This window comes from Amycolatopsis sp. NBC_01488, assembly GCF_036227105.1.
Classification (GTDB): Bacteria; Actinomycetota; Actinomycetes; order Mycobacteriales; family Pseudonocardiaceae; genus Amycolatopsis.
In genome coordinates, this window is record NZ_CP109434.1 from 917,353 (window position 1) to 1,030,417 (window position 113,065).

Consider the following 113,065-nt stretch of genomic DNA (forward strand, 5'->3'; position numbering starts at 1 on the left):
GTCCGCCGGCTCCCGTTGCTCCACCCCTTGCCACCGACGAAGTTCCCGACGTTGCTCCAGTTCACCCGGTAGTTCCCCCCGGAGCCGAGCGTCATCTGGACCGAGCCACCACCATCGGTCCAGAAGGAGTAGTAGTAGCCACCGTTGTTCCCGGTCTGGCTGGTGGTGATGACGGTATCGGCCCGCGCGACCCCGGGCACGAGCGCGGCGATGAGCGCAAGGGCGGCCCCACCGGCGAACACCCTGAAGCGATTCTTGGTGAGCATGCTTCCTCCTCGTCGAGGCTGGCGATGGGGAAAGCATGTGATCGGGGTTGGCGGTGGGACAATGACTTTCGGAAAGTTTCGGGAGTACGGCAGGCTTTCCCGTCACCCGGCCCAGCGACGCCGCCGGAGATCGCGCCCCCGCGCGAGCAGCCGGATCCACGCCCGCCCACCCTCGGCGTCGACGCGCTGGTAAGCGTCGGCAAAGCTCCGCTCGCTGTGCCTGATGACTTCGTCGAAGACCCAGTCCGACGCGATCACGGCGAGCACCGCCTTGGTTTCCATCAGGGCGCGCTTCAGCTCACGTGCGTCGATCAGCTGCTGGGCGTGGAGAATCGACGAGCCGGTGACACCGTGATCGTCGTAGGACACCTCCCCGGCGTGCAAGGCGAGCCTGAGCCGAATCCGTTCCGGCGGCGGATGCAGCCCGTTGTGGGCCACGAGCTCATCGGCGAGCGCTCCGAGCAGCAGGTCGACGAAGAGCGTTTTCGAAACCTGCGCCGGAGCGAGCACGAGAACCCCATCCCCCAGATCCGCGTGCCGACAGGCGGCCCAGGGAATGTCAGCGGCGGCGAAGGCACGTTCTATCGCGCGATACATACCCCGTCGGACCCTGACCTTGTTGGGGTTCGTCCGGCTGTAGCGTCCGAACCCTTCGACATCGACGACCACGATGGTGCAGTGGGCGGTGTTGAGCCCGAGACTGCCGTGCCAGTCGACACCGTCCGTCGCCATGTGTCCGAACGACGCGACGCCGATCGCCCCCGGGGCGAGGCCGGGCTGCGGCAGCCCTTGGTGGCGCGTCCGCCCGCCGAGCCGCGCTGCGTGCGGCCTCGTCGGGTCAGGATGGGACACTCTCGTTCCTTCCGGCAAGCATCAGCCGATCGAGCGCGCGTCATCGGGTGTGTCGCAGCGAGCTGATGTCTATCCTCAGGTTAAGCAACCGGATACCCCACCACTACCATCTCGGTAGCACCGTTCGGTTACCGTAACCAGGAATGTCCACACGCAGTTGCGCCTGCACATGCAAAGGAGCTCGACGTGGCAGCGCCTCCGTCGCCGGTCGTAGCGTCCTGGGAGCTCGCGCTGCGCTTGAAGCGGCGCCGCGAGCAGCTGGGCGTAGAGGTGCGGACGATCACCGAGGCACTCGGCTTCACGCGAAACTACTGGTCCGCGGTGGAGAACGAGCGCAAGATCCTCTCACGGGAGAGCCTTACGCGAATCCTCGAGCTATTCGAGTTCGACGCAGAGGAGAAAGAAGAATTGCTGGCACTGCGCGCCGCCGCTAAAGAGCGCGGCTGGTGGACACGTTACCCGGCACTTTTCGACAATGAGATCCAGAGACTCTTCGGCCTGGAGCAGGGCGCGCGGAGTATCCGTGACTACGAAAATCTGCTCATTCCCGGATTGCTGCAAACCGCCGACTACACCCGGGGCATCATGATGCCCGACGTCACCATGCGACCGGTCGAGGTCGATCAGCGCATCGAGGCAAGACTGCGCCGACAGGAACGACTCATCGACAGCAACGATCCGTTCAAATTCACCGCCGTCATCAGCGAGGCCTCACTCCGACAGCAAATCGGCGGTCCGCGCGTTCTCCGGAACCAGCTGGTGCGCCTCGCCACCTTGATCGAGCAACATCCGGACACGCTCGATATCCGGGTGATTCCCTTCACTGCGACCGCATGCGGACTTTTCGGCGGAGCCACGGTGGTTCTCATCGATTTCGACAACCCGCAACTGCCGACGCTGGCCTGGCAGGAGACGGTCACCACCTGGGGGATAATCGATGACCCCACAGAGGTCAGGAACCTCACCACGACCTTCGAGGATGCTTACCGGCGAGCCCTCGGCAGGAAAGAAACACTGGAAATGGTCCGACACCACACCGAGGACATCGATTGAATTGACAGAGAAAATATCCTCCGCCCTCCAGCGCACCGGGTGGTTCAAGAGCAGTTACTCCAATGCCGGCGGGAGCTGCATAGAAGCCCAGTTCAAGTCCGGAGCCGCCCTCGTGCGCGATAGCAAGGACCGGCGAACGATATCGCCTGTCATCGAGTTTTCGGGAGCAGCCTGGTCCGTTTTCCTACATCTCCTCAATTCGAGCAATCTCTAACAGAGAACCCAAGAGGACGAGGGCGCAGTCGGAGCCCTCGCCCTCAATCGTCGCCTCTCGCGCCACAGGGCAGAGTCGGCGAAAACCAAGGAGGACGCACAGCAGCGCGCCCAAAAACATCACATCGCACAACCAAACACGCAAGGAACTCCGTTGGCTACTACAGATCGACTCACCCAAGTACTTCACCCAGATTGGTTCAAGAGCAGCTACTCCAATGCGAGCGGAAGCTGCGTAGAAGTCCTGTTCACGAACGGTCCCACCCTCGTTCGGGACAGCAAGGACCGTCAGATGACCACACCGGTCATCCAGGTCGAGCAGAACGCATGGACGTGCTTCGTACGAGACCTGACAACCAAGGCCGCCTGACAGGAGGAGCTGAGAGCGCCGACTCGGTGCTCTCAACTCGGTCCCGATGATCTACCCGACTGCCGCCTCCTCCCCGGGCCCCAGCAGCCGGACCCACGCCTGAGCGGCGGTCTCCTTCTCCTGCACGAACACCGGCCGGTACCGTTCCGGCCGGCTCACCGGACTGTGCCGGATGATCTCGTCGAAGATCCACGCCGAAGCGATCACCGCGAGATCTCCACCCGCGTACGCTGACGCATTTATCAGTACCTCAGAGTGCAACAGCCGGAACGCGTGTACGATCGCCGATCCCGTCCTGCCGTGCGCGTCGTAGCTGACTTCGCCCGCGTGCAACACCGCCCGCAGGCGGATTCTCTCCGGCAACCGATGCACACGATTGTGCTCGGCAAGGAAAGCGGTCAGCGCAGCGGGGAGCAGCTCGCTGAACACCGCCTTCGGGTACTCCGCGGGCACCAGCAGAAGCACGCCGTCGCCGAGGTCGGCGTGGTAGCAGTCGGGCCAGGAAACGCCGCACGCGAGCAGTGCCTCCTGGACCACCTCGTAAAGACCCGCCCGGAGGGTCAGCCGGTGCATGGTGGTGCGGTCCGCGGCGGCGAATCCGTCGATTTCGACGATGAAAATGGTGTGGTGCACCGGATCCGCCACCGGCTCCACGAACTCGAGCGGCGGGGTCCCGCAAAGCCACTGCCACACGTCCGTCCACGACATGACGTGATCGTGAACCGCGCCGGTGGACACTTCGGTTGCCGCTTGCTGGACAAAACCTTGACAGCCGCTCGACCTGCACTGAATGGCCGCCGTTGGCGGGTTACGGTGCCTGTCAGCAGTCCTGCCGGGGTGGACGGGGAAACCCGATGGAGTTCCGGATCCTGGGGCCCGTCGAGCTCCTGCTCGGCGACCGGAAGGTCGCGCTCGGGCGGGCGAAGGAACGTTCGCTGCTGGGCGTGCTGATGCTCAACCACGGCAAGGTCGTCAGCGTCCGGACCGTCACCGAAGCACTCTGGGACGACAACCCGCCCGAACACGCGAGGAACGACCTCCAGACCTACGTCAGCCGGCTGCGGGCCTGCCTGCGCGGCTTCGGGGTCTCGGCGCGGATCGTCACCCAGCGCGCCGGCTACCAGTTCCTGCCCGAGGACGACGATCTCGACTACGCGCGCTTCAAGTCGCTGATCCGCGACGGCGAGCAAGCGCGGGAAGCCGGGCGGCTCGACGAGGCCGCGAACGCGCTGCGGGCGGCGATGGACCTCTGGCGGGGACCCGCCGTCGAAGACCTCGGCAGCACCTGGATGGAACAGAAGCGGGAAGACCTCGACCTCTACGACCGCGTCGCCGCTTACCAGGCGCTGTGCGCCGTCGAGCTCGAACGCCGCGACTACCGCGGGGTGCTGCGGATCCTCGACGACGCCATGGTCGACCACGAGCTCGATCCCCAGTACATCGCGCAACGGCTCAGCGCGTTGAACGGTCTCGGGCGCTACGAGGTCTTCGACGCCTACTGGAAACAGGTCTACGACCGGTCGGTCCGGTCGTTCGGGACGGGCCCTTCCCGGGAGCTGCAGGAACTGCACCAGCGGCTGCTGCAGTCGCGGGACTCGCTCGCCCCCGCCGACCTCCACCGCACCCAGGCAGCGCTGCGCGCCCTACCACCCGCCCAGCTGCCGTCGACGGTCAGCCGGTTCGTCGACCGCGACGCCGACCTCGGCCGGCTGAACGACCTCTTCCTGCGCTCCCGGGTCGGGGGTCCGCCGGTGACCCTCATCGTCGCCGTCACCGGGCCGGCCGGGGTCGGCAAGACCGAGCTGGGCCTGCACTGGGCGCACGCCGTCCGCGAACGGTTCCCGCACGGGCAGCTGCACGCCGACCTCTCCGGGTACGGCACCGGCCCGCCGCGGGACCCCGGCGAGGTGCTGGCCGAATTCCTCGACGCGCTCGGCGTCGCCGCGCCGGCGATCCCCGCCGGCCTGAGCGCCCGCACCAGGATGCTGCGGACCCTGCTCGACGACCGCCGGATGCTCTTCTTCCTCGACAACGCCCGGGATTCCGGGCAGATCGTGCCCCTGCTGCCGGGCAGCGCGCACTCCGTGGTCGTCGTCACCAGCAGGCACCGGCTGAGCGACCTCGTCACCCACCACGGCGCCTACCGGCTGGAAGTGGCCCCCTTCACCGAACCCGACATCGCGCAACTGCTCGAGAGCCTGCTTCGCGACTCCCCGACCGAGCCGCCCGATCCGGCGGCCGCGCTCGCGCTGACCGGCGGCACCCCGCAAGCCGTCCGCACCCTCGCCGAGCTCCTGCCCGGCGCCCGCGAGCTGCCGGGCCCGGCCGAGCTCCTCCTGGCGGGCGAACTGGCGTCGGGGACGATCCTGACGTCGGTGCTGTGGTCCTACCGGGGCCTGGATCCGCCGGCCGCCCGGCTCTTCCGTTCCCTCGCACTGCACGTCGGCCCCGGCCTCTCCCCGGACGCGATCCGCGCGCTCGACGGGACCGACGACGAAACCACCCGCGGCGCGCTGACCGCGCTCGGGTCGCTGTACCTGGTCGGCCGGGAGGACGGCCGCTACCGGATGGACGTCCTCACCCGCGCGGCCGGCGAACGGCTCGCACTCGCCCACGACTCTCCGGCCGACCGCCGGCAGGCCGAGGCGCGGCTGCTCGACTGGTACATCGCCCGGGTCACCGACGCCGCCGAGGTCCTGGCGCCGGCCCTGCGGCGCACCGCCGAACTGCCCCAGGCCGGGCGCCTGCCGGACTTCGCGGCCGCGGAAGCGTTCCTGGCCGAAGAGGACGCGAGCCTGTGCGCCGTGATCCGCCGGGCGGCCGGGGACAACCTGGGCCGGGCCGTGACGTTGCTCCGGCTGGTGCGGCCCCACCTGACCACCGGCGGTACCGGACCCCAATGGCGCGAAACCGTCGAGGCGGTCCTGCTCGCCACACGGGCCGCCGAGGACCTCGACGCGGAGGGGCAGGCGTTGGCAGCCCTGGCGCACGTCCACGACGATCCGGGGAAGATCCAAGAGGCACTCGAACTCGCAAGCGCGATCTTCGGCAACACCGGCAACAGCCGGGACCTGTCCGAGGTCCTCCTCCTGCTCGCCCGCCACGCGGACGACGCCGGGGGCCGGGTCCGCGCCGGGTCCTGCTTGCGCCGGGCCCTCGACATCCAGCACAGCCTCAACGAGCCCGCCCAGAGCGCCGCGGCGCACGGCGCCCTCGGCACGCACCTGCGTCGTCAGGGCGAGCTCGAAGAGGCGGAAACCCACCTCTCCCAAGCGAAAACGCTGTACGCCGAGCTGGGCGACCACCGGCGCCAGGCCGCCATGGCGCTGGAGCTCGGCCTGCTGAACCGCCGGTCCGGGCGGACCACGGACGCCATCCGGCAGCTCACCGAAGCGGTCACGCTGCACGACCGGTACCCGGCCGACCACGAGCGGACGCTCGCCGCGCTGGTCGAGCTGAGCGAAGCCGCCTGTGACGCCGAAGAACACCACGAAGTCCTGCTGTTCGCCCGGAAGGCGCTGGGGATCTCCCGCTCCCCCTCCGACCACGTCCAGGTCGTCCGCGCGCTGGTCGCCCTGGTCCGGTCGCTGGCCGCGACGGGCCGGCAGGCCGAAGCCTGGCACGAGTCCCGCCAGACCATCGCGCTCGTCGCCGACGCCGACGACCCCGTGCGGTACCACGTCCGCGAGCAGTTCACGAAGCTCGGACTGTGGCCGGCCCGCACCCCGTCGTGAGTGAGAAACAGTGTTAGAACACTGTTTCTCACTCACGACCGGGGATGCCTACTCCCGCAGGCCGATCGCGTCGATCGGGCGGGCGCGCAGTGCCACCCACGTCGACAGACCCATCGCCACCAGACCCAGCAGTGCCGCGCCGCCGATGATTCCGAAGTAGACGGACAGCGGTCCCGATGGCAACGGGTTCCCGCGCAGTCCGAGGTTCAGCAAAGTCAGTGGTACCACCGCGACCACCGTCCCGACCACGACCGCGATCCCGACCGTGGCCAGGGCCTCGAGCCGCATCATGTGGGTCACCTGGCGGCGGGTCGTGCCCACCAGCCGCAGCAACGCGAACTCGCGGGACCGCTGCGCCGTTGTCAGGACCAGCGTGTTGGCCACCGAAATCGCCAGGTAGCCGACGATCACGCCGACCGCCACCAGGTTCAGGTAGAACTGCGCCTGCCGGTCGCCGCCCTCGGGAGCCGGTGCCGAAGAAGCCACCGTCAAGCCCGGGTACGGCAACCCGCGGAGAGCCGACGCGACCGCCGCGGGATCCGCGTCGGGGGATCGCCGGACGAGCACCGAGTCGTCCAGGCGGCCGCCGTTGTGCTCGCGGGCCAGCCCGACCGGCAGGACGAAGTCGCCGAACGCGAGGTCGTGCGTGTAGGTCGCGACCAGGCGCAGCTTCGCCGGGACGCCGTCGCCGAAGTAGAACGACACCTCGTCGCCGATCTTCTTGTCCAGCCAGTCGGCCTCCGAGCGGCTCAACGCCACCGTGGCACTGGTCAGATCCGCGAGCCGCCCGGCGTCGACGCCCAGCTCCAAGGCGCCGCGGACCTGCTCGCCCGCCAAGCCCTGCGCGGGCTTGCGCTGGACTTCGACGCTGTCGCCAACCGTGGCCGCCGTGATCACCGACGTCCGCACCACCGGTGTCGCCGCCGCCACGCCCGGCAGCCTGCCGACCGCCGCGGCGACCTCCGGCGAGACACCGGCCGGGCCGCTCAGGACGTAGTCCGCAGTCGTCGAGCGTGCCGTCTCCTCCGCTGCTGCCGCGGTCGAAGACGTCTGGCTGTAGAAGGTCGCGAGGGCGAACGCCACACCCAGCATCAGCGGGGTCGCCGCCGCGGCCAGCCGCCGGGTGTTGGCCTGGGCGTTCGCGCCGGCCAGGTACCCGCTGATCCGCCACACGCGCCCCAGCACCAGCGCGAGCACGCGCGTCACCAGCGCCGTCACCTGCGGACCGACCACGGCCAGCCCGATGACGACGACCAGCGTCGCCATCGTCGAGACCGCCGTCGCGATGTCGCCGCGCAGGAACAGCGGCACCAGCGCACCGCCGAACCCGGCCGCCACCAGCGCCCAGCCGGTGAGCAGCCGGCCACGGCCCAGCTCACGGCGTTCGACCGCCGCCTCGCCGAGCGCTTCGACCGGCCGGATCGACGACGGCCGCCGCGCCGCCGCCCACGCCGCCAGCCGGGCCGCGCCCAGGCCGAGCAGCAGCGCGGCGAGCGACGGCAGCGGGCTGATCGCCAGCTCGAAGTCCGCCGGGATCACGCCGATCGCGGCGAACGCGTCCCGCAGCCCGGACGCCACCGCGAGGCCCAGCGCGCCCCCGAGCACCCCGGCGACCAGCGCGACCAACGTCGTCTCGGTGCCGATGAGCTTGCGGATCTGCCGTGGGGTCGCGGCGACCGCGCGCAGCAGCGCGAACTCGCGGCGCCGCTGGTTGATCGTCAGGGCCAGGGTGCTCGCCACCACGAACACGGCCACCAGCAGGGCGAACCCGCCGAACGAGCCGGCGATGGCCAGCAGCAGCGTCCGCGTCTGGCTGACGTCGAGGAACTCGATCGTGCTGCGCTCGACGCCGGTGGTGACCTCGGCGCCGTTCGCGACCGCGGTGATCCGCTCGGCGAGCGTCTCCGGTGCGACGCCGGGGTCGGCCAGGACGCCGATCGCGTGGGCGCTGCCGGGCTGCGCGGTCAGCTCCTCGGCCCGCTGCGGCGTGAAGAACAGCGCGGACTGCCGCGAGAGGCTGTTGACGACGCCGCTGACCCGGAACGGCCTCGGCACCGACCGGGTCGCGATCCGCACCTGCCCGCCGACGCCCACCCCGGCGCGCTGGGCGAGCTCGGCGTCCAAGACCACGTCGCCGGGAGCGGTGGGCGCCGCGCCCGCGCGCAGGGTGAACGGCGCCAGCACGGCCGCGTCCCAGTTGTGGCCCAGTGACTGCGGACCGCCGAGCACCTCGCCGGAAGCCGTGACGACCTGGGCCGGGAAGCTCTGCTCGGCCACCGCTGCCCGGACGCCGGGCACCGAAGCGAGCCGGCCGGCCAGTGCCTCGGGGACCGACGGCTGCTCGCCGACCTGCTCGAACGTCAGCGCGTCGGCGCCCGGCGGCCGCACGGTCTGGGCGCCGCCGACGACGACCGCCGCGGCCGCGTAGCGCTCGGTGGGGACGCCGGCGCGCAGGCCGGACTCCATGAGGACCCCGCAGCCCGCCACCAGGGCGGTGCCGCACAGGATCGCGATGAACGCGCCGGCGAAGCCGCCGAGCCGGCTGCGGATCGTCTGCCAGGCGAGGGACAGCACGGTCACCACTCCCCGAGGTGCGTCATGCGCTCCGCCACGCGCTCGGGCGTGGGGTGCGGGAGGTGCCCGGCCAGCCGGCCGTCGGCCAGGAAGAGGACGCCGTGTGCGGCCGAGGCCGCGACCGGGTCGTGCGTCACCATCAGCACGGTCTGTCCCATGCCGTCGACGACGGCGCGGAGCAGGTCGAGGACCTGCCGCGCGGTGCGGGTGTCGAGGGCGCCGGTCGGCTCGTCGGCCAGCACGACGTCGGGCCGGGCGATGAGCGCCCGCGCGATCGCGACGCGCTGCTGCTGCCCGCCGGACAGCTCCGCCGGGCGGTGCTCCAGGCGTTTCGCCATCCCGACGCCTTCGACGATCTCCCGCAGCCACTGCGGGTCCGGCCTGGTCCCGGCCAGGCGCATCGGCAGCGTGATGTTCTGCAGCACGTTCAGCGACGGCAGCAGGTTGTAGGCCTGGAAGACGAATCCGACGCGGGTGCGCCGCAGCCGCGTCAGCTCGTTCTCCTTCAGCCGCCCGATCTCGGTGCCGCCGAGCAGCACCTTCCCCGACGTCGGCCGGTCCAGCCCGGCCGCGCAGTGCAGGAAGGTGCTCTTGCCCGAGCCCGACGGGCCCATCACCGCGGTGAACGTCCCCCGCCGCACGTCCGCCGTCACGCCGTCGAGCGCGGTGACGGCGCCGTCACCGGAGCCGTACACCTTCCGCACCCCGGCCAGTTCCAGCGCGTTCGCTGTCGTCATTTCGGATCCCCTTCGTTCTCTCCCAAGGAAAACTAGGGCGACGGCGACGGGACTTCGATCCCGTGCAGGGGTGGATCCGGGGTAGCGCCAGCACCACCCCGGCGGTGGGGTGGGACACTGTCGCCGTGACGACCCGCCTGCGCGAGTGCTGGTCGGCGGTTCGGTACCTCGTGGTCGGCGCCGGCACCTCGCTGCTGTCGATCTTCGCCCTCGCCGGGCTCTTCGCCGTTCTGCTGCTGTGCCCGTTCGGCGTCGGCATCCCGTCGCTGGCCCCGGCGATCAAGCTGGCGCGGTGGCCGGTCGGGGTCGACCGGCGCCGGGCCGCGCGCAGGCTCGGCGAGGCCATCCCCGAGCCGTACCGGGACGGTTCGCCGTTGAAGGACCCGGCGACCCGCCGCGACCTCGCCTGGCTCGCGATCCACGCCGCGACCGGGCTGCTCCTCGGCAGCCTGGCGGTCGGCCTCCCACTCGGCGCGATCCAGCAGGTCGTCACGGTCTTCGTCTGGCCGGCGGTGCCCGGCGGGATCGAGGGCTCGCTCGGCATCATGGTGAATTCGTGGCCACGCGCGGGACTGGACTTCCTGGTCGCCGTCGCGATGGCCGGGGCGACGTTGCTGCTGCCGCGCTCCGCGCGTTGGCAGGCCCGCACCGCGCGGAAGCTGCTCCGGCCCGCCCCCGGCGTCGTCCTCGCCGACCGGGTCGCCGAGCTGACCGCGACGCGGGCGGCCGCGCTGGAGGCGCACGGCGCCGAGCTGCGCCGCATCGAGCGTGACCTGCACGACGGCACCCAGGCCCGGATAGCCGCCGTCGTGCTGCAGCTCGGCATCGCCGGTCAGCTCTACGACCGCGACCCGGCCACGGTCCGCGACCTGCTGGTCAAGGCGCAGGACACCGCGACCGACGCGCTCGCCGAGCTGCGGACCGTCGTGCGCAGCATCTACCCGCCGCTGCTGAGCGAGCGCGGCCTCGCCGGCGCGGTGCAGGCGCTCGCCGAGCGCACGCCGGTGCCGACGGCGGTCACCGTCGAGTACGAAACCGGTCGCCCGGCCGCGGTCGAGGCCGCCGCGTACTTCGTCGTCGCCGAGGTGCTGGCCAACGTCACCAAGCACGCCGACGCGTCCACTGTGGACATCATGCTCGGCGGCACGGCTTCCCTGCTGTCCCTGGAGATCCGCGACGACGGCCGCGGCGGCGCGGACGAGAGGCGCGGCAGCGGGCTCGCCGGGATCCGGCGCCGCGCCGAAGCCTTCGACGGAACCCTCACCCTGACCAGCCCACCCGGTGGGCCGACCGTGCTGCGAGTGGAGCTCCCATGCGGGTCGTGATCGCCGAGGACGACGCGCTGCTGCGCGAAGGCCTCGCGCTACTGCTGAAGACGGCGGGCATCGAGGTCGCCGCCACGTTCGACAACGCCGAGGACTTCCTGGCGTTCGTCGAAGGTGACCGGCCGGACGCCGTCGTGATGGACGTCCGGATGCCGCCGACCCACCGCGACGAGGGCCTGCGCGCGGCCGTCCGCGCCCGCGAGCTCCACCCGGGACTGCCGGTGCTGGTGCTGTCGGCCCACGTCGAGACGAGCTACGCGGTGGAGCTGCTCGCCGACGGCGTCGGCGCGGTCGGCTACCTGCTCAAGGAGCGGGTCGGCAAGGTCGAGCGGTTCCTCGACGCGCTCGAGCGGGTCGCGAAGGGCGGCACGGCGATGGACCCGGAGGTCATCGGCCAGCTGATGTCCCGCCGGCGCACGGCGGACCCCTTGGCCGCGTTGACGGCGCGGGAGCGCGAAGTGCTGGCGCTGATGGCCGAGGGCTACAACAACGGCACGATCGCCGAGCTGCTCGTCGTCAGCGACGGCGCGGTCCTCAAGCACATCCGCAACATCTTCGCGAAGCTCGGCCTGCCCTCGGACGAGGGCGGCGGCCACCGCCGCGTGCTGGCAGTGCTCGCCTACCTCGGCCGTGACGCGGGGTAGCGCAGGCACCACCCCGGATCCGGGTGCGCTCTTCACCGCCCCTGGAAGGTCGCCCGGTAGGCCTGCGGGCTCGTCCCCACCACCCGCTTGAACCGCTCCCGGAACGCCCCCGGCGACCCGAAACCCACCTCCGTCGCGATCCGGTCCACGGACTCGCCCGTCGCCTCCAGCAGGTACTGCGCCCGCCGCACCCGGGCGCGCAGCAGCCACTGCAGCGGTGTCGTTCCCGTCTGCTCGCGGAACCGGCGGTTCAGCGTCCGGGTGCTCATCCCCACCTGGGCCGCGACGCCGGACAGCGTCAGCTCCGCCGCGCAGTTCTCCTCGAGCCACGCCAGCACCGGCTCCAGCTCGGACCCGCGCGGCGTCGGCGGCGGGTCGTGCGCGATGAACTGGGCTTGGCCGCCTTCGCGTTCCAACGGCATCACCGACAACCGGGCCGCCGACGCCGCCACCGCCGAGCCGTGGTCGCGGCGGATCAGGTGCAGGCACAGGTCCAGCCCCGCCGCCGCGCCCGCGGAACTCAGGATCTGCCCGTTGTCGACGTACAGCACGTCCGGGTCGACGTCGACCGCCGGGTGCCGCCGGGCCAGCTCCGGCGCGGCCGCCCAGTGGGTCGTCGCGCGGAGGCCGTCCAGCAGACCCGTCTCGGCCAGCACGAACGCGCCCGAGCAGATCGACGCGATCCGCGTGCCCCGCGCCGCCGCCGCCCGCAGCGCCGCGACCACGTCGCGCGGTACCGGCGGGTTCGACGCCCGGCCCGGCACGATGACCGTGTCCGCGTCCGCCAGGCCCCGCAGGTCCCACGGCGGCCGCAGCGTGAACATCCCCGCGTCCAGCTCGGGACCGGGACCGCAGATCCGGACCTCGTACGCCGCGTCGCCGCCGGGCAGGAGGGTCCGCGAGAAGACCTCGATGGGTGTCGCCAGGTCGAACGGGACGACCTGGTCCAGCGCGAGGACCGCCACGATGTGCATGACACCGACGATAGACCGTCCACTAAGGACGGAGGCTGCGCAGCACCAGGTTCGCGAAGTGCTCCCCCACCTGTTCTCCCGACAGCCCGCCGTCGGCGTGGTACCACATGCCGAGCCGGTGGATCGCGCCGTAGTGGTAGTGGATCACCAGGTCCGCCGGGACGTCGTCGCGGAAGACCCCCGAGCGCTGGCCCTCGGCGACCAGGTCCCGCACGCGCTCGTGGTAGGTGCGCCGCTCGGCGCGCACCTGGACCTGCTTGGACTTCTCCAGCAGCGGGAACGACAGGAAGAACACGGTCGCCGCGTCGAGGTCGGCGATGCTCGTGACGACGACGTCGGCGATGATCGCGTGCAGCCGCTCCGGCAGCGGCAGGTCCGATTCGGCGATCGTCACCATCCGGCGGGTCTGCATCCGCAGCATCGCCGTGTAGATCTCGAAGAGCAGGTCGTCCTTGGATTCGAAGTAGTGGTACAGCCCACCTTTGGTGACGCCGGCCTCTTCGACGATCTCCCGGACCGTCGTGGCCTCGAACCCCTTCTCGGCGAACAGGCGCACCGCCGCCCGCACCACCTTGTCCCGCACGTTCATGTCGCCACCCTAGGTGAGCGGGCGGGCCGGTCCGCACGGCGCTGCGGACCGGCCCATCCATCACTTGCCCAGCAGGTTCACCTGCTCCGGAGTGGCGCGTTCACCGGTGTACGGCGTGATCGCCCCGGTGCCCCGGTCGGTGACCGACGGTGGCTGGATCACCGTCGTCGTGGTGTCCGGGTTGATCTTGAACACGTACGCCCCGGTGTAGCCGGAGTGCGAGTCCTTCGAGAACCCGAACGGCGTGAGACCGGGGCCCTTCAGCGCCCCCGAGCTCATCGCGTCGACGATCTTCTGGCGCGTCGGGTCCGGCCCGGCGGCCTTCAGCGCCTGGCCGAACGTGTACGCCTGCACCATCCCGTAGAACAGCGTGTTGGTCAGCTGCTCGTTCGGGATGTACTTGTCGTGGATGCCCTTGAAGTAGGCGACCCACGGGTCGGACGTCTGCGCGACGTCGGGCAGGTACCCGGTGCCGATCAGCCCGTTCAGCAGCTGCGCGCTCGACACGCTCGCGCCGCCGCGCTTGGCGAAGTCCTGCAGCAGCCCGGACAGCGTCGCCGGGTCCGCGCCGATGCTGCTGACGACGAACTGCGGGTGGTAGCCGATCTTCGCCGCGGCCAGGATGGCGAGCGCGGTGAACGCCGGGATGCACTCGCAGACGACGACGTCGGCGCCGGCCGTCTTCAGCGCGGACAGCTGCGGCGTGACGTCGGTGTTGGCGGTGTCGTAGCCCTGCCGGACGACGGTCTGGTCCTTGACGAACTGGTCGAGCCCGGCCTGGGTGTCGCGGCCGACGTCGTCGTTCTGCGTGAAGTACCCGATCTTCTTGCCGGCGAAGGTGTCCTTGATGTACTTGCCCTGGATCTTGCCCTCGCGGGTGTAGTCGACCTGGTACCCGAAGGTCATCGGCGACTTCTGCGGGTTGTCCCACGCGAGCGCGCCCGAGGACACCAGCAGGTCCGGCACGCCTTCGGAGTTGAGGTAGTCGACGACCTTCGAGTGCGTCGGCGTCCCGAGGCCGCCGACGATCGCGAACACCTTGTCCTGCAGGACGAGCTTCTTCACGACCTCGACGGTCTTGGTCGGGTTGTAGCCGTCGTCCTCGACGTGGTAATCGATCTTGCGGCCGTTGATCCCGCCGCCGTCGTTGATCGCCTGGTACACCGCGCGGGCGCCGACGGAGATCTTGCTGTACCCGGGCGCGGCCGGCCCGGTGAGCGGCTGGTGCGTGCCGATGGTGACGGTGTCCTTCGTGACGCCGACGGCCGAGTCGGCGGCCTGCTGACCACCGCCGTCGCTCTCCCCCGCCCCGCCGCACGCGCTGAGCGCGAGCGCCAACACCGCGATTCCCGCGACGGTTCTAGTGGTTCTCATGGTTCTCCTTCTTTTCGACGGGTCGACGGAGAAGCTTGCGCAGGCGCTGGAAGCCGCCCTGGATGCCCCGCGGGAACGCGAGCACGACGACGATGAGGATCACGCCGTACACCGCGAGCGGGAGGTTGTTGGCCACGTCGGTGTTCAGGTGCAGCGCGTCGGCGAGGTCCTCGGACCAGGCCTGGAAGTAGACGAGCGCGACCGCGCCCCACAGCGCGCCCCACAGGGACCCGAGCCCGCCCAGCACCACCGCCGCCAGCAGGCTCAGCGACAGCGCGGGCGTGAACGAGCCGGGTGCGGCGGTGCCGAGCAGGAACGCCTGCAGGCCACCGGCGAGCCCGCCGCAGACCGCGCTGATCAGGAACGCGAGGATCTTCGTGCGGCCGACGGCGATCCCGCTCAGCGACGCGGCGACCTCGTCGTCGCGGACCGCGCGGAAGTGCCGGCCGAGCTTGCCGCGCACGACATTCACCACCAGCACCAGCGCGATGAGCACGCTGAGCCAGACGATCCAGGTCTGCCAGCGCAGCTCGGGGACGGCGATCCCGGACGGTCTGCTGTGGACGGTGAAGCTGAGCCCGTTGCTGCCGCCCAGGAAGTCCTGGAACCGGCGGGTCAGCGCGGGCAGGCCGACGGCCAGCGCGAGCGTCGCCCCGGCCAGGTACGGGCCGCGCAGCCGGGCCGCGGCGGCCCCGGCCAGCAGTCCGGCCAGCCCGCCCGCGGCCGAGGCGAGCAGGAGGTCGGCCCACAGCGGGAACGACGGGACGCGCCGCACCAGCAGCGCCACCGTGTACGCGCCGATGAACATGAACGCGCCGTGGCCCAGCGAGACCTGCCCGGTGAGGCCGGTGAGCAGGGTCAGCCCGGCGACCGCGATCAGGTAGTAGCCGATCGTCGCGATCCGCAGGTTGGTGAACTCGTCGGTGACCAGGGTCAGCACGACGACGACGGCGAACGCGGCCAGCGCGGCGAGGGCGTGGCGGAGCAGGGGCGGCAATGTCCGCTTCTTGGCCGCCGTCTCCACGGGGGTTTCCGGGAGGCTCGTGCGCACGGTCATACCCGCCTCACCTTCGCGCGGCCGAACAACCCGCTGGGCCGCACGATCAGCACCACGACGAGGATCGCCAGCGCGGCGATCGTCACCATCTCCGGACCCAGGTAGCCGGACACGTAGGACAGTCCGACGCCGAGGACGAACCCGCCCACGATGGTGCCCAGCGGGTTGTCGAGGCCACCGAGCACCGCCGCGGTGAGGGCGTAGACGAAGACGCCGTCCAGCACGTTCGGGAAGAGGAACGGCGGGGTGGCGAGCAGCCCGGCCAGCGAGCCGACGGCCGCCGCGAGGCCCCAGCCGACGGTGAGCATCAGCCCGACCCGCACGCCGAGCGTGCGCGCCACGTCCGGGGCGAACGCGGCCGCGCGCATCCGCAGGCCCAGCGGCGTGTACTTGAACACCACCAGCACGAGGGCGGCGATGACCAGCACCACCAGGACGACGAACAGGTCGTTGGCGGAGAACCGGCCGACGAAGTCGAAGGCGTACGGGAACGCCAGCGGTTCGTTGGACCAGATCATGCCCGCGACCGCCTGCAGCACCAGGAGAAGCCCGAGCGTGACGATGATCGAGCTCAGCTCCGAGCGGTGCCGCAGCGGCCGGATCAGCAGCCGTTCGGTGGCGACACCCAGCACGGCCCCGGCCCCGATCGCGACGGCGAAGCCGAGCCAGTAGCTGCCCGTCGCCTTCGTCACCGAGTACGCGAGGTACGTCGAGATCAGGGCCAGGGCGGGCTGCGCGAAGTTCACCACCCGGGTGGCCCGGTAGATGATGACCAGCGCGAGCCCGAGCGCCGCGTAGACCGCGCCGGCGGAGATCCCGCCGAGGGTCAGGTCGAGGAATTCCTGCATACCGGACCGTTCTCTCCCTGGTGGTGGCTCAGAAACCGAGGTAGGCGTGGCGGAGGCCGTCGTCGGCCAGTAGCTCCGCGGCGGTGTCGACGGCGACGACCCGGCCCAGCGCCAGGACGTAGCCGTTGTCGGCGATGGACAGCGCGCTGTGCGCGTTCTGCTCGACGAGCACGACGGTGAGCCCGGTCGAGGTCCGCAGGTCCCGCAGGATCGCCATGATCCGGGCGGTGATCAGCGGCGCGAGGCCGAGCGACGGCTCGTCGAGCAGCAGCAGCTCGGGCCGGCTCATCAGGGCACGGCCGATGGCGAGCATCTGCCGCTCGCCGCCGGAGAGGGTCGCGGCGGGTTTCGCCGCGCGTTCCTCCAGTGGCGGGAACAGCTCGTAGACCTCCTTGCGCGCGGCCGCCCGGTCGGCGCGGTCGCGACGCCACAGCGCGCCCAGCCGGAGGTTCTCGTCAACGGTCAGCTCGGTGATCACGCCGCCGCCTTCGGGCACGTGCGCGACCCCGCCGCGCGCGATGCGGTCGGGGGCCAGGCCGCTGAGATCCTTGCCGTCCCAGGTGATCCGGCCGCCGCGGGCGGGCTGCAGGCCGCTGATGGCCCGCAGCAGCGTCGTCTTGCCCGCGCCGTTCGCCCCGAGGACGGCGGTGATCCCGCCGCGCTCGACTTCGAGGCCGACGCCGTCGAGCGCGCGGACGGCGCCGTAGGCCACGGAAAGCTCGTCGATCTCAAGCACCGGACGCCTCCTCGGCGGGGTCGCCGAGGTAGGCCTCGGCCACGCGGGGGTCGGCCTGGATCTCGGCCGGGGTGCCCGCCGCGATGACCTCGCCGAAGTTGAGGACCACGACGCGGTCGCAGACCTGCATGACGAGGTCCATGTGGTGTTCGACGAGCACGACCGCCATGTGCCGCCGCAGCGAAAGGATCAGCGTCGAGAGCTCGACGAGCTCGCCTGCCGAGAGCCCGCTCGCGGGCTCGTCGAGCAGCAGCAGGTCCGGCTCGGCCACCAGCGCGCGGGCCAGTGCGACGCGTTTTCGCACGCCGTAAGGCAAAACGCCGGGCAGCCGGTCGGCGAGGTCGGCGATCCCCAGCTCACCGAGCATCTCCCGGGCGCGTCCGGCGAGGTCGGATTCGTCGCGCGCCGAGCGGCCCGCGCCGACGAGCGCCGGGAGCACCCCGGTGCGAGCGTGGCGGCCCGCGCCGGCCAGCACGTTCTCCAGCACGGTCAGCCCGGCGAAGAGGCCGAGGCCCTGCAGCGTGCGGACGATCCCGAGGCCCGCGAGGTGCTCGGGGCGGTGGCGCACGAGCGGTTCCCCTCGCCACAGCACCCGGCCCGACTGCGGCCGGACGAACCCGCAGATGACGTTGAACAGCGTGGTCTTCCCGGCGCCGTTGGGCCCGATGACCCCGACGACAGTGCCGGCGTCAACGCTCAGCCGGACGTCGTGCAACGCGGTGAGCCCGCCGAAGCGCACGGTGAGGCCGTCGACCACGAGCAGGTCCTCGCCCGGCAGGGTCTCACCAAGAAGTGTCATCGATGACTCTCCTGTCTCACCATGCGGACAACGTCGTACCGCGCGGTCGGTATGAAGAGGGTGGGGCGCGGCGCCGGTCGTGTCAAGGTGCGCACCGGCGTCGAACGGATCAAGGGAACCGGTCCGAAAATTTCGCGAAGCCCGCGTGCCGGGACAAGTCCTTACCGGACACGAAGAAGGGCGGGTGCGCTCTTCAGCGCACCCGCCCTTTCCTTCCGGCTCCGGTCAGCCGGTACTGGCCTGCGGGGTGATCATCGAGGAGGCGTCGATCTTCGTCTGGACGACGCCCAGCTGCTGCAGCAGGTCCGGCACGCGCTGGATGCGGCGGGCGTCCAAGGTGGACCCGAACGCGGGCATCACCATCAGGCTCGCGATGTCCTGGTCCACGTGGGCGTTGCGGACGACCAGCGGCTCGATCCGGGCCCGGTCGACCGACGCGCGCGTCGCGTTGAGCATCGCGCGCTGGAACGCGAGCATCGTCTTCGGGTGGTCCTGGACCCACTTGCCCGTCGCGCCGTAGCCGGTGAGCGGGAAGGACTCGGTGCTGCCGCTCGCGGCGTCGATGACCGGGTACGCGCCGGCCGTCTTGGCGGACTGGGTGAGGAAGGGTTCCGGCTGGTAGGCGGCGTCGACCTTGCCCTGCGCCAGCGCGGCCCCCATCTCCGGCAGCGGCATCGGGACCCACTGCACCTTGCCGGTGTCGATCCCGTGGTCGCGCATCACCGACTGGGTCAGGACGTCCGACGCCGCGTTCTTCGAGCTGATCGCGATCCGCTTGCCGTTCAGGTCGTTGACCGTCTTGACCGGCGAGTTCGGCACGGTGACGACCTCGTTGCTGCGCGGGCTCGCCGACGTGGCGTCGGCGACCAGGCGGACGTCGGAGCCGTTGTTCTTCGCCAGGAAGAACAGGGTGTAGGTCGACACCGCGAGGTCGTCCTGGCCGTTCGTCAGCCGGTTCAGCGACTCCTGCCCGCTGGCGGCGAGGTCGGCCTGCACGTCGAGGCCCTCGGCCTTGAAGTAGCCGCCTTCCTGCGCCAGCCAGAACGTGGCGAGGTCGACGGCGGCGAAGATCGCGACCCGGATCGCCGGCTTCTCGACGGTACCGCCGCTACCGGACCCGCTTCGCTGGCTGCACGCGCTCACCAGCGCGAGGACGAGCGCGAGCACGGCGAACCGGCGGGTCGAGGCGCGTTTGAGCATGCCACTCCTCGGAAAAGAATCTTTCGATCACGGGAATCCGGCTGGTACAGCCGTGATCGCCGGACTGTAGATGACGATTTCCGGGTCCGCAAATACCGCGCCGGAAAAGCCAGAACGGCGTTCAAACGGGTTATCCACTGACCGGCCGACGGTCACCATCGGAAACAAACCCACGAGAAACCGGCACACAGCGTGATCGATGTCCGCCATCCAGCCGAGCGCACTACAGCGGATGACCCATCGGGAAAGAGATGGCTCGCGACGCGTCGGTGAGCGAAAAACCGATTCCGCGGTCACCCGTGACAAACAGATCGTCTTCGGAAACTCTGGCGGTGGAAATGACGGGGTGGACGATGAACGTGTCGGGGAAGTGCGCGGCGCAGGTCACCACCCAGGGGTCGCCGATCGTGCCGCTTCCACTGTGGACGGTCGCGGCGACGGCGAACAGTGCGGCCGCCTACCTCGCCGCGGGCTCGGCCGGCGTCGTGAAGCGGCGCAAGCCCGGCGTTCCCGCGCCCACCAGCGCCACCGCCACGACGCACAACAGCCCGCCGCTCACCAGGGCGGCCGTCCCGGACGTCACCCCGGCGACCAGCCCGCCCCGCAGGTTGCCGAGGTCCGGTCCGGCCTGGCCGACGATCTGCTCCGCCGCCGCGACCCGGCCGAGCAGCGCGTCCGGCGTGTTGAGCTGCACCAGCGCCCCGCGCGACACCACCGAAACCGTGTCCGCCGCGCCCGCCAGCGCCAGGCACGCGAGACCGAGCCACGGGTCCGGCGCCAACCCGAAGACCACCAGCGCCCCGCCCCACGCGGCCGATCCGGCGAGCATCACCAGGCCCGGCCGCGGCAGCCGGGTGAACGTCCCCGAGAACACCGACGCCGCCACCCCGCCCACCGCGATCGCCGACAGGAACAGCCCCAGGGTCCGCGGGTCGCCGTCGAAGCGTTCCGCGTTCACCAGCGGGAACAGGCTGATCGGCATCGACAGCACCGTCGCGGCGAGGTCGGTCAGCAGCGCGCCCCGGACGACCGGGGTGCGCACCAGGAACGCCAGCCCGTCCAGCACCCCGCGCAGCCCGGGCCGCGACGGCTCGCCGTCGGGCCGCATCGGCGGGAGGCCGAGGACGCCGTAGAACGCCATGGCGAACGTCAGCGCGTCGACGAGGTAGCAGCCGCCCACTCCGAAGCGGCCCAGCAGCAGCCCGCCCAGCGCCGGGCCGAGCAGCATCGCGCCCTGGAACGCGATCCGGTTCAGCGCCAGCCCGGCCGGAAGCTGCTCCGGCGTCAGCAGCCGCGGGACGAACGTGCGCGCCACCGGGCCGCCGCCCGCGACGAAGCAGGACTGCACGGCCACCAGCCCCAGCACGGCCGGCACCGGCACGTCACCGAGGAACCCTTGCGCGGCAAGGAAAACCGAGCAGACGGCCTGTCCGGCGGTGGTGCGGAGCGCGAACCTCCGCCGGTCGACGCGGTCCACCAGCGACCCGGCGAACAGCCCGAAGACGACCACGGGCAAGGCTTGGGCGAGCCCGACGGCGCCGGTCCAGACCGTGCTGCGCGTCTGCTCCCAGACCTGGAACAGCACGGCGACGAGCGTCATCTGCGCCCCGAAGCCCGAGAACACCCGCCCGAACCAGAGCCGCCGGAAGGCGGGCGACACGCGCAGCGGGGTCAGGTCGACGAAGGCACGGCTCAGTGACACGGGACGAAATCGTAACAGCGCTTATGCAATGTGGAACTCGAGCAGGGACCGCCCGCCGCTGACGTCCGTGACCGCGTCGAGCACCAGGCCGTGGGCCGAGGCGAGCGCACGGAACTCGGAGACGCGGCGTTCCCGGCCGCCGAACATGACGAGCATGGCCAGGTCCATCTCGGTGCGGCCCCGCCGCCCGCCGACCGCCTCGACGACCAGCACCCGGCCGTCCGGGCGAGCCGCCTCGACGCAGCGGGCGAGCACGCGACCGGCGTGCTCGTCGTCCCAGTTGTGCAGGATGTCGCACAGCAGGTAGGCGTCCGCTCCCGCCGGGAGCGGGTCGAAGAAGCTGCGCGTGATCGCCTCGGCTCGGTCTTCGAGCCCGTGCGCGGCGAAGGTCCGGGTGGCCACCGAGACGTCGAGGTCGACCAGCCGGCCCCGCGTCCCGGGGTGGGCGGCCAGGATCGCGGCGAGCAGGGTGCCCGGGCCGCCGCCGACGTCGACGACGGTGGCGAACCGGCCCCAGTCGTAGCCGCCCGCGAGCTGTGGGACCTCGGCGTGCAGCCGGTGCGTCATCTGCCGGTCGAACGACTCGCGCAGCGGCGGGTGCTCGGTCAGGTCGGCCCAGAACCCCCGCCCGTACCGGCGGTCGTACCCCGCTTCGCCGGTGGTGACGCTGTGCAGCAGCTCGGTGAACGCCAGCTCGGCGCGCCCGCCCGCGGTGTCCAGGTTCAGCAGGACGGTGACGAGGCTGTCGCCGCAGAGGTTTTCGCCGTACTCCGTGGTCCGGTAGCCGGCCGGGGTGTTGTCGAAGAACCCCAGCTTCGCGAGGTGTCCCAGCAGCAGGTCGAGCGGGACCGGCGCGACGCCGAGCTCGGCCGCCAGCCGGTCCGGGGCGACCTCCTCGCCACGCAACCGGTCCGGCAACCCCAGGGTCACCGCCACGCGCAACGCCATGGGCGTCGCCAGGCCGGCCATGCGCAGAATCGTGTTCGCGTCGTCACTCCCCATGGCCGATCATGGTGGCACCCGGCGGATTCCCTCCACAAGGGACATTCGGTGACCGGATGACCACTGCGGGCGAAGGGAAGCGGTTTGGAAGCCGGCTCGGGCAAGATCGGCCGCAATCCGAAACCGAGGAGTCGAACCATGAACGCCCGTTTGTTCCAGGCCGTCATCGGCACGGCCTTTGTGGCCGCCCTGGTCTTCGCGCCCGCCGCCCAGGCGGCCGAGAAGCCGCCTCAGCCCACCCCGTCCATCGGCGTCGGTCCCTACATCGGCGACTCGCCCAAGCCCGGGACGGCCAACGCCGACACCAAGTAGCCCGCGCGCAGGACGGCGTCGCGCAGCAACGCGCCGCTGTCACGCTCCCGGGCCGGGGCGAGCACGAACCCGGCGTGGGTGTGCTCGCCCCAGCCCGTCATCACGTGCGGCTCGCCGATGCCGCGGATCGGGCACGGCAACGGCGGCGCGACGGGCACGTGCGCGTCGCTGGCCAGCAGGCTGACGTCCGCGCGGGCCGCCTGCTCCGGCACCGCCCGCGCGGCCCGGTCCGGTGGCGCCTGGTGCGCCACGACGAGTGCCCGCGGGACCCCCAGTCCCGCGGCCACCCGCCGCTGCGCCAGCCGGTAGGCGACCAGCGCGCCCAGCCCCGCACCGAAGAGCACGTGCGGGCGGGCGAGCACCCCGGCCAGTTCGGCCGCGAGGGACTCGACGAGCAGCCACATGTCCCGGTACGGGTGCTCGTCGCGGCGCTCGCCCCGCCCGGGCAGCTCGACGACCCGCACCGCGATCCGCGGATCGCGCCAGGCCCGGTACCGGCCGGCTGCCTCCCCCGCGTCCGGGAAGCAGACGAACAGCAGACGCTCGGCTTCGTCGGTGTCCACCCGCGGCCCCCTTTTCTCCTTGGCCGGGGATAGGGTCGACGACGGCACTTCCGTTCCGCTTCGGTCGGCCTTCTGGGGGCTCCACGTGCGCTACCGCCTGCTCGGGCCGGTCACGGTCCTCGGCGACGCGGGCGCCGTCCGGCCCGGCGGCCAGAAGCAGACGTCCGTGCTGGCCGCGCTCCTGCTGAACCCGAACCGGGTGGTCAGCGAAGACCGGCTCATCGACCTGACCTGGGGCGAAAACGCGCCGCCGAGCGTGCGCGGGCGGCTGCAGGTGCACATCTCCGAGCTGCGGAAGCTCCTCGGCCGCGACGCCATCGTCCGGCGCGCGCCCGGCTACGTGCTCGAGGTCGCGCCCGGCGACCGGGACCTCGACGTGTTCGACGACGAGGTCGCCCGGGCCAGGGCCACGTCCGGGCCGGACGCCGTCGCGCACCTGCGGGCCGCGCTGGCGCTGTGGGAAGGCAGCCCGCTCGGCGGGGTGAGCGAGCCGCTGGCCGACCACGAAGGCCCGGCGCTGGCCGAACGCCGGCTCGTCGCGCTGGAGGAGCTGTACGAACAGGAACTGGCTTCGGGACGGCACAGCGAGGTGGTCGGGGAACTGCGCCGGCTCGTCGACGAGCACCCGTTCCGGGAACGGCCGCGCGCCGCGCTGATGCTCGCGCTGCACCGCTGCGGCCGCACGCCGGAAGCCCTCGAGACGTACACGCGGGCGCACGACCTGTTCGTGGACGAGCTCGGCATCGAACCCGGCCAGGCCCTGCAGGACCTGCGGACGCGGATCCTGCGCGGCGAAGGCGACCCGGCGCCGGTCGTGCCGCGGCCCGCCGAGCTGCCGCTGGACGTCCGCGGGTTCACCGGCCGGGCACCGGAGCTGGCCGCGCTCGACGAGCCCGGCGACGTCTGGGTGATCACCGGCACCGCCGGCGTCGGCAAGACCGCGCTGGCCGTGCACTGGGCCCACACCGCGCGGGCGCGCTTCCCCGACGGCCAGCTGTACGTGAACCTGCGCGGCTTCGACGCCGACGACGAGCCGCTCACCCCCGCCGCCGCGCTCGCCCAGCTGCTGCGCACCCTCGGCGTCGACCTCCGCGACGTGCCGCCCGGCCTCGACGACCAGAGCAAGCTCTACCGCTCGCTGCTGGCCGACCGGCAGGCGCTGGTCGTGCTGGACAACGCCCGCGACGCCGCCCAGGTGCTGCCGCTGCTGCCGTCGTCGGGCCGCGTCCTGGTGACCAGCCGGCACCGGCTCGACGAGCTCGTCGCCCGCACCGGCGCGCACTCGCTGGGCCTGGCGCAGCTGCGGGAGGCCGACTCACGCGCGTTGCTCGTCGCCCTGCTCGGCGAGCGGGCCACCGCCGAACCCGAAGCGGCGGATGAGCTGGCGCGGCTCTGCGGGCACCACCCGCTCGCCCTGCGGATCGCGGCGGCGAACACCGGGGTCGCGAGCCTCGGCGAGCTCGTCGACGAGCTGCGCGGCGACCCCCTGGCCCAGCTCGGCTTCGACGGTTCCGAGGAGAGCGCCGTCGCGAAGGCGTTTTCGGTGTCCTACCAGGCGTTGCCGCCCGGGCTGCGGCAGGCGTTCCGGCTGCTCGCGCTGGTGCCGGGGGCCGACTTCACGGCGATCGCCGCGGCGGCGCTGCTGGACGTGCCGGTCGAGGAAGCGACCCGGCGGCTGCGCGGGCTGGCCGCGGCGAACCTCCTGGAGGCGCACGCGCCCCGCCGCTTCCGGTTCCACGACCTCGCTCGGCGCTACGCCGAGCGGTGCGTCCGCGCCGACGAGGAGGAAGCCGCGCGCGAGAAGGCGTGGGAGCGGCTGTTCACCGGCTACTGCGCGGCCGCGGACGCCGCCGTCGCGCTGCTCGGCGCGCGGATCGTGGCGCTACCGCGCGAAGACGCCCCGGCGGCGGTGAGCCCGGTCGCCTTCGCCGACGCCGCGGCCGCCGTGGCCTGGCTGGACGTCGAGGTGCCGAACCTGGCCGCGGCGTTGCGGCTGGCCGCGACGCGGGGGCCGTACCCCGCCGCGTGGTACCTCGCCGACGCGCTGCGGCGGTTCTTCCACGACCACGGCCGCCGCGCGGAGTGGCTGGAGCTCGCGCCGATCGTGCTGGACGCGGCGCGGGAGCACGGCGCCCGGCCGGCCGAGGCGCTGGTGCACCTCTCGATCGGTGGCGCGTACTTCCGCGAGGGCCAGCACGAGGCCGGCATCCGGCACTCGGAGAAGGCGGTGCTGGCCAGCCGGGCGTGCGGCTGGCGCGAGTGCGAGGCGACGGCCGTCGCGAACCTGGGGTCGATGCTGGAGTGGACCGGCCGGCTGTCGGAGGCGGTCGAGCACAGCCGGCGCGCGATCCAGCTGTTCCGCGAGCTGGAGAACGCCTCCGGCGAGGCGCTGGCGCTGAACTCGCTGAGCTGCCACTACCGGCAGCTGGGCCGGCTGGAGCAGGCCGAGGACTGCCTGTGCGAGGCGGTCGCGCTGTGCCGCCGGGAGAGCCTGCGGTTCTGGGAGGCGGCGAACCTCGCCGACCTCGGCTGGGTGCTGCTGGAGACGGGCCGGTTCGACGACGCGGCCGAAGCCGTCGAGCAGTCGTTGAGCACGTTCCGCGGCCTCGGCTCGAGCTTCGGCGAGGCGACGGCGCTCACGGCGTTGAGCGCGCTGCAGGGCGCCCGCGGAGAGCACGCCGCCGCGTCGCGAACGGCGGCGGAGGCGCTGGAGCGCGTCCGCCGCGACGGCGACCGCCAAGCGGAAGCGGCGGCGTTGATCGCCCTCGGGCGCGCGTCGGAAGCCGGCGGCGACCTGGCACTGGCGGAGCGCGTGCTGAGCGAGGCGCGGGCGCTGGCGGTGGAGTCGGGCCTGCGCGGTCAGCTGGCCGAGGCGTCGGCGACGCTGGCGTGGGTACTGGCGGCGGCCGGCCGCGTACCGGAAGCGGGTGAGCACGCGCGAACGGCGTTGGACGCGGCGCGCGCGGGCGGCTACCGCCTCCTGGAGGCCCAGGCACTGCTCGGCTTGGCGGCGGTGGAAGGCGCGGCCGGCCGGTCGATGCTGGCGGACGGGACGGCGCGGGAGGCCCGGGGCCTGTACCGGTCGGTCGGGCACGTGACGGGAGAGGCGCTGGCGGAGCGGTTTCTGGCGGACTTCGCCCGCCGCGCCACCGGATGACTTCGCCGGGCGTGCCCGGCGCGGCGATATCCACAGCCACGCGGATTCCGCGTGGCGGCCCGGAAAGCCCGCGCCGCGCGGCGCGACCGGATGAGCGGTGTTACCTCCGGCCCGCCCGCGCGACATACTGAACCCATGCCCCGTCCGAAACACGTCCCCGCGAGCGATCTCCGGCTCCCGGACGCGCTGCAGCCGGGGCGGCCCAAGGGCGACCAGCTGCGCGAGATCCTCGAGAGCGTCGCGACCGAGGCCGGTCCCGGCCGGCTGATGCCGTCCGAGCGGTTCCTGGCCGAGCACTTCGGCGTCGCCCGCGGCACGGTGCGGCAGGAGGTCAACCGCCTGGTCTCCGACGGCGTCCTCTACCGCCAGCACGGCACCGCGACGTTCACGGCCGAACGCCAGGCCGCGCACATCGACATGCTGACGTCGTTCACCGAGGACATGAAGGCCCGCGGCGTCGTCCCGAAGACGAAGGTGCTGCACGCCGAGGTGCTGAGCGCGGGCCCGCGCATCGCCGGCCGCCTCAACGTCCCGCCGGGCGCGCGCGTGTTCCGGCTGGAGCGCCTGCGCTACGTCGAGGACGAGCCGTTCGCCGTCGAGCGCACCAACCTGTCCGTCGACCGGTTCCCCGACATCGAGCTGTTCGACTGGGAGACGCAGTCCCTGCACCGCACCCTCGAGGAACGCTGGGGCGTGCACGCGGAGTGGAACGACACGGCGATCTCGGCGGTCCTGCCCAACGCCAACGACGCGGGCCTGCTGGGCATCGAGCCGAGCCAGCCGTGCCTGATCATCGAGGGCACCCTCCACGACCAGAGCGGCGGCGTCATCGAAGCGGGCCGCTCGCTGTACCGCGCGGACCGCTACACGGTCTTCACCCAGGCGCGGCGCAGCCCGGCCTGACGAAGCAACCGGCCGCGGGCGAGGACCGGCCGGTGCCGGGCTCCCGGGCGCCGCTCCGGTCCGGCTTCCCGCTCGGTCAGGAGCGGCGCCGAGTCGCGTGATGGGCCAAAAGCAGCTTCAAACAGTGCTCCACCAGCACGTCCCCCGCGTCCGGCTCGAACAGCGTCACGTACGACTCGTACACCCCGTTGCGATGCCCCTCCGCGTCCGGCAGGTACCCCAGGTACCCGTCCGTGTAGCCGATCACCCGCGTGTGCCGGAACGGGCTGCCGCGCCGGATCCGCAACCCCAGTGACGCGAACAGCTCGAACGGCGTGTGCAGCCACGCGATCTCCCCCAGCGACACCACGCTGACCGGGACCTCCGCGCAGCCCGTCGGCCGGTCGGTGGCCGCCATCGCCGCGAGCATCGCGCAGCCCTCGTAGCGCGTCTGCGCGATGCGGACCGCCGGGTGGTCCTCGCCGTGGCCGGCCAGCTCGCGCTGCCACTCACGCTCGGCCGAGTGCCGCAGCTCCAGGCTGTCCTCGAGCGACGGCACGTCCCGGTAGGGCAGGTGCAGCGCCGAGCGCGACACCCGGATCGGGCCCGTCGCGGCCGGGGACGACGCCGCGGCCAGCGTCCGGGCGATCGACGTCGCCAGGTGGCCGCCGAGCGTGCGGACCTCGGCGTGGTCGCGGCCGCGCCGGACGAAGCGGGAGCTCGCGTCGCCTGCCGCGCCCTGCAGGAACACCGCCACCGGCTGCCCGATCAGCGCCGCCAGCTCGCGCCGCGTCGCGCCCGGCCAGTCCGCCGACCACGTCAGGTTGTCGGGCCCGAGGACGGTCGGGTGGCTGGCGTAGTCGAACAGCAGCGCGGCCGGCGAGCCGTCGTCGCGGCGCAGCTCCAGCACGCCGAACGACGTGTCGTGCGGCCCGTCGGGCCGGTAGCGGTTGCCGCCGACGGCCTCCGTCGACCCCGCGTGCCAGCGGGCCCGGACGCGGCCGCGGCACGCGCGCAACCGCAGCGCCGCGCCGGTGACCGTCTCGGCCATGCGGCCGACCAGCCCGGCGTCGCGCTGCCCCGGCAGCCCCGGGTGCAGCGGGCCGGTCCAGCCCTCGGGCCCGGAATGCGTGTGCGACGCGCAGACGAGCACCCGCGCCGGGTCGATGCCCACCGCCGCGGCGACGGCGTCGGCCAGGGTGCGGGTGAGCCCGGCGTCGACCGCGAGCGCGTCGAGCGCCACCCACAGCACGCCGGGGTCGTCCTCAGTGGACAGCCAGATCAGCGACGCCTCGAGGTCGTCGTGCGTGCCGGTCGCGACGCCGTGCCGGGCCAGGTAGCCGCCGAGCGGGTGCCCGGGCCCCGGCGTGATCCGGACGTCTTGCGCGGCGAGCAGGAGCGCGGCGGTCACCAGGTCGATTCCAGGACGTCGACGACGCCGTCGCGGCCGGCGGCGCGAGCCACCCCGGCGAGCTCGGTGACGTCGTCGGTCGTGTGCAGCAGGACTTCCAGCAGCATCGGCAGGTTGAGCCCGGAGACCAGCTGGATGCGCGGGTGCGCGGCGGCGAGCGTGCGGACGGCGTTGAACGGCGAGCCGCCGTGCAGGTCGGCCAGCACGAGCACGCCGGCGGCGGCGCCGGCCAGCGCGAGCACCCGGGCGCCGAACTCCTCCGGACTGTCGCGCGGGCTCAGCTCGCAGACCTTCAGCCGCGACTGCGGCCCGAGGATCATTTCGGCGGCTTCCCCCACGCCGGAGGGCAGCCGCCCGTGCCCGGCGAGGATGATCGGGACGGACATGGCGGTCTCCTCAACTCTTCGCCGGGGCCGACGGCGCGAACCAGCCGAGCCACCCCAGGATTACCCCGGCGACGACGACGATGCCGATGATCCAGACGGGCCGCAGCCGCGCCTTGGCCGTCAGCAGGTACACCCCGGCCGTGACGAGCACCGGCAGCAGGAACGGGACCAGCTCGTCGAGCCGGTCCTGGATCGCGACGGCCTGCGTCACCGGCTGTCCCTGGACCGTCGTGGTCTGCCGGTACGTCAGCGTGGTGACGACCTTGACGATCGACGGGATGAACCCGCCGAGCACGACGAACCCGAGCACGGTGGCCCCCTGCGCGACGCGCGCGAGCGCACCGGCGGCGAGGTGGCCGGCCAGCCGCTTCCCTTCACGGTAGGCGAACCCGAACTGCCACCGCCGCACCAGCGCGTACGGCACGAGGACCATCACCGCGGCGAAGGCGGGCCCGAGCCAGTTGCCCCGCAGCGCCCACGACGCGCCCATGGTGAAGACGATGCTGTTGTACAGCGCGAAGACGACGGTGTCGCCGATGCCGGCCATCGGCCCCATCAGCGCGACCTTCGTGCTCGCGGCCGACTTCGGCGTGCCCGCTTCTTCCAGCGCGACGCTCGAGCCGAGGATCAGCGGGCCGCCGACCAGCACCGAGGTGTTGAAGAACTGGAGGTGCCGCTGCAGGCCGGCGACGTAGTCGGCCTTCTCCGGGTAGAGCCGGCGCAGCACCGGCTCCATCGAGTACGCGAATCCGAGCGCCTGCATCCGTTCGTAGTTCCAGGAGATCTGGCTCGACCAGAAGTACCGGCGGAAGACCCGGCGCAGGTCCTGCTTGCTCAGCCGAGCGTCCACAGTGGACTCTTCGGCGCTTTCCGGGACGGCGAGCGCCGGCTCGTCGCGCTTGAGCGTCACGAACAGCATCGCGACCGCGACGCCGACCAGCGCGATGCCCAGCAGCGGCAGGTGGAGGTAGGCGAACGCGACGAATCCGATCAGCAGCAGGTACCAGTACCGCGTCAGCTCCATCATGCCGAGCAGCAGGGCGAACCCGACGGCGGGCAGCAGCGACCCGGCGAGCGTCATGCCCTGCACGAACCCGGCGGGGATGCTCGTGGTGATGTCCTTGACCAGGCCGCCGGACGCGGCGAGCGCGGCGAGGAACGTCGGGATCGCGCGCACCGCCACCCACGGCACCAGGCTGACCCAGTGGATCATCGCGAGACCGCGCGCGTTGCCGTCGGCGGCGTAGCCGTCGGCCCGGTGGACCAGCGCGGTGGTGATGATCTTGCCGACCGGGTCGAGCGCGGCCAGCAGGATCGCGGCCGGCAGCCCGACGCCGATCCCGATCGCGGCCTGCGCGGACGCGTCGCCGGCGGCGCCCGCGGCGAGCGCGGTGCCGACGATCGCGCCGGTCTGGTAGTCCGGGATGGTCGCGCCGCCGTAGGTGTAGACGCCGAGCGACGCGAGCTCCAGCGTCGCGCCGACGAGCAGGCCGAGCAGCGGGTGGCCGACGATCAGCCCGGCCACCGAGCCGGCGATGAGCGGGCGCTGGGCGTAGATCAGGAACGGGCCGAGCCCGTCGTAGGTGCAGTAGATCGCCCACAGAGTCAGGGCCAACGCGACGAGCATGCGGGGCTAGAGCCCTTTCCGGTCGAGCAACGGGACGAATTCGGCCGCCTTGTCGTGCGGCATCAGCTGCGTGACCAGCGGGACGCCCGCCGCGGCGAGCTTGCGGTAGGCGTCGGCCTCGTCCGCGGTGACCGCGATCGAGCGGGTGACCATGGTGTAGGCGGTGCCGGGCCGCGGCGCGACGTTCCCGACGTTGACCCGTTCCGGGCGGAGCCCGCCCTCGACCAGGCGAAAAGCGTCCTCGGGGTGCTTGGCGACGATCATGACGTCCGCGTCGACGGTGGTTTCGAGCGTCTCGGCGACGGTGAGGACCTCGGTGGGCAGGCCCCGGGCGGCCTGCGGGAGCAGCATCCGCTGCAGCTCGTCGGCGGCGACCTCGTCGTTGCAGACGAGCAGCCGGCGGACGCCGAGCCGCCGGGTCCAGGCGACGGTGACCTGTCCGTGGATGAGCCGGTTGTCGATCCGGACGTGTGCCCCCGCCATGTTTCTCCTCCCGGCCGGCAGCACCCATCCTGGTTCGTACCAGTATCTGTGTCAACACTGCCCGTGACCGGTACCCGAACGACGGCTTCGCGCGGCCGACGGAAGGACCCCTCAGACCTTCCGTCGGCCCGCGAGCGCGAAGCCCCCCTCGGTTTCCCCGGACCCTCCCATAAAGGTATATACCAGTATGGACGTCCCAGATCGACTGTCAAGACCTGTGCCGATGATCGGCGCGAAGATCATTTTCAATCGGTCGCTCGAAATACTGGTGGGCGATTCACTCCAAGCCGGCCATTCTGGTCAGTGACAGTCCGCTCACTCCTTGCCTATCATATCCATTGGTCTAGACCGCATGCCTCGACGCGCCCTCGTGGCCGGAAAAGAAGGCGCAACCTGCTCGCGCCGGCGTCGTTAACCGATTCGTCAGTTCAGGGAGGAAAAGCATGCCGGCCGTCACATCGAACATCGTCCCGCTCCGGCACGCGCGTCCGGGCGTGGTCGCGTACGTGAAGAGCCCGGCGGAGTGGTTCGTCTCGAACTGCGGCTGGATCCAGGGCAGCGAAGGCGTCGTGCTGGTCGACACCTGCGGCACCGAGCAGGCGACGTGCGAGCTGATGCGCGACGTCCGCAAGTACGCGGGCGAGCAGGAGCTGACCGTCGTCGTCACGCACGCGCACGGCGAGCACCACAACGGCGTCGGCGTCGCGCTGCGCGACGGCGGGACGGCGCTGGCCGCGCCGCGCAGCGTCGACCTCGTCAAGGCCGGGCCGCAGACCTACGGCAACGTCTTCACCTACACCCAGTGGGGCGTGCTCGAGCCGCCGGAGCCGGCCGCGGTCCAGGCGGTGACCGGCTGGCGCCGCCTCGAACTCGGCGACGCGGTCGCCGACGTCGTGGCCGTGCCGGGCGTCGCGCACACCGCGGGCGACCTGGTGGTGCACGAGCCGCGCTCGGGCACGCTGTTCACCGGCGACCTGGTGTCCATCGGCGACACGCCGCTGGCCGTGCACGGCTCGATCCCGGGCTGGCTCGACGCGCTCGACTGGCTGCAGGACACGTTCCGCCCGCGGACCGTCGTCCCCGGCCACGGCCCGGTGGCGACCCCGGGCCACAGCGCCCTGCACGCGATGCGCGTCTACCTGGAGTGGCTGCTCGAGGTGACCGAACGCCAGACGGACTTCACGAAGCTGGCGACCCAGGCGTCGCTGCGCTGGCCGACGTGGCGCAACCCGGAGCGGCACATCGGCAACCTGATGCGCGCGTACGCCGACCAGCACGGCCGCAAGCTCGATGTCGACCTGGCGATCGACGCGGTCCTCGCGGCCGCGGGCGGCCGGATCGACCTCGACTGCCTGCTCGGCGGGGAACCGGTCCGCCGCATCTCCTGACCCGCTCAGAGGCGCACCACTTCCGGCGCCACCGGCGTGTCCCCCAGCCACGGGCACGCCGGGACGCCGGTGCTTTCCGGCACCGGCACCGCCGTGCCCACCCGCACGAGGACCACCGGCTGCCCGCAGGCGGCCAGGTCCAGCACCAGCAACGGTATGACGAGCAGTATCTTCCGGATCCGCATTCGGCTCACCCCGGTGTTGTCGCCACGCTCCCACTCCGGCACACGGCGGCCACGGTGCGGTGGTTCAGCGCGAACGGGTGTATTTCCCGGCCGGTCCGTGGCTCGGTTGAACGGGCGCGACCGGAAGGATTCCCCCGATGGAGTACCGGCTCTTGGCTAGGCTGAGCGGGCCGATCGGAGGTGCGGTGGACACCACGACCCTGCTCGAAACGGCCGCCCACGGCGACCAGGCGGCCTGGGACGCCCTGGTGGACCGGTACGCGAGCCTGCTGTGGGCGATCGCCCGCGGCCACCGGCTCGCCGACGCCGACGCGGCCGACGTCGTCCAGACGACGTGGCTGAAGCTCGTCGAAAACCTCGGCCGGATCAAGGACCCGGACCGCCTGCCCGGCTGGCTCGCGACGACCGCGCGGCACGAGTGCCTCCGCGTGATCCGCCGAGCCGGCCGCGAACGGCCGGCCGACGAACGCGACTGGCAGGACGAGCCGGCCGACGGCCGCGGCGTCGACGCTGCTCTGCTGCTCGACGAGCGCAACGCGACGCTGTGGCGTGCGCTGGCCACGCTGTCGGAGCAGTGCCGCCGGCTGCTGCGGGTGCTGATGGCCACGCCCCCGCCGTCGTACGCGGAGGTGGCGGACGCGCTCGACATGCCGGTCGGCAGCATCGGCCCGACGCGGCAGCGCTGCCTGGCCCGGCTGCGCGAGCGAGCCGGCGCCGCGGGGCTCGGAACGGAGGACCGGACGTGACCGACGACGAACTCCTGGAAGAGCTGCGCGCGGCCGCCGCGCAGGCGGACCCGGTGCCGGACCTCGTGCTGCGCCAGGCCCGCGCGGCGCTCGCCACCCGCGACCTCGACGCGGAGCTGGCCGAGCTGGGATCCGACTCCGACCTGGCGACGGCCGGCGCGGTCCGCGGCGGCGACGTCCGGCTGCTGTCGTTCGAGTCCCCGCGGGTGTCGGTGGAGCTGCAGGCCGAGTACGAAGAGGGCCGGGTGACGCTGCGTGGCCTGGTGACGGGCGCGACCGGCGACGCGGTGATCGAGGCGGCGGGCGAAACCCGCGTGCGCCTGATCGACCCGGACGGCTGGTTCACCGCGACGGACCTCCCCCGCGGCGCGACCCGCGTGAAGGTCACGGCCACCGACGGCACAACGGTCACCACCGGCTGGACCAGCCTCTAACCGCAACCCACGTGATCCAAGCCGTAACCGACGTGATCCAAGCCGGAACTCGCGTGATTCGGGGCGGAACTCGTGGTTCCGGGCTCAATCACGCCAGATCCGGGCCCAGTCACGCGAGTTACGGGTCCAATCACGTGAAATCCGGGTCCGGTCACGCGGGATCCGGCTTCCATCACGCGGACCCAGCACCGGCGCGGTCATCATGGATTCGTGCGGATCACGGCCTGGTGGCGGGGGATCAGCCCGCGGCGGCGCCTGCTGATGGGCGGGGTCGCCGTCGTCGTGGTGGCCGTGCTCGTCGCCGCCGTCCTCGCGACCTCGGGGACCAGCGCCGCGCCGCAGGCCGGGACGCCCGATCAGGACAAGCCCGGCCCGGTCCTGCTCGTGCCCGGCTACGGCGGTGGCCAGGGCGCGCTCAACGAGCTGGCCGCCCACATCCGGCAGGCCACCGGGCGCAGCACCGAAGTCCTCACCCTGGCCGGCGACGGCACCGGTGACCTGGTCGAACAGGCCGGCGTCCTCGCCGAAGCCGTCGAGAACGCGTACGCGCGCGGAGCGCCTTCGGTGGACGTCATCGGCTACTCCGCCGGCGGCGTCGTGGCCCGGCTGTGGGTCAGCCGCGACGGCGGTGACCACCAGGCCCGCCGCGTGATCACGCTCGGCGCGCCGATGCACGGCACCGGCCTCGCCGCGGCCGGCGGCGCGCTCGTCCCGGGCGCCTGCCCGGCCGCGTGCGTGCAGCTGGCGCCCGGCAGCACGCTGATGCAGGAGCTGGCGAAGGAACCGATCCCGGCGACCCTGCCATGGCTGTCGGTGTGGACCGAACGGGACGAGACGGTCACCCCACCGGAGTCGGCCCGGCTCGACGGCGCCGTCAACGTCGCCCTCCAGCAGGTCTGCCCCGGCAACCAGGCCGGCCACGGCGACCTGCCGACCGACCCCGCCGTCACCGAAATCGTCCTCCAGGCGCTCGGCACGAACCCGCTCGAAGCCCCGGCCGAGTGCCTCAGCTCGTGACGTCCTTGGTCGCGAAGTTCGCCCACGCGGCCCCGAAGAACACGACGATGTAGCCCGCCTGCAGCAGCAGGCCGTGGTCGATGTTGCGCCACAGCACGGGATCCCGGAAGAAGTCGATCCACGACAGCCAGTAGTGCGTCGGCAGGTAGGGCTTCACGGACGCGGCCGCGTCCAGCGTCTCCAGCACCGAGCTGGTGATCAGCACGGCCAGCCCGCCCAGCGCGGCCCCCAGCGCCGAGTCCGTGACCGTCGACAGGAAGACCGTGATCGCGGCGAACCCGAGCATCGACACGACGATGTAGGAAACCGCGCCCAGCAGCCGCAGGCCGAGCCCGGACGAGCTGAGCGACTGCCCCGACAACGACGTCACGCCGGTCGGCTGCCCGCCCGGCCCGGCGACGCCCGGCGTCCCGCCGGTGCCGAACAGGATCACCCCGAGCACCAGCGACGTCAGCACGACGATCACGATCGCCGCGGTGACGTACACGGCCAGCGCGATCATTTTCGCGCCCAGCAACCGTGTCCGGCCGACCGGCCGCACCAGCAGGTACCGCAGCGTGCCGCCGGACGCCTCCCCGGCGATCGAGTCGCCCGCGACCACCGCGACGGCGATCGGCAGGAACAGCGGCAGGACGAGCGCGAGCGCGGCCGCCGGGAACAGCGCGCCGTCACTCACGACCGCCGACAGGAACGCCCCGCCCTGTCCCGGCGGCGGCGCGAAGTCGGCCGTCGCCAGGAAGACGCCGACGATCGCGGGCAGCAGGCAGAGCAGGACCACGCTGACCCACACCCGCGGCCGCAGCGCGAGCTTCTTCAGCTCGACGGCGATCATCCGGCGGCTCCGAACCGGTCCGACCCCGGACCCGTCACGTCGAGAACCACCTGTTCCAGGGTCCGTTGCTCGGCGTGGATCGACGCCACGCGCACCCCCGCTTCGACGAGCATCGCGTTCAGCGCCGCCGGGTCGCCGTGCCGGATGACCAGGCGGTCGCCGTCGCGGGACTCGAGCTGCCCGTCGAGGATGGCGACCGCCGCGGCGGCGTCCGGCGTGCCGACCAGTACCCGGCCGGTCGCCGCCCGCAGCGTCGCCAGATCGTCTTCCAGCACGAGCCGCCCGCGGTCGACGACGCCGACGCGCGTGCAGAGCTGTTCGACCTCGGCCAGCAGGTGGCTGGACAGGAACACCGTGGTGCCACCCGCGTTCAGCTCGACGAGCAGCTCCCGGATCTCCTTGATGCCCTGCGGGTCGAGGCCGTTGGTCGGCTCGTCGAGGATCAGCAGCCGCGGCTTGCGCAGCAGCGCGCCGGCGAGCCCGAGGCGCTGCCGCATGCCGAGCGAGTACGCCTTGACCGGCCGCTGGTCCACCGCGCCGAGCCCGACCCGCTCCAGCGCGTCGTCGATGCGCCGCCGTCGGGTACGCCGGCCGCCGCCGCGCCCGGCGGCGTCGAGCAGCGCGAGGTTGCGGCGGCCGGACAGGTGCGGGTACGCGGCCGGCCCCTCGACGAGCGCGCCGACCTCCGGCAGCACCTCGGCGACCCGCCTGGGGACCGGCTTGCCGAGCACCTCGATCTCGCCGCTGGTCGCGTAGACCAGGCCGAGCAGCATCCGCACCAGGGTGGTCTTGCCCGAGCCGTTCGGGCCGAGGAAGCCGTAGCGGTCGCCTTCGCGGACCCGCAGGTCGACGGCGTCGACCGCGAGGGTGCCGCCGTAGCGCTTGGTCAGGGCGCGCGTGACGATCATCGGCCGCTCCGGCGCAGCGTGGCCAGCTCTTCGGCGACGGTCTTCAGCACGTCCGGCGTCACCGTCCCGGCCAGCAGGTAGGAGCGGCGGAAGGCGGAAGCGCGGACGATCGCCAGCGACAGCGGCGTGATCGACAGCTGCACCACGGTGCCCGCGGCCAGCTTGACCTGCACCGCGCCGGCCTTCCCGGCGGCGTCGCTCGCCGCGTTCCCGACGGCGCGCGGCACGGCGATGACGGCGAAGGACGCCAGCCCGCTGCCGTAGAGCGCGGCGCCCGCCACGCCGCCGAACCGGGACGACACCACCGGCCGCCCGGCGAGCGTCGCCGGCAGCGGCGCCTGGCCCAGCGCGCCGAGCGCGTTCGAGACGTCCGGGGCGCTCGCCACGGTGAACCCCGAGCCGAGCACCGGCTTCGGCGCTTCGACGACCGGCGTCGTCTGCTCGAGCTGCTGGAACTCGGTGACCAGGATCGGGGCCTGCTGCCCCCGGGCGGTGACCTCGACGCGCACGGCCACGCCGGTCGCCGGGTCCGCCCAGACGTCGACCCGCCCGATCGTCGTGCTCGGGTCGGCGGGCACGAGCCGCAGCCCGGACGCGGCGACGCCGGCGACGTTCCGGCCCGGCAGCGCGCTCACCGGGTCGCCCTTCGCGGCCTGGAGGATCCGCCGCGCGAGCTCGGGCGGCAGCAGGTCCCCCGCCCGCGGGAGCCGGACGCTGGGCTCGCCGACCAGCTCGGTCAGCGTGTTGTCGCCGTAGTCCCAGGTGTACTCGCCGTCGGGCAGCCGGTAGACGTCGTGCTCGCCGGCGGTGCCGAGGATGTCGACGCGGTAGCGGTCGGGCCCGGCGTACCACGCGCGCATCGGCGTCCGCATGGAGAAGAGCGCGGTGACGGGGGCGAGGTTCGGCAGCTCCGGCAGGGCGAGCGAACCGGCGCTTTCGGCGTATCCCTGGTACGGCCGGGCGGCGGAGGCCAGCACGAGGTCGCGCAGCCGGCCCGGGTCGACCGGCCCGCCCGCCGGGGCGAGCGCGGCGACGACCGACGGCACGGACACGAGCACCGCGGCCACGGCGGCGACGACCGCCCACCGGCGCCGCTTCGCGTGCCGCACCACCGAAGGCGTCATCCGGCATCACCTCTTCGTCCTTTGTACGCCATGGCACCGGCCGCGAGTTCTTACGAATCCTGTGAACCCCGCCGGACGCTACCGCGCGTGTTCGCCGGCGTTCGGCACCCGCGCGGCCTCGACCCGGCCGACCCGCCGCACCGGGCGCGCGCCGCCGAGGTCACGTCACTCCGGCGGATCAGTCCACAGTGGACACCAGGCCCACGACCGCCTCGACGGCTTCCCGCGTCTCCCGGACGTTGTGGGCGCGGAAGACGGCGGCGCCCGCGTGGGCGGCGATCGCCGTCGCCGCGAGGGTGCCCGGGAGCCGGTCGTGGGCTTCGACGTCCAGGGTCTCGCCGATCAGGTCCTTGTTCGACAGCGCGACGAGCACCGGCCAGCCGGTCGCCACCAGCCGGTCGAAGTGCCGAAGCAGCTCGAGTCCGTGCCGGGTGCTCTTGCCGAAGTCGAAGGTCGGGTCGACGAGGACGCCGCCGCGCGGCACGCCGGCGGCGACCGTCCGCTCGGCCGCCGCGGTCAGCTCGGCGATCACGTCCGCGACGACGTCGTCGTAGCGGGGCCAGAACGGGCGGTCCGGGGTCGGCGCGGGGTACGGGTCGGTGCGCACCGGCATGCCCCCGACGTGCGAGCAGACGTAGCCCGCGCCGAACTCGGCCGCGACCTCGACCAGCTTCGGGTCGGCGCCGGCCCAGGTGTCGTTGAGCAGGTCGGCGCCCGCTTCGCAGACCCGGCGGCCCACCTCGTGGCGCCAGGTGTCGACGCTGATCACCAGGCCCGGGTGCCGCTCCCGCACCTCGGCCACGAACGGCACCACCCGGGCGGTCTCCTCGTCGACGTCGACCTCGGGCCCCTCGCCGGCTTTGACCCCGCCGATGTCGACGATGTCGGCACCCTCCGCGACCGCGCGGTCGACGGCGTCGCGCGCCGCGTTCCCGGCGAAGGTGGCCCCCTTGTCGTAGAAGGAGTCGGGCGTGCGGTTGACGATGGCCATGACCAGCGCGCGGTCGCCGGGCATGCGACGGCCCCGGAAGACCACCTCCGGCCGGTGTGACGTCATGGCGCCGACCCTGCCAGGTCACGGCTCGGTCCGGAACGCCGCCTCCGGGGCCGCCGTCCGGTTATCCTCGGCCCCAAACCGAGCAGGGGGAAGCATGAGCACGACCAGCGACGGGCCGGCCCGCAGCGAAGCCGAGATGATGATCGCCGAGGCGAAGAAGGCCTTGTGGGTGATGGTGGGCCTGCTGGCGCTGCTGTGGGTGATCCAGCTCGTCAACTCCGTCGACAGCTACGGCCTGAGCCGCGAGTTCGGCATCGAGGCGCGCGACCCGGCGTCGCTGCCGGAGATCTTCAGCGCGCCGTTCATGCACCAGAGCTGGGGCCACATCGAAGGCAACTCGGGCCCGCTGTTCGTGTTCGGCTTCCTCGCCGCCTACCGCGGGGTGAAGAAGTGGCTCGGCGTGAGCGCGCTGATCATCGTGGCCAGCGGCCTCGGCGTCTGGTTCATCTCGCCGTCGAACTCGATCACCGTCGGCGCCAGCGGCCTGGTGTTCGGCTACTTCGGCTACATCATCGTGCGCGGCCTGTTCGACCGGCACCCGATCGACATCGTGCTCGGCCTGGTGATGGCGCTGTGCTTCGCGTACACGTTCGCGTCCCTGTTGCCGACCGAAGAGGGCATCAGCTGGCAGGGCCACATGTTCGGCTTCGTGGGCGGCATCGTCGGCGGCTGGCTGTTCCGCGACCGCCGTCCCAAGGCGGTCACCACCCCCGACCCGGCGACGGCGCTGCTGCCCAAGGACCTCACGTAGGCGGCACGGCAACCACCCACACCGTCGCGGGCTGACGATCCTGGGTGTCCGATGTGAACCGCTGTGTGCAGGCTGTGCATCCGGGTCGTTGCGCTGCCAACCGGGCTCCGGTGTGGTGATCTGGAACGGTGGCGATCAAGTTCCTGAGGCCCGCGCTCGCGGTCGCGGCGGCTGTGCTGGTGCTCGGCGCCGGCCTGGTCGCCGGCACGGGCACGACCGCCGACGACGCCTACGCCGCGGGTGCCCCGGTCACCACCGCGGCCCCGGTCACCACGACGACGCCGTCGGCGAAAGCCGCTCCGACGAAAACCGTTTCCCCGGTCGGCGCGTTGTTCGCGAACGGAACCCATTTCTGCAGCGCGAGCGTCGTGCATTCCGGTGCCGGCGATCTGGTGCTGACGGCCGCGCACTGCGTCAAGGACGGAATGTCCTTCGCCCCGGATTATCACGACGGCGTCGCGCCACTGGGAATGTGGACGGTCACCGGGACGGCCGTCGCGGCCGGCTGGACTTCGTCGGCCGACCCGGACCTGGATTTCGCGTTCCTGACCGTTCAGCAGGCCGGGAACCCGGCTTCCCTGGAAAGCCTCACCGGCGCGAACGTCCTCGGCACCAACCGCGGATTCGACCATGCGACCACCCTGACGGGTTACCCCGACACCACCGATTCCCCGGTGGTGTGCAACGGCACCACGACCCGGTTCGACACGTACCAGCTGCGCGTCGCGTGCCCCGGCTTCCCGGACGGCACCAGCGGCGGCCCGTGGGTGACCGACGGCGCGGTCATCGGGGTCATCGGCGGCTACCAGCTCGGCGGCGACACCCCGGACGTCTCCTACAGCGCGTACTTCGACGACGACATCGCGAAGCTGTACGCCTCGGTCACCGGCTGAAAACGCGAACCGGGCCCGCGTCCCTGGCGGAGGACACGAGCCCGGTTCACCTCTCGCGAACCCTCAGCAGGTCACGATGAGCCCGGTGAGCGCCGAGCACGTCTTCGACGCGCTGTCGTTGGCGGTGTCGGGATCCGACGGCGAGCTGGCCGTGCGCACCGCCGTCGTGGTGTACGAGCCGAGCGCCAGGAGGCCGCCGTTGACCGAGAACTTCGCCGTCGCCGAAGCGCCGGAGGCCAGCGAAGCGAAGTCGCAGTTCACCGCCCGGGTGGTGCCGACGCGAGCGCAGCCGGTGGCACCGGCGTACGACAGACCCGGCGCATACGTTGCCACCACCCGGATTCCGGACGCGGCCGACGGGCCGGCGTTCGTCACGGTCAGCGTGTAGTCGATGCGCGCGCTCAGGCCGCCGTGGCCGACCGCCGCCAGCGCGACCTTGACGTCGGCGTTGGTGACCGGGTTGCCGACCGTGATCACCGGGCCGTCGAGCGTGTCGAACGCGTAGTTGTCGCCCACGAACTGGTGCTGCAGCGTGAACGGCCCCGGCGCCGCGGTGTCCTTGACGCGCATGGTGAACACCGCGGTCCTGGTCCCGCCCGCTTCGAGGTCGCCGAACGGCGCCCGGTAGCTGCTGCCGGCCTGGAAGCAGCCGAGATCCGTCACGCCGGTGCAGGAAACGACGTCGGCGATGTCGGTGATCGGGGTCGGCGTGCCGTAAATGGCCGCCTTCGCGAAAGTCACCGTGAAATCTTGGGTGTTGTGAATGGTTTCCGAGATGGTGAACGTCTGCCCCGGGAGCACCGTGGTGGTGCTGACTTCGACAGAACTGGTGGGCAGGTCCGCGTGTGCGGCGGGCGCCATCGCGATGAACGCCGTGGCCAGTGCGGCCACCGAAGACAGGATCGTGGTCCGTCGCCAGCTTCTTTGCATAGTCGTGGTCTCGCTGTTCCGCTCCGGGGAATGCCGCTCTGACAGATGCTGCGTGGTATTCGTGGACACCCGACGCTGATCAGTCGTCGCACTCCCGGACTTCGTTACCGCCATCCGGACGCGCCGCGGAGCGGCCGTCAGGACGGACGCCAGCGGCCGTTCATCTCACCCGGGCGCGGCGGCGGGCCGGGCAGATCGCGGTCTTTTCCCGCTTTCAGCCCCTCGATGAGCATCGCCAGGTACCGGCGGCGCAGTTCCGCGGTGCGCTCCGGGTCGTCCACGCGGATCGCCGCGCAGCACTCGAGGATCATGCCGATGTCCTCGGTGACGGCGTCTTCCCGGAGCCGTCCGGTTCCCCGCGCCCGCGCGAAGAGCCCCGCCGCCAGCTCGTTCGCCCGCCGCGCGTCGGCGCCCATCTCTTCGGTCGGGGTGAACGTGCCCGCGAGGTGGACGGTCAGCGAGTGGACGTCGGCGTCGACCACCCGGCCGAGGAAGCCGGTGAGCGCCGTCCAGCCGTCCGGCTCCTCGTCGGCGGCCTCGGCTTCGGCGATGAAGGTGCGGAGGCCGTCGTGGCAGAGACGGCAGAGCAGGGTCTCCTTGCTGGGGTAACGCCGGTAGAGGGCGCTGATGCCGACGCCGGCGCGCTCGGCGACCTGCGAGATCGGCGCCTTCGGGTCCGCGAGGAAGACGTGGCGGGCGGCGTCGAGGATCACGAGGTTGTTGCGAGCGGCCTGGCCGCGGCGGCCGGGCAGGGCGGTCTCGGGCACGGCTGTCTCGGGCATGGCCGGAGATTACCACTGGAACGGATCATTCCGCTCTGCTACAGTTCGGAACGAAGCATTCCGTTCCACTCAGAGGAGCCAGCCATGACGGTCCCCGCCCTTCGCCCGTTCCGCGCCGAGATCCCCCAGTCCGCCCTGGACGACCTGCAGGCTCGCCTGCGCCGGGCGCTCTGGCCGGACGACCTGCCCGCCGAGTACGGCGTCACGAACGAGCGGGTCCGCGCGCTGGCCGGGCACTGGCTGGACGAGTTCGACTGGCGGGCGTTCGAGGCGCGACTCAACGCGTACCCGCAGTTCGTGACGGAGATCGACGGCGAAACGATCCACTTCCTGCACGTCCGGTCGTCCCGCGCGGACGCGACCCCGCTGCTGCTGACGCACGGCTGGCCGGGCTCGATCGTCGAGTACCTCGATGTCATCGGCGTGCTGACCGAGCCGGAATCGGCCGACGCGCCGGCGTTCCACCTGGTGATCCCGTCGCTGCCGGGCTTCGGCTTCTCGGGCCCGACCCGCGCGGCGGGCTGGGGCACGCACCGCACGGCGGCGGCGTGGGTGGAGCTGATGAGCCGCCTCGGCTACGAGTCCTACGGCGCCGCGGGCAACGACGCGGGCTCGATGATCTCACCGGAGATCGGCCGCCTCGCGCCGGAGAAGGTCGTCGGCGTGCACGTCACGCAGCTGTTCTCGTTCCCGTCCGGTGACCCGGCGGAGCTGGCGGACCTCGGCGAGGCCGACCAGGCCGCGCTCGCGCACCTACAGTGGTTCTACGAGAACATGTTCTCCTTCAACACCTTGCACAGCCAGCAGCCGCACACCCTCGCCTTCGCGCTGGCCGACTCCCCGCTGGCGCTGCTGGCGTGGAACGCGCAGCTGTTCGGCGAGCACCTCGACGCGGACTTCGTCGTCGCGAACGTGGCGCTGTACTGGCTGACCGGCACGGGCGGCTCGTCGATCCGCTTCTACTACGAGGACGCGCACACGACAGCCCACCCCGAGGGCCCGACCACGGTGCCGACCGGCCTCGCGATGTTCGCGGGCGACTTCCAGTCGATCCGGCGGTTCGCCGAGCGCGACCACGCGAACATCGTCAGCTGGAACACCTACGACACGCGGTCGGGCAGCGGCGGCCCGCGGGACGCGGCCGGGCACTACTCGGCGCACGAGGCGCCGGAGATCCTGGTCGCGGACATCCGCCGGTTCTTCGCCGGGCTTTCGTCGCCTTGGCCGCTGCTGTCGGCGGCGCACAACGCCCTGCGCTCGGCGGTGGCGGGTGTGCCGGACTGGTCCGTCCCGACGCCGTGCTCGGCGTGGAACGTGACCCAGGTGCTCCAGCACGCGGGCGGCGACCAGCAGGGCTACGCGGCGTTCATCACCGGCGAGCCGGGCCCGGACTTCAACCCGTTCGCGCCGTCGGGCGAACTCGAGGACGTGGCCGGATTCCTGGAGCCGAAGCTGGCCGCGGCGGCCGCGGCGTTCGCGACGGTGTCCCCGGACGCGGAGTCGGTGCCGACGCCCCTGCCCCAGGGCGCGCTCCCGGCCGCCGTGGCGGTGGGCGCGGCGGCACTGGACGCCGCGGTGCACGCGTGGGACATCGCGGTCGCGACGGGTCAGGAATCCCCGCTGAGCAAGGAGATGGCGGAGGCGCTGCTGCCGGTGGCGAAGGAACTGGCCGAGCCGCTGCGCGGTTTCGCCTACGCTCCGGCGCTGGACGGCCCCACCGACGGCGACGTCGTGGCGGAGCTGCTGCGGTACCTCGGCCGCGATCCACTGTGGACGGCTTGAGCAGGCCCACCCGGGGTCGTGAGTGTGAAACAGTGTTCTAACCCTGTTTCACACTCACGACCCGCGCTGCGGCAGACCGCCCGAAAACCCTTTGCTCCCAAGCGGTTCCCGTTCCTATCCTGATCCGCATGACGAACCGACCGTTCCGGTGGGACCTGGTGCGTCCCGACCAGGTCGGGACGCTCCTCGACGAGGCCGCGAATCCGCACCTCTGGTTCCTCGACGACCTCACCACCTGCACCGCCAAGGTCCTCGCCCGCTGCGGTGACGGCGAACTCCACTTCGTCGGCCGGTCGCTGGACAGCATGCACGACCTCCTCGGCGGCGCTCTCGAACGCACGTCGTGGCGCGACCGCGTGCACCGGCTGCCGCTGTCCCTCAAGCCACGCCACGGTTTCGGGCGGCGGGACGTCCAGCTGCTCCGCGAAAACCTCGCCGCCGCGGGAATCACGCCGCACGCGCTCGCGCGCGGGACCCGGCCGACCGTCTTCGTCGACCTCGTCTACGAAGGCGACACCTTCACCGAGCTGTACGTCCGGCTGCGGGACTGGATCGACGAGGACCGTGAGGCGTGGCACGTCATCCGGCGCAAGCTGCGGTTCCTCGGCGTCACCCTCCGCCAGCCGATCCGCCCGGACGCGTGGCGGTGGCAGGAGGACGTCGCCTGGACGCGCGAGCTGCCGGCCGCGGCGGTCCGCAACGTGTCGCTCGCGCGGGACGTCTGGTGCTACTTCGGCAACGACCAGCCGAAGCTGACGCCGTCGTTCCCGCGGCAACGCTGGTCCGACGAGACCGTCCGGACGCCCGACCACGGCAAGACGACCCGGCGCGCGCTGGCCGAGGCGTTCGCGCTCGTCGACGCCGGCCGGTCCGCGCGGGTGCGCGAGCGGCTCGTCCGGACGATCTCCGCCGAGCCCGCGATCGCCGGGCCGTGGCTGCGGGCGCTCGTCCGCGAACTGGGCGCGTGAGGCGGCTTCCGGGTGTTCCCGGGGTGGGTACCGTTACCCCATGAAGCGCAAGGAGGTCGCCGTCCGGCGGGAGGAGATCCTGCTCGCCGCGCTGGAGCAGATCAGCCGGCGGGGCATCGCCGGAGTGCGGGCCGCCGACGTCGCCCAGGACCTCGGCGTCAGCACCGCCCTCGTCTTCTACCACTTCGGCACCCTCGAAGCCCTCATCATCGAGGCCATCCGGCAAGCGGCCGAACGCAACCTCGCCGTCCTGCGCGACGAGCTGAGCCGGCCGGGCCCGGTCGGCGAACGCCTTCGCGCGGTCCTCGTCCTCTACGGACCGACCAAGCCCGCCGCCGGCTGGCACCTGTGGATCGAAGCCGGCGCCGCCGCGATGCGCGACCGCGAGCTGCGGGAGGTCGTCCAGCGGCTCGACCTGCGGTGGCGTGACGCCGTCGTCTCGCTCATCACCGAGGGCGTGGCCGGCGGCGAGTTCCGCTGCCCGGACCCGCGCGGCGCGGCGTGGCGGCTGACCGCCCTGCTCGACGGGCTCGCCGTGCAGTTCGTGGCGCGCGAGGGCACCGTCACCGCCGACGACTGCGCGCGGTGGGTCGGCCAGGCGCTGGCCCACGAGCTCGGCGAGACCGAACCGGCGCTGACCGCGGAGGGCCGATGACCGAGCCGGCGTTGCTCGAAGTGGTTCGTCCGCGAGTGTCGGCGAACGCAGCAATGAACGAAACAGTTCGTCCGCAAGCCGCGTCGCACGCGGGGTCGCCCTCCCCGAACTCAGCGGGAACGAATCCACCCCCAAGATAGTTGAACGCTCTATGAAACTCGGCATCTACAGCTTCGGCGACCGCGCGCCGGACCCGCACACCGGCGAGCAGCCGTCCGTCGCGCGGACGCTGGCCAACACCCTCGAGCGGATCAAGCTCGCCGACGAGCTGGGCCTCGGCTTCTACGGCCTCGGCGAGCACCACCTCGACCAGTACGCCATCTCCAACCCGGGCACCGTCCTGGCCGCGGCGGCGAGCGTCACGAGCCAGATCACCCTGAGCTCCGCCGTCACCGTGCTGAGCACCGAGGACCCCGTCCGCGTCTACCAGCAGTTCACGACGCTCGACCAGCTCAGCCACGGCCGCGCCGAGCTGCTCGCCGGCCGTGGGTCGTTCACCGAGTCGTTCCCGCTGTTCGGCAACGACCTCGGCGACTACGACGAGCTGTTCGAGGAGAAGCTCGCGCTGCTCCTGCGCATCGACCGCGAGGACCCGCTGACCTGGTCCGGCAAGTTCCGCCCGCCGCTGGACAACGCACGGATCCTGCCGCGCCCGTACGGCGACCGCCTGCGCATCTCGATCGGCACCGGCGGCAACCCCGAGTCGTCGATCCGCGCCGGGCTGCTCGGCCTGCCCGTGGTGTACGCCGTGATCGGCGGGCGGCCCGAGCGCTTCGCGCCGCTGGTCGACCTCTACCGCCAGGCCGGCGAGGCGGGCGACCACAAGAAGGAAGACCTCCACGTCACCATGGGCGCCATCGGCTTCATCGCCGAGAACTCCCAGGACGCCAAGGAGAAGTTCTACCCGTACTGGCTCGAGACGATGAAGTACGGCGCGAAGGCCCGCGGCTGGGCCGTCCCGACCCGCGCCGAGTACGACCAGTACACCCACGACGCGCAGGCGTTGTTCGTCGGCAGCCCGCAGGAGATCGCCGAGCGGATCGTCACCGTCGGCAAGCTCACCGGCGCCGACCGCTACGCACTGCAGATGGACTGGTCGGGCGTCCCGCACAAGGACGTCATGCGTGCCATCGAACTACTCGGCACCGAAGTCCTTCCGTTGGTGCGTAAGGAGTTCTAGACGTCGTTCCCGGCGATGTACCCGAACGTCATCGCCGGGCCGATGGTCGAACCGGCGCCCGCGTAGCTGTGCCCCATCACCGCCGCGCTCGCGTTGCCGGCGGCGTACAGGCCGGGAATCACCGAGCCGTCCGGGCGGAGCACGCGCGCCCGGGCGTCCGTGCGCATGCCGCCCTTCGTGCCGAGGTCGCCGGGCACGATCTTGAACGCGTAGAACGGCGGCGCCCACAGCGGCGCCAGGCACGAGTTCGGCAGCACCAGCGGGTCGGTGTAGTAGTGGTCGTACGCGCTGGCGCCGCGCCGGAAGTCACCGTCCACTCCGGACCACGCGAAGCCGTTGAAGCGATCCACTGTGGACTTCAACGCCGCCGGCGGCACGCCGATCGCCGACCCCAGTGCCTGGATGCTCGACGCCTTGAAGACCGCACCTGCGGTGTACCAGGCGTCCGGCAGCGGCAGCAACGGCAGCGTGTCGCGGAACAGGTACTTGTCGCGGTAGTTCTGGTCGACGACGAGCCACGCGGGGATGTCCGGCTCGGCCGGGTTCTTGTCGTACATCGTGTGCACGACGTCGCTGTAGGGCGCGGCCTCGTTGACGAACCGCTTTCCGGCCTGGTTGACGATCAGGCCGCCGGGCAACGTCCGCTCGGCGAGGCAGAAGTACGGGTCGCCGGGGATCGGGATGGCCGGGCCCCACCACGCGTCGTCCATCAGGTCGAGCGCAGCGCCCGCCCGCTGCCCGGCGCGGTGGCCGTCGCCGGTGTTCTCCTTCGCCCCGACGGTCCAGGCGGTGCCGATCGGCTGCCGCTGGTACTGCGCGCGCATCGCGGCGTTGTGCTCGAACCCGCCCGAGCCGACGATCACGCCACGCCGCGCCCGCACCAGCCCGCCCGGCACGAGAACGCCGGTCACCGCGCCGTTTTCGACGTTCAGATCGAGCAACGGCGTGTTCAGCAGGACCGGGACGTTCGCCCCGAGCAGGCCCGCCCGCAGGCCGGCGGCCAGCGACTGCCCCATGGTGAGCGGTTTCTGGCCGGCCAGCGCGGCGGCCGTGCCACGGGCGAGGCAGGCGGCCGCGACCGCGGCGCCCTTCGCGTTGACCGCGGCCAGGTTCAGCCACTTGTAGTCGGCACTGAAGACGACCAGCCCGGCCGGCGTGGCGAGGTACGGCGGGTTCAGGTTCGCGAGCTCCGCGCCGAGCAGGGTGCCGTCGAACTGGTCCGGCTCGATCGAGCGGCCGTTCGGCATTCCGCCGGGCAGCTCCGGGTAGTAGTCGCTGTAGCCCTCCATCCACCGGAATCGCAGCGGGCTGTTCGCCAGCACGAACGCGATCATCTCGGGTCCGTTGCGCAGGAACGCTTCCTGGCGCGCGGCGGGCACGTCCGGTCCGACGACGGCGGCGAGGTACTGCGCGGCTTTCGCGGGCGTGTCCGGCACGCCGGCGGCGAGCAGCACCGGGTTGTTCGGGATCCAGATCCCCGCGCCGGAGCGCGCCGCGGAGCCGCCGAACGTCGGCGCCTTCTCGAGCACGACGACGCTGAGCCCGCGCTTGGCCGCCGTCAGCGCGGCGGTCATCCCGGCCGCGCCGGAGCCGACCACGACGACGTCGTACTCCCCGACCAGCGGTGCGGCGCTCGCGGAAGACGTCGCGGCGAGCCCGGACGTCACGGCGAGGCCCACACCCGCCGCGGTGCCGCGCAGGATCTGGCGGCGGGTCAGGTCGGCATCCATGGCGCACTCCTCGCTCGCGGAACGGCGAAGGTCATGGTGTCGGTCCACTCCGGAAACTGGAACTTGTTCTACCCGCATGGAGCAGCCCGGTAGACCAGTGGTCCCAACCCATGACGACATTCGCCGTACGCCCCAACCAAGTTGACACTACCCTCACCTTATGGATAACTTGAGATCAGTCTCAACTTACTCCGAGGAGGACCTCTTGCCGAAAGTCATCGCCGTCCTGGGCGTCGGACCCGGTCTCGGCCTGTCGATCGCCCGCCGCTTCGGCCGCGAAGGCTTCACGACGGCGTTGGTCTCGCGCACCGAATCCCGGCACGCGAGCTACCGATCCGCGTTGACCGGAACCACCACGCACACCTACGCCGCGGACGTGACCGACCCGGCCGAACTGAAAGCCGTTCTAGCGCGCATCGAGGCCGAGGCAGGCCAGCTCGACACGGTGTACTTCGGCCCGGCGGACGCCGCCGCCCCCGGTCTCGCCCCGCTGACCGAAGCGGGTGCCGACGCCCTGCGCGTGCCGTTCGAGTCGATCGTGCTCCCGGCGGCCCGGCTCGTCGAAGCGGTACTGCCCGGCATGCTTGCGCGCGGCTCGGGTGCGCTGCTGTTCGCCGGCGGTCTCAGCGGCAAGCACCCGATGCCGATGCTCGGCACCCTCGCGCCGGCGTCGGCGGCGTTGCGCATGTACGTCCTGACGCTCAACGCGGCCCTGCGCGAAACGGGCGTCTACGCGGGAACGCTGACGATCGGCGGCCTCATCGAGCGCGGCGACATCCACCGCGAATTCACCAAGCGGGACCACGGCTTCGCGGTCGGCACCCTGAACCCGGACGACCTCGCGGACAAGGCGTGGTCGCTGTACAGCAGCCGCGACGAGGCCGAAGCGGAGTTCAACGCGATGGCGGCGGTCTAACCTGGGGATCATGTTCACGCCGGCCGACCGTCAGCTGCTCCGCGAGGCCCTGGTCGAGGCGGCCCGGTCGGACGAGCGCGTCACCGGCGCCGCGCTCACCGGTTCCGCCGCGCTCGACGCCGAAGACGCGTGGTCGGACATCGACCTCGCCTTCGCCGTCACCGGCGAGCCCGAGCCGGTGCTCGCCGACTTCACCACGCGGATGTACGGCGAGCACGGCGCGGTGCACCACATGGACGTCGTGTTCGAGCGGACCGTGTTCCGCGTGTTCCTGCTGGCGAACACGTTGCAGGTCGACCTGGCGTTCTGGCCGGAGGCGGACTTCGGCGCGACCACGCCGAAGTTCCGCCTGTTGTTCGGGACGCCGCGCGACCGCCCGCAGTCGCCGCCCCCGGACGCGCGGCGGCTGATCGACCTGGCCTGGCTGCACGCGCTGCACGCGCGGTCGAGCATCGGCCGCGGCCGCGGCTGGCAGGCCGAGTACATGATCGGGCGGGTCCGGGAGTACGCGCTGGCCCTGGCCTGCCTGCGCCACGGCGTGCCCGCGGTCGAGGGCCGCGGCCTGGACCAGTTGCCCGCCGACGTCACTTCCCCCTTCGAGGCAACGCTCGTCCGTGGGCTCGGCGACGTCGGCCGGGCGTTCCACGCCGTCACCGAGTTGCTCGTCGGCGAGATCTCCCGGGTCGACGCCGATCTGGCTCGCCGGCTGGGACCGCTGCTGCTTTCCTAGGCCAGGTAAGCGAGTTCCGGGTGCGCGGTGACGTAGGCGTCGAGCAGCCGCCGCGCGACGGAGACCGAGTCGACCAGCGGATGCAGCGCGAATGCCTTGAGCGCGGCCGATCGCGAACCCGTCGTCGCCGCCTCGATCGTCGCCCGCTCGACGGCCTTGACCGCGGTCACCAGGCCCAGCGCGTGCTCGTCGAGCGGCCCGGTGGCGAGCGGGCGGGCACCGTTCGCGTCGACGACGCACGGCACCTCGGCCACCGCGTCCCCCGGCACGCCCGGGAGCGCGGATCCGTTGCGCACGTTGAGGATCAGCGTCGTGCGTTCGCCGTACGCGATGGCCCGCATCAACGCCAAGGCGACCTTCTCGTAGCCGCCGCCTTCGAGATCGTCACGCTCCCCTTCGCGCGTGTCGGCCATGTACGTCGCTTCGCGCTCCAGGCGCGTGCGCTCCCACGACGTCAGCGACGGCGCGTTGTAGAAGCCGCGTTGCTGCTCCAGCAGCTGGGCACCGCGTGACTGTGGGCTCCTTGCTTCGCGCGCGAAGTAGTAATAGTGCAGGTATTCGTTGGGCAGGGAACCGAGCGTCCGGAGCCAGCCGGCGCCGAAGAGCTTGCCCTCCTCGAAAGACTCGAGGGCTTCCGCATCGGCGAGCAGCTTCGGCAGGACGTCTTCCCCGCCGACGCGGACGGCACGCAGCCAGCCGAGGTGGTTGAGCCCGGCGTAGTCGAACCACGCCGTCGCCGGATCGACGCCGAGGGCCCGCGCGACGCGGCGGCACAGCCCGACGGGCGAGTCGCAGATGCCGAGCACGCGGCCGCCGAGGTGCGCGGCCATGGCTTCGGTGACCAGCCCGGCGGGGTTGGTGAAGTTGATGACCCAGGCCCGGGGCGCGAGCGCATTGACGATCCGCGCGAGTTCGACGGCGACGGGCACGGTCCGCAGCCCGTAGGCGACCCCGCCCGCACCCACGGTTTCCTGACCGAGTACGCCCTCGGCGTGCGCGATCTGTTCGTCGAGCCGCCGGCCGCGCAGCCCGCCGACCCGGATGGCGGAGAACACGAAGTCCACATCGGACAGTGCGGCGGCGAGGTCGGTGGTGGTCCGCACCCGCGGCGCGTCCGGGACGCCCGCGGCCTGCTCGGCGAGCACCCGTTCGATCGCCGCGAGCCGCCCGGGCTCGACGTCGTGCAGGACGAGTTCGGTGACCCCGCCGTCCGCCAGCAGCGCGCCGTGCACGAGCGGCACGCGGAACCCGCCGCCGCCGAGGATCGCGAGTTTCATCGCAGGCCCTCCAGTGCGGTCGGCTCGGTGCCCCCGCAGCCGCCTCGGATCGCCGGGCTCATCGCAGCACCCCCATCCCGCCGCTCGCACGACAGCACATGCCGCAGCCGCGGAACCCGCCGCCGAGGATCACCGCAGCACCTCGACCCCGGCCTCACGCCACACCGCGCACGTCGGCCGGGCGGGCCCGCCGTCTCGGATCGCCGGGCTCATCGCAGCACCTCGACGCCGGCCTCGCGCAACGCCGCGCACGTCGGCTCGTCGGCGCCGGGGCACGTGACCACCACGTCGAGCGCGTCCGGGCCGCAGACCCGGGCCAGCCCGGTGCCGGGGAACTTGCCCGCGTCGGCGAGGAGCACCACGCGGTCGCCCGCGGCGAGCATCGCGCGCTTGACCGGCACCTCCACGACCGTCGAGTCCATCACGTGGCCGTCGCCGCGGATGCCGCTCGTGCCGAGGAAGACCGTGTCGGCGCGGACCTGGCGCAGTGCGTCCTCGGTCAGGAATCCCACCATCGAGTGATAGCTGCGCCGGACCACGCCGCCGAGGAGGACCAGCTGGACGTCGTCGGCGTCCTTCAGCTCGTCGTAGACCGCGAGGCTGCTGGTGATCACCGTCAGCGCGCGGTCGCGCAGGTGGCGCGCCAGCCGGTGCGCCGTGGTGCCGATGTCGAGGAGCACGGTGTCGCCGTCGGCGACCAGGCCCGCCGCGCGCCGGGCGACCGCGTCCTTTTCGTCGGCCCGCTCGGCGGCCACCCGCGCGAACGGCTCGTCGTCGGCCGCCATCGCCCCGCCGTAGACGCGGGTCAGCCGGCCCTCGCGGTCGAGCCGCACCAGGTCGCGGCGCACGGTGGCCGCGCTGACGCCGAGCCGCTCGGCCAGCACGCCGACCGGCGCCGGGCCCTCGGCGCGGAGGGCCCGCAGGATCAGCTCGTGCCGACGCTGGGGCAGCATGCCGGGACGATAGCAGTCAAACTCGCTCACCAGACGATCGAGTTTGCCCGTCTCTTGCGCATTCCGCGCGGCTGAAGCACGCTCGTGCGCATCCTCGATTGCTGGAGGCGCCCGTGCCGGTCGAGCCCGAACCCGAATTCGACGTCTTCCTGTCCGGCCTGCTGTTCTTCGACCTGGTCTTCACCGGGCTCGAACGACCGCCGGAGCCGGGCACGGAGGTGTGGACGGGCGGCATGGGCTCGGGCCCGGGCGGCATCGCGAACTTCGCGGTCGCGCTGAGCCGCCTCGGCCTGCGGACGTCGCTGGCGGCGGCGTTCGGCACCGACGTCTACGGCCGCTACTGCTGGGACGTGCTCGCACGGCAGGAACACATCGACCTGTCCCGGTCGCGGCGGTTCCCGGAGTGGCACTCCCCCGTCACCGTCTCGCTGGCCTACGCCGGCGACCGCGCGATGGTCACCCACGGCCACCCGCCGCCCGTGCCGGTCGCCGAGCTGGCCGGGTCGCCGCCGCCGAGCCGCGCGACGGTCGCGCACATCGGCCTCGACACCGCCGAATGGGTCCATACCGCGCACCAGGCCGGCAGCCTCGTCTTCGCCGACGTCGGCTGGGACCCGTCGGAGGCGTGGTCGGCCGCGCTGCTCGACCAGCTCGCGTGCTGCCACGCGTTCCTGCCCAACGACGTCGAGGCGATGCGCTACACCCGCACGGACACCCCGGAAGCGGCGCTGGCCAAGCTCGCCGACCTGGTCCCGGTCGCGGTGATCACCCGCGGCGCCGCGGGCGTGCTCGCCGTCGACGGCACCACGGGCGAGACGGCGGACATCCCGGCCCTGCCGGTGAACGTGCTCGACGCGACCGGCGCGGGCGACGTCTTCGGCGCGGGGTTCGTCGCGGCCACGCTGACCGGCTGGCCGCTGGCCGACCGCCTCCGGTTCGCCGGCCTCACGGCGAGCCTGTCGGTCCAGCACTTCGGCGGCGCGCTGGCCGCACCGGGCTGGCACGAGATCGCGGAGTGGCACTCGCGCGACCGCCGGCCGGAGTACGCGTTCCTCGACGACGTCCTGCCCGCCGAAACGATCGCCGAGACGTCCCGCCGCGGCCCGGTGACCCTCGGCTTCGGCGACGACAGCTGGCGCTGATGCACCCGCGCGCCGACCGCTACACGACGTCGGGACTGCGGACGTCACTGCTCTCGGTACCGGGCGCGGTCGGCGCCGAAGCGGTCGGCCTGCGCCCGGTCGGCGAGGTGATGGGCTGCGTGGTCGAGCACGCGCAGGACCTGGCCCCGAGCATGCGCCGCGGCTACGCGACCGCGCTGGACCGCCTCCGCGCCGAGGCGACGGAGCTGGGCGCGGACGGCGTCTTGGCGATCGGCTGCACGGTGACGCGGGTGAGCGCGGCGGTCCGCGAGTTCGTCGTGCTGGGCACGGCGGTGCGTGCGTCGCGGGGGAAGCGGCCGCCGCGGCCGTTCACGACGGGCCTGTCCGGCCCGGACGTGGCGAAGCTGATGCTGGCGGGCTGGGTCCCGGTGACGGTCGCGATCGGCATCGACGGCGCGACGGCGTACGACCTCGCGATGACGGACCGCCCGGGCGAGGAGGCGGCGGTGCCGACCGACCTGGTGAGCCGGGTCCGGGCGGCGGCACGGGCGGAGTTCTCGGCATCGGTGCGCGAGTCGGGCGCCGACGGCGGCCTGGTCTCGTCGACGACGTTGCAGGCCTGGGCCCTCGGCCACACGGGAGCGGCGGCGGTGGCGAGCGTGTTCGGCACGGCGGTGGCCCGGTTCGGGGCTCGTCGAGCGCCGACGGTGTCGCACCCGGTGCTGCGGCTGGACGGAAATCCGCCGAGCCGGTGACGGACGGCCCGCGGTTTCCGCCCGGCTCTTCCCCAGCGGTCGCCGCCACGAGCGCCGCGCCAAGCCATCCCGGCCGCTCGCAGCCCGCACTCCCTCCCCGCTGCCGGGACCGGACCTTCCGGACATACCCCGGTGATCTCCCCGCGCCCGCCGCCCGCTCGCGCGGATCCGTGCCACGATGGGGACGAGAGCCGGTCGAAGGAGGTCCGCCAGTGCCCGAGTGGGACGGTCGTGGCCTGCCGCCCGTCGCGCGGGCCCGGGTCGAGCGGTATGCCGCGTCCGGGCTCAAGACTTCCCTGCTCAGCGTGCCCGGCGCCGTCGGCGCGGAGGTGGCCGGCTTCACCGCCGTCGGCGAGGTGATGGGCTGCGTCGTCCAGCAGGTCGGCTGGACCGGGCCCGGTGCGTGGGCCGCCGACCAGGTCAAGCTGCTCTCCGGGATGCTGCGCCAGGGCTACGCGACCGCGCTCGACCGGCTCGGGCAGGAAGCCACCGCCCTCGGCGCCGACGGCGTCCTCGGCATCACCGTGACCATCACCGCGCTCGACGACGTCATGCAGGAGTTCACCGCGCTCGGCACGGCCGTCCGCGCCGAGACCGACCAGCGGCCGCGCGGCCTGTTCACCACCGACCTGCCGGGCCAGGACGTCGGCAAGCTCATGCAGGCGGGCTGGGTGCCGGCGCGGATGGCGGTCGGCGTCGCCGGCCGCGCCCACTTCGACTACAACATGCAGTACCAGGTCAACCCGCTCGCCGGGAACACCGAAGTCGACGTCGCGACGAAGGTCGTCACCGAGGTCCGCGGCGCGGCGCGGGCGGAGTTCGCCCGCGCGATCCGCGACTGCGGTGCCGACGGTGGCATCGTCTCGGGCATGACGCTGCGGTCGTGGCCGGTGCAGGAGGTCGCGGTGGCCGGCATCGCCACCGTGACCGGCACCGCGATCGCCCGCTTCCACACCGGTCGCGCCGCCCCGACCAGCGCGCTCAAGATCCTGCCGTTGAACCGTTCCTGAGGAGGCTTCGTGACCACCGCGGATCCCGCCGCGCAGCACATCCCCGAGGATGCGATGCGCCGGCTCGCCGAGATGCGACCTGGCCAGAAGACCAGCCTGTTCACGTCCGACCTGAGCGTCAACGAGTTCCTCCTCGTGCGCGAAGCCGGGTTCCGCCCGCTCGGGCTCGTGCTCGGCTCGAGCATCTACCACGTCGGGTTCCAGATGGGACGGTGGAGCAAGAACCAGGAGATGGACCGGCTTTCGCAGGCGATGTACCACGCCCGCGAGCTCGCGATGTCCCGGATGGAGGCGGAGGCCGACGTCCTCGGCGCCGACGGCATCGTCGCGGTCCGGCTCGAGATCGAGTTCAAGGAGTTCGGCAGCGACCTGGCCGAGTTCGTCGCCGTCGGCACCGCGGTGAAAGCCGACGAGCCCGGTGAATGGCGCAACAACACGGGGAAGCCGTTCACCTCGGACCTGTCCGGACAGGACTTCTGGACGCTCGTGCAGGCCGGCTACGCGCCGCTCGGCATGGTGATGGGCACGTGCGTCTACCACATCGCGCACCAGCGGTTCCGGCAGATGATGGGCAACATCGGCCAGAACGTCGAGATCCCGCAGTACACCGAGGCGCTGTACGACGCGCGCGAGCTCGCGATGTCGCGGATGCAGGCGGAAGCCGAGCAGCTGGCGGCGGAGGGCATCGTCGGGGTGCAGCTGCTGTCGCTGCCGCACCGCTGGGGCGGCCACACGACGGAGTTCTTCGCGATCGGCACGGCGGTGAAGCCGCTGCGCGCCGACCACCGCATCGCCAAGCCGCAGCTCGTGCTGCCCCTCACCGACTGATGGGCAGCGAACTGGACTTCCACCTGGTGGTGGCGGCTCTGCGCACGGACCGCGCGGACGTCGAGTCGTACCACCGGGTCCTGTCCGAGACGCTGGGCAGCGCGCTGCCGCCGGGCATGGTCGAGGTGTCGCGGCACCGCACGTTCGCCGACCGCGTCGCGGGCCGCGACGGCCAGGCCGTCGCGGTGAAGGTGAACACCCCGGACCGGGTCCTGGTGCTGAGCACGGCCAAGCACGGCGGCGTCGCGGCGGAGATCCACCAGGTCGTCCGGGGCGTGGTGATCAGCCGCAAGGAAGCCGCGGTCGACGACTGGCTCACGGCGCTGGCCCAGGAGCTGACTTCGCTGGCGTCGAAGGACGCGAGAGCGCGGGATGCGCTCTCGCGTCTCCTCGGCGGTTAAGCCACCGTCACCCGCAGGATCTTGTTGTGGCTGTTGTGCGGCGTGCTGTCCTTGTCACCGTCCACACTGGTCGCGAGCCACATCTGGCCGCCCGGAGCGGGCTCCACCGTGCGCAGCCTCCCGTACGTGCCGTCGAAGAACGTCTGGAAGTTCGTCAGTGAGCTACCGCTGATCACCGCGCGGTAGAGCCGCGTGCCGCGCTGGCACGCCACGTACAGCGCGTCGTGGATGATCGTGATCCCGCTGCACGAACCCTGCGCCACCGGGTACGTCTTCTTCGGCGCGATGAACCCGGCGGTGCCGCAGGTGCCCGACGTCCCTTCGCACGACGGCCAGCCGTAGTTGCCGCCCTTCACGATCAGGTTCGTCTCGTCCATGATGCTGTTGCCGAACTCCTGCTCCCACAACCGGCCCTGCGAGTCGAACGCCAGGCCCTGGACGTTGCGGTGCCCGTAGCTCCACACCGCGTTGTGGAACGGGTTGTCCGCCGGGATCGAGCCGTCCGGGTTGATCCGCAGCACCTTTCCGTTGAGGCTGCTGGTGTTCGACGCGTTGTCGCCGTTCTGCGCGTCACCCGTGCCGGCGAACAGGTAGCGGCCGTCCGGGCTGAACCGCAGCCGGCCGCCGTTGTGGAACTTGTTGCGCGCGATGCCGGTCAGCAGGATCTGCTCAGTGCTCGTGGTCAGCGAGTCGGCGGCCGGGTCGTACTTGATCCGCACGATCCGGTTGTCGGTCGGCGACGTGTGCATGATGTAGAGCCAGTGGTCGGACGCGTACGACGCCGGGTTGATCTCCAGCCCGGTCAGGCCGCCTTCGCCGTCGGTGCTCTGGACGTTCGGCACGGTGCCGATCGTCTTCTTCGCCCCGGTCTTCGGGTTCAGGTGGACGATGTCGTGCGCGTCGCGCTGGTTGTAGAGGATCGTGCCGTCCGGCAGGGTGACCAGGCCCCACACGACGTCGTCGTCGGTCGCGACCTGCGTCGCACCGCAAACTCCTTGCGACGGCGAGCAGGTCGATCCGCCGGTGGTGGTGACGTCGAGGACCGGCGTGCTCGGCTCGCTCAGGTTGCCGTTCCCGTCCACCGCCCGGACCTGCAGGTGGTAGGCGGTGTTCGGGGTCAGCCCGCCGAGGGTGGTGCTCGCCGTGTCGGACGTGCCGATCTGCGTGCCGGAGTTGAAGATCCGGTAGCCGGTGACGCCGACGTCGTCGGTCGAAGCGGTCCACGCCAGGCCGATCGACGTGCTGTTGACCGCGGTGGTGTGCACGTTCCCGGGTACCGACGGCGGCGTGTGGTCGTCGGACGGCGGTGTCTTCACGGACAGGGTGCCGCTGGCCTGCGAGACGTTCCCGGCCGCGTCGCGCGCGTTGACGTAGAAGCCGTAGGTGCTGTTCGGGTTGAGGTTGTCGCAGGTCGCGGTGAGGGCACCGGTGGTGCTGGCGCAGAGCTGACCGTCTCGGTAGACGTCGTAGCCCACGACGCCTTCGTTGTCGGTGGCCGCGGTCCACGAGATGGTCGCGCTGATCGGGGTGACGCCGACGAGCGTCGGCGTGCCGGGCGGCGAGGGCGGCACGGCGTCCCCGGTGGACCCGTAGACGCCGAACTCCTGCAGCGAGTAGCCCTTCGACGCGTCGGTGCGGCAGCGTTTCGTGCCGTACACCCGGACGTACCGGCCGGTGCCGTCGAGTGAGGTCAGGTCTTCGACACCGCCCTTTCCGGTGGTGGTCGCGTAGATCCGCGTCCACGTGGCGTGGTCGGCGGAGGTGTCGATCTCGTAGGCCGTGGCGCACGAGGCGTCCCACTGCAGCCGCACGCGGCTGACGTGCGCCGTCGCCCCGAGGTCGACGTAGATCCACTGCGGATCGACGCCGGCCGCGCTGGCCCAGCGGGTCGCCGAGTCGCCGTCGACCGCGTTCGCCGCCGGACAGCACCCGCCTGCCGATGACGCCGTCACCGGCTTTCCTTGTGACAGCAAGGCATCCGCCGCTTGCACCGGCCCTGCCGCGCCGATCGTCCCGGCGACGAGCGCGGCCACCGCGGCCACGATCGTCCCCACCCGAATCCGTCTGGTCATCCGTCCTCCACGCTGCCGGTGCGGAGGGGTCGACGATTCGGCACGCCTCCGCGGAACACCGTCCGCCGCCGTGGCTCCGGTCTGCCTCACGCGCGCCCGGGCCCGTCGGCGAACGACCCGTCGGCGCAGGCAGAGGCGGATGCCTGACGACGACGGCGGGGTTCTCCGGGACCGGGACCGACCTGGGGCCAGGGCGATCTCGGGGAAACCCTACGAGCGGAACGCCGGACCGGTCAACCGGCGCGTTGGCGGTGTCCCGCTCACCGAACCCGTTGAGCGAGAAGGGGTTTCAGGGCGCCACCACCCTCCCGAGGAAACCGCGGACATACCCGGCGATGGCGTCCAAGTGCGTTTCGAGGGCGAAGTGGCCCGAGTCGAGGAGATGGATCTCGGCGTCGGGCAGATCGCGGGCGTAGGCACGGGCGCCGTCGGCGATGAAGATCTCGTCGTTGCCGCCCCAGACGGCCAGCAGCGGAACCTGGCTGGTCCGGAAGTACTCGTGGAACTTCGGGTACAGGCCGATGTTGTGGTGGTAGTCCGCGAGAAGCGCCAGCTGGATCTCGGCACCGCCGGGCCGGTCGAGGAGGGCCTGGTCGTGGATCCAGACGTCCGGGCTGACCAGTTCCGGATCGGGCACGCCGTCGAGGTACTGCGCCTTGGTGGCTTCGAGGCTGACCATGCCGCGCAGGTCGTCCTCGGTCAGCGTGCCGGCCGCGAGCCGCTGCGGCAGCCCGGCGCCCAGGCCGTCGACGTAGGCGTTGCCGTTCTGCGTGACGATCGCGGTGATCCGCTCCGGGTTCCCGGCCGCGATGCGCAGGCCGACCGGCGCGCCGAAGTCCTGGATGTAGAGCGCGAAGCGGCCGAGGCCGAGCTGGTCGAGCAGGCCGAGGGTGAGCTCGGCGAGGGCGTCGAAGGTGTAGGTGAACTCGCTGACCGAAGGCGCGTCGGAGGCGCCCGCACCCAGGTAGTCGGGCGCGACGACGTGGTAGCGGTCGGCCAGCGCGGGGATGAGGTGCCGGTACATGTGCGAGCTCGTCGGGAAGCCGTGGAGCAGCACGATCGTGGGTGCGTCGGCGGCGCCGGCCTCCCGGTAGAACAGCCGGCGCCCGGCAACGGTGGCAAAGCGGTGATACACGGCGACCATCGGTCTCTCCTCGCGTCTCATGTTTATCGGCTCATCTATCCATGAGACGATGTAGGCTGTCAACGGGTCGGGAGAATGGGGACGAACTCGGGAGGCGAACGTGGTCACTGCGGCACCCGGCGAGGAGCGCTCCCCCGCGCTGGCGCTGGTCAACACCCGCCGGCTGAACGCGGGCGGCGAGGTCGACGACCTGGCCGAGCCGCACGCCGCGGCCCGCTGGCTGCACCTCTCACCGGCATCGCTGGCCGCGGACGACCTGAGCCGCATCACGGACCTCCGCGCGGCTGTCCGCGAGCTGCTGGCCGCCTTGACGGAGGACCGCGCACCGGACGCGGCCGCACTGGAGACCGTGAACGCGGCCGCCCGCGCCGACGCGGCCGCACCCCAGCTCACCTGGCCGTCCGGCCCACACCGCGAGTGGCGCAGCACCCAGCCGGGCAGCCTCTCGGAGGCCCTGGCGGCGTTGGCCCGCGACGCGATCGAGGTGGTCACCAGCGACCTAGGCCACCTGGTCCGCCCCTGCGAGGCCCACGGCTGCGCACGGTTCTTCGTCCGCGAGCACGCCCGCCGCCGCTGGTGCTCGACGACGTGCGGCGACCGGGTCCGCGCGGCCCGGCACCAGCGGTTGGTGGTCGAGCAGCGGGAGTCAGCCCAGGGACGATCCTGAGGTTGGCTCGCCGGAGTGCGTGGGCGTTTCGGTCAGGGTGGGTATCGCTCGCGAGCCTGCGTTTTGGCTGGACCAGGGGCTGTCGGTTCCGACGATTCGCGGGGTGTGTGCGAGGAGGTTCGGGCCGGGCTGGACTGCATCCGCGACCCGCGTGCCGCCTCACCGACGCAGCCGCAGCCGGGTCGCATCCGCCAATCCGCCGTCAGGTTCTGTTCACCCCCATCCCTCGCCAGTGCCTCGGTCACCTCAGGCCTCCGCGAACGCTGCCGATCGGCTCACCTCCGCCCACTCGGCCACCTCAGCTGCTCGGGCGCGGTCCGACCGTTGGACCGCTTCGACCGCGTCCGCGCCGAGTAGCAGGCGCAGCGGTGGTGCGTCGAGCCGGACGACGTCCGCGAGGATGCGGGCTCCGCGGGCCGGGTCGCCCGCTTGCTTGCCGTCGGTCGCGTCGCGGAGGCGGTGCATCTCGCCCACCGAGGCGTCGTACTCCGGGCGGACCTGTGCGCGCTCCATCGATGCTCCCTGCCAGTCCGTGCGGAACGCGCCCGGCTCGACGATCGTGACCTTGACCCCGAACGGCTTCACCTCCGCGTTGAGGACCTCGGAGAACCCCTCCACCGCGAACTTCGCGGCCTGGTAGGCGCCCAGCCCCGGCGAGCCACCCACCCGGCCGCCGACCGACGAGAACTGCAGGAAGTGCCCCGAGCCCTGCTCGCGGAACACCGGCAGGGCCGCGCGCGTGACGTTGACGACGCCGAAGAAGTTGGCCTCGACCTGCGCGCGGAAGTCGTCTTCCGCCATGTCCTCGATCGGGGCGCTGTTCGCGTAGCCGGCGTTGTTGGCCACGACGTCGAGGCCGCCGAACTCCCGTACCGCGAAGGCCACGGCCTCACGCGCGGCCACGGGGTCCGTCACGTCCAGCGCGAACGCACGGACCCGGCCACCGTGTTCGGCCACGAGATCCTTCAGCTGCTCCGGCCGGCGCGCCGTGGCGACCACGCGGTCGCCGTCCTCGAGTGCGACCCTGGCCAGCTCCCGCCCGAAACCGCGGGAACTGCCGGTGATCAGCCAAGTCCTGCTCATGATGCCCTCTCCTCGCTCCGCCTGCACCGGCTAACCAACCGGTTGGTTGCCTCCAGGAAACACTCCTCGACTACATTTGTCAACCAACCAGTTAGTTGCTAGAGTCGTCGGCATGAGAGATGCGGCGGAGACGAAGCGGCGACTGCTCGCCGCCGCGACGGAGGAGTTCGCGGAACGGGGCATCGCAGGCGCCCGCGTGGACCGGATCGCGGACTCGGCCGGATGCAACAAGGCGATGCTCTACAAGTACTTCGGCAACAAGGACCGGCTGTTCGACACGGTTTTCGGCGAGTCGGTCGGCAGGTTCGTCATCGACGTCCCGGTCGACGCCCACGACCTGCCGAGCTACGCCGGGAAGCTCTTCGACCGGTACGAAGAGCAACCGGAGACGCTGCGGCTGGCGGTCTGGCACCGGCTGGAGCGCCCCGAAGGCAAGTGGGTCACCGAAATCGTGCTGGCCAACGAGATCCGGCTGGCCGATCTGAAACGAGCACAAGACGAAGGGAGACTGTCCAGCCACTACACACCCTTGGAACTGCTGGTGTTGATCCAGTCGATCTCGACGGCGTGGGCGACGACCAATTCGGAGCTCGGCGTGCGCATGGCCATCCCCCGCAAGAAACGGCGAGAGCTCGTGGTGGACGCGGTCCGGCGGCTGATCGCGGAACACTGACGAGTGGTGGGCGAACACCTCGGGCACGGGTAGCGTGTGCTCCGCCGGGCTGGGCCGGGCCGACGGAGGGACGCACGATGGAGTGGACGCTCGAAGTGGTCGTGGTGCCGGTGTCCGATGTGGACCGCGCGAAGGCGTTCTACGCCGACCAGCTGGGGTTCACCCTCGATCACGACATCACGGTCGGCGAGAACGGCCGGATCGTCCAGCTGACTCCGCCGGGCTCGGGCTGCTCGGTCGTGATCGGCAAGGGCGTGGTCGCGGACATGCCGCCCGGTTCGCTCAAGGGGCTGCAGCTCGTCGTCAAGGACCTGCCGAAGGCGCACGCGATGCTGCTGGAGCGCGGGGTGGATGCGGGCGACATCGAGGTCCACGGCATGGGTGTCTGGGATGGGAAGGCCGACCTCGACAACGTGGGTTTCGTGCACTTCGCCGATCCGGACGGCAACGCCTGGGCGGTGCAGCAGATCTCGTCGCGCCGGTGAGCTGCCGCGAGGGTGAGCCGTGACCGGGGCGACGCAGCGAGGCGAGGCAGGCGCCCGCCCGGCGTGACCGGCCCGGGCGTGCCGGCAAGCCGAGGTCGGGCGCGTACGTCAGGTGTGACGAGCGCAGGCGGGCAAGGCGAGGCTCGACACCTCAGGGACGCGGGACGCCCATCGGGTTCGGGACCGGGACCACACCCGCGTCGATCACCGCACGGCTCAGCGGGGTCGCCAGCTCCAGGAGCCGCGACAGGCCGGCCGGGCCGAGCGCGTCCACCGGGGCCGCCGCCAGGCGGTCCGTGTCCTCCTCGATCCGGCGGCGCAACGCCGTGCCGGACGGGGTCAGCCGGCCGGCGGGATCCAGCAGGCCACGGGTCCGCAGCCGCTCGGCAGCCAGCGTCCACTCCGCGTCCGACCAGCCACGGTGGGGCTGGACGTCCCCGCGGGCGATCACGGAGTCGCCGATGTGGGTCAACGTCGTCTCCAGGCCCGTCAGGCCCGCGTGGACCGCCGACAGGACGTGCCCGTCGCCGCGGTGCTCTCGCAGCACCGTCGCCGCCAGCCACAGGCGGCCCAACACCCCCGTCGGCCGGGGCACTGCCGACCAGGCCGCCGCCAGCGGACGTGCGTCGAAGTCGCACGCGGACGCGGCCAGCGACAGCAGCGACGCGAGTTCGTCGTGTCCCGAAGGCCCCAGAACAGCGGAAAGCGCGTTTTCGACGGCCGCGAGCCGAGTGCGAAGCACCTCCGCGGGCGAGGCGAACGACCACGCGTCCGGCAAGGCGCGCGACACCATCGCCGGCGCGAAGCCGAACAGCATCGACGTCGCCGCCGCGGGGCCGATCGGGCCGACCGGCGCGAGGCGGCCCGCGAAGTACCCCATCCAGTACCCCCGCAGGCCGGCCTCCTTCGCCGCGGACGCCGTCTCCGGCGCGAAGTACACGACCGCGTGCAGCGGCTCCACGGCCGCCCACAGCCGACGCGCCGGTGAGATGCTCATGCCGCCATTCTCACCCCCAGGCGACGGGCAGCTCCCGCACCCCGTACACCAGCGTGTTGTGCTTGAACGCCAACGACTCCCGCGGCACCGCGAGCCGCAGGTCCGGGACCCGGCGGAACAGCCGCGTCAACGCCTCCTGCAGCTCGACGCGGGCCAGCTGCTGGCCGATGCACTGGTGCGCCCCGAAGCCGAACGCGACGTGCGTGCGCGGTGACTCGCGGTGGAAGTCGAGCTTGTCGGCGCCCGGGAACAGCTCCTCGTCGCGGTTGGCCGAGTTCAGCGCCGCCACCAGCCACTCCCCCGCCTTCACCGACCGGGAACCGACCCGCACGTCCGCGGTCGCGTAGCGCAGCACGCCGAACTGGACGACCGACAGGTACCGCAGCAGCTCCTCGACCGCCCGGTCCGGCGCGGAAAGCACGACGTCGCGCTGGGCCGCACCGCGCGGACGTCCTGGTAGCGGGTGACCAGCCAGGCATCCATGCCCGCCGGGCAGCGCACCCGCGACGTCGGCGCGGTTTCCCGCAGCGTGGCGTAGTTCCCGGGCGGGTCGAACGGGCATCCGGCCGGTCGTGCCGTCGGGAGGGCCGGGGTTTCGGATGCTGCCGTCACGGCGGATCACACCTCTCTTCCGGTGGTCTGGACACTTCCACCATGGAGAGAACCGGCGTCGTCGTGGGACGTTCGACCCACTTCCGACCCGGATGGCCTAGCGGGCGCCGTACGCGCCGCCGTTCACGTGCACGACCTGACCGGTGACGTGCCCCGCGCCCGGGGAAGCCAGGAACAGCACGGTTTCCGCGACTTCGTCCGGGGTGCCGGCCCGCTTGTTCAGCGCCACGGAGATCCGCGAACTGAGCCATTCTTCGGTCAGCGTGCCGTGGAAGAACTCCGTGTCGAGGATGACGCCGGGCGCCACGACGTTGGCCGAGCCCGACGCGCCGAGCTGCCGCGCGAGGTCGGTGTTCCACGCCTCGATCGCCGCCTTCGCCGCGCCGTACGAGCCGGAGCCCTGCTTCGCCGCGACAGACCCGAGAGTCACCACCCGCACGTTGTCCGCGAAGCGCGGCTTCAGGGCGGCCGTGACCAGTACCGCGGTAACGACGTTCGCGTCGAAGTTCGCGCGCCACGCGTCCGCCAGCCCGGCGAGGTCTCCGGGCGCGGGTGCTTCCCGCACGCGATCGGTGTTGCCGCCCGCGTTGTTGACCAGGACGTCCACCCGCGCGGGCAGGTCCGCCAGCGCCGCTTGCACCGCCGCCGGGTCGCTCGCGTCGAACGCCACCGCCCGCGCGCCGAGCTCTTCCGCCGCAGCCTCCAGCACGTCCTTGCGCCGCCCGGTGACGGTGACGCGCTCGCCCGCCGCCGCGAACCGGGCGGCGATCGCCAGCCCGATGCCCGTGCCGCCCCCGGTGACCACGACATCCCGCTGTTCGCTCATGACGCCATCTTCGCCGACGCGAACCCCGGCACACGCGGGATTTCCCGCCGACCGGGACACGAACCGGATTCGTTAGGAAACTTTACGAACAAGTCTTGACGGCGGGCCGCCGCCCGGCGAACCTGAACGCACGCCGCACGTCATCGTCCGCCCACCCCCTTCCGGAGGCAGCATGACCCGGCGCGCTCTCGTGCTCGTCGTGACCCTGGTCGTCGCCCTGGCATCCGCGCTCGCCGGCGCGAGCACCGCGAGCGCGGCCACCACGCAGCCCACCTTCCTCACCTTCTACGGCTGGTGGGACAACACCCCGCCCGGCGGCGACATCTCCTACCCGCAGATCCACGACACCGCGGGCGGCAAGGGCACCTACGCCGACCCGATCACCTTCGCCACCAGCAGCGACGAACTGAAGCCCGGCACCAAGGTCTGGGTGCCGCGGGTGAAGAAGTACTTCATCATGGAGGACGGCTGCGACGAGTGTTCCGAAGACTGGAACAGCAAGGGCCCGAACGGCGGCCCCGGCCTGCGTCACATCGACCTCTGGCTCGGCGGCAAGGGCGGCAGCGCCTTCGACGCGATCGACTGCGAGGACGCGCTCACGCACTACAACGCCGACAACACGCCGGTCATGGAGCCGGTGGTCGTCGACCCGCCGTCGACCGAGGACTACGACGCCACGCCGATCTTCACCACCAGCACGGGTGCCTGCTACGGCGGCGCGAAGCCGAACACGACAGTCGGCCAGTACAAGAACAACTCCACTGGCACGTGCCTCGAAGCTCCCAGCAGCGGGACCACGCTGAAAGTGGCCGCCTGCACCGGAAGCGACGCCCAGCGCTTCACTTTCCACGGCGCTTTCCTCGTGATCGACGACAAGTGCGCAGGCATCTCCGGCAGCTCCATCGTGCTGCAGACCTGCACCGGCGGGCCGGCCCAGCAGTGGTCGATCAACCCGGACGGCACCATTTCCGACATCCAGACGAGCAAGAAGTGCTTCCGCGCCTCGGGCACGACACTCACCGCGGGCAGCTGCTCCGGCACGCAGGCGCGCTGGACGTTCACCGCGGCCGGCAACACCTCGAGCCTCAGCGTGACGCCGTCAGCGGTTTCGGTGGCGCCGGGCGGTACGGCGACGGCCACCGTCAGCACCACGGACGCCGTCACGCTGTCCGCGAGCGGCGCTCCCGCGGGCGTCACCGTGTCCTTCTCCCCGGCGTCGGTCCCGGCCGGCGGAACCTCGACCGTCACGGTCGCCGCCGCCGCGAACGCCGCGCCCGGCTCGGCGACGCTCACCATCACCGGAGGGACGAAGACCGTGGCCCTGGGCGTCACGGTCACCGGCGGGAGCGGCGGCACCGAAACCCTGCTCTCCCAGGGCAAGACGGCGACGGCGTCGTCGACGGAGTCCTCGTCCTACCCGGCGAGCGCGGCCTTCGACGGCAACCTGACCAGCACGCGCTGGGCGTCCAAGGAAGGCTCCTCGAGCGAGTGGCTGCGCGTCGACCTCGGCGCCACCGAGCAGGTCTCGCACGTCAAGCTGAGCTGGGAAGCCGCGTACGGGAAGGCCTACCGCATCCAGACCTCGGCCGATGGCACGACCTGGACGACGATCTACAGCACCACCACCGGCAACGGCGCCACCGACGACCTCACCGGCCTGGCCGGCAGCGGCCGCTACGTGCGGATGAACGGCGTCACACGCGGGACGTCGTACGGCTACTCGCTGTACGAGATGCAGGTGTACGGCACGGCCTGAGTTGCCATTCCGGCAACGCGATTTGCCTCTTCGGTGACGTCCTCCGCATGCTGGGGACGTCACCGAGGAGGACCCATGCCCCACGCACACGACCAGCCCATGATCGTCGAGAACATGCTCAAGCAAGAGTTCTGGGAAGCGCTGTACCAGCGCGACGAGCACCGGATCTGGAGCGGGAACGTCAACCCGAACCTCAGCTCCGAGGTCGAAGGGCTGACGCCCGGGCACGCACTCGACCTCGGCTGCGGCGAAGGCGGCGACGCCATTTGGCTCGCGAAGCAGGGCTGGACGGTCGACGGCGCCGACATCTCGACCGTCGCGCTGGCCCGCGCGGAAGAAGCGGGCAAGGAAGCCGGCGTGAGCGTCCGCTGGCTGCACCGCGACATCCTGAAGTGGCAGCCGGCAGACCGGTACGACCTGATCTCCGCGCAGTACCTGCACCTGCCGCCGGACCTGCGCCGGGACGTCTTCACGGCGGCCGCGGCAGCGATCCGGCCGGGCGGTTCGCTGGTGGTCGTCGGGCATTCGCCGAAGGCCATGCGGGAGTTCGACGGCCAGAAGCCGCCGGAGGAGCTGTACTTCGAGCCGGAGGAGATCACCACCTACCTCGGCGACGCCTGGCAGTGGATCGTCGAGACGTGCGAGACGCGCGGCGAGGGCCACCACACCGACGCCGTCTACCGCGCGAAGCGGCTCGAAGCATGAGAAAGGCCCCCTTCACGCGCCCTCGACGCGTGTGAAGGGGGTCCTTCCGGACCTGTCAGGCGAGCGAAAGGCCGTAAGCCTGCAGCTCGAGGGTGAGCGGGTAGAAGTAGCTGGTCACGGTGTCGCCGCCGGACAGCGTGCCGAGGCCCTTCGAGCCGTCGTACGCCGGGCCGCCCGAGTCACCGTGGTCGGTGTGCGCGGTCGTGCCGAACTCGTGGTTCAGGACGCCGACGTCGAAGTTGACCGACTCGTCGACCGAGGTGACCTCGCCGCTGCCGCCACCGGTGGTCGAGCCCTGCTTCTGCATCTGCTCGCCGACGGTCGGCTCGGCGGCGCTGGTGATCGCCTGGCCGGTGTTGATCTCGCCGGGGCCGGTGCCGTTCGGGCGGGTCAGCAGGCCGGAGTCGGCGCCGGGGCAGTCGCTCTCGACGACCTGCGCGCCGGAGACGTCGCCGCCGGCCCAGGTGCCGCCGAGGTTGGTGCAGTGGCCCGCGGTGAGCAGGAACGGCGAGCCGCCGCGCGTCACGTTGAAGCCGAGCGAGCAGCGACCCTGGTCGTTCTGGATCGCGTCGCCGTCGGCGATGTGCAGCTCCAGCTTGCCGGTGCGGTGCTCGACGCGGACGCTGTCGCCGTACTTCGCGGCGGCCGCGGCGACCTTGTCGGCGGTCGCCTTGCTGGCGGCGTCGTAGACCTTGACGACGACCTGGTTGGTCTTGGTGTCGATGCCCCACGCGGTCTGCGGGACGTTCTTCACCGCGTCCAGCTGGTTCTTGACGCCGGTGAGCGCGGCGAAGGTGTGCTTGACCTTCTTGGCGGTCAGGCCGGCGGCCTGCACCTTCTGCACGGACGCGTCGTCGGTCACGGTGACGACGGCCTTGCCGTTCTCGAGGTAGATGCCGCCGGACGTCGCGCCCAGGGCGCTCGCCACCTGCGTGGCGGTGCTGACGGCGTTGGCCTGCATCTCGGAGAAGGCCAGCGGGGACGCAGTGGCGGCCGAAGCGCACACGCCGCTGGTGAGGGCGGCGGCCGACAAGACGGCGAAGGTCCTGAGGGCGGTCTTCCGGGGAGTCATCAACTTCCTCCAGTTTGCCGGTTCGAAGTCTGCGCCGGTCACTTTCGTTGCCGGGCAACCAACGCACTACCGACGAAGGTTGGTTAATAACCAATCGATCCGGACATACCTCTCAACTCCGACGCGAACGGCCCTGTGACGTTGCTCCGTTCGGCGCGCCGCTCAGTCCTTCGGCCAGCGAATGTGGTCTTCGTAGCCCGGGTTCTTCCGCAGGTATCCGGCGATGAAGGGGCAGACGGGCACGATCGTCCGGCCCTTCGCGACGACGTCGTCGAGCGCGCCGGACGCCAGCACCTTGCCCAGGCCCTGTCCCGCGAACGCGTCGTCGATCTCGGTGTGGGTGAACACCGTGCGGTCGCCGCGCAGGTCGTAGCGCGCGAACCCCGCCAGCTTCTCGTCCGCCCAGATCTCGTAGCGATCTTCGCCGGGGTTGTCTACTACTCGCGTCTCCGTCATTGAAACTCCTTCGTCGCTGGGCCGGCCGGGGGAAGGGCCCGACCCGTTCGTGTGCAACCCCGCCTGCTCCTCTTGGCGGGCACCCGCGGGTTTGGTTGCCTCACGGGGTGCCTCAGCAGCCGTTCGTCCTCCCCGAGTTCTACATGCCTTACCCGGCCAGGGTGAACCCGCACCTCGAGCGGGCCCGCGCGCACAGCAAGGCGTGGGCGTACGGGATGGACATGGTCGACGTGCCGCAGCGCGGCACGGTCATCTGGAACGAGCACGACCTCGACTCCCACGACTACGCGTTGCTGTGCGCGTACACGCATCCGGACGCCGGCGCGGACGAGCTCGACCTGATCACCGACTGGTACGTCTGGGTGTTCTACTTCGACGACCACTTCCTCGAACGGTACAAGCGCACCGGCGACATCGACAGCGCGCGCACCCACCTCGACCGGATCGAGCTGTTCATGCCCGCCGAAGGCGAGATCACCGCGACGCCGGAGAACCCGGTCGAGCGCGGGCTGGCCGATTTGTGGCACCGGACGATCCCCCATCGCTCGGCCGCGTGGCGGCGCCGGTTCGTCGAGAGCACGAAGGCGCTGCTGGAAGAGTCCTTGTGGGAGCTGGCGAACATCAACGAAGGCCGGCTCGCCAACCCCATCGAGTACGTCGAGATGCGGCGCAAGGTCGGCGGGGCGCCGTGGTCGGCGAACCTCGTCGAGCACTCGGTGCACGCCGAGGTGCCGGACGAGATCGCCGCGTCACGCCCGATGGAGGTCCTGCGCGACTGCTTCGCCGACAGCGTCCACCTGCGCAACGACCTCTTCTCCTACCAGCGCGAAGTGCAGGACGAAGGTGAGCTGTCCAACGGCGTGCTCGTGTTCGAGAAGTTCCTCGGGCTCACCACGCAGGAGGCGGCCGACGCCGTCAACGACCTCATCACCTCGCGGCTGCACCAGTTCGAGCACACCGCGCTCACCGAGGTGCCGGCGCTGTTCGACGAGCACGGCGTCGACCCGGCCGCGCGCGCGGCGACGTTCGCCTACGTCAAGGGCCTGCAGGACTGGCAGTCCGGCGGGCACGAATGGCACCTGCGGTCCAGCCGCTACATGAACGAGGGAGCCGTCGACAGCCGGCCGCAGGCCGCGCGGATCCTCTCGTCGGTACTCGCCACCGCTCCGCAGCGGATGCGGGCCTACCGCCACACGCCGTTCCACGAGGTGCGGGTGGAGCGGCCCGCCGTCGAGCCGCCGTTCCCGGTGCGGCTGAACCCGCACCTGGACCGGTGCCGTCGCCGCAACGTCGACTGGGCGCGCACCACGGGTCTCCTCGACGGCGTCGTGTGGGACGAGCGGAAGCTGCGCGCCGCCGACCTGCCGCTGTGCGCGGCGGGCATCCACCCGGACGCGCCGGCCGAGCGGCTCGACGTCACCAGCGACTGGCTGACCTGGAGCACCTACGCCGACGACCACTTCCAGGAGACGTTCGGCGCGACGCGCGACCTCGCCGCGGCGAAGGCGTGGCGGGCCCGGCTGGCGCTGTTCATGGCGGACGGACCCCGGCCGGCGCCGCTGAACCCCCTCGAAACCGCGCTCGCGGACCTCTGGCCGCGCACCGAAGACCGCGGCGCGGTGCGGCGGGCCGTCGAGTCGATGACCGGGAGCTGGCTGTGGCGGCTGGTGAACCTGGCGCAGAACCGGATCCCGGACCCCATCGACCACGTGGAGATGCGCCGCCGGACGTTCGGCGCGGAGCTCTCGATGGTCCTGACGTCGCCGCATCGAGCACGGCCGGCCATCGAGCACCTCGCGGCCGACTACGGCGGCCTGCTCAACGACCTGTACTCCTACCGCAAGGAGATCCGGTTCGAAGGCGAGCTCACCAACTCCGTCCTGGTCGTGCGGAACTTCCTCGGCTGCTCGGAGGAGCGCGCCTTCGCGGTGGTCACCGACCTGGCCGAAGCGCGGCTCGCGGAGTTCCGCCACGCGGCGGACGAGTCCGCCGGGCACCTCCGGCACTGGCTGGCGGGCGTGGCGCACTGGCACGAGAACGCCGGCCGGTACACCGGCACCGAACTGGGCTACCACCCCTGGTCCGGCGGCCCGACGGGGATCGGGACGTCCTCGCTGCGGATCTCGTCCCTGCTGCCCGCGACGCCCGTGTGATCGGAACGCCGACACGCGTGCTCGGCTGTCGCCGCGGGGCGTTGTTCGCGCCACTCCGCCGGGCGTTCGTCCGGCGCGAGGGCGATACTCGACAGCGTGAGCGGCTTCAGCCTGCGTTTCCTCGGCCATTCGACGGTCCGGCTCGACCTCGGCGGCCGGGTCGTGCTGACCGATCCCGTGCTCACCGCGCGCGTCGGCGGGCTCGTCCGGGTCGTGCCGCCGCCGCCACCGGAGACCTACGCGGACGTCGATCTCGTCCTCGTCTCGCACCTGCACGGCGACCACCTGCACCTGCCCTCGCTCAAGCTGCTCGGCAAGCGCACCCGGATCGTCGTCCCGCGCGGGGCCGGGGCCTGGCTGGCCAAGAAGGGCTTCGGGAACGTCGAAGAGATCGCGCCCGGCGAGAGCCTGACCGAAGGCGCGCTGGAAATCACCGCGACCCGGGCCGTCCACTCGGGACACCGGTGGGGCCCGCGGCTCACCCACGGCCCGCAGAGTCCCGCGATCGGGCACCTGATCGAAAGCGGCGGCACCAAGGTCTACCACGCCGGCGACACCGACCTCTTCGACGGGATGGCGGACTTCGGCCCGGTCGACGTCGCCCTGCTGCCCGTCTGGGGCTGGGGGCCGAACCTCGGGCCGGGTCACCTCGACCCGGCCCGCGCCGCGCTGGCCGCCGGAATCACCCGGGCGCGTGCCGCCGTGCCCGTCCACTGGGGCACCCTCGCCGTCCCCGGCATTCGGCGCACCGCCCGGATGCGGCGGCTGCTCGCCGATCCGCCGCGGGTGTTCGCCGCCGAGGTGAAAGCCGCCGGCGGAACCACCGAAGTCCTGTTCACCGAGCCTGGCGCCGAGGTCGCGCTCCCCGCGCGTGAGGACCGGGCGTGAACTGGACCGACCCGGCCGCCATCGGCTACCCGGCGCTGTTCGGCGGCGTCCTGCTCGGCTCGATCATCCCGATCGTGCCCACCGGCGCGGTGGTCGGCGCCGCGGCCGCCGTCGCGACCACCACCGACCACCTGTCGCTGCCGCTGGTCATCGTCATCGCCACGCTCGGCGCGTACGTCGGCGACGTCGTCACGTTCGGGATCCCGCGCCTGGGCAGCGAAGCCGCGTTCCGCTGGATCAGCAGGCGCCAGCCCGCCGAGCGGCTGGAGAAGGCCCGCGACCAGTTCGCCCGCCGCGGCTGGCAGCTCGTCGTGATCGGCAGGCTCGTCCCGGCCGGGCGGATCCCGGTGCTGCTCGCGGCCGCCGCGCTGAGCTACCCGTGGCGGCGCCTGCTGCCCGCCGCGCTCGCCGCGTGCGCGCTCTGGGCGGGCGCGTACAGCGTGCTCGGCATCGTCAGCGGGGGCATCTTCGACTCACCCGTCATCGCGACGGTCCTGGCGACGGTGCTGGTCCTGCTGGTCACCGTGCTGGCGAACCTCGTCGCCCGGTGGCGGCGCAAGACCAAGGAGCGAGTGTGACGACGACGGCGCCGAAGGGCCGGCTGCTGCGCGGCGGCCGGGCCGTCGCCCGCATCGTGGGCGTGTGGGCCGCGGTGACCGGCGCGCTGCGCCTGCTCGACGTCGTCCTCCCCGGCTTCCGGATGCCGTACTGGTGGCAGCCGACGGTCTGCGCGCTGCTGCTCGGCCTGCTCGCCGGCGTCGTGTGGCCGCTGGTCATGCGGATCGCCTACCCGCTGGCGTTCTTCACCTTCGGCCTCTTCGGGTTCCTGCTGCTCGGCGCGGGCACGCTCGCGGTGTTCCGCACGGTCCCCGGCGTCGAGCTGGTCGGGTTCCGGACGGCGGTGATCGTCACCGTCGCCATGGCCGGGGTCGGCGCCCTCATCTCGGCCGGGCTCGCCATCGACGAGGACGAGATCTTCTTCCGCCGCGCCAACCGCCGCCGCCGTCGCCACGCTCCCCCGCCCGGCGCCGCTGGCCAGCCGCCCGGCGTGGTCTTCCTGCAGATCGACGGCCTCGGGTTCGACACCGTCCGCCGCGCGGTCCGCGACGGCGACATGCCGACGTTCGTCGCCTGGCTCGCCGAGGGCAGCCACACGCTGACGCCGTGGCACACCGACTGGAGCTCGCAGACCGGTGCGAGCGTCTGCGGCATCCTGCACGGCTCCAACCACGACATCCTCGGTTTCCGGTGGTACGAAAAGGACCGCGACCACGTGATGGCGTGCGCGCACCCGACCGACGCGGCCGAGATCGAACGGCGGCACTCCGACGGGCGCGGCCTGCTCTCGGGCGGCGGCGCGGGCCGCGGCAACCTCTTCTCCGGCGACGCCGACCACGTCAGCCTCACCATGAGCTCGATCCCGGTGCTGGTGCCGAAGAAGCTGCTGCGCCGCCGCCGCGACCGGCTCGGCGCGGGCTACTACGCCTACTTCGCGAACCCGGTCAACGCGCTGCGCACGTTCGTCGTGGCGCTGGTCGACGTCTTCCGCGAGATCAACGCGTCGGTGCGCCAGCGCCGGGCCGGCGTCGTGCCGAGGATCCCGCGCGGCGGCTGGTACCCGCTGGCGCGGCCGGGCACGACGGTGATCGCGCGCGACGTCGTCGTCTCGGCGATCCTCGGCGACATGCTGGCCGGGCGGCCGGTGGTGTACGCGGACTTCCTCGGCTACGACGAGGTCGCGCACCACTCGGGCATCGAGCGGTTCGACACGCTGTCGGTGCTGCGCTCGATCGACCAGCAGATCGCCCGGCTGCACCGCGCGAGCCGGCTTTCCTCGCGCCGCTACCACGTCGTCGCGCTGTCGGATCACGGCCAGACGCAGGGCCAGGCGTTTTCGGAGCGGTTCGGCGAGACGATCGAGGCGTACGTCGGGCGGCTGTGCGGGGGCTCGCCGTCGGCGTCTTCGGGCAAGCGGCGGCAGGCCGAGAGCTGGCAGATCAACGCGGCGCTGGCGGAGGCGACGAAGAGCGGCGGCCTGATCGCGCGCCGGCTGCGCGCCCGGGTGGAGGACGCGGAGTGCGCCGACGACCGGCCGCGCACGACGTCCGGCTCCCCCGGCGCGGTGACGCGCGTGGCGCCGGGCGTGGTGGCGGTCGTGTCCGGGCACGTGGCGATGGTGTCGTTCACCGAGCACGAGGGCCGCGTCGAGCTGGAGACGATCGAGCGTGCGTTCCCCGACCTGCTGCCGTCGCTGGTGGACCACCCGGGGGTCGGGTTCCTGCTGGTCCGCAGCCGCGAGTTCGGCCCGGTGGTGCTGGGCCGCGACGGCTTGCACCGGTTGGCGACGGGCGTGGTGATCGGCGAGGACCCGCTGCTGCCGTACGGCCCGCACGCGGCGGACCTGGTCCGCCGGGTCGACACGTTCCCGCACTGCGCGGACGTGATGATCAACAGCCGCTACGACCCGGATTCGGACCAGGCGTCACCGTTCGAGACGCACGTCGGTTCGCACGGCGGGCTCGGCGGGCCGCAGCAGCGCGGCTTCGTGGTGCACCCGCGGGAACTGCCGCCGCTCGGCGAGGTGGTCGGGGCGGAGGCGCTGCACCGGGTGTTCCGCGGCTGGCTGACGGAGCTGGGCCATCCCGAACCGGCGGCGGCCCGGGTTTCGGAGGTCGTTTCGTGAAACTGCTGCGGGAACTCCCGCTCGGCACGCGGGTCGTCGTCCGGTACCGGATCGAGGGCGGGTTCACCGACGCGCTCGGGAACCTCGTGGCCCGCGACGAAACCACGTGCACGGTGGACACCCGGCGCGGGCCGGTCGTAGTGGACTTCGAGGCCGTCGCGCTCGCCAAGCCGGTGCCCCCGCCACCCCTGCGCAAATCGCGTTTCGACGAACTGGTCGCCGAAGCCGACGCCGTGTCCGTGGACGGCTGGGACTTCTCCTGGCTCGACGGCCGAGCCACCGAAGCGCGCCCGTCCTGGGGTTACCAGCGGCTGCTGGGCGAACGCCTCGCAGGCGTCCACGCGGCGCTCGACCTCGAGACCGGCGGCGGCGAGGTCCTCGACGGCTGCCCGTCCTTGCCGCCGCTGATGGCCGCGACCGAGTCGTGGCCGCCGAACGTCGCCAAGGCGTCGGCCCGGCTGCGGCCGCGCGGGGTCGTCGTCGTGGCCACCGAGGGCATTCCCTTCGGCGACGACGTGTTCGATCTCGTTTCCAGCCGCCACCCCGTGACGACGGCGTGGGCCGGGATCGCCCGCGTCCTGCGCCCGGGCGGCACGTACTTCTCGCAGCAGGTCGGCCCGGCGAGCGTGTTCGAGCTGGTCGAATTCTTCCTCGGCCCGCAGCCGGACGACGTCCGGAACAGCCGTCACCCCGACCACGCCGTGGCGGAAGCGACGAAGGCGGGCCTCGAGGTCACCGACCTGCGGTCGGAGTCGCTGCGCACCGAGTTCTTCGACATCGGCGCGGTGGTCTACTTCCTGCGCAAGGTGATCTGGATGGTCCCGGGGTTCACGGTCGGGCAGTACCGCGACAAGCTGCGGGAGCTGCACGAAAGGATCGAGCGCGACGGCCCGTTCGTCGCCCACGCGACCCGGTTCCTCATCGAGGCCCGGAAGCCTTGACGATCGCCGCCTCGACGCCGTCCAGCAGCAGCTCCAGGCCTGCTTCGAACGACAGCCGCGCCTCGCGCTCCAGGTAGGGCTCGTCGGAAGGAGCGGGTTCGGAAGAGCCGAGCCGGGCCACCGTGGGGAACCGGGAAGTCAGGTCCGGCACCAGCTCCTCCAGCAACGCCGACCGCGCGTACCACCAGTCCTCTTCGGACAGTCCCGTCTCGCGCGCGGCCTGGCGGGACTCCGCCGCCGCTTGGACCGAGCCGCGGACGACGTTGAACAGCGCCGACACCACCCAGCGAACCCGGGGCAGCGGCAGCCCGGTGGCCGCCAGCACGGACAGCAGCGTCTCCTGGACGTGGAACTCCCCCGGCCCCAGCACCGGGCGCGCCGGCGAGACCTGCAGCAGCCACGGGTGCCGCAGGTGCAGGTCCCACAGCGCGTCGGCCAGCGCCACCGCCGCGGGGCGCCAACCAGCGGACGGCGAGAAAGACGACGGCAGCTCCCCCAGCGTCCGGTCGTACATCAGGTCGACCAGCTCGGTCTTGCCCGGCACGTACGTGTAGAGCGCCATCGCCGTGCGGCCGAGCCGCTCGCCCACCGAGCGCATCGACAGCGCCGCCATGCCCTCGGCGTCGGCGATGTCGATCGCCGCCGCGACGATCGCCTCCACCGACAGGCCCGGCTTGGGCCCCGGGCCGGTGCGCGGCGCGACCACGCGCGGCCCCCACAGCAGCTCCATGGACCGCCGGGCGTCGCCCTGACCCGCGAAGACGACCACCTTGCCGACTCCTTACACCATAAAGTATTGTACGCTGAAGAATCAGTTTACAGCCTAAACTATCGAGAAGGACGGTATGACCTCACCCAGGCGGGCCGCCGACACCCACGACGTGATCGAGGTCCGGGGCGCCCGGGAGAACAACCTCACCGGCCTCGACCTGGACATCCCGAAGCGCCGGCTCACGGTGTTCACGGGCGTGTCCGGCTCCGGCAAGTCGTCCCTGGTCTTCGGCACCATCGCGGCCGAGTCGCAGCGGCTGATCAACGAGACCTACAGCGCCTTCCTCCAGTCGTTCATGCCGAGCCTGTCGCGCCCGGACGTCGACCTGCTGGAGAACCTCAGCGCGGCCATCGTCGTCGACCAGGAGCGGATGGGCGCCAACTCGCGCTCCACGGTCGGCACCGCGACCGACGCCTACGCGATGCTGCGGATCGCCTTCTCGCGCTTGGGCGAACCGCACGTCGGCACGTCCGGCGCGTTCAGCTTCAACCTGCCCGAGGGCATGTGCCCGGCGTGCGAGGGCCTGGGCCGGGTGTCCGACCTCGACGTCCACGCCCTGCTCGACTTCGACCGGTCACTGCACGACGGCGCGATCCAGGTGCCCGGCTTCACCCCGGACAACTGGTACGTGCAGACCTACCTCTCCTGCGGCTTCTTCGACCCGGACACCAAGATCCGCGACTTCACGCCCGAGCAGCTCGACGACCTGCTGCACAAGGGGCCGTGCAAGGTGAAGGTCGGCAAGAGCAACATCACCTACGAGGGCCTCGCGGTGAAGGTCCGGCGGCTCTACCTGCAGAAGGACACCGAGTCGCTGCAGCCGCGGCTGCGCGCGTTCATCGAGAAGGCCGCGACGTTCAAGACCTGCGACGCGTGCGGCGGCGCCCGCCTGAACCAGGCCGCGCTCTCGGCCAAGATCGACGGCAAGAACATCGCCGACTGCGCCGCCCTGCAGATCAGCGACCTCGCCGAGTTCGTCCGGAACCTCGACGCGCCGTCGATCCGGCCGCTGCTGGGCAACCTGCGCGACACCCTCGACTCGCTCGTCGAGATCGGCCTCGGCTACCTCTCCCTCGACCGCGAATCCGCGACGCTCTCGGGCGGCGAGGCGCAGCGCGTGAAGATGGTGCGCCACCTCGGTTCCAGCCTCACCGACGTCACGTACGTCTTCGACGAGCCGACCGTCGGGCTGCACCCGCACGACATCGAGCGGATGAACAACCTGCTGTTGTGCTTGCGGGACAAGGGGAACACGATCCTGGTGGTCGAGCACAAGCCGGAGACCATCCGGATCGCCGACCACGTCGTCGACCTCGGCCCCGGCGCGGGCACCGACGGCGGCCGGCTCTGCTACGCCGGCAGCGTCGACGGCCTGCGCGCGTCCGGCACGCTCACCGGCCGCCACCTGGACCACCGGGTCACGCTGCGAGACGAGATCCGCGAGCCCACCGGGCACGTGTCCATCACCGGCGCGAAGCTGCACAACCTGCGTGACGTCAGCGTCGACGTCCCGCTCGGCGTGCTGACCGTCGTCACCGGGGTCGCCGGCTCCGGGAAGTCGTCGCTGATCCACGGTTCGCTGGCCCACCGCGACGACGTCGTCGTGGTCGACCAGTCGGCGATCCGCGGCTCCCGGCGGTCCAACCCGGCGACCTACACCGGCCTGCTCGACCCGATCCGCACGGCGTTCGCCAAGGCCAACGGCGTCAAGGCGAGCCTGTTCAGCGCCAACTCCGAAGGTGCCTGCCCGCACTGCAAGGGCCTCGGCGTGATCTACACGGACCTGGCGATGATGGCCGGGGTCGCGTCGGTCTGCGAGGAGTGCGAAGGCCGGCGGTTCACGCCCAAGGTGCTGACCTTCGAGCTGCGCGGCAAGAACATCAGCGAGGTGCTGGCGATGTCCGTCGCCGAAGCGCGCGAGTTCTTCCCCTCCGGCACCGCGCGGAAGGTGCTCGACCGGCTCGGCGACGTCGGCCTCGGCTACCTGACGCTCGGGCAGCCGCTCACCACGCTGTCCGGCGGCGAACGGCAGCGGCTCAAGCTGGCGATCCGGATGGCCGAGAAGGGCTCGACCTACATCCTCGACGAGCCGACGACCGGCCTGCACCTCGCCGACGTCGACCAGCTCCTCGCGCTGCTCGACCGGATCGTCGACGCGGGCAACACGGTGATCGTCATCGAGCACCACCAGGCCGTGATGGCCCACGCCGACTGGCTGATCGACCTCGGCCCCGGCGCCGGGCACGACGGCGGCCGCGTGGTGTTCGAAGGCACCCCGGCCGCGCTCGTCGAGAACGCGTCCACGCTCACCGCCCGCCACCTGCGCGACTACCTGGGGAAGCCGTGAAGCCGACCGGACTGCTCGAAGTGACGGCGGTGTGGCGGCCCACCCCGCGCACCGTGCGCGTCACGTTCACCGGCGACGGCCTGGCCGACCTGGAGCCGTGGCCCGACCAGCAGCTCAAGCTCCTCTTCCCGCCGCCGGGCCGCCCGGTCCGGCTGCCTTCGGGCGACGACGACGTGCTGCGCTGGTACCAGGCGTACCTCGCGATCCCGGAGGACGAGCGCCCCGTCATGCGCAGCTACACCGTGCGCTCGCGGGCTCTCGGCACGATCGACGTCGAGTTCGTGCTGCACGACTCCGCGGACGGCCCGGCGACGGCGTGGGCCCGCACCGCCTCCGCCGGTGCTGTCCTCGGCCGCTACGGCCCGGACGCGGCCTACCGCCGTCCACTGTCCACAGCGGACACGCTCCTGCTGGCCGGGGACGAGACCGCGCTGCCAGCCATCGCGACCATTCTGTCCGAAGTGGACAACGCGGTGGCGTTCGTCGAGGTAGCGGCCGCCGCCGAGGAGCAACCACTGCCCGTCCACTGGCTGCACCGCGACGGCGCCGAGCACGGCGTCAAGCTCCTCGAAGCCGTGCGGGACGCGAAGCTCGGGCCGGGGTCGGTCGCCGCGTGGCTCGCGGGCGAGGCGGGGATGGTGCGGGCGCTGCGGCGTCACCTCGTGGGCGAGCGGGGGCTCGACAAGCGCGTGGTCGAGTTCTCCGGCTACTGGCGACGCCGGCTGACGCAGGACGACGCGCCGACCGCCGACGACCTGGCCGACGCCGCCGAAAAGCTGGCCCAAGCGGGCGGCTGAGCGGCCGAACGGGCGGACAAGACTGCCCCAAGGGGAGGTATCGACATCGGCTCCTTGCCGGAGCCGGACCCCGGAGCGACGGTGAGCGGGCTCAGTTCGCTCCGGGGAGGTCCCCAGCCATGCCCGAATCCACTCCGCACGAAACCGGCGACGGCCGCCCCTGGCGGCGCGACGTCGGACGGCGCACCGTCCTCGCCGCCGGGGGTGCGGCGCTGCTGCTGGCGAACCTGCCCGGCGACACGGCCGCGCCCGCCGTGCTCGCCGCCGACGCGACGCCGGATCTCACGCTCGACCTGCTGCGCCGCGAAGACATGCTCAAGCTGCGCTTCACCTTCTTCAACCTGCGACGCTCGACCGCCGCGGGCCCTCCGAAGCTGGTGCCGATCGACGCGAACGCGCAGTCGGTGATCGTCGTCCAGCTCGCCAGCCAGCACCTGATGGAGGAGCCGACCTACGTCTCCGACCCCGGCGGGAACCCGCCGGCGAACCTGCCCGCGCCCGGCGACATCGCCACGCGGGCGGTCGGTCCGAGCCGGATCGCGTTCCTCGTGCCGTCGACGGTGAAAGAGCTGCCGTACTCCGAAGAAGGCCTGCTCGCGTGGCCGGACTGGGTCATGCGGGTGGTGCCGAAGACCGCCCCGGCCGTGCCGGGTCAGCTGGTCACCGACCTGCTCCTGGTCGACTGGCTGCACCTGACGCCCGAGCAGTACGCGTCGTGGGCGCACGTGACGCACCCGGTGACCTCGGCCGGGCGCACCGAGCTGTGGCACACCCGCCTCGCCCCGCGGGACACGTTCGGCCGCCCCGACCCGCAGCTCGGCCCGGCCGAGATCCGCGCGACGGCCACCGACACTCCGGACGACCTGCGGTTCGACGACCTGTTCGGCTATCCCCAGGATCCCGGGACGCCGGCACGGATCGTCACGCAGTCGAACTCGATCGCCCCGGTGCGCGGTGATCTCGTGCTGCTCTCGGCACTGGGCGCCACGCTCGAGCTCGCGGGCGAGTGGCCGGAGCCCGCCACCCTCGCCCGGTGGCAGCACCGCTCGGCACTCGGGCGCGACAACTACGTCCGCATCGAGCAGCGCGGGTTCCTCTTCCCGTACGGCCACCGGGCCACGTCGGTCGTGGAAACCGAACGCACCTTCGCCGGCGGTGCGGCCCGGTTGCTCCAGCGCGCCTACATCCGGCTCGAAGAGCCGGTGAAGACCTTCACCGACAACGGGCTTCCGTTCCGCTCGGTCGAGATCGCGATGACCACCACGCCGAACCTGGCCGCGCATCCGGAGGAGATCTCGGGCACCGCCGCCTACTGGGTGCAGTACCAGCCGGGCGCGGACCCCGTCGACGTCCCGTTCCCGATCGTCGCCACCGACTGGGCGGGCAACCGCATCGAAACCGTCGCCCACCTGGCGTTCGTCGACCAGGACCACGCCACGGACCAGACGGTGCTGAACGCGCTGCAGGCCCAGGCCGACCCGAACGACTTCGACCACGTCAACCCGCGACGCACCCACGAACTGGGCGGGCAGAAGGTCGCCTTCGCCCCGCCCTCCGGTTCGAACGGCCTGGCCGCCGCCGCGGACGACGGTGCCCCGCGCAACACCGCGTTCCCCACGGTCCGGATGCACCTCAACGTCAAGCTGCGGGTGCAGGCCGGAGAGGCCGGGTTCGCGCCGCAGATGCTCGCCGCGGAGATCCGGATGCCCGCCGTCGAGGCGCTCGCGGGCGGTCAGGAACTCGCCACCGCCATCGGGTACGACCCCGGCTACGTCCACGGCTCCTTCGAGAACGTCAAGGGCGAGCTGTTCGCGCGAGTCAGCCCGACGGTCGCGGACGTGGGCAAGCTGGTGCAGGCGATCACCGCGAACAACCCGATCCCCGACGTCGGCGCGGTGACGGCGAAGTTCGGCCGGACCGTCGCCCAGCTCGGCGGGGTCGCGGCGCCCGACCTCGACATCCGCGGCCTGTCCCGCTCGCTCGGGCCGCTCTCCGGGCCCGCCGACACCATCAGCCAGATCGCGAAGGACGGCGACTTCGACCCCCGGAAGTTCTTCCCCGACACCGCGAAGCTGCTCGGCGGGCTCAGCCTGGCCGATCTCCTGGGCGTCGACCCGAAGCTGCCGGTCGGGAACGCGCCGAAGATCGTCACCACGCCCGAGTACGGCAACGGCCGGGACCTGCCGCCGACTGCCGTCACGACCGTCCTGGACTGGCGGCCGAAGCTGCCGGACGAGCTCACCGCCGGGGTGTTCCTCCCGAAGCTGCCGGACCGTCCCCACGCGACGCTCACGCTGCACGGCGAGAACCGCACGGTGTTCGGCACGAACGGCGTCACGACGACGTCGACGATCACGGGCGACCTGCGCGACTTCGCGATCGAGCTGGTGAAGGGCAACGACGAAGCGCTGTCGTTCATCAAGCTCACCTTCCGCCGGTTCGCCTTCGAGCAGCACGACAGCGCCAAGCCGGTGATCCACGTCGAGCTGGACCGGATCGACTTCGAAGGCCCGCTGAAGTTCGTCAACACGCTGCAGCAGTTCCTCGTCAGCACCGGCAAGGGCCTCGGCATCGACGTCCAGCCCACGGGCATCACCGCGGGCTACACCCTGGCCATCCCGGACGTCGGCATCGGCGTGTTCGCGCTGCAGCACCTGGCGTTCAGCGCCGCGCTGTCGATCCCGTTCGACGGCGGCCCGGCGCGGGCGCGGTTCGCGTTCTGCAGCCGGGAGCACCCGTTCACGCTCACCGTCTCGCTGTTCGGCGGCGGCGGGTTCTTCGCGCTGGCGCTGGGCACCGACGGCTTCGAGCTGGTCGAGGCGTCGATCGAGTTCGGCGGCGCGGTGGCGTTCAACCTCGGCGTCGCCAGCGGGTCGGTCTCGGTGATGGCCGGGATCTACTTCAAGCTCGAGCGCAAGCCGGAGGTCCCGGCGAGCGGCAGCACCCCCGCGGTTCCCGAGCACGACGCGGTCACGCTCACCGGGTACGTCCGCGCCAACGGCTCCCTCAACGTCCTCGGCCTGATCACCATCTCGGCCGAGTTCTACCTGGCGCTGAGCTACACGAACGACGGCGGGCAGAACGTCGTCGAGGGCGAGGCGTCGCTGACCGTCGAGATCGACATCCTGTTCTTCTCGAAGTCGGTCACGCTCACCGTGCACAAGTCCTTCGCCGGTCCCGGTTCTTCGTCGCCGGCCGCGCGAAGCGCCGCCGCGCTGCCGGCCGGCGGTTCGCCGTCCTTCGGCGACCAAATGAGCCAGGACGACTGGAACACCTACTGCGACGCGTTCGCGGCCTGAGAAGACGAGCGATGGCCACCCAGACGATCCTGAGCACCGCGCTGCCGGCCGGCGTGCGGACCGAGCAGGGCAGGACTTTCCTTCACCTGTCGGCATTCCTGTCCCCGCGGCTGACCGGCGCGGACACGCTGTCCGCGTTCCCGGCCTGGCTCGACTGGCCCGCCGCGCCGGTCGAGTTCGACGTCTCGCTCGGCGGCACGGTCACCCGCGCCGAGAAGCTGCCGCAGGACCTGCGCTCGGACCTGTGGAAGAAGCTGTTCGCCGGTGCCGCCCCGCTGGGCGCGGCGACCGCGCCGCCGCTGCCGCCGCAGAAGACGTTCGTGCGGTCATACCCCGTGCGGAACGTGCGGAACTTCGTCCGCGACCAGTACGCGCTGATGGCGGCGAACAACCCGACCACGCACCCGACGATCACCGACTACCTCGGCGCCCCGCAGGAAGGCCTGCGGGCGAGCGGAAACCGGTGCGGTCCCCGGAGCCGGTACCGGCTGCACGACACGTGGATCTCGCCGGAGACGAAGGCGGCCGTCACGGACAACCTGGCGCTGTACTTCTTCTACGCCAAGTTCCTCGACCGAGCGGACCCCGCGCTGGAGCAGATCCGGACCGAGCACGGCCTCAGCGACCAGCAGCTCGACTTCCTGCTCTCCGAGCACTTCCACGGCCGCCCCGCCGCCGCCCGCCCGCACGTGGTGAACTTCGCCGGTGGCGCGAGTGCCTTCCGGGCCGCCGTCGCGGCGGAGCCGCCGAACTTCCACTCGGTGGTCGGCGCGCTCGGCCAGTACCCCGCGCTCCTGCGGAAGTTCGGCCTGGTCCGCGATCTCCGCATCCCCCTGCCGAATCCGCTGCCCACCGGGGCGACCTGGGTGACGGTCACGCCGGTCCTGGCCGGGCTGGCGGTCACCGCCCAGCGGACCGACTGCACGGTCACGGCGACGACGTTCACCGCGAACGCCCGCACGCCCCTGCTCGCCGGCGGCCTGCTGCAGCTGGGCGGCCCGGACTTCGACGTCACCGAGGTCGATCCCGATTCGGCCGCGGTGAAGCTGCTCGGCTTCGGCGAGAGCGTCGCGCGGCTCGACCCGTTCGGCGGGATCGGCCGGCCCGCGTCCGACGCGCCGGACACCGCCCCGCCGCCCGCGTTGCAGAGCAACGGGTTCTCGATCACCGAAACCGGGCGGGCCAAGCGGATCTGGGGCGCGGTGGACCAGGCCGACAAGCTGGCGCGGGGTGCGTCCGCGAGCGCCGAGGACCTGACCCGCGGGCTGCGGTTCGACGTCTGGGACGACGTCTCGAAGAGCTGGCACAGCCTCTGCCGCCGGCAGGGCACCTACACCGTCGCCGGCACCTCGGTCACGGCCGCCGACGAAGGCGTCGTCACGACCGCGCACACGACCCAGCCGGACGACCCGACGCAGACGGTCTTCCTGCACGAGTCGCTGGCCCGGTGGAGCGGCTACAGCCTGGTCGCGCCGCGCCCGGGCAAGGCCGTCGCCGACGACGGCGCGCTCGTCGCGGGCGACGGCACCGAGCCGGACCCGGCGTTCCCGCTCGGCGTCAAGGTCAAGGCCGAGCCGGGCAGCCTGCCGCGGCTGCGGTTCGGCCGCACGTACCGGTTTCGCGCGCGCACCGCCGACCTCGCCGGCAACGGCCCGGCCCTGAACGACGTCACCGGCGACGCCGGGGCGACGGCGCCGGTCAGGTACACGCGGTTCGAGCCGGTCGTGTCGCCGCACGTGCTGTTCCGCAAGCCGCGCACCGAAGGCGAGTCGGCGGAACGGCTGGTGATCCGCAGCAACTTCGACACCGCCGCGACCGCCGACTGCCAGCGCCACCTCGCACCCGTCCGGATCGCCGAGCTGCTGGCCGAGCAGCACGGCCTGTTCGACCTGCCGGCGACCCTCCTGACCCCGCCGGTCATGAACAAGCTCGCCTACGGCCGGATCAAGCAGAAGGACACCGGCTCGTTCGACCAGGGCGGCACGCCCGACAGCGGCGGCTACGGCATCCCGTACTACGACACCGACCAGCTGACGCTGCCCTACCTGCCGGACGTCCTCAGCCGCGGCGCCGCGTTCGCCGGCCTGCCCGGCACTGCCGACGGCGACGTCGTCACCGGCGACTTCGACCCGGTGCCGCTGCTCGGGAACTGGCCGGACTACCGGCCGTTCCGGCTGCGGATGGTCGAGGGCACCGGCAAGCCGAAGTTCGACCCGCTGTTCCGGGTTCTCACCGTGCAGGTGCCGAAGGGCCGGACGTTCGACGTGCACTACAGCAGCGTCCTCGCCGACGCCGACGTCGACCTGCTCGGGCCGTGGAAGTGGCTCACCGACGCGGTCGCGGCGGGCACGGTGACGTTGCCGTCCGGCACGACGCTCGCTTCGCTGCGGGCGCTGGCCCGGCAGGGCCGGCTGTGGCAGCTGACGCCGTTCCGCACGCTGACGCTGGTGCACGCGATCAAGCAGCCGCTGACCCCGCCCGCGCTGGTCAAGCCGGTCGCCGTGCGCCGGCCCGGCGAGACGTTCGCCCGGATCGTCGACCGGCTGGGCTTCGATCGGCCCAGCACGAGCCGCGTCGACGTCCAGGCGGCGTGGACCGAACAGGTCGACGACGTGACCGTGCCGGCCCCGGCTCCGAGGGCGGGCGCCGCGGCGGCGTTCGGCGTGGTGGCGCGGCCGGACGACCCGGCGGGCCAGGTGCTCCCGGTCGACGAGCGGCACGAGTTCCACGACACCAAGTTCCGCCGCGTCACCTACACGCCGATCGGCACTTCGCGGTTCGCGGAGTACTTCCTGCAGCGCGCGACCGTGCAGCCGGGTACGTCGGCGGTCGTGGTGGACAAGGGCGGGATCGTGCCCGCGTCGGACGTCGTCCGCGCGGGTTCGACGACCTTCGTCCGCGGCACCGACTACGACGTCGACTACGTCCACGGCACGGTCACCTGGCTGGCTTCGCCGGTGCCCGCGTCGGTCGAGGTCGCGTACGTGCCGCCGCCGATCACCCGGGCGGGCGCGGCGCTGACGATCGACGTCCCGAGCACCGCGCGGCCCGCCGCGCCGGACATCGCCTACGTCGTCCCGACGTTCGGCTGGACCACGGAGACGACGGCGTCGCAGACCACGAGCACCCGGCGCGGCAACGGCTTGCGCGTGTTCCTCGACCGGCCGTGGTACTCCTCCGGCGACGGCGAACAGCTCGGCGTGCTGCTGGCGGACGGGCCGTCGGTGCCCGCGGACCTGACCCGCCTCGTGACGGACTGGGCGCAGGACCCGGCGTGGCGGTCGGCCGCGTTCACCCGGCCGCCGCAGGTCGGCGACTTCCCGCTGGCCGTGCACCCGCGGTCCGGGCTGACGCTGGTCGAAGGCACCGCGTCGCCGGTCGCCGTCGCGCCGCACGACGTCGGCTACGACGCCGAACGCAAGCTGTGGTTCTGCGACATCACCTTCGCGGCTCCGCAGCCTTCGCCGTACACGCCGTTCGTGCGGCTGGCTCTGGCCCGCTACCAGCCGGTGTCGGTGCCCGACGTCGAGCTGTCCGCGGTGGTGCAGGCCCAGTTCGCGCAGCTGTCGCCGGACCGGGTCGCGACGGCGGTGTTCGCGACGCCGACGTCGGTCCGGCTGACGGTGACCGGGCCGATGCCGGCGCCCGCCACCGGGCTGAGCGCGCAACTGCAGGTCGCCGACCCGGCGCTGAGCGGGAACGTCGCCTGGCAGGACACCGGGACGGCCGTCGCACTGACGGCGTCCGCCACCGGCTGGACCGGCACTGTGCCGCTGCCCGCGGCGCGCGGGACCCGCCCGTTCCGCCTGGTGCTGACCGAGTCCGAAAAGCCGAACCAGGGCGGCGAACGGCTCGTCTACGCCGACGCCCTCACCTTCTGACTGTCCATTGTGGAGGATCTGATGCACCGAACCGGACTGGTGTGCGCGGCCGCGGCGCTGCTGCTGGCCGGCGCCACCCCGGCGCTCGCCGCGCCCGAGTCACCCGCTCAGTGGAAGGCCCGGCCCCACCGCGCGCTCGCCGCCACGCCCACGGCCGGGAACGGCGTCTTCCGCGTGTCCCTGCAGCAGGCGCAGGGGCTCGGCGTCGGCTCGTTCACCGTGCAGACCGGGCCGGACCACCCGGCGGGTGCAGGCCGGGACGTGCTGTTCGGCGGCGGCGTACCGGGGACGTCGTTCCTGACGGTGCGTGACCTGACCGCCAAGGTCGACTACGTGCAGGGGCAGTACCTGACGACGGCGACGGAGGTCGCGCTCGACTCGCTGGACCCGACGACCACGGCGGTCGGCACGACCGGGTTCCACACGAGCTGGGTGACGTTCCTCGACTCGGGCTCGCTGGAGATCGACCAGTACGTCGCCGTGCACGGCGGCACGGTCGCGGACTCCAGCGTCGAGGTCACGACGACAGTCACCGGCACGAGCGCCGACACCTTCGCGGTCCAGTACCTCTGGGACACCGCGGCCGGCACCGACGACGGCCCGGTGCTGCAGACCGGGGCGTACAGCCCGTTCGGGGCCACCACCACGCGCGAGACCACCCTGTCCGGTGTGGACAGTGTGGCGCTCGTCGACAACGACGGCGGCCCGAGCCTGTCCTTCGGCCTGACCGGCACCGGCCCGGCCCGGATCACGCCGCCGCCGACACCCCCGCAGTCGATCCAGTTCGTCTGCTGGCCGCGCGCGGTCGGGGCGGCGCCGGGGCGCTACCAGACGGATCCCACCATCGACGTCGCCACCACCGGGACCGGCTGCCCGGCGCCGTCGGGGCCGGATTCGGCGGTGCAGTACCTGTTCGCGCCCTCGACGATCGGGCCGAGCGGGGTGCGCGCGTCGGCGTCGCTGTTCTCGACCACGCCGGACCCGACGTCGCTCAGCGTCGCGCCGGCGCGGCTGGGCTCGCCCGCGCTGAGCGCGACCCTGACGGACACGCAGTTCGGCCGTCCGGTGCCCGGACGGCCGGTGACGTTCACCGCGGGCACCCGCACCCTGTGCTCCGGCGTGACGAACGCGACCGGCGTCGCGTCGTGCGGCGGGCTGTCCGAAGGCCTGGCCGCGCTGCTCGGCTACTCGGCGGCCTACGCCGGCGACGGGATCTGGGCGGGGTCGGCCGGAAAACGCTGATGGCAGAATCGCCGTCGTGCAAACGGAAGAGGCTCTGGCGGCGGCGGGCATCGACCCGGCCACGGTGGTGTCCGCCGCGGAGATCGGCGGGGGCACGTACAACACGGCGATCCGGCTGACGCTGGCGGACGGGCGGCGGCTGGTGCTCAAGCTCGCACCGGCCGCGCCCGGGCTGACCTACGAGCACGACCTCCTGGCCACGGAAGCCGAGTACTACCAGCGGGTTTCCGGCCCGCTGCCGTCCGTCGTGGCCGCCGGGCCGGGGTTCCTGCTGATGACGGAGCTGCCGGGCGTCCCGTGGGCCCAGGTGCGCGGGACCGATCCGGGACTTCGCGCCGAGCTGGGCGCGGTCGTCGCCGGGCTGCACACCGTGACCGGCGACGGGTTCGGCTACCCGCAGGACCCTCTGCGGCCGACGTGGCCGGCGGCGTTCACGGCGATGACCGACGCGATCCTCGCGGACGCCGTCCGGTACGGGGTGCGCCTCCCCCGCCCGGCGGCGGAGATCTCGCACCTGGTGCACCGCCACGAGCCGCTGCTGGAGCCGGTCACCACGCCGGTCCTGGTGCACTTCGACCTGTGGGACGGCAACATCCTCCTCGACGGCGGCCGGGTGTCCGGGATCGTCGACGCGGAGCGCGCGTTCTGGGGCGACCCGGTGGCGGAGTTCGTGTCGCTGACGCTGTTCCGGGAGCTGGACACCCCGCTCGCGGAGGGTTACCGCACGGCGGGCGGCCCGGCACCGTTCGACCTGCCCGCCCGCCGGCGGCTGGCGTTGTACCGGGTCTACCTCGACCTGATCATGCTGGTGGAGATGACCCCGCGAAAGGACGACGACGCCGAGCGGGCCCACTTCGTCACCGCGCACCTGACAGCGGAGCTCGACGCGGCGCAACGCGCGCTGTGATCACGGCGCGAACGCCACCGCCGTCCACGTCTTCACCGGTCTTCACCACGTGACCGGCAGGCAGTGCACCCCGTACACCAGCATGTCGTCCTTGAACGCCAGTTCCTGCACCGGAACCGCGAGCCGCAGCTGCGGGATGCGCCGGTACAGCGTGCCGTAGACCACCTGCAGCTCCACGCGCGCCAGCGTCTGGCCCAAGCACTGGTGCACGCCGTAGCCGAACGCGACGTGGTGGCGGGCCTCGCGCGTCACGTCCAGGCGGTCCGGCTCCGCGAACACCGCCGCGTCGCGGTTGGCCACGTCGCCCGCCGCGATGACGCCCTCGCCCGCGTGGATCACTTCGCCGCCGAGTTCGATGTCCTCGACCGCCACCCGGCGGCGGCCCGTGTGCGTGATGTTCAAGTAGCGCAACAGTTCCTCCACCGCGCGGCGCAGCAGGTCCGCGTCGCCGGAGCGCACCAGTTCCAGCTGGTCCGGGTGCTCCAGCAGCGCGACCGTGCCGAGGGCGATCATGTTCGCCGTCGTCTCGTGGCCCGCCACCAGCAGCAGCTGGCCCATCGAGGCGACGTCCTCGGCACTCATGCGGCCGGTCGCGTACTGCGACACCGCCAGCTTGCTCAGGACGTCGTCGCCCGGTTCCGCGGCCTTGCGTTCCACCAGCCCGCCGAGGTACCCGAGCAGGTCTTCGGTGGCCTTCACCGCCTCGGCGGGTGTCGCGGACCTCGACACCATCACCTTCGTGATGTCCTGGAACAGCTCGCGGTCGTCGTAGGGCACGCCGAGCAGTTCGCAGATCACGAGCGACGGCACCGGCAGCGCGAACGCCGTCACCAGGTCGACCGGCTTCGGGCCGGCCAGCAGGTCGTCGATCAGGTCGTCGACGATCCGCTGGATCGCCGGGCGCAGCGCCTCCATCTTCTTGACGAGGAAGTCGCCGGTCAGCAGGCGCCGCTGGGCCGCGTGCTCGGCGCCGTCCATGGTGATGAACGACTTCGCGCGCTGCCGCCGGGCCGCCGAAGCCGCGCTCTGGTGCGGGTAGCCGGGCCGGTCGGAGTCGGCGCTGATCCGCGAGTCGCGCAGCACGGCGCGGACGTCGTCGTAGCGCGTGACCAGCCACGGCGTGCTGCCGTTCCACAGCCGCACGCGGGACACCGGCGGCAGCTCGCCCAGCTCGGCGGGCGGGTCGAAGGGACACCGCCGGGTCATCGGAAACGCGGGCACGCCGTCCACCGGATACCTCCCGAAGCTGCCGGAAATTTACATAGCCATGCTAAGCATCTTCCGCAGACTTCGCCAGAGGGCCGTTCAGGCGAACACCAGTGAGACCAGTTCGTCGACGAACGGCTCGACCAACTCGGCGCCGGTCCGGTTCAGCACGCTGTGGAACAGCGCAACCCGCCCGTGCGCGCCGACGAACACGACCGCCGCCGCGCGGCCCGGGGTCACGCGCAGGGCGTGGCCGGCGTCGACGCAGCGTTCGAAGCCCGCCGCGAGCCGGTCGATCACGTCGAGCAGCGGCCCTTCCGCGCGGGCGTCGGGCGCGGGCCGGGACGCACCGTTCGCGAGCATCAGCCGGTAATGGCCGGGGTTTTCCATGGCGAACGCGCAGTACGCGTGAATCTGCGCCCGGACGCGGCCGACGACGTCCGTTTCGCCGAGCGTCTCCTCCGCCGCGCGCATCGATTCCGCGAGCCGCGCGTATTCGTGGTCGAGCAGTCCGCGCACCAATTCCGCACGATCGGAGAAATGCTGGTAGATGCTGGCCGGGGCGATGCCGACCGCGCGCGCCACCCCGCGGATCGTCAGCCCGTCCTCGCCACCGAGCTCGGCCAGCAGCCGGCCCGCCGCCGCCAGGATCTCCCCGCGCAGCCGTTCGCCTTCACCCCAGCGGTTCCTCGTGCGGCCGATTCCGGCTTCGACATTCTCCGCCACCCGCCCATTCATACGCCCGCGGCCGGCGCGCGCGCATTCCGGGGTGCCGGAGAACCCCGGAACAGCGGCGCAGCGGAGCCGGAATTATCAGGGAATTGACAAAAAGCGGATTCTCAACCGGCCAGCGCCGGATACAGCCCGGAGAGGTCGCCGGACAGCCCGGCCCGCACGCCCCGGCTGAGGTCGTCGGCGAGCACCTCGAACCGGCCCTGCTCGACGCCGTCGAGCGCGAGCCCCGCCACGACCGCCGGGTCCGTCTTCGGGCCGTCGACGTGCTTGGCCATGTCGGTGTCCATGTAGCCCACGTGCAGCGCGGTCACCTGCGTCTTCTGCGCCGCGAGCTCCAGGCGCAGCGCGTTGGTCAGCGACCACGCCGCCGCCTTCGCCGCCGAGTAGGCCGCGACCTGTGGCGCGGTGAACCACGACAGCACCGAGAGCACGTTGAGCACCGCACCGCCGCCGTTGCGCTCGAGGACGGGCGCGAACGCGCGGGTCACGGCCAAGGTGCCGAAGTAGTGCGTGTCCATCTCCAGGCGGATGTCCTCGATGGGGCCGCCGAGCAGCGAAGCCCCCGTGGACGAGCCGGCGTTGTTGACCAGCAGCGTGACGTCCCCCGCCTCCGCGGCGGCGGCGCGGATCGACTCCGGGTCGGTGACGTCGAGGCGAATCGGCACCACTCCCGGCAGGTCGATTGATTCGGGATTCCGCGCGGCGGCGTAGACCTTGGCCGCGCCGCGTTCGAGCAGCGCGGCGGCGAACCGCCGGCCAAGTCCCCGGTTGGCCCCGGTGACCAGCGCCACCGCACCCGTGATCTCCATGACGAACTCCTCTCGCACCTGACTTGCTCGTTGCAAGCTAGCTACAGGCGACCCTACGGCGTAAACTTGCTCGGAGCAAGCCAGGTCGAAGGGATCGGGATCACCCATGAGCCGCCGCACCACCTGGGAGGACGCCTCCTGCCCGATCGCCCGCGCCGCCGACGTCCTGGCCGAGCCGTGGGTGCTGCTGATCCTGCGCAACGCCACCGCGGGCACCACCCGCTTCGAGGACTTCCGCGGCCAGCTCGGCATCGCGGACAACGTGCTCACGACCCGGCTGGCCAAGCTCGTCGAGCGGGGGCTGATGACGAAGCTCCCCTACCGCGATGGCGGCCGGACGCGGCACGAGTACCGCCTCACGCAGGCCGGCTCGGACGCGCTGCCGGTGCTGCACGCGCTCGGCGCGTGGGGTGACGCGTACACGTCGGCGGAGAACGCGTACGGCCCGATGCAGCTGGTCCACTGCGGCTGCGGCTCTCTCACCCGGCCGGGCGAGAAGTGCGATTCCTGCGGAAAAGCGCTGGTCAGGACCGATCTGGCGTGGCGCGGCTCGTGGCTGACCGAGGGCGAGATCCCCCTGGCGGACCCGGTCGGCTGAGCCGGACGGCGCCGTCGGGGGGAGGCCGCACCGGGAGTGGCCCGGTGCGGCCGTCGGACGTCAGAGGCGGGACAGCAGGCGGTCGCGAGCCACTTCGAGGTGGTCCGTCATCGCCTTGCGGGCGGCCGCCGCGTTCCCCGCCACCAGCGCGTCCACGATCAGCCGGTGCTCGGAGATCGTCTGCTCGCCGAACGGCTGGTTGTAGTTCAGCCGGAAGAAGTGCAGGTGGCAGTGGGTCCGCGCGAACGCCTGCTCGACCGCCACGTTCCCCGCCATGCGCAGGATCAGCTCGTGCAGCCGGGCGTCGTGGGCCGTCAACGCCTTGTAGTCGCTGTACGCGTCCTCGATCGGCGCGGACGGGCACGTGGCCAGCTCGGCTTCGAGCAAGGCCACGTTCGCGTCCGACATCGCCGCCGCCGCCAGGGCCGCCGACGGCGGTTCCAGCAGCAGGCGCAGCTCGTACATGTCGTCGACTTCCTTGCGGTTCAGCAGTTCCGTCACGCGGTAGCCGCGCAACGGGAGCCGGCTGACCAGTTCCTCGGACTCGAGCCGGGCGAGCGCCTCGCGCACCGGGGTGCCCGACACGCCCAGCTCGCGGGCGATCTCGTCGATGTTGACCCGCGCGCCCGGCTCGATGCCGTCGTTCATGATCAGCGCCCGGATCTGCTCGTAGACGCCGTCGGCCAGCACCTGCCTGCCCGGCAGGGCTTCGAGGCGTCGACCCGCCACCATGACTCCCCTCACCGTCGGTGAGAACAGGCTACTGCTTGGCCAGGACGTCCCGGCTCTTCCGCGCCATTTCGGCGAAGACGTCGTCGTCGCGCTGGTGGGCGAAGTACGCCTCGAACAGCGGCCGCTCCGCGTCCTGCAGCGCCGCGCCGTTGCCGTAGACGACCGCCGGGACCAGCGTGCCGTCCTTCAGCATCGACGTGAACACCGACAGGTCGACGCCCTGGCCCTTCATCGCCGCCGCAGCCGCGTCCATCGACGCCGGGATCGACGGGAAGAACGTGCCGCTCGCCCCGGCCGCCGACTGGCACTCCGGCGATCCCAGGTACGAGACCCACTTCCAGGTCAGGTCGGGGTTCTTGGTGCCGGCCCAGACGTTGTTCCCGTTCGAGTTGGACAGCACCGCGCGCTTCCCGGACGGGCCCAGCACGGTCGGCGCGATCCCGACCTTCACCCCGGGCAGCTTGGCGAACGTCCCCGCCGTCCACGAGCCCGCCGTCTCCATCGCGACCTTGCCCGAGCCGAGCAGGTCGGTGTCGCTGATCGACGCCTGGCCGCCGGTGGTGAACGTGCCGATCTTCGGCGCGAACCCGCGGTCGGCCAGCGACCGCACCCAGCTCAGGGTCTTGGCGAACACCGGGTCGTCGTAGGTGAACGTCGTCGGCCACGACTGCTTGTCGGCCATCCGCCAGCCGGTCGTCATGGCGAACGAGCTCCACGTCGACTCGCCGATGAAGTCCCGGCTCGCCAGCTGGCCGGTGCCGTAGGTGGCGACGTGGTCCTTGTCGAACCCGGGCTGGTCGCCGCGGACGCCGTTCTTGTCCACGGACAGGTGGGCTGCGACCTTCTCGAACGTGCCGCCGTCGTCGGGGTTCCAGGTCAGCTTCGCGATGTCCGCCGGGGTGTAGCCGGCCTTCGTGATCGCGTCGGTGTTGTAGTACAGGCCGGTCGCGGACCAGTCGAGTGGCAGGCCGTACTGCTTGCCGTCGGTGAACTTCCACGCGTCGACGCCGACGGAGAACCGCTTCAGGTCGAACTTGTCGCGCGCGATCAGGTCGTCCAGCGGCAGCAGCTGGTGCTGCGACGCGTAGGCCTGGAAGTACTGGACGCTGTTCTGGAACGCGTCCGGCGCGGTGCCGCCGACGAACCCGGCGGTCAGCTTGGTGAAGTAGTCGTCCACGTTGTACTGCGTGACCTTCACCGTGGTGCCGGGGTTCGCCTTCTCGAACGCCGACGCGCACGTCTGGTAGGCCGCCGCCTGCTTGTCGTCCCAGGTCCACCAGTTCACGGTGTTTCCGCTGCCGTTCGCCGACCCGCCACCGCAGGCCGCGACCAGTGCTCCCAAGGTCGCCGCCAGTCCGGCGGCGGTGAGCGTGCGCAACTTCATGTCAACTCCAGTGGGGATGCAGGATGGGCAGAAATCCTTCGAGCACGGCCTGGACGTCGTCGGCGCCACCGGCTTCGTGGCCGTTGTACTCCCAGACCGCGAGCCGTTTCTGTCCTTTGTAGACCTGGTAGGCGCCGAACACCGTCGACGGCGGCACGATGCCGTCCATCAACCCGGCGCTGAACCAGGCCGGCGCCGTCGCGCGCGCGGCGAACCCGACACCGTCGAAATAGGACAGCACGTCGAACACCCGCGAGACCGCGTCACGATGGTCGGCCAGGTAACGGGACAGTTCGACGTAAGGCCGTTCACCACCGACCAGGCTGGCGCGCCGGAAGTCGCAGAGGAACGGCGCTTGCGCGTGCAGGGCCGCCACGTCCGGCACGAGCCCCGCCGTGGCGAGGGCGATCCCGCCGCCCTGGCTGTTGCCGAGCACCGCGACCCGCGCCGGGTCGACGTGCTCCAGCGCCCGTGCGGCGTCGACCGCGCGGACCGCGTCGGTGAAGATCCGCCGGTAGACGTAGGTTTCCCGGCTCTCGATGCCGCGCGTCAGGTGGCCCGGGTACGCCGGTCCGCTGCCCACCGGGTCGGAGGTCACCCCGCCTTGGCCGCGCACGTCGACCTGCAGGTGCGCGTATCCGGCGGACGCCCAGGTCAGCTCCTGCAGCGCGCTGCCGCGGCTGCCGCCGTAACCGTGGAACTGGACGATCGCGGGAAGCGCTTCCTCGACTCCGCGAGGCAGCCTGAGCCACGCCCGGATCGGGTGCCCGCCGAACCCGGCGAACGTCACGTCGAAGACGTCGATCGTCCGCAGTGGCGTGTCCACCGGCTTCAGGTCCAAGGCCAGGTCATGGACGCGCGCCTCGGCCAGCGTCGACGTCCAGAATTCGTCGAAGTCCGGCGGTGCTTCGTACGCGCTGCGGTACTCCCACAGCGCGTCGAGACCGAGGTCCGTCAGCATCACAGTCCTTTCAGGACAGTCGACTCGCCGGTCCGCAACCACAGCTCGGTCTCGCGGCCGCGGTAGCGCACCCGCACCGGCTCGGCCGGGTCGCCCGACAGCCGCCGGAGGACGGCGTACCGCAGTTCGCCGTCGCGCCACTCGACGTCGGCCGCGAGCCCGCCGCGGCACCGCAGCCCGCGCGCCTCACCGGAAGACCAGTCCGCGGGCAGCGCCGGCAGCAGTGTGACGACGTCGTTCTGGCTCTGCAGCACCAGTTCCGCGAGCCCGGCCGGGAAGCCGTAGTTGCCGTCGATCTGGAACGGCGGGTGTGTGCTGAACAGGTTGGGCAGCAGCCCGCCCCACTCGGAGCCGTCGACCGGCGCGTCGCGGTGACGATCACCCGTGAACGGCTGCACCGCCTCGCCGAGGAGTTTTCGCGCGGTCTCGCCGTCGCCGAGGCGGGCGCGCAGCGCGATCTTCCACGCCCACGACCAGCCCATCGCGCCCGGTCCGCGCCGCTCCAGCACCCGGCGGGCCGCTTCGGCGAGGCCCGGCGTCGCGACGGCGTCGATCAGCCCGAGCGGGTAGAGCGCGACCAGGTGCGACATGTGCCGGTGCGTCGAGTCGTCCTCGGGCAGGTCTTCGGACCACTCCCCCAGCCGGCCATCGGACAGGACGGGCAGCGGGCGCAGCCGCGGCAGCGCGGCCTCGATCTCGGCGGACAACGGGTCGTGCACCGCCAGCGCCTCCATCGCGGCGAGCGCGCGCTCGAACACGGCGCGGATCAGTGCGACGTCCATGGTCACCGAGTGCGTCAGCGACTCCTTCGTCCCGGCCTCGGAGAGGAACAGGTTCTCGGGGGACGTCGACGGGCACGTCTCGAGGTAGCCATCCTTTTCGACGAGCCAGTCGAGGCAGAACTCGGCGCAGCCGCGCAGCAACGGCCACGCCGTCTTCTCGAGGAACGCGCGATCACGCGTGAAGTCGTAGTGGTCCCAGACGTGCTGGACGAGCCACGCGCCACCCATCGCCCAGATCGCCCACGACGGGTTGCCGTGCCCCATGCCGACCGGCAGCGCCCAGCCCCACGGGTCGGTGTTGTGGTGCGTGACCCAGCCGCGGGCGCCGTACAGCTCGCGCGCGACGTCCGCGCCGGTGATCGCGAGCTTGCCGAGCAGGTCGAACAGCGGGAGGTGGCACTCGCCGAGCCCGGTGGTCTCGGCGGCCCAGTAGTTCATCTGGGTGTTGATGTTGACCGTGTAGTTCGACGACCAGGCCGGGCGGAGGTCGTCGTTCCAGATGCCCTGCAGGTTTGCCGGCGGCGCGCCGGGCCGGGACGCGCTCGCCAGGAGGTAGCGGCCGTACTGGAAGAGGACGGTCGCGGTGAGCTGTTCGTCCGTTCCGGACAGGAGTCCGGCGACATCGTGGGTGCCGCCACGCCGTTCTCCGATCCGGAGCGACGACGCGCCGAGGAGCGGCCGCAGATCGGCTTCGTGCGCCTGCCGCAAAGCCTCGATCCCGGTCGACGCGGCCTGCTCGGCGAGGACGGCCGCGCGTCGCCGGTGTTCATCACGGGTGTGCTGGCGGTCGCCGATCCAGGCGTCGTACGCGCTGGTGGAGCCGGCCAGGGTGATCAGGACCTGCGTGGGCGTCCGGGTGACGCGGACGGCGACCGCGCCGAACGGGTCGTAGCCCTCGGCCGTCCCGTACCGCAGCGGCTCCTCGACCTGCGGCTCGTGCCGCGGCGCGCCGTCGATCGGGATCTCGATGCCGAAGTCCAGGCCGTCTCGCGAGACCTCCCGCAACGGTGTCGACACGTCGACACGGACGTCCAGCGGACCGGATGACGTCAACGCGACGCACAGTGCTTGCGCGGGCCGGCTCACCCAAGTCGTCCGCTCGACGTCGTGACCGTCGATGGTCAGGTGCTCGGTGGCGATGCCGTTGTCCAGGTTGAGCGTCCGGCCGTGCGAGACGCCTTCGGGCAGCGTCAGCCAGAGGTCCACGTACGGCAGGAACTCCTGGCTGTACGGGCCCTCGAAGCCCATCAGGAGGTCTTCGGCCCGCCGGAAGTCCTTCGCGAACACGGCCTCGCGCACTTCGGCGAGCCGCTCCGGTCCGGCGTCGAGCCCGGCCAGCGCGGCGGCCGGGCCGTCCGGGGTGCCGGACCAGACGGTGGCGTCGTTGACCTGGATCCGCGTGCGGCCGGTGCCGCCGAAGACCATCGCGCCGAGCCGGCCGTTGCCGACCGGCATCGCTTCGGTCCAGTCGTTCGCCGGGTGCGGCCAGGAGAGCAGGAGATCGTCGGTCATTTCAACCCCGTGAAGCCGATGGAATTGACGAGCCGGCGGCCGAACGCCACGAACAGCAGCAGCATCGGCAGCGCGGCGACGAGCGTGGCGGCCATCAGGCCGGCCCAGTCCAGCGCCGCCTGCGGCGAGGACTGCTTGAACACCGCGAGCGCCAGGGTCAGCGGGCGGACGGTGTCGTCGGTGGTGACCAGCAGTGGCCACAGGTAGTCGTTCCAGGTGGTGATGAACGTCAGCAGGGCGAGCGTCGCGATCGGCGCGGCGCTCATCGGCAGCACGATCCGGAAGCAGACGCGCAGCGGGCCGGCGCCGTCGATGATCGCGGCCTCCTCGATCTCGGTGCTGAGCCCCTGCATGAACTGGCGCAGGAAGAAGATGTTGAACGCCGAGAAGAACGCCGTCGGCAGGATCATCCCGCCGAAGCTGTTGAGCAGGCCGAGGTCCTTGATCAGCACGAAGTTCGGCAGCAGCGTCAGCACCTGCGGCACCATCAGCGCGCTCAGCAGGACGGCGAACACGGCGTTGCGGCCCGTCCACCGCAGCCGCGAGAACGCGAACGCGGCCAGTGCGGAGCAGAACACCGTGCACACGGTGAGCAGCACCGCGTAGACGATCGAGTTCCGCAGGGCGGACAGCAGGTCGATCGACGCGGCCGAACCGCCCTGAGCGGCGGCTTCGGCGGGCGACGCCAGCCCGAGCGCGCGCTTGAACGCGCCGAGCGTGAAGCCCACCGGGCCCGGCGACGACGGGTCCGTCGCCAGCGCGTAGTTGTTCGACAGCGCGGTCCGCACGATCCAGTAGAACGGGAAGATCGTCACGACCAGGACGAGCACGAGGTACGCCCAGGCGACGACCCGGCCCGGGGAGATCCGGCGCACGGTCCCTCCTAGTTGGTGTCGGACTCGCCGGCGCGAGCCATCCGGAGCTGGGCGAAGGTGACGGCGGCGAGCAGCACGAACAGGGCCAGTGACATGGTCGCGGCGTAGCCGAAGTCGAACTGGCCGAACGCCTTGTCGTAGATGTACATCTGCAGCACCTTCGACGCGTTCGCCGGTCCGCCCTTGGTGGTCACCTGCACGATGTCGAAGATCTGGAACGAGCTGATCACGGTCAGCACCACGACCATCACCAGGATCGGCCGCAGCAGCGGGACGGTGAGGCGGCGGAACATCTGCAGCTCGCTCGCGCCGTCGATCCGGCCCGCTTCGTACACCGTGGACGGAATGGTCTGCAGCCCGGCGAAGATCAGCACCGCGTTGTAGCCCATGGACTTCCAGATGTTGAGCCCGGCAAGCGTCGGCACCGCCCAGGCACCCGAGCCGAAGAACAACACCGGTTCGCCGGTGAGCTTCGTGATGAGGATGTTGACGATGCCGAGCTGCGGGTCGAGCATCCACGACCACACCAGCGCGGTGACCACGCCGGAGATGAGGAACGGCAGGATCATCAGCCCGCGGACGGTGGCCGACGCCGCGAGCCGGTGCAGGATCACCGCCGTCACCAGCGAGACCAGCACGCCCAAGACCACCGAGAGGCCGACGAAGTAGACCGTGACGAGCAGGGAGTGCCAGAACTCGCTGTCGGTCACCAGTTCGCGGAAGTTGCCCAGGCCGATCCAGCGCGGCTCGGTGAGGACGTGGAACTCGGTGAAGCTGAGGTAGAGCCCGCGCAGCGTCGGGTAGGCGAAGAACACCGCGAACCCGGCGAGCGCGGGCGCGATGAGCAGCCACGCGACCGGCGCGTCCCGGCCCCTAGACGGTGATCTTGTCGACGTCATAGACATACCCGGCCTGGTTGCCGACCTGAATGGTGTTGGCCCCGGCCTGCAGGTACACGGGAACGGTCACGGTCTGCGGCGTGTTCCAATCGTTGTCGTTGCTCCCGGCGACCGGCAGCGGGAACGACGTCCCGTTCACCGTGACGATGCCGGTCCGACTGGAGTCGCCGTCCACATAGGACAGCTGCAGCAGGTAGGTGCCGGCCTTCGGCACGGTCACGGCCGGCAGGACGACGTAGCCACTGCCACCGAGGTAACCGACCTTCTTCCCGTTGCTGCAGGCGCAATCGTAGACGGTCGCGCCACCCTGGGGACTGCCGTTCTCCGCCTCGTACGCCTTGGGGCCGTCGATCGCGGGGGTGGTGACGCTGATCTTCTTGCTGGGTGCGGACGGCCTGCCGTACCGCTGGTCGGCGACAACCGTGAACTCGTAGTTCGTCGACGGCCCGAGGCCGGTGACCGTGGCGTTCGTGCCGTTCGTGGTGGCGACCTTCTTGCCGTTGGCGAAGACGTCGTAGTTCTGCGCGCCCTTGGATGCGTCCCAGGCGAGCGAGACACTGGTGCCGGTGGCCGCGGTGCCGTGCACGACGGCCGGGGCCTGCAGCGCGGTGCGGTCGCGTGGGGTGATCTTGAACAGGCGCGAGCCGTGCACCGGCAGGTCGCCGGACGCGGTGCCGACGTCCTGGTGCGCCCACAGGTCCCGGATCTGGACCGGGCCGGAGATGCCGAGCTGCGCGAGGTCCGCGGTCACGCGAGCGGGCGTGGCGGCGAGGTTGAACAGCGCCACCGTGTAGCTGCCGTCGGCGTTGCGGTCGTACCAGACCTGCTGGTCGGTCGTCTGGCTCACCGGCTTGGCCGGGACGCCGGCCTGGTTGAGGGCGATGACCTCGTCGTTGGTGAGCAGCTTGACGCCGTAGTCGTCGAGCTGGGTCAGGTCGTCGCCGAGGTAGAGCGGCGCGGCTTCGATAGCCCAGAGCGTCAGGTAACTCTGGCGCTCGGCCTGGGTGAGGCCGTCCATCTTGCCGCTGCCGACGTCGAGCGAGTCGAGGTTGTTCCAGTGGCCGGGGCCGGCGTCGGGGATCCACTGCACGACGTCGTTCCAGCGCTGCTTGACGGAGTTGTTCCAGGTCACGAGCGTGTCGCAGTAGCACTCGACGTCGGTGTCGACGCGCCAGCCGTTCGTGTTGGCCTTCCAGACGTCGGCCTGGCGGTGGCTGAGCGCCCAGGAGACGACGAACTCCATCGGGCGGCCGGTCTTGGCGATCGCCTGGTGCCACGCCTCGACGTCGGTGGTGTTGGTGTAGTTCTCGCCGCCCTTGAAGGAGCCGGGGCCGACGCCGTCGAGCTTGAGGAAGTCGACGCCCCAGCCGGTCAGCAGCCGCGCCAGGGAGTCCACATAGGACTGTGCGCACGGGTTGGCGAAGTCGATCTTGTAGGCGGAGTCCCAGCCGTTGGTCTTGCGGAGGTCGGGGTAGACCAGGTCCTTGGTGTGGCAGTTCGTGGTGCCCGCGATCGGCGAGTTGCCGTCGTTGTACGCCTTGAGGTCCAGCCCGACGGCCAGGTACGAGCCGAGCTGCAGGCCCTTCTTGTGGACGTAGTCGGCGACGTACTTCATGCCGTCCGGGAACGTCGCCGGGTTGACGACCGGGCGGGCGTTTTCGTCGAAACCGTTCGACCAGCCGGCGTCGATGTTGACGTAGGTGTAGCCGTGCTGCTTGAACTTCGCGGCGAGGACGTCGGCCTGCTGGAGGACGTGCTGCTCGGTGAGCCAGCTCGCCGGGCCGGTCGGGTTGACGCCCGGGTAGTTCGTCGACTCGAGGCTCCAGCTGCTCCAGCCCAGGTACGGCTTCTGGGCTACCGGCTTCGGTGCTTCCGGCTGGGCTTCCGCTGCGGGCGCCGTGAGCAGGCCCGCGGCCACCATCAGTCCGGCGAGGGCACCCAGGGCCCGTCTGCCGCGTGCTGCCATGACCACTCCTTCGGGGTCGAGTTCGTCAGACATCGGAGGACCACGGCTCATCTGGCGCAAACCGTGGATCCTATAGGATCGACGACTGAGGATTCTGGCTGCTGAGGCTCGGCGATGTCAACGGCTGAGCCGGACAGAGATCGGACGAATTCGCACTGTCGGGGGTGGCGGTTAGGTTCGAGGCATGCTGACCACGCTGGCCGTCGAGAACTACCGCTCGCTGCGCGACCTGGTGCTGCCGTTGTCCGGGCTGACCGTCGTCACGGGCCCGAACGGCAGCGGCAAGTCGAGCCTGTACCGCGCGCTGCGGCTGCTGGCGGACGCGTCCCGCAACGGCGCGGTGGCGGCGTTGGCCCGCGAGGGCGGACTGCCGTCGACGTTGTGGGCGGGTCCGGAGAACGGGGTGCGCCCGGGCGCACGGGTCCAGGGCACGGTGCGCACGAAGGCGGTCGGGCTGCGGCTGGGGTTCGCCGGCGACGAGTTCGGCTACGCGCTCGACCTGGGGCTGCCGGTGCCGGACCGGGAGACGATGTTCAACCTGGACCCGGAGTTCAAGCGGGAAGCGGTGTGGTCGGGGGCTGTCTTGAAGCCGGCGTCCTTGCTCGCCGACCGGGCGGGCCCTTCGGTGCGTACGCGAGTCTCGTCAGGCGGGTGGGGTTCCGACGTTCATCCGATCCGGCTGTCCGACAGCATGCTGAGCGAGTTCGCGGACCCGCGGGCGTGCCCGGAGCTGCTGGTGGTCCGCGAGCGCATCCGGTCGTGGCGCTTCTACGACCACTTCCGCACGGACGCGTCGGCCCCGGCCCGCCAGTCCCGCATCGGCACGCGCACGTTCGTCCTGTCCCACGACGGCGCGGACCTGGCGGCAGCCCTGCGGACCATCGTCGAGATCGGCCGTGCCGCGGAGCTGGATTCGGTGGTGGATCGGGCGTTCCCGGGATCGCGTGTCTCGGTGGTTGCGCAGGACGGGCTGCTGTCGGTGCAGTTCCACCAGCACGGACTGCTGCGCCCGCTGTCGGCGGCGGAGCTGTCGGACGGAACGCTGCGGTTCCTGCTGTGGGTGGCGGCGTTGCTGACGCCGCGGCCGCCGGAACTGCTGGTGCTGAACGAGCCGGAGACTTCGCTGCACCCGGACCTGCTCCCGGCTTTGGCGGCCTTGATCGCTACCGCGGCGAAGGAGACCCAGCTGGTGGTGGTTTCGCACGCTTCGCCGTTGATCCGGGCTTTGCCGGAAGTCGCGGAGGTGAGGTCTTTGGAGCTGGAAAAGGAGAACGGCGAGACAAAGCTCGTCGGCCAGGGCCGCCTGGACAGGCCATCCTGGCACTGGCCGAAGCGCTGAGCCCGACCCTTTGGATATGCCGGTCCCGAGTTGGCTCGGGTCCAACGGCCCTGGTGACTTTGCCGCCCGAGGCGGATGGTGAGTGGATCGTCCGCCGCGCCCGAAAGTTCCGACATGCGCCACTTCGCCACCGCCGCCGGGATCCTGGCCATTGCCGTGCTGCTCAGCAGCTGCACGGCCGCGCCCGCCGCGCAGACTCCGCAGGCGGTGCCGACCACGATCACCGCCGAGCCCCTGACCGTCACAACCACCACGACCGAAACCGTGCCGACGACGGTGACCAGCGTGGTAACCAAGGCGAAGGCCGCACCCAAGACCACCCGGCCCCAGGCCGAGGACTGCCAGACCGGCAGTTGCCTGAACGCCGCCCGTGGGCTCAGCCAGGAGCAAGTCATTCGCGAGCGGGACGCGTGGCTCGCCACTCACCCCGGCTGGTGCGCCGCCGGGGAGACCGGCGCCGTCGCTCCCTGTTGATCAGCGCCCCTTGGTGCTTTCGCGGATCTCCAGCGCGAACGGCGTCTGGATGTCCTGCGGCGGCAATGCCTTGTCCCCCGTGATGCGCCGGTGCACCAGGTCGATCGCCGCCTCGGCCAGTGCCGTCTTGTCGGGGGCGATCGTCGTCAACGCGGGCAGCGAGAACGCGCTCTCCTCGTTGTTGTCGAAGCCCACGATCGCCACGTCCTCCGGGACGCGCAGCCCCAGCTCGGCCACCGCTCGCAACGCGCCGATCGCCAGCAGGTCGTTGAAGCAGAACACGGCGTCCGGCGGGGAATCCGAGGCCAGCAGCGACCGCATCGCCGCCGCGCCCACCGAGCGGTGCCACTTCTCCGCCGGTGCCACCAACGCGTCCGAATAGGACAGTCCGGCCGAGGACAGCGCGGCGCGATAGCCGGCCAGACGCTGGGAAGACGTTCCACGAGCCGGGTTGCGCCCGATCGCCGCGATCCGCTTGCGTCCCAGCGAGGCCAGATGGGACACCGCCGTCTGCGCCGCCAGGACGTTGTCGATCGCCACGTGGTCGATCGGCACGTCGACCGCGTGCTCGCCCAGCATCACCAGGGGAATCTCGCCGGGCGAAGGAAAGTCCGCCGCCTCCAACGCTTCCGGGTGCACCAACGCGCCGTCCACCAGGTGCGGCCCCAGCGACGACAGCGTCTCGCGCTCCCGGGACCGCGTCCCCTGGGTCTGCTCGATCAGGACGCTCCAGCCGCGCTTCTGCGCCGCCGTGATGACCAGGCCGGCCAGCTCGCCGAAGTACGGGATCGACAGTTCCGGCACCATCAGCGCCAGGAACCCCGTGCGCCCGCGACGCAGGTTGCGCGCGCCGACGTTGGGCCGGTAGCCGGTCGCCGCCAGGGCCTCCTCGACGCGCCGTCGGTTCTCCGGCTTGACGAAGGCATAGCCGTTCACCACGTTCGACACCGTCTTCACCGACACTCCGGCGAGCGTGGCGACGTCCTTGAGCGTCACGGTCACGGGCGGCTCCTTCTCAGGTGGTGGGCCCGAAGCATAGCGAGAATTTGCCGGTTTACAACGTTGTTCCAACGATGTAAAAAGTACCTCAAGGCTCCCGCGGTGACTCCGATCACCCCGGTGAGCGGGCCCCACCGTCGCTGCCCGAGGAGTCGTCGTGCCGCTGTCCACCCGTCCCCGCCTGGTCCTGGTCACCGCGGCCGCCGCCGCGCTCACCCTCACCTCCTGCACCAGCCGGGAAGAGACCCCGGCCGCCCCCTCCAGCGGCGGCGGGCCGGCCGCGTCCGCGCAGTCCGCCGCCCCGAGCGCCGACGGCTGCACCCTCGACAAGACCGGTTACCCCAAGGTCGACCTGAAGACCGCGGTGGTCGGTTTCTCACAGTCCGAAAAGGAAGCCAATCCCTTCCGGATCGCCGAGACGCAGTCCATTCGCGACGAAGCCGCCAAGCTCGGCATCGCGAGCGACAAGCTGCTCGTCACCAACGCCCAGAGCGACCTGAACAAGCAGATCAGCGACATCAAGTCGATGCTCGACCGCGGCGCCCAGCTGCTCGTCGTCGCGCCGCTGAACTCCGACGGCCTCCAGCCCGCCCTCGACGCGGCGAAGGCCAAGAAGGTCCCGGTCGTCACCATCGACCGCAAGGTGACGTCGCAGCCCTGCACCGACTACCTGACCTTCATCGGCTCGAACTTCGTCGAACAGGGCAAGCGCGCGGCGCAGGAGATGGCGCGCGTCACCGGCGGCACCGGCAAGGTCGCCATCCTGCTCGGCTCCTCCGGCAACAACGTGACCACCGACCGCACCAAGGGCTTCAAGGACGAGCTCGCGAAGACGGCCGGCCTCAGCGTGGTCGCCGAGCAGACCGGCGAGTTCGACCGGTCCAAGGGCCAGGCCGTGATGGAGCAGCTCATCCAGAGCCACCCGGACATCACCGCCGTGTACGCCGAAAACGACGAAATGGGTGTCGGCGCGGTCAACGCGCTCAAGACAGCGGGCAAGACGCCGGGCAAGGACGTCAAGGTCGTCTCGATCGACGGCACCCGCAACGCCGTGCAGCTCATCGCCGACGGCAGCTACAACGCCGTGATCGAGTCCAACCCGCGCTTCGGCCCGCTGGCGTTCCAGACGCTGCAGAAGTTCGAGAGCGGCGAGGCGATCCCGGCGAGCATCGTGATCACCGACGACCAGTACGACGAGACCAACGCCGCGCAGAAGGTCGGGAACGCGTACTGATGACGGCAGCCACCGAAGAGGACGTCGCCATGACGACCGCACCGGTGCTCGAGGTGGCCGGGGTGACCAAGCGGTTCCCCGGCACCCTCGCCCTCGACGACGTCAGCTTCGCGCTGCGACCCGGTGAGGTCCACGCGCTGGTCGGCGAGAACGGCGCGGGCAAGTCCACGCTGATCAAGGTGCTCACCGGCGTCTACCAGCCCGACGAGGGCGAGGTGCGCCACTTCGGCGAGCCGGTGACGTTCAAGCGGCCGATCGACGCGCAGCGGGCCGGGATCTCCACGATCTACCAGGAGGTCAACCTCGTCCCGCTGATGAGCATCGCCGGCAACGTCTTCCTCGGCCGCGAGCCGCGCACTCGCACGGGGCTCGTCGACTGGGCCAAGATGTACGCCGACGCCCGCGAGCTGCTCAAGGGCTACGGCATCGACGACGACGTCAAGCGCCCGCTGCACACCCTGGGTGTCGGCGCGCAGCAGATGGTCGCCCTCGCCCGCGCGGTCTCGACCGACGCCAAGGTCGTCATCATGGACGAGCCGACGTCGTCGCTCGAGCCGCGCGAGGTCGAGACGCTCTTCGAGGTGTTGAACAGACTGCACTCGGAAGGCATCGCGATCGTCTACGTCAGCCACCGGATGGACGAGCTGTACCGGGTCTGCGACAGCGTCACCGTGCTGCGCGACGGCCGGGTCGTCCACAGTGGACCGCTGGCCACCCTGCCGCGCATCGAGCTCGTGTCCAAGATGCTCGGCCGGGAGATCAAGCAGATCCGCGAAGAAGGCGTCACGGCGTTCGGCGAGGAACACGACATCGAGCGCGAACCGCTGCTCAAGGCGGAAAACCTCAGCGGGATGCGGAAGCTGCACGACGTCTCGGTGAGCATCCGGCCCGGCGAGGTCGTCGGCCTTGCCGGGCTGCTCGGCTCCGGCCGCAGCGAGACCGCGCGGGCGATCGTCGGCGCGTTCCCGCTGGACGGCGGCAGCGTCCTCCTGGCCGGGAAACCGTTGCGCAGGGGGAAAATCAAGGCCGCCATGCGGGCCGGGATCGCGCTGCTGGCCGAGGACCGCAAGACCGACGGGATCATCCCGAACCTGTCCGTGCGCGAGAACATCGTGCTCGCCGCGCTGCCGACGCTTTCGCCGTTCGGCCTGGTCAGCAAGGCCAAGCAGGACAAGATCGTGAAGATCTTCATGGAGCGCCTGCGGATCAAGGCCGCGAGTCCCGAACAGAAGGTCTCCGAGCTGTCGGGCGGCAACCAGCAGAAGGTGCTGCTCGCCCGGTGGCTGGCCACCGGGCCGAAGATCCTGCTGCTCGACGAGCCGACCCGCGGCATCGACGTCGGCGCCAAGGCCGAGGTCCAGGCCCTGATCGACGAACTCGCGCAGGAAGGGCTCGGCGTGCTGCTCATCTCGTCCGAGCTGGAAGAGTTGATCGACGGCTCCGACCGCGTGGTCGTCCTCCGTGACGGCTCGGTCGTCGGCGAGCTCACTAGGAGCGGCGTTGACCGGATCACCGAGGAAAACGTACTGACCGCGATCGCAGCGGAGGGTGACAACGATGTCTAGCGCCACCCTGACCAGAACACCGGACCGCGCGAAAGTCACGGCGTGGCTGCAGAACTACGGTGTCTACCTGGCCGTCGTCGTGCTGCTGCTGTTCAACGTCGTGTTCACCGAGAACTTCCTGTCCGCGGTCAACTTCCGCACCCAGCTGGTGCAGGCGGCGCCGGTCTGCGTCGTCGCGCTCGGCATGGCGCTGGTGATCGGCACCGAGGGCATCGACCTGTCGGTCGGCTCGGTGATGTCGATCGCCGCCGCGCTCATCCCGCTCTACCTGGGCGCGGGCCCGCTGACGGCGATCATCGTCGCGGTCATCGCGGGCGTCGTGTCGGGCTTGTTCAGCGGATACCTGGTGGCCTACCTGGGCATCCAGCCGATCATCGCGACCCTGGCCTTGCTGGTCGGCGGGCGCGGGCTCGCGCTGGTGATCGCGCACGGCCAGCTCGTCCAGCTGCACAACCAGGACTTCCTGGAGCTGGGCACCGGCGACCTCCTGGGCGTGCCGATCATGGTCATCATCGCGGGCGTGCTCGCGGTGCTCGCCGGGCTGGTCGTCCAGCGCACGACGTTCGGGCGGCACCTGGTCGCGGTCGGCGGCAACCGCGCCGCCAGCACTCTGGCCGGGCTGCCGGTGAAGCGCGTGCTCATCAGCGTCTACGTCATCTCCGGGGCGCTGGCCGCGGTGGCCGGCGTGCTGGCGACGTCGCGGCTGGCCGCCAGCGACCCGAGCGACGTCGGCCTGCTCATGGAGCTGTCGGCGATCACCGCGGTCGTCGTCGGCGGCACCCCGCTGACCGGCGGCCGGGTCCGCGTGCTCGGCACCGTGTTCGGCGCCCTGCTCATGCAGCTCGTCCAGGCGACCCTGATCAAGCACAACCTGCCGGACTCCACCGCGCAGATGGTCCAGGCGGCCATCATCGTCGTCGCGGTCTACGTCGCGCGCGAGCGGAGCAGCCGATGACCGCCACCACCACCCAGCCGAACGCGTCGGGCGCCGCGTTCGCCGGCGTCCTGCAGCGTCAGGGCGCGGCCGTCGTGCTCGTGCTCGGTGTCGCTGCCGCCTGGTTCGCGTTCCCGCACTTCGGCACCGCGGACAACCTGCGCAGCCTGGTGCTGCAAGGCTCGTTCCTCGCGGTGATCGCGCTGGGCATGACGTTCGTGATCATCTCCGGCGGCATCGACCTGTCGGTCGGTTCGAACTACGCGCTCGGCGGCGTCCTCGCCGCGTACGGCGCGCAGTACGGGCTGGTCGTCGCGATCCTCCTGCCGCTGGCGGTGTGTTCGCTGATCGGGCTGGTCAACGGCCTGCTCATCGCCCGCACCGGAATGGCGCCGTTCATCGTCACCCTGGCGTCGCTGCTGTTCGCCCGAGGACTCTTGCTGGCCCTGACGTCCGAAGGCTCGACGACGTACAAGGTGGAACCCGGCTCGGCCTTCCTCTGGCTCGGGCAGGGCACCATCTTCGGCATCGGCGTCCCGGTGTACCTGACGCTGGTGCTGTTCGCGCTCGGCGGGCTGCTGCTGCGCCGCACCCGGTTCGGCCAGTCGGTGTTCGCCATCGGCGGCGCCGAGCAGTCCGCGCTGCTCATGGGCCTTCCGGTGGCGCGCACCAAGATCAGCCTCTACACGCTCAGCGGCGCGCTGGCCGGGTTCGCCGGCGTCCTCACCGCCGCGTACCTGCAGTCCGGCGTCACGGTGATCGGCGTCGGCACCGAACTGGACGCGATCTCGGTCGTCGTCATCGGCGGCACGCTGCTCACCGGCGGCGCCGGGACGATCGTCGGCACCCTCGTCGGCGTGCTGCTGCGCACGCTGATCCAGAACGTCATCAACCAGATCGGCACCCTCGATTCCAACTACCAGACGGTGGTGAGCGGGGCCTTCCTGCTCGTCGTCGTGGTGATCCAGCGCCTGCTGGCGCGCTCCCGTACCCGCTGAACCCTGTCCCCTACCCGGAGGTTCAACGATGTTCCGCCCTGCCCGAAAAACCCGGAGATGGCTGACCGCCGCCGCGGCGTTCGCCGTCGCGGTCGCCGGCCTCGGCACCGCGCCGGCGGCGAGTGCCGCCGATGCTCCCCAGTGGCAACGGCTGACGCCGCCGCTGTCGACGCCCTGGACCAAGGACGTCTCCCCCACCAACGCCCTGCCCGACTACCCGCGGCCGCAGCTGACCCGCGACCAGTGGCAGAACCTCAACGGCGTCTGGGAGTTCGCCAAGGCGACCCCCGGTGAGGCGGCGCCGATCGGCAAGACGCTCGGCGAGCGCATCCTCGTGCCGTACCCGGTCGAGTCCGCGCTATCCGGGATCATGCGCCACGAGACGAACATGTGGTACCGCCGCACGTTCGAGGTCCCGAAGAACTGGCAGATCGGCAAGGGACAGCGGCTGCAGCTGCACTTCCAGGCCGTCGACTACGACGCCACGATCATCGTCAACGGCAAGACCGTGACGCGGCACACCGGCGGCTACGACGCGTTCTCCGTCGACGTCACCGACGCCCTGACCACGGCGAAGACCCAGGAGCTCGTCGTCGGCGTCGCCGACCCGAACGACCAGGGCGGGCAGCCGCTCGGCAAGCAGCGCCAGCCCGGCGACGGCATCTTCTACACGCCGACGTCCGGCATCTGGCAGACCGTGTGGATGGAGCCGGTGGCGACCGCGCACATCGACCGGCTCGACCTCACGCCCGACGCCGCGAGCGGGTCGGTCACGGTGAACGCCGTGGTCGGCGGCCCGGTGAAGCAGCGCGTCGAGGCGATCGCCTACGACCACGGCCGCCCGGTCGGCCGCGTCACCGGTGAGGCGAACAAGCCGTTGCAGCTCAAGGTGGACAAGCCGCACCTGTGGTCGCCGGACGACCCGTTCCTCTACGACCTGCGGGTCCGGCTGTCCACAGGGGACGAAGTGGGCTCCTACTTCGGCATCCGGTCGATCAGCGTCGGCAAGACCGCCGACGGCAAGGAGCGGATGCTGCTCAACGGCAAGTTCGTCATGCAGGTCGGCCCGCTCGACCAGGGCTTCTGGCCGGACGGCATCTACACCGCGCCGACCGACGCGGCGCTGAAGTTCGACCTGCAGCAGGAGAAGGCGCTCGGCTTCAACATGGTGCGCAAGCACATCAAGGTCGAGCCGGACCGCTGGTACTACTACGCCGACAAGCTGGGCCTCATGGTGTGGCAGGACATGCCGGCGATGAAGGACGACATCGAGCCGTCGGCCGCGTCGCGCGTCAACTTCGAGTCCGAGATGCACCGGATGATCGACCAGCACCGCAGCTTCCCGTCGATCGTCACGTGGGTGCCGTTCAACGAGGGCTGGGGCGACTACGAGGTCGGCCGCATCGCCGACGAGGTCAAGTCCTGGGACCCGTCCCGGCTGGTGAACGCCGAATCCGGGGTCAACTGCTGCCGGTCCGAACCGGACAGCGGCAAGGGTGACATCTACGACGACCACACCTACACCGGGCCGGGCACGCCGATGCAGACCGGCACGCGCGCGGCGGTCGACGGCGAGTACGGCGGCCTCGGCCTCAAGGTCGACGGCCACCAGTTCGACCCGGCGGGCAGCTTCGCCTACGAGATGGAGCCCGACAGCGCGACGCTGACCCGGCGCTACGGCGAACTCCAGCAGCGCCTGCTGCTGGTCGCGCAGCGGTGCGGCGTCTCGGCCGGCGTCTACACGCAGACCACCGACGTCGAGAAGGAGGTCAACGGCTTCTTCACCTACGACCGGCAGGTGAAGAAGATGGACTTCGCGGCGGTCCGCGCGGCGAACCTCGCGGTGATCAAGGGCGCCACCGGCGCTCCCGTCTCCGGACCTTCGGTGCCCGCGGGCACCCCGGGCATCGACGGCATCGCGGCCTACCCCTTCGACGAGAACGCGGGCACGGTGGCGAAGGACGTCGTCGGCAGCCACGACGCGACGCTCGTCGGCGGCGCGTCCTGGACCGAGGGCAAGAGCGGCTCGGCGCTGGCGGTGAACGGGTCGGGCCAGTACGCCGACACGGGCGCCGCGCTGGTGAACACCGAAGGCAGCTACAGCGCGGCGGCGTGGGTGAAGTTCAACGCCGTCGGCGACGGCTTCCAGACCGTGGTGAGCCAGGACGGCGACAGCAACAGCGCGTTCTTCCTGCAGTACTCGGGCGCGGACCACCGGCTGGCGATGAGCTTCGTGGGCACGCGGGCCCTGGCGCCCACGGCCCCGGAGCCGAACCGCTGGTACCACGTCGTCGGCGTTCGCGACGCGGCTTCGGGCACGTTGAAGCTCTACGTGGACGGCCAGCTGGCGGCCACGAAGAGCGTCTGCCTCGGCGACGCGTCGACGGGCCACACGGTGATCGGCCGCGGCAAGTACGGCGGCAACCCGGTCGACTTCCTCAACGGAGCCGTCGACCAGGTCCACGTCTACGACCGGGCCCTGTCCGACGCGGACGTGAGCGCGTTGTACGCCAGCGGCAAGTAGGCAACCGGAAGCACTCCTGGCGCGTGTAGGCCCGGGGACCGCGATCGCGGTCCCCGGGTTTCGCGTTTTTCAGGGGGTGAGCCTCTTGGGCTCTCGAAGATCGTTCCTGCCCGCGAGATCCGGCGTTCTCGCCGTCGGACGCCGCCGGGAGCTACTCGCCGACAGGCGACTACCCCGGCAGTGCACGTTCGCCTGGTCTCCGCACACGGTTGTCCTGGAGCACGCTCCAGCCACTACCGTCGTCGACATGACCGAAGATCGCTTCGAACGCGGCCGCAAGGCACTGACCGACCTCAACGGCGAAGAGACCGCCCAGCGGGTGCTCGACAGCCTGGCCGACATCTCGCCGAAGCTGGCCGACAGCCTCGTCTCGTGGGGCTTCGGCGAGATCTACACGCGGCCGCGGCTGGTGCCGCGGGACCGCCAGCTCGTCACGCTCGGCATGCTCACCGCGCTCGGCGGGTGCGAGCCGCAGCTGGAGGTGCACGTCAACGCGTCGCTCAACGCCGGGCTGACGCCCGAAGAGATCGTCGAGGCGCTGCTGCAGTCGGCCGCCTACTGCGGGTTCCCGCGGGCGCTGAACGCGACCGCCGTGGCGAAGAAGGTCTTCGGGGAACGAGGTCTGCTGCCGGTGGCCGACGCGTGAGGGTCGTCCTCTTCGGCGCGACCGGGATGGTCGGACAGGGCGTGCTGCGGGAGTGCCTGCTGGACGACCGGGTCGAGGCGGTGCTGGCGGTCGGCCGCTCGCCGCTCGGCACCGAGCACCCGAAGCTGACCGAGCTGGTGCGCGAGGACCTCTTCGCCCTCGAGCCGATCACCGGGTACGACACGTGCTTCTACTGCCTCGGCGTGTCGTCGGTGGGCGTGGCGCCCGGGGACTACGAGCGGATCACCTACCAGCTCACGCTCTCGGTGGCCGGCAAGCTGCCCGCGGACACGACTTTCGTGTACGTCTCGGGTGCGGGCACCGACAGCAGCGAACGCGGCCGCGTTCGCTGGGCGCGCGTCAAGGGGGCCACGGAGAACGCGCTGGCGAAGCTGCCGCTGCGGACGTTCACCTTCCGCCCCGGCTACATCCAGCCGCTGCACGGGATCACGTCGAAGACCCCGCTGTACCGCACGCTCTACCGCGTCGTGATGCCGTTTTACCCGGTGCTGCGGCGGTTCCTGCCGCAGGTGGTGACGACCACCGAGGAGATCGGCTCGGCGATGCTGGCGGTCGCGGAAAGCGGCTACGAGCGCACGATCCTGGAGAACGCCGACATCGTCACCGCCGCCGCGCGACGAGACCGGCCAGCAGGTTCGTGAGCCCTTCGGCCAGCCCGGCCGCGAACGACGGCACCCCGCCCAGCTCGGCCGCGGCCGCCGCGACGGCGTCGGTCGGGTTGGCGTAGGGCCACGCCCCCGAGACGACGATCACCACCCCGAAGGCGAACTGGCGGGCGCCGTCGGCCGACAGCTCCGGCACCCGCGACCGGACCAGCTCGCCGAGCCGCTGGGTATTGGCTAACGACCGCTTCTTGAAGTCGCGGGCGAACTCCGGCGAGATGTTGCGTTCCAGCACCGGCCCCATCGCGCTGACCAGCTCGCACAGCGACGGCCGCTCGGCGAGCGTCGCGGCGATCATCCCCGCGACACGCTCTTCGCGTGCGAAGCGGGGCTCTGCCGGGGCCGCCTCACCGAGCGCGAGGGCGTCCAGCCACGCCGACCACTCGGCGTCGAGGACTTCGAGGAAGACCGCCTCGCGGCTGTCGAAGTAGCGGAGCACATTGGACTTCGCCAGCCCGACGCGGCAGGCCAGCTCCCGCAGGCTGATGTCGGCGACCGGCCGCTCGGCCAGGAGTTCCTTCGCGGCGGCGAGGATCGCGGTGCGGCG

The 113,065-nt window shown here is 71.6% G+C and carries 104 protein-coding genes (2 of these 104 running past the window's edge); 52 read left to right on the forward strand and 52 right to left on the reverse strand.

Annotated features, from left to right (window positions below; translation table 11 throughout):
* On the reverse strand, positions 1–266 hold the start of the coding sequence (locus OG738_RS04185) for a glycoside hydrolase family 11 protein (RefSeq protein WP_329051363.1). The gene continues 394 nt to the left of window position 1, outside the view; 266 of the gene's 660 nt are visible here — the first part of the coding sequence; the start codon lies at positions 264–266; its stop codon lies off the left edge, out of view.
* A 102-nt stretch (positions 267–368) separates the two neighbouring features.
* Positions 369–1,118 carry a hypothetical protein gene (locus tag OG738_RS04190; RefSeq protein WP_329051365.1) on the reverse strand — a complete coding sequence of 250 codons (750 nt, stop codon included), beginning with the start codon at positions 1,116–1,118 and terminating at the stop codon, positions 369–371.
* 186 nt (positions 1,119–1,304) lie between these two features.
* Between OG738_RS04190 and OG738_RS04195 the strand changes: the two genes are divergently transcribed.
* The 3 genes from OG738_RS04195 (at position 1,305) to OG738_RS04205 (ending at position 2,754) form a co-directional block, all read left to right on the forward strand.
* Positions 1,305–2,171 (forward strand): Scr1 family TA system antitoxin-like transcriptional regulator, encoded by an 867-nt coding sequence (locus OG738_RS04195; protein ID WP_329051366.1) that lies wholly within the window; start codon positions 1,305–1,307, stop codon positions 2,169–2,171.
* A complete protein-coding gene (locus OG738_RS04200; protein ID WP_329051367.1) occupies positions 2,098–2,385 on the forward strand; it encodes a DUF397 domain-containing protein in 288 nt (95 codons plus the stop codon). Before OG738_RS04195 ends, OG738_RS04200 begins: the two co-directional genes overlap by 74 nt.
* Positions 2,386–2,538: 153 nt before the next feature.
* Positions 2,539–2,754, forward strand: coding sequence for a DUF397 domain-containing protein (locus OG738_RS04205; protein ID WP_329051369.1), 216 nt, complete (start codon positions 2,539–2,541; stop codon positions 2,752–2,754).
* Between the two features lie 51 nt (positions 2,755–2,805).
* Here OG738_RS04205 and OG738_RS04210 read toward each other — a convergent pair whose 3' ends face one another.
* Entirely contained in the window at positions 2,806–3,462 is a 657-nt protein-coding gene (locus OG738_RS04210; RefSeq protein WP_329051370.1) for a hypothetical protein, read from the reverse strand.
* A gap of 146 nt (positions 3,463–3,608) precedes the next feature.
* Between OG738_RS04210 and OG738_RS04215 the strand changes: the two genes are divergently transcribed.
* On the forward strand, positions 3,609–6,488 hold the full coding sequence (locus OG738_RS04215; RefSeq protein ID WP_329051372.1) for an AfsR/SARP family transcriptional regulator: 2,880 nt from the start codon (positions 3,609–3,611) through the stop codon (positions 6,486–6,488).
* A 48-nt stretch (positions 6,489–6,536) separates the two neighbouring features.
* Here the strand turns inward: OG738_RS04215 and OG738_RS04220 are convergent, their stop codons facing one another.
* Positions 6,537–9,071: an ABC transporter permease gene (locus tag OG738_RS04220; protein WP_442875863.1), complete on the reverse strand. Its 2,535-nt coding sequence runs from the start codon at positions 9,069–9,071 to the stop codon at positions 6,537–6,539.
* Positions 9,065–9,799, reverse strand: coding sequence for an ABC transporter ATP-binding protein (locus OG738_RS04225; RefSeq protein WP_329051373.1), 735 nt, complete (start codon positions 9,797–9,799; stop codon positions 9,065–9,067). Before OG738_RS04225 ends, OG738_RS04220 begins: the two co-directional genes overlap by 7 nt.
* A gap of 125 nt (positions 9,800–9,924) precedes the next feature.
* Between OG738_RS04225 and OG738_RS04230 the strand changes: the two genes are divergently transcribed.
* Positions 9,925–11,124: a sensor histidine kinase gene (locus OG738_RS04230; protein ID WP_329051374.1), complete on the forward strand. Its 1,200-nt coding sequence runs from the start codon at positions 9,925–9,927 to the stop codon at positions 11,122–11,124.
* Positions 11,112–11,768, forward strand: a complete 657-nt coding sequence (locus OG738_RS04235; protein WP_329051376.1) for a response regulator transcription factor — start codon at positions 11,112–11,114, stop codon at positions 11,766–11,768. Before OG738_RS04230 ends, OG738_RS04235 begins: the two co-directional genes overlap by 13 nt.
* A 32-nt stretch (positions 11,769–11,800) precedes the next feature.
* Here OG738_RS04235 and OG738_RS04240 read toward each other — a convergent pair whose 3' ends face one another.
* The 11 genes from OG738_RS04240 to OG738_RS04290 all read right to left on the reverse strand — a co-directional run bounded on the left by OG738_RS04240 (position 11,801) and on the right by OG738_RS04290 (position 22,049).
* Positions 11,801–12,742: a GlxA family transcriptional regulator gene (locus OG738_RS04240; protein ID WP_329051378.1), complete on the reverse strand. Its 942-nt coding sequence runs from the start codon at positions 12,740–12,742 to the stop codon at positions 11,801–11,803.
* Positions 12,743–12,764: 22 nt separating this feature from the next.
* Positions 12,765–13,331, reverse strand: coding sequence for a TetR/AcrR family transcriptional regulator (locus tag OG738_RS04245; RefSeq protein ID WP_329051379.1), 567 nt, complete (start codon positions 13,329–13,331; stop codon positions 12,765–12,767).
* Positions 13,332–13,391: 60 nt separating this feature from the next.
* On the reverse strand, positions 13,392–14,705 hold the full coding sequence (locus tag OG738_RS04250) for an ABC transporter substrate-binding protein (RefSeq protein WP_329051380.1): 1,314 nt from the start codon (positions 14,703–14,705) through the stop codon (positions 13,392–13,394).
* The gene (locus OG738_RS04255) at positions 14,692–15,762 is read right to left on the reverse strand and encodes a branched-chain amino acid ABC transporter permease (RefSeq protein WP_329051381.1); all 1,071 of its coding nucleotides are present in this window, start codon (positions 15,760–15,762) and stop codon (positions 14,692–14,694) included. Before OG738_RS04255 ends, OG738_RS04250 begins: the two co-directional genes overlap by 14 nt.
* Positions 15,759–16,610 carry a branched-chain amino acid ABC transporter permease gene (locus OG738_RS04260; protein WP_329051382.1) on the reverse strand — a complete coding sequence of 284 codons (852 nt, stop codon included), beginning with the start codon at positions 16,608–16,610 and terminating at the stop codon, positions 15,759–15,761. Before OG738_RS04260 ends, OG738_RS04255 begins: the two co-directional genes overlap by 4 nt.
* 28 nt (positions 16,611–16,638) lie before the next feature.
* The gene (locus OG738_RS04265; RefSeq protein ID WP_329051384.1) at positions 16,639–17,346 is read right to left on the reverse strand and encodes an ABC transporter ATP-binding protein; all 708 of its coding nucleotides are present in this window, start codon (positions 17,344–17,346) and stop codon (positions 16,639–16,641) included.
* Positions 17,339–18,145, reverse strand: a complete 807-nt coding sequence (locus tag OG738_RS04270) for an ABC transporter ATP-binding protein (protein ID WP_329051385.1) — start codon at positions 18,143–18,145, stop codon at positions 17,339–17,341. The genes OG738_RS04265 and OG738_RS04270 overlap by 8 nt, the downstream gene beginning before the upstream one ends.
* Positions 18,146–18,370: 225 nt before the next feature.
* Positions 18,371–19,345, reverse strand: a complete 975-nt coding sequence (locus OG738_RS04275) for an ABC transporter substrate-binding protein (protein ID WP_329051387.1) — start codon at positions 19,343–19,345, stop codon at positions 18,371–18,373.
* Between the two features lie 27 nt (positions 19,346–19,372).
* Positions 19,373–19,555, reverse strand: a complete 183-nt coding sequence (locus OG738_RS04280) for a hypothetical protein (protein WP_329051389.1) — start codon at positions 19,553–19,555, stop codon at positions 19,373–19,375.
* Positions 19,556–19,802: 247 nt separating this feature from the next.
* A complete protein-coding gene (locus OG738_RS04285; RefSeq protein ID WP_329051390.1) occupies positions 19,803–21,047 on the reverse strand; it encodes an MFS transporter in 1,245 nt (414 codons plus the stop codon).
* A gap of 21 nt (positions 21,048–21,068) precedes the next feature.
* Entirely contained in the window at positions 21,069–22,049 is a 981-nt protein-coding gene (locus OG738_RS04290) for a methyltransferase (protein ID WP_329051391.1), read from the reverse strand.
* 138 nt (positions 22,050–22,187) lie between these two features.
* Here OG738_RS04290 and OG738_RS04295 point away from each other — a divergent pair, with 138 nt between their 5' ends.
* The gene (locus OG738_RS04295) at positions 22,188–22,361 is read left to right on the forward strand and encodes a hypothetical protein (RefSeq protein ID WP_329051392.1); all 174 of its coding nucleotides are present in this window, start codon (positions 22,188–22,190) and stop codon (positions 22,359–22,361) included.
* On the opposite strand, the gene OG738_RS04300 is transcribed toward OG738_RS04295, so the two are convergent.
* On the reverse strand, positions 22,310–22,924 hold the full coding sequence (locus OG738_RS04300; RefSeq protein ID WP_329051393.1) for a thioesterase II family protein: 615 nt from the start codon (positions 22,922–22,924) through the stop codon (positions 22,310–22,312). The genes OG738_RS04295 and OG738_RS04300 overlap by 52 nt on opposite strands.
* Before the next feature lie 85 nt (positions 22,925–23,009).
* Between OG738_RS04300 and OG738_RS04305 the strand changes: the two genes are divergently transcribed.
* Both OG738_RS04305 and OG738_RS04310 read left to right on the forward strand, forming a co-directional pair.
* Positions 23,010–26,081 (forward strand): AfsR/SARP family transcriptional regulator, encoded by a 3,072-nt coding sequence (locus OG738_RS04305; protein ID WP_329051394.1) that lies wholly within the window; start codon positions 23,010–23,012, stop codon positions 26,079–26,081.
* A gap of 135 nt (positions 26,082–26,216) precedes the next feature.
* A complete protein-coding gene (locus OG738_RS04310) occupies positions 26,217–26,984 on the forward strand; it encodes a GntR family transcriptional regulator (protein ID WP_329051396.1) in 768 nt (255 codons plus the stop codon).
* 76 nt (positions 26,985–27,060) lie between these two features.
* Here the strand turns inward: OG738_RS04310 and OG738_RS04315 are convergent, their stop codons facing one another.
* From OG738_RS04315 to OG738_RS04330, 4 genes are read right to left on the reverse strand one after another with little or no spacing between them, the layout of a single operon-like run.
* On the reverse strand, positions 27,061–28,374 hold the full coding sequence (locus OG738_RS04315; RefSeq protein WP_329051399.1) for a hypothetical protein: 1,314 nt from the start codon (positions 28,372–28,374) through the stop codon (positions 27,061–27,063).
* Positions 28,371–28,760 (reverse strand): PTS sugar transporter subunit IIA, encoded by a 390-nt coding sequence (locus tag OG738_RS04320; RefSeq protein ID WP_329051401.1) that lies wholly within the window; start codon positions 28,758–28,760, stop codon positions 28,371–28,373. Before OG738_RS04320 ends, OG738_RS04315 begins: the two co-directional genes overlap by 4 nt.
* 10 nt (positions 28,761–28,770) lie before the next feature.
* Positions 28,771–30,375 carry a PTS system mannose/fructose/sorbose family transporter subunit IID gene (locus OG738_RS04325; protein WP_329051403.1) on the reverse strand — a complete coding sequence of 535 codons (1,605 nt, stop codon included), beginning with the start codon at positions 30,373–30,375 and terminating at the stop codon, positions 28,771–28,773.
* Positions 30,376–30,393: 18 nt separating this feature from the next.
* Entirely contained in the window at positions 30,394–30,870 is a 477-nt protein-coding gene (locus tag OG738_RS04330; protein WP_329051405.1) for a PTS system mannose/fructose/N-acetylgalactosamine-transporter subunit IIB, read from the reverse strand.
* 443 nt (positions 30,871–31,313) lie between these two features.
* On the opposite strand from OG738_RS04330, the gene OG738_RS04335 reads away from it, so the two are divergent.
* Positions 31,314–32,258, forward strand: coding sequence for an MBL fold metallo-hydrolase (locus OG738_RS04335; RefSeq protein WP_329051406.1), 945 nt, complete (start codon positions 31,314–31,316; stop codon positions 32,256–32,258).
* 5 nt (positions 32,259–32,263) lie between these two features.
* Here the strand turns inward: OG738_RS04335 and OG738_RS04340 are convergent, their stop codons facing one another.
* Positions 32,264–32,443, reverse strand: coding sequence for a hypothetical protein (locus OG738_RS04340; RefSeq protein ID WP_329051407.1), 180 nt, complete (start codon positions 32,441–32,443; stop codon positions 32,264–32,266).
* 185 nt (positions 32,444–32,628) lie between these two features.
* Here OG738_RS04340 and OG738_RS04345 point away from each other — a divergent pair, with 185 nt between their 5' ends.
* From OG738_RS04345 to OG738_RS04355, 3 genes are all read left to right on the forward strand, one after another.
* A complete protein-coding gene (locus OG738_RS04345; protein ID WP_329051409.1) occupies positions 32,629–33,189 on the forward strand; it encodes an RNA polymerase sigma factor in 561 nt (186 codons plus the stop codon).
* Positions 33,186–33,623 carry a hypothetical protein gene (locus tag OG738_RS04350; RefSeq protein WP_329051410.1) on the forward strand — a complete coding sequence of 146 codons (438 nt, stop codon included), beginning with the start codon at positions 33,186–33,188 and terminating at the stop codon, positions 33,621–33,623. The genes OG738_RS04345 and OG738_RS04350 overlap by 4 nt, the downstream gene beginning before the upstream one ends.
* Before the next feature lie 210 nt (positions 33,624–33,833).
* On the forward strand, positions 33,834–34,640 hold the full coding sequence (locus OG738_RS04355) for an esterase/lipase family protein (RefSeq protein WP_329051411.1): 807 nt from the start codon (positions 33,834–33,836) through the stop codon (positions 34,638–34,640).
* On the opposite strand, the gene OG738_RS04360 is transcribed toward OG738_RS04355, so the two are convergent.
* The 4 genes from OG738_RS04360 to folP form a co-directional block, all read right to left on the reverse strand.
* Entirely contained in the window at positions 34,630–35,472 is an 843-nt protein-coding gene (locus OG738_RS04360) for an ABC transporter permease (protein WP_329051413.1), read from the reverse strand. The genes OG738_RS04355 and OG738_RS04360 overlap by 11 nt on opposite strands.
* Positions 35,469–36,380 carry an ABC transporter ATP-binding protein gene (locus OG738_RS04365; protein WP_329051415.1) on the reverse strand — a complete coding sequence of 304 codons (912 nt, stop codon included), beginning with the start codon at positions 36,378–36,380 and terminating at the stop codon, positions 35,469–35,471. Before OG738_RS04365 ends, OG738_RS04360 begins: the two co-directional genes overlap by 4 nt.
* On the reverse strand, positions 36,377–37,504 hold the full coding sequence (locus OG738_RS04370; RefSeq protein ID WP_329051417.1) for a hypothetical protein: 1,128 nt from the start codon (positions 37,502–37,504) through the stop codon (positions 36,377–36,379). The genes OG738_RS04365 and OG738_RS04370 overlap by 4 nt, the downstream gene beginning before the upstream one ends.
* Positions 37,505–37,682: 178 nt before the next feature.
* Positions 37,683–38,561, reverse strand: a complete 879-nt coding sequence (gene folP, locus OG738_RS04375) for a dihydropteroate synthase (protein WP_329051419.1) — start codon at positions 38,559–38,561, stop codon at positions 37,683–37,685.
* 94 nt (positions 38,562–38,655) lie between these two features.
* Between folP and OG738_RS04380 the strand changes: the two genes are divergently transcribed.
* Both OG738_RS04380 and OG738_RS04385 read left to right on the forward strand, forming a co-directional pair.
* A complete protein-coding gene (locus OG738_RS04380; protein ID WP_329051420.1) occupies positions 38,656–39,312 on the forward strand; it encodes a rhomboid family intramembrane serine protease in 657 nt (218 codons plus the stop codon).
* Positions 39,313–39,440: 128 nt separating this feature from the next.
* The gene (locus tag OG738_RS04385) at positions 39,441–40,205 is read left to right on the forward strand and encodes a trypsin-like serine peptidase (RefSeq protein ID WP_329051421.1); all 765 of its coding nucleotides are present in this window, start codon (positions 39,441–39,443) and stop codon (positions 40,203–40,205) included.
* Between the two features lie 63 nt (positions 40,206–40,268).
* Here OG738_RS04385 and OG738_RS04390 read toward each other — a convergent pair whose 3' ends face one another.
* Both OG738_RS04390 and OG738_RS04395 read right to left on the reverse strand, forming a co-directional pair.
* Positions 40,269–41,096, reverse strand: coding sequence for a DUF11 domain-containing protein (locus OG738_RS04390; protein WP_329051422.1), 828 nt, complete (start codon positions 41,094–41,096; stop codon positions 40,269–40,271).
* 176 nt (positions 41,097–41,272) lie between these two features.
* On the reverse strand, positions 41,273–41,917 hold the full coding sequence (locus OG738_RS04395; protein WP_329051423.1) for a TetR/AcrR family transcriptional regulator: 645 nt from the start codon (positions 41,915–41,917) through the stop codon (positions 41,273–41,275).
* Positions 41,918–42,001: 84 nt separating this feature from the next.
* Here OG738_RS04395 and OG738_RS04400 point away from each other — a divergent pair, with 84 nt between their 5' ends.
* The 4 genes from OG738_RS04400 (at position 42,002) to OG738_RS04415 (ending at position 46,502) form a co-directional block, all read left to right on the forward strand.
* Positions 42,002–43,699: a TIGR03086 family metal-binding protein gene (locus tag OG738_RS04400; protein ID WP_329051424.1), complete on the forward strand. Its 1,698-nt coding sequence runs from the start codon at positions 42,002–42,004 to the stop codon at positions 43,697–43,699.
* 128 nt (positions 43,700–43,827) lie between these two features.
* Positions 43,828–44,667: a hypothetical protein gene (locus OG738_RS04405; RefSeq protein ID WP_329051426.1), complete on the forward strand. Its 840-nt coding sequence runs from the start codon at positions 43,828–43,830 to the stop codon at positions 44,665–44,667.
* 40 nt (positions 44,668–44,707) lie between these two features.
* Positions 44,708–45,322 (forward strand): TetR/AcrR family transcriptional regulator, encoded by a 615-nt coding sequence (locus OG738_RS04410; protein ID WP_329051428.1) that lies wholly within the window; start codon positions 44,708–44,710, stop codon positions 45,320–45,322.
* A gap of 151 nt (positions 45,323–45,473) precedes the next feature.
* Entirely contained in the window at positions 45,474–46,502 is a 1,029-nt protein-coding gene (locus OG738_RS04415; protein ID WP_329051432.1) for an LLM class flavin-dependent oxidoreductase, read from the forward strand.
* On the opposite strand, the gene kstD is transcribed toward OG738_RS04415, so the two are convergent.
* Positions 46,499–48,232, reverse strand: a complete 1,734-nt coding sequence (gene kstD, locus OG738_RS04420) for a 3-oxosteroid 1-dehydrogenase (RefSeq protein ID WP_329051433.1) — start codon at positions 48,230–48,232, stop codon at positions 46,499–46,501. The two genes, OG738_RS04415 and kstD, sit on opposite strands and share 4 nt — an antisense overlap.
* A gap of 205 nt (positions 48,233–48,437) precedes the next feature.
* Here kstD and OG738_RS04425 point away from each other — a divergent pair, with 205 nt between their 5' ends.
* Positions 48,438–49,148 (forward strand): SDR family NAD(P)-dependent oxidoreductase, encoded by a 711-nt coding sequence (locus tag OG738_RS04425; protein WP_329051434.1) that lies wholly within the window; start codon positions 48,438–48,440, stop codon positions 49,146–49,148.
* Positions 49,149–49,158: 10 nt separating this feature from the next.
* Entirely contained in the window at positions 49,159–49,878 is a 720-nt protein-coding gene (locus OG738_RS04430) for a nucleotidyltransferase domain-containing protein (RefSeq protein ID WP_329051436.1), read from the forward strand.
* Here OG738_RS04430 and OG738_RS04435 read toward each other — a convergent pair.
* Together OG738_RS04435 and OG738_RS04440 are read right to left on the reverse strand one after the other, a co-directional pair.
* Positions 49,875–51,155 carry a 6-phospho-beta-glucosidase gene (locus tag OG738_RS04435; RefSeq protein WP_329051438.1) on the reverse strand — a complete coding sequence of 427 codons (1,281 nt, stop codon included), beginning with the start codon at positions 51,153–51,155 and terminating at the stop codon, positions 49,875–49,877. The genes OG738_RS04430 and OG738_RS04435 overlap by 4 nt on opposite strands.
* A gap of 209 nt (positions 51,156–51,364) precedes the next feature.
* Positions 51,365–52,108 carry a DeoR/GlpR family DNA-binding transcription regulator gene (locus OG738_RS04440; RefSeq protein ID WP_329051440.1) on the reverse strand — a complete coding sequence of 248 codons (744 nt, stop codon included), beginning with the start codon at positions 52,106–52,108 and terminating at the stop codon, positions 51,365–51,367.
* Between the two features lie 113 nt (positions 52,109–52,221).
* Between OG738_RS04440 and OG738_RS04445 the strand changes: the two genes are divergently transcribed.
* The 5 genes from OG738_RS04445 (at position 52,222) to OG738_RS04465 (ending at position 56,205) form a co-directional block, all read left to right on the forward strand.
* Positions 52,222–53,250, forward strand: coding sequence for a carbohydrate kinase family protein (locus OG738_RS04445; protein ID WP_329051442.1), 1,029 nt, complete (start codon positions 52,222–52,224; stop codon positions 53,248–53,250).
* The gene (locus OG738_RS04450; protein ID WP_329051444.1) at positions 53,250–53,966 is read left to right on the forward strand and encodes a heavy metal-binding domain-containing protein; all 717 of its coding nucleotides are present in this window, start codon (positions 53,250–53,252) and stop codon (positions 53,964–53,966) included. Before OG738_RS04445 ends, OG738_RS04450 begins: the two co-directional genes overlap by 1 nt.
* 212 nt (positions 53,967–54,178) lie before the next feature.
* Positions 54,179–54,976 carry a heavy metal-binding domain-containing protein gene (locus tag OG738_RS04455; protein ID WP_329051445.1) on the forward strand — a complete coding sequence of 266 codons (798 nt, stop codon included), beginning with the start codon at positions 54,179–54,181 and terminating at the stop codon, positions 54,974–54,976.
* A gap of 9 nt (positions 54,977–54,985) precedes the next feature.
* Complete coding sequence (locus tag OG738_RS04460; RefSeq protein WP_329051447.1) at positions 54,986–55,804, forward strand: heavy metal-binding domain-containing protein; 819 nt, start codon at positions 54,986–54,988, stop codon at positions 55,802–55,804.
* On the forward strand, positions 55,804–56,205 hold the full coding sequence (locus OG738_RS04465) for a hypothetical protein (RefSeq protein WP_329051449.1): 402 nt from the start codon (positions 55,804–55,806) through the stop codon (positions 56,203–56,205). Before OG738_RS04460 ends, OG738_RS04465 begins: the two co-directional genes overlap by 1 nt.
* Here OG738_RS04465 and OG738_RS04470 read toward each other — a convergent pair.
* Positions 56,202–58,277 (reverse strand): PQQ-dependent sugar dehydrogenase, encoded by a 2,076-nt coding sequence (locus OG738_RS04470; RefSeq protein ID WP_329051451.1) that lies wholly within the window; start codon positions 58,275–58,277, stop codon positions 56,202–56,204. The two genes, OG738_RS04465 and OG738_RS04470, sit on opposite strands and share 4 nt — an antisense overlap.
* 289 nt (positions 58,278–58,566) lie before the next feature.
* The gene (locus OG738_RS04475; RefSeq protein WP_329051453.1) at positions 58,567–59,421 is read right to left on the reverse strand and encodes an alpha/beta fold hydrolase; all 855 of its coding nucleotides are present in this window, start codon (positions 59,419–59,421) and stop codon (positions 58,567–58,569) included.
* Between the two features lie 100 nt (positions 59,422–59,521).
* Here OG738_RS04475 and OG738_RS04480 point away from each other — a divergent pair, with 100 nt between their 5' ends.
* Positions 59,522–60,088, forward strand: a complete 567-nt coding sequence (locus OG738_RS04480) for a CGNR zinc finger domain-containing protein (RefSeq protein ID WP_329051454.1) — start codon at positions 59,522–59,524, stop codon at positions 60,086–60,088.
* A gap of 246 nt (positions 60,089–60,334) precedes the next feature.
* Here OG738_RS04480 and OG738_RS04485 read toward each other — a convergent pair whose 3' ends face one another.
* Complete coding sequence (locus OG738_RS04485; protein ID WP_329051456.1) at positions 60,335–61,171, reverse strand: oxidoreductase; 837 nt, start codon at positions 61,169–61,171, stop codon at positions 60,335–60,337.
* A gap of 112 nt (positions 61,172–61,283) precedes the next feature.
* Here OG738_RS04485 and OG738_RS04490 point away from each other — a divergent pair, with 112 nt between their 5' ends.
* Entirely contained in the window at positions 61,284–61,844 is a 561-nt protein-coding gene (locus tag OG738_RS04490) for a TetR/AcrR family transcriptional regulator (protein ID WP_329051457.1), read from the forward strand.
* A 77-nt stretch (positions 61,845–61,921) separates the two neighbouring features.
* The gene (locus tag OG738_RS04495; protein ID WP_329051459.1) at positions 61,922–62,329 is read left to right on the forward strand and encodes a VOC family protein; all 408 of its coding nucleotides are present in this window, start codon (positions 61,922–61,924) and stop codon (positions 62,327–62,329) included.
* Between the two features lie 151 nt (positions 62,330–62,480).
* On the opposite strand, the gene OG738_RS04500 is transcribed toward OG738_RS04495, so the two are convergent.
* From OG738_RS04500 to OG738_RS04510, 3 genes are all read right to left on the reverse strand, one after another.
* Positions 62,481–63,326: an SCO6745 family protein gene (locus OG738_RS04500; protein WP_329051461.1), complete on the reverse strand. Its 846-nt coding sequence runs from the start codon at positions 63,324–63,326 to the stop codon at positions 62,481–62,483.
* A gap of 10 nt (positions 63,327–63,336) precedes the next feature.
* Positions 63,337–63,888 (reverse strand): cytochrome P450, encoded by a 552-nt coding sequence (locus OG738_RS04505; RefSeq protein ID WP_329051462.1) that lies wholly within the window; start codon positions 63,886–63,888, stop codon positions 63,337–63,339.
* 147 nt (positions 63,889–64,035) lie between these two features.
* On the reverse strand, positions 64,036–64,764 hold the full coding sequence (locus tag OG738_RS04510; protein ID WP_329051464.1) for an SDR family oxidoreductase: 729 nt from the start codon (positions 64,762–64,764) through the stop codon (positions 64,036–64,038).
* Between the two features lie 172 nt (positions 64,765–64,936).
* Between OG738_RS04510 and OG738_RS04515 the strand changes: the two genes are divergently transcribed.
* Positions 64,937–66,520 carry a discoidin domain-containing protein gene (locus OG738_RS04515; protein WP_329051465.1) on the forward strand — a complete coding sequence of 528 codons (1,584 nt, stop codon included), beginning with the start codon at positions 64,937–64,939 and terminating at the stop codon, positions 66,518–66,520.
* A 75-nt stretch (positions 66,521–66,595) separates the two neighbouring features.
* The gene (locus OG738_RS04520; RefSeq protein ID WP_329051466.1) at positions 66,596–67,225 is read left to right on the forward strand and encodes an SAM-dependent methyltransferase; all 630 of its coding nucleotides are present in this window, start codon (positions 66,596–66,598) and stop codon (positions 67,223–67,225) included.
* A 55-nt stretch (positions 67,226–67,280) separates the two neighbouring features.
* On the opposite strand, the gene OG738_RS04525 is transcribed toward OG738_RS04520, so the two are convergent.
* Both OG738_RS04525 and OG738_RS04530 read right to left on the reverse strand, forming a co-directional pair.
* Entirely contained in the window at positions 67,281–68,297 is a 1,017-nt protein-coding gene (locus OG738_RS04525) for a S1 family peptidase (RefSeq protein WP_329051467.1), read from the reverse strand.
* Between the two features lie 162 nt (positions 68,298–68,459).
* Entirely contained in the window at positions 68,460–68,753 is a 294-nt protein-coding gene (locus OG738_RS04530; protein ID WP_329051469.1) for a GNAT family N-acetyltransferase, read from the reverse strand.
* Positions 68,754–68,896: 143 nt separating this feature from the next.
* On the opposite strand from OG738_RS04530, the gene OG738_RS04535 reads away from it, so the two are divergent.
* The 5 genes from OG738_RS04535 to OG738_RS04560 all read left to right on the forward strand — a co-directional run bounded on the left by OG738_RS04535 (position 68,897) and on the right by OG738_RS04560 (position 75,418).
* Positions 68,897–70,906: a terpene synthase family protein gene (locus OG738_RS04535; protein ID WP_329056550.1), complete on the forward strand. Its 2,010-nt coding sequence runs from the start codon at positions 68,897–68,899 to the stop codon at positions 70,904–70,906.
* Positions 70,907–71,002: 96 nt separating this feature from the next.
* Positions 71,003–71,794: an MBL fold metallo-hydrolase gene (locus OG738_RS04540; protein ID WP_329051471.1), complete on the forward strand. Its 792-nt coding sequence runs from the start codon at positions 71,003–71,005 to the stop codon at positions 71,792–71,794.
* Positions 71,791–72,372: a DedA family protein gene (locus OG738_RS04545; protein WP_329051472.1), complete on the forward strand. Its 582-nt coding sequence runs from the start codon at positions 71,791–71,793 to the stop codon at positions 72,370–72,372. Before OG738_RS04540 ends, OG738_RS04545 begins: the two co-directional genes overlap by 4 nt.
* Positions 72,369–74,477, forward strand: coding sequence for a phage holin family protein (locus OG738_RS04550; RefSeq protein ID WP_329051473.1), 2,109 nt, complete (start codon positions 72,369–72,371; stop codon positions 74,475–74,477). The genes OG738_RS04545 and OG738_RS04550 overlap by 4 nt, the downstream gene beginning before the upstream one ends.
* Positions 74,478–74,665: 188 nt before the next feature.
* Positions 74,666–75,418: a methyltransferase domain-containing protein gene (locus OG738_RS04560; protein WP_329056552.1), complete on the forward strand. Its 753-nt coding sequence runs from the start codon at positions 74,666–74,668 to the stop codon at positions 75,416–75,418.
* Here the strand turns inward: OG738_RS04560 and OG738_RS04565 are convergent.
* A complete protein-coding gene (locus OG738_RS04565; RefSeq protein WP_329051474.1) occupies positions 75,396–76,187 on the reverse strand; it encodes a TetR/AcrR family transcriptional regulator C-terminal domain-containing protein in 792 nt (263 codons plus the stop codon). The genes OG738_RS04560 and OG738_RS04565 overlap by 23 nt on opposite strands.
* A gap of 76 nt (positions 76,188–76,263) precedes the next feature.
* On the opposite strand from OG738_RS04565, the gene OG738_RS04570 reads away from it, so the two are divergent.
* From OG738_RS04570 to OG738_RS04595, 6 genes are all read left to right on the forward strand, one after another.
* The gene (locus OG738_RS04570) at positions 76,264–78,537 is read left to right on the forward strand and encodes an excinuclease ABC subunit UvrA (RefSeq protein WP_329051475.1); all 2,274 of its coding nucleotides are present in this window, start codon (positions 76,264–76,266) and stop codon (positions 78,535–78,537) included.
* The gene (locus tag OG738_RS04575) at positions 78,534–79,334 is read left to right on the forward strand and encodes a siderophore-interacting protein (protein ID WP_329051477.1); all 801 of its coding nucleotides are present in this window, start codon (positions 78,534–78,536) and stop codon (positions 79,332–79,334) included. The genes OG738_RS04570 and OG738_RS04575 overlap by 4 nt, the downstream gene beginning before the upstream one ends.
* A gap of 119 nt (positions 79,335–79,453) precedes the next feature.
* Positions 79,454–82,633 (forward strand): hypothetical protein, encoded by a 3,180-nt coding sequence (locus OG738_RS04580; RefSeq protein ID WP_329051478.1) that lies wholly within the window; start codon positions 79,454–79,456, stop codon positions 82,631–82,633.
* Positions 82,634–82,644: 11 nt separating this feature from the next.
* Positions 82,645–86,514, forward strand: coding sequence for a hypothetical protein (locus tag OG738_RS04585; protein ID WP_329051480.1), 3,870 nt, complete (start codon positions 82,645–82,647; stop codon positions 86,512–86,514).
* 21 nt (positions 86,515–86,535) lie between these two features.
* Complete coding sequence (locus OG738_RS04590; protein ID WP_329051482.1) at positions 86,536–87,756, forward strand: hypothetical protein; 1,221 nt, start codon at positions 86,536–86,538, stop codon at positions 87,754–87,756.
* Between the two features lie 16 nt (positions 87,757–87,772).
* Entirely contained in the window at positions 87,773–88,663 is an 891-nt protein-coding gene (locus OG738_RS04595; RefSeq protein WP_329051484.1) for an aminoglycoside phosphotransferase family protein, read from the forward strand.
* 42 nt (positions 88,664–88,705) lie between these two features.
* Here the strand turns inward: OG738_RS04595 and OG738_RS04600 are convergent, their stop codons facing one another.
* The 3 genes from OG738_RS04600 to OG738_RS04610 form a co-directional block, all read right to left on the reverse strand.
* Positions 88,706–89,869: a cytochrome P450 gene (locus tag OG738_RS04600; RefSeq protein ID WP_329056554.1), complete on the reverse strand. Its 1,164-nt coding sequence runs from the start codon at positions 89,867–89,869 to the stop codon at positions 88,706–88,708.
* 99 nt (positions 89,870–89,968) lie between these two features.
* Positions 89,969–90,532: a TetR/AcrR family transcriptional regulator gene (locus OG738_RS04605; protein WP_329056556.1), complete on the reverse strand. Its 564-nt coding sequence runs from the start codon at positions 90,530–90,532 to the stop codon at positions 89,969–89,971.
* Between the two features lie 176 nt (positions 90,533–90,708).
* Positions 90,709–91,413 carry an SDR family oxidoreductase gene (locus tag OG738_RS04610; protein ID WP_329051485.1) on the reverse strand — a complete coding sequence of 235 codons (705 nt, stop codon included), beginning with the start codon at positions 91,411–91,413 and terminating at the stop codon, positions 90,709–90,711.
* A 106-nt stretch (positions 91,414–91,519) separates the two neighbouring features.
* On the opposite strand from OG738_RS04610, the gene OG738_RS04615 reads away from it, so the two are divergent.
* Complete coding sequence (locus tag OG738_RS04615) at positions 91,520–92,011, forward strand: winged helix-turn-helix transcriptional regulator (RefSeq protein WP_329051486.1); 492 nt, start codon at positions 91,520–91,522, stop codon at positions 92,009–92,011.
* A gap of 60 nt (positions 92,012–92,071) precedes the next feature.
* On the opposite strand, the gene OG738_RS04620 is transcribed toward OG738_RS04615, so the two are convergent.
* Genes OG738_RS04620 through OG738_RS04650 form a run of 7 tightly spaced genes read right to left on the reverse strand, consistent with a single transcriptional unit; the run spans position 92,072 to position 101,122 of the window.
* Positions 92,072–92,740 (reverse strand): GntR family transcriptional regulator, encoded by a 669-nt coding sequence (locus tag OG738_RS04620; RefSeq protein WP_329051487.1) that lies wholly within the window; start codon positions 92,738–92,740, stop codon positions 92,072–92,074.
* Positions 92,741–92,771: 31 nt separating this feature from the next.
* Positions 92,772–94,127, reverse strand: coding sequence for an ABC transporter substrate-binding protein (locus OG738_RS04625; RefSeq protein ID WP_329051489.1), 1,356 nt, complete (start codon positions 94,125–94,127; stop codon positions 92,772–92,774).
* 1 nt (position 94,128) lies between these two features.
* Entirely contained in the window at positions 94,129–95,088 is a 960-nt protein-coding gene (locus OG738_RS04630; protein ID WP_329051491.1) for an acetylxylan esterase, read from the reverse strand.
* Positions 95,088–97,382 (reverse strand): glycosyl hydrolase family 95 catalytic domain-containing protein, encoded by a 2,295-nt coding sequence (locus OG738_RS04635; RefSeq protein ID WP_329051493.1) that lies wholly within the window; start codon positions 97,380–97,382, stop codon positions 95,088–95,090. The genes OG738_RS04630 and OG738_RS04635 overlap by 1 nt, the downstream gene beginning before the upstream one ends.
* Positions 97,379–98,257, reverse strand: coding sequence for a carbohydrate ABC transporter permease (locus OG738_RS04640; RefSeq protein WP_329051495.1), 879 nt, complete (start codon positions 98,255–98,257; stop codon positions 97,379–97,381). Before OG738_RS04640 ends, OG738_RS04635 begins: the two co-directional genes overlap by 4 nt.
* An 8-nt stretch (positions 98,258–98,265) precedes the next feature.
* Positions 98,266–99,156 carry a carbohydrate ABC transporter permease gene (locus OG738_RS04645; RefSeq protein ID WP_329051497.1) on the reverse strand — a complete coding sequence of 297 codons (891 nt, stop codon included), beginning with the start codon at positions 99,154–99,156 and terminating at the stop codon, positions 98,266–98,268.
* On the reverse strand, positions 99,131–101,122 hold the full coding sequence (locus OG738_RS04650) for a CBM35 domain-containing protein (protein WP_329051499.1): 1,992 nt from the start codon (positions 101,120–101,122) through the stop codon (positions 99,131–99,133). Before OG738_RS04650 ends, OG738_RS04645 begins: the two co-directional genes overlap by 26 nt.
* A gap of 184 nt (positions 101,123–101,306) precedes the next feature.
* Between OG738_RS04650 and OG738_RS04655 the strand changes: the two genes are divergently transcribed.
* Positions 101,307–102,461, forward strand: coding sequence for an AAA family ATPase (locus tag OG738_RS04655; protein WP_329051501.1), 1,155 nt, complete (start codon positions 101,307–101,309; stop codon positions 102,459–102,461).
* 114 nt (positions 102,462–102,575) lie between these two features.
* On the forward strand, positions 102,576–102,935 hold the full coding sequence (locus OG738_RS04660) for a hypothetical protein (RefSeq protein ID WP_329051503.1): 360 nt from the start codon (positions 102,576–102,578) through the stop codon (positions 102,933–102,935).
* Here OG738_RS04660 and OG738_RS04665 read toward each other — a convergent pair whose 3' ends face one another.
* Positions 102,936–103,937, reverse strand: coding sequence for a LacI family DNA-binding transcriptional regulator (locus OG738_RS04665; RefSeq protein WP_329051504.1), 1,002 nt, complete (start codon positions 103,935–103,937; stop codon positions 102,936–102,938).
* A 154-nt stretch (positions 103,938–104,091) separates the two neighbouring features.
* Here OG738_RS04665 and OG738_RS04670 point away from each other — a divergent pair, with 154 nt between their 5' ends.
* The 7 genes from OG738_RS04670 (at position 104,092) to OG738_RS04700 (ending at position 112,497) form a co-directional block, all read left to right on the forward strand.
* Positions 104,092–105,168, forward strand: a complete 1,077-nt coding sequence (locus OG738_RS04670; protein WP_329051506.1) for an ABC transporter substrate-binding protein — start codon at positions 104,092–104,094, stop codon at positions 105,166–105,168.
* Positions 105,168–106,733: a sugar ABC transporter ATP-binding protein gene (locus OG738_RS04675; RefSeq protein ID WP_329051507.1), complete on the forward strand. Its 1,566-nt coding sequence runs from the start codon at positions 105,168–105,170 to the stop codon at positions 106,731–106,733. Before OG738_RS04670 ends, OG738_RS04675 begins: the two co-directional genes overlap by 1 nt.
* A complete protein-coding gene (locus OG738_RS04680; RefSeq protein ID WP_329051509.1) occupies positions 106,726–107,688 on the forward strand; it encodes an ABC transporter permease in 963 nt (320 codons plus the stop codon). The genes OG738_RS04675 and OG738_RS04680 overlap by 8 nt, the downstream gene beginning before the upstream one ends.
* Complete coding sequence (locus tag OG738_RS04685) at positions 107,685–108,665, forward strand: ABC transporter permease (protein ID WP_329051510.1); 981 nt, start codon at positions 107,685–107,687, stop codon at positions 108,663–108,665. The genes OG738_RS04680 and OG738_RS04685 overlap by 4 nt, the downstream gene beginning before the upstream one ends.
* Before the next feature lie 28 nt (positions 108,666–108,693).
* Positions 108,694–111,189: a LamG-like jellyroll fold domain-containing protein gene (locus OG738_RS04690; RefSeq protein ID WP_329051512.1), complete on the forward strand. Its 2,496-nt coding sequence runs from the start codon at positions 108,694–108,696 to the stop codon at positions 111,187–111,189.
* Positions 111,190–111,436: 247 nt separating this feature from the next.
* Positions 111,437–111,835, forward strand: coding sequence for a carboxymuconolactone decarboxylase family protein (locus OG738_RS04695; RefSeq protein WP_329051514.1), 399 nt, complete (start codon positions 111,437–111,439; stop codon positions 111,833–111,835).
* The gene (locus tag OG738_RS04700) at positions 111,832–112,497 is read left to right on the forward strand and encodes an epimerase (protein ID WP_329051516.1); all 666 of its coding nucleotides are present in this window, start codon (positions 111,832–111,834) and stop codon (positions 112,495–112,497) included. The genes OG738_RS04695 and OG738_RS04700 overlap by 4 nt, the downstream gene beginning before the upstream one ends.
* On the opposite strand, the gene OG738_RS04705 is transcribed toward OG738_RS04700, so the two are convergent.
* Positions 112,457–113,065, reverse strand: the 3' portion of a protein-coding gene (locus OG738_RS04705; protein WP_329051518.1) for a TetR/AcrR family transcriptional regulator. Its footprint extends 48 nt past the window's final position; 609 of the gene's 657 nt are visible here — the last part of the coding sequence; its start codon lies beyond the right edge, outside the window; its stop codon occupies positions 112,457–112,459. The genes OG738_RS04700 and OG738_RS04705 overlap by 41 nt on opposite strands.

Coding starts and splice junctions, on each gene's coding strand:
- OG738_RS04200 (WP_329051367.1), top strand. CDS start 2,098: ATGCTTACCGGCGAGCCCTCGGCAGGAAAGAAACACTGGAAATGGTCC.
- OG738_RS04210 (WP_329051370.1), bottom strand. CDS start 3,462: ATGTCGTGGACGGACGTGTGGCAGTGGCTTTGCGGGACCCCGCCGCTC.
- OG738_RS04215 (WP_329051372.1), top strand. CDS start 3,609: ATGGAGTTCCGGATCCTGGGGCCCGTCGAGCTCCTGCTCGGCGACCGG.
- OG738_RS04225 (WP_329051373.1), bottom strand. CDS start 9,799: ATGACGACAGCGAACGCGCTGGAACTGGCCGGGGTGCGGAAGGTGTAC.
- OG738_RS04235 (WP_329051376.1), top strand. CDS start 11,112: ATGCGGGTCGTGATCGCCGAGGACGACGCGCTGCTGCGCGAAGGCCTC.
- OG738_RS04240 (WP_329051378.1), bottom strand. CDS start 12,742: ATGCACATCGTGGCGGTCCTCGCGCTGGACCAGGTCGTCCCGTTCGAC.
- OG738_RS04245 (WP_329051379.1), bottom strand. CDS start 13,331: ATGAACGTGCGGGACAAGGTGGTGCGGGCGGCGGTGCGCCTGTTCGCC.
- OG738_RS04250 (WP_329051380.1), bottom strand. CDS start 14,705: ATGAGAACCACTAGAACCGTCGCGGGAATCGCGGTGTTGGCGCTCGCG.
- OG738_RS04255 (WP_329051381.1), bottom strand. CDS start 15,762: ATGACCGTGCGCACGAGCCTCCCGGAAACCCCCGTGGAGACGGCGGCC.
- OG738_RS04260 (WP_329051382.1), bottom strand. CDS start 16,610: ATGCAGGAATTCCTCGACCTGACCCTCGGCGGGATCTCCGCCGGCGCG.
- OG738_RS04270 (WP_329051385.1), bottom strand. CDS start 18,145: ATGACACTTCTTGGTGAGACCCTGCCGGGCGAGGACCTGCTCGTGGTC.
- OG738_RS04275 (WP_329051387.1), bottom strand. CDS start 19,345: ATGCTCAAACGCGCCTCGACCCGCCGGTTCGCCGTGCTCGCGCTCGTC.
- OG738_RS04280 (WP_329051389.1), bottom strand. CDS start 19,555: ATGGCGGACATCGATCACGCTGTGTGCCGGTTTCTCGTGGGTTTGTTT.
- OG738_RS04290 (WP_329051391.1), bottom strand. CDS start 22,049: ATGGGGAGTGACGACGCGAACACGATTCTGCGCATGGCCGGCCTGGCG.
- OG738_RS04295 (WP_329051392.1), top strand. CDS start 22,188: ATGAACGCCCGTTTGTTCCAGGCCGTCATCGGCACGGCCTTTGTGGCC.
- OG738_RS04310 (WP_329051396.1), top strand. CDS start 26,217: ATGCCCCGTCCGAAACACGTCCCCGCGAGCGATCTCCGGCTCCCGGAC.
- OG738_RS04320 (WP_329051401.1), bottom strand. CDS start 28,760: ATGTCCGTCCCGATCATCCTCGCCGGGCACGGGCGGCTGCCCTCCGGC.
- OG738_RS04330 (WP_329051405.1), bottom strand. CDS start 30,870: ATGGCGGGGGCACACGTCCGGATCGACAACCGGCTCATCCACGGACAG.
- OG738_RS04335 (WP_329051406.1), top strand. CDS start 31,314: ATGCCGGCCGTCACATCGAACATCGTCCCGCTCCGGCACGCGCGTCCG.
- OG738_RS04340 (WP_329051407.1), bottom strand. CDS start 32,443: ATGCGGATCCGGAAGATACTGCTCGTCATACCGTTGCTGGTGCTGGAC.
- OG738_RS04360 (WP_329051413.1), bottom strand. CDS start 35,472: ATGATCGCCGTCGAGCTGAAGAAGCTCGCGCTGCGGCCGCGGGTGTGG.
- OG738_RS04365 (WP_329051415.1), bottom strand. CDS start 36,380: ATGATCGTCACGCGCGCCCTGACCAAGCGCTACGGCGGCACCCTCGCG.
- OG738_RS04370 (WP_329051417.1), bottom strand. CDS start 37,504: ATGACGCCTTCGGTGGTGCGGCACGCGAAGCGGCGCCGGTGGGCGGTC.
- folP (WP_329051419.1), bottom strand. CDS start 38,561: ATGACGTCACACCGGCCGGAGGTGGTCTTCCGGGGCCGTCGCATGCCC.
- OG738_RS04380 (WP_329051420.1), top strand. CDS start 38,656: ATGAGCACGACCAGCGACGGGCCGGCCCGCAGCGAAGCCGAGATGATG.
- OG738_RS04395 (WP_329051423.1), bottom strand. CDS start 41,917: ATGCCCGAGACAGCCGTGCCCGAGACCGCCCTGCCCGGCCGCCGCGGC.
- OG738_RS04400 (WP_329051424.1), top strand. CDS start 42,002: ATGACGGTCCCCGCCCTTCGCCCGTTCCGCGCCGAGATCCCCCAGTCC.
- OG738_RS04405 (WP_329051426.1), top strand. CDS start 43,828: ATGACGAACCGACCGTTCCGGTGGGACCTGGTGCGTCCCGACCAGGTC.
- OG738_RS04410 (WP_329051428.1), top strand. CDS start 44,708: ATGAAGCGCAAGGAGGTCGCCGTCCGGCGGGAGGAGATCCTGCTCGCC.
- OG738_RS04415 (WP_329051432.1), top strand. CDS start 45,474: ATGAAACTCGGCATCTACAGCTTCGGCGACCGCGCGCCGGACCCGCAC.
- kstD (WP_329051433.1), bottom strand. CDS start 48,232: ATGGATGCCGACCTGACCCGCCGCCAGATCCTGCGCGGCACCGCGGCG.
- OG738_RS04430 (WP_329051436.1), top strand. CDS start 49,159: ATGTTCACGCCGGCCGACCGTCAGCTGCTCCGCGAGGCCCTGGTCGAG.
- OG738_RS04435 (WP_329051438.1), bottom strand. CDS start 51,155: ATGAAACTCGCGATCCTCGGCGGCGGCGGGTTCCGCGTGCCGCTCGTG.
- OG738_RS04440 (WP_329051440.1), bottom strand. CDS start 52,108: ATGCTGCCCCAGCGTCGGCACGAGCTGATCCTGCGGGCCCTCCGCGCC.
- OG738_RS04450 (WP_329051444.1), top strand. CDS start 53,250: ATGCACCCGCGCGCCGACCGCTACACGACGTCGGGACTGCGGACGTCA.
- OG738_RS04465 (WP_329051449.1), top strand. CDS start 55,804: ATGGGCAGCGAACTGGACTTCCACCTGGTGGTGGCGGCTCTGCGCACG.
- OG738_RS04470 (WP_329051451.1), bottom strand. CDS start 58,277: ATGACCAGACGGATTCGGGTGGGGACGATCGTGGCCGCGGTGGCCGCG.
- OG738_RS04475 (WP_329051453.1), bottom strand. CDS start 59,421: ATGGTCGCCGTGTATCACCGCTTTGCCACCGTTGCCGGGCGCCGGCTG.
- OG738_RS04485 (WP_329051456.1), bottom strand. CDS start 61,171: ATGAGCAGGACTTGGCTGATCACCGGCAGTTCCCGCGGTTTCGGGCGG.
- OG738_RS04490 (WP_329051457.1), top strand. CDS start 61,284: ATGAGAGATGCGGCGGAGACGAAGCGGCGACTGCTCGCCGCCGCGACG.
- OG738_RS04495 (WP_329051459.1), top strand. CDS start 61,922: ATGGAGTGGACGCTCGAAGTGGTCGTGGTGCCGGTGTCCGATGTGGAC.
- OG738_RS04500 (WP_329051461.1), bottom strand. CDS start 63,326: ATGAGCATCTCACCGGCGCGTCGGCTGTGGGCGGCCGTGGAGCCGCTG.
- OG738_RS04505 (WP_329051462.1), bottom strand. CDS start 63,888: ATGCCCGTTCGACCCGCCCGGGAACTACGCCACGCTGCGGGAAACCGC.
- OG738_RS04510 (WP_329051464.1), bottom strand. CDS start 64,764: ATGAGCGAACAGCGGGATGTCGTGGTCACCGGGGGCGGCACGGGCATC.
- OG738_RS04515 (WP_329051465.1), top strand. CDS start 64,937: ATGACCCGGCGCGCTCTCGTGCTCGTCGTGACCCTGGTCGTCGCCCTG.
- OG738_RS04520 (WP_329051466.1), top strand. CDS start 66,596: ATGCCCCACGCACACGACCAGCCCATGATCGTCGAGAACATGCTCAAG.
- OG738_RS04525 (WP_329051467.1), bottom strand. CDS start 68,297: ATGACTCCCCGGAAGACCGCCCTCAGGACCTTCGCCGTCTTGTCGGCC.
- OG738_RS04530 (WP_329051469.1), bottom strand. CDS start 68,753: ATGACGGAGACGCGAGTAGTAGACAACCCCGGCGAAGATCGCTACGAG.
- OG738_RS04535 (WP_329056550.1), top strand. CDS start 68,897: ATGCCTTACCCGGCCAGGGTGAACCCGCACCTCGAGCGGGCCCGCGCG.
- OG738_RS04570 (WP_329051475.1), top strand. CDS start 76,264: ATGACCTCACCCAGGCGGGCCGCCGACACCCACGACGTGATCGAGGTC.
- OG738_RS04580 (WP_329051478.1), top strand. CDS start 79,454: ATGCCCGAATCCACTCCGCACGAAACCGGCGACGGCCGCCCCTGGCGG.
- OG738_RS04585 (WP_329051480.1), top strand. CDS start 82,645: ATGGCCACCCAGACGATCCTGAGCACCGCGCTGCCGGCCGGCGTGCGG.
- OG738_RS04590 (WP_329051482.1), top strand. CDS start 86,536: ATGCACCGAACCGGACTGGTGTGCGCGGCCGCGGCGCTGCTGCTGGCC.
- OG738_RS04600 (WP_329056554.1), bottom strand. CDS start 89,869: ATGACCCGGCGGTGTCCCTTCGACCCGCCCGCCGAGCTGGGCGAGCTG.
- OG738_RS04610 (WP_329051485.1), bottom strand. CDS start 91,413: ATGGAGATCACGGGTGCGGTGGCGCTGGTCACCGGGGCCAACCGGGGA.
- OG738_RS04615 (WP_329051486.1), top strand. CDS start 91,520: ATGAGCCGCCGCACCACCTGGGAGGACGCCTCCTGCCCGATCGCCCGC.
- OG738_RS04625 (WP_329051489.1), bottom strand. CDS start 94,127: ATGAAGTTGCGCACGCTCACCGCCGCCGGACTGGCGGCGACCTTGGGA.
- OG738_RS04630 (WP_329051491.1), bottom strand. CDS start 95,088: ATGCTGACGGACCTCGGTCTCGACGCGCTGTGGGAGTACCGCAGCGCG.
- OG738_RS04635 (WP_329051493.1), bottom strand. CDS start 97,382: ATGACCGACGATCTCCTGCTCTCCTGGCCGCACCCGGCGAACGACTGG.
- OG738_RS04645 (WP_329051497.1), bottom strand. CDS start 99,156: ATGACGTCGACAAGATCACCGTCTAGGGGCCGGGACGCGCCGGTCGCG.
- OG738_RS04650 (WP_329051499.1), bottom strand. CDS start 101,122: ATGGCAGCACGCGGCAGACGGGCCCTGGGTGCCCTCGCCGGACTGATG.
- OG738_RS04655 (WP_329051501.1), top strand. CDS start 101,307: ATGCTGACCACGCTGGCCGTCGAGAACTACCGCTCGCTGCGCGACCTG.
- OG738_RS04660 (WP_329051503.1), top strand. CDS start 102,576: ATGCGCCACTTCGCCACCGCCGCCGGGATCCTGGCCATTGCCGTGCTG.
- OG738_RS04675 (WP_329051507.1), top strand. CDS start 105,168: ATGACGGCAGCCACCGAAGAGGACGTCGCCATGACGACCGCACCGGTG.
- OG738_RS04680 (WP_329051509.1), top strand. CDS start 106,726: ATGTCTAGCGCCACCCTGACCAGAACACCGGACCGCGCGAAAGTCACG.
- OG738_RS04685 (WP_329051510.1), top strand. CDS start 107,685: ATGACCGCCACCACCACCCAGCCGAACGCGTCGGGCGCCGCGTTCGCC.
- OG738_RS04690 (WP_329051512.1), top strand. CDS start 108,694: ATGTTCCGCCCTGCCCGAAAAACCCGGAGATGGCTGACCGCCGCCGCG.
- OG738_RS04695 (WP_329051514.1), top strand. CDS start 111,437: ATGACCGAAGATCGCTTCGAACGCGGCCGCAAGGCACTGACCGACCTC.